Origin of the sequence: Roseobacter sp. HKCCA2468 (genome assembly GCF_037805105.1) — a bacterium.
Taxonomy (GTDB): domain Bacteria; phylum Pseudomonadota; class Alphaproteobacteria; order Rhodobacterales; family Rhodobacteraceae; genus M30B80.
Genome location: NZ_JBBLYN010000006.1, coordinates 1 through 93793, shown reverse-complemented (window position 1 = coordinate 93793; position 93793 = coordinate 1). Strand labels below are relative to the sequence as shown.

Annotated in this window: 92 protein-coding genes, 4 tRNA genes and 1 pseudogene; 38 read left to right on the top strand and 59 right to left on the bottom strand. The window is 56.1% G+C overall.

From position 1 onward, the window contains the following. Positions 1 to 422: 422 nt before the first annotated feature. A pseudogene (locus AAC620_RS12000) lies at positions 423 to 1097 on the top strand (nuclear transport factor 2 family protein); the annotation flags it as partial. A 268-nt stretch (positions 1098 to 1365) separates the two neighbouring features. Here the strand turns inward: AAC620_RS12000 and AAC620_RS11995 are convergent. Next, the gene (locus tag AAC620_RS11995; RefSeq protein ID WP_340245285.1) at positions 1366 to 2370 is read right to left on the bottom strand and encodes a LacI family DNA-binding transcriptional regulator; all 1005 of its coding nucleotides are present in this window, start codon (positions 2368 to 2370) and stop codon (positions 1366 to 1368) included. A 243-nt stretch (positions 2371 to 2613) separates the two neighbouring features. On the opposite strand from AAC620_RS11995, the gene AAC620_RS11990 reads away from it, so the two are divergent. The 9 genes from AAC620_RS11990 (at position 2614) to AAC620_RS11950 (ending at position 11112) form a co-directional block, all read left to right on the top strand. Next, complete coding sequence (locus tag AAC620_RS11990) at positions 2614 to 3882, top strand: ABC transporter substrate-binding protein (RefSeq protein ID WP_340245284.1); 1269 nt, start codon at positions 2614 to 2616, stop codon at positions 3880 to 3882. A 100-nt stretch (positions 3883 to 3982) separates the two neighbouring features. Continuing rightward, positions 3983 to 4831, top strand: a complete 849-nt coding sequence (locus AAC620_RS11985) for a carbohydrate ABC transporter permease (RefSeq protein WP_340245282.1) — start codon at positions 3983 to 3985, stop codon at positions 4829 to 4831. Continuing rightward, complete coding sequence (locus tag AAC620_RS11980; RefSeq protein ID WP_340245280.1) at positions 4828 to 5667, top strand: carbohydrate ABC transporter permease; 840 nt, start codon at positions 4828 to 4830, stop codon at positions 5665 to 5667. Before AAC620_RS11985 ends, AAC620_RS11980 begins: the two co-directional genes overlap by 4 nt. A 26-nt stretch (positions 5668 to 5693) precedes the next feature. Beyond that, complete coding sequence (locus AAC620_RS11975; protein ID WP_340245278.1) at positions 5694 to 6731, top strand: ABC transporter ATP-binding protein; 1038 nt, start codon at positions 5694 to 5696, stop codon at positions 6729 to 6731. A 12-nt stretch (positions 6732 to 6743) separates the two neighbouring features. Then, a complete protein-coding gene (locus AAC620_RS11970) occupies positions 6744 to 8009 on the top strand; it encodes an amylo-alpha-1,6-glucosidase (protein WP_340245276.1) in 1266 nt (421 codons plus the stop codon). After that, complete coding sequence (locus AAC620_RS11965; protein WP_340245274.1) at positions 8006 to 8701, top strand: PIG-L deacetylase family protein; 696 nt, start codon at positions 8006 to 8008, stop codon at positions 8699 to 8701. Before AAC620_RS11970 ends, AAC620_RS11965 begins: the two co-directional genes overlap by 4 nt. A gap of 15 nt (positions 8702 to 8716) precedes the next feature. Continuing rightward, positions 8717 to 9403 carry a D-lyxose/D-mannose family sugar isomerase gene (locus AAC620_RS11960; RefSeq protein ID WP_340245272.1) on the top strand — a complete coding sequence of 229 codons (687 nt, stop codon included), beginning with the start codon at positions 8717 to 8719 and terminating at the stop codon, positions 9401 to 9403. Between the two features lie 3 nt (positions 9404 to 9406). Continuing rightward, entirely contained in the window at positions 9407 to 9832 is a 426-nt protein-coding gene (locus tag AAC620_RS11955; RefSeq protein ID WP_340245270.1) for a GNAT family N-acetyltransferase, read from the top strand. Continuing rightward, complete coding sequence (locus AAC620_RS11950) at positions 9832 to 11112, top strand: glycerate kinase type-2 family protein (protein WP_340245287.1); 1281 nt, start codon at positions 9832 to 9834, stop codon at positions 11110 to 11112. The genes AAC620_RS11955 and AAC620_RS11950 overlap by 1 nt, the downstream gene beginning before the upstream one ends. Positions 11113 to 11129: 17 nt before the next feature. Here the strand turns inward: AAC620_RS11950 and AAC620_RS11945 are convergent, their stop codons facing one another. Further along, positions 11130 to 12230, bottom strand: coding sequence for a mandelate racemase/muconate lactonizing enzyme family protein (locus AAC620_RS11945; protein WP_340245269.1), 1101 nt, complete (start codon positions 12228 to 12230; stop codon positions 11130 to 11132). Positions 12231 to 12853: 623 nt separating this feature from the next. Here AAC620_RS11945 and AAC620_RS11940 point away from each other — a divergent pair. The 6 genes from AAC620_RS11940 (at position 12854) to AAC620_RS11915 (ending at position 18365) form a co-directional block, all read left to right on the top strand. Further along, positions 12854 to 13480: a hypothetical protein gene (locus AAC620_RS11940; RefSeq protein ID WP_340245267.1), complete on the top strand. Its 627-nt coding sequence runs from the start codon at positions 12854 to 12856 to the stop codon at positions 13478 to 13480. A 235-nt stretch (positions 13481 to 13715) separates the two neighbouring features. Continuing rightward, the gene (locus AAC620_RS11935; protein ID WP_340245265.1) at positions 13716 to 13913 is read left to right on the top strand and encodes a helix-turn-helix domain-containing protein; all 198 of its coding nucleotides are present in this window, start codon (positions 13716 to 13718) and stop codon (positions 13911 to 13913) included. Between the two features lie 183 nt (positions 13914 to 14096). Continuing rightward, positions 14097 to 15893 carry a tyrosine-type recombinase/integrase gene (locus tag AAC620_RS11930; RefSeq protein WP_340245263.1) on the top strand — a complete coding sequence of 599 codons (1797 nt, stop codon included), beginning with the start codon at positions 14097 to 14099 and terminating at the stop codon, positions 15891 to 15893. Further along, a complete protein-coding gene (locus tag AAC620_RS11925) occupies positions 15890 to 17020 on the top strand; it encodes a tyrosine-type recombinase/integrase (protein WP_340245261.1) in 1131 nt (376 codons plus the stop codon). The genes AAC620_RS11930 and AAC620_RS11925 overlap by 4 nt, the downstream gene beginning before the upstream one ends. 1 nt (position 17021) lies before the next feature. After that, a complete protein-coding gene (locus AAC620_RS11920) occupies positions 17022 to 17261 on the top strand; it encodes a helix-turn-helix transcriptional regulator (RefSeq protein WP_340245259.1) in 240 nt (79 codons plus the stop codon). A gap of 12 nt (positions 17262 to 17273) precedes the next feature. Further along, positions 17274 to 18365 (top strand): tyrosine-type recombinase/integrase, encoded by a 1092-nt coding sequence (locus AAC620_RS11915; protein WP_340245257.1) that lies wholly within the window; start codon positions 17274 to 17276, stop codon positions 18363 to 18365. Positions 18366 to 18453: 88 nt separating this feature from the next. On the opposite strand, the gene AAC620_RS11910 is transcribed toward AAC620_RS11915, so the two are convergent. The 13 genes from AAC620_RS11910 to murA form a co-directional block, all read right to left on the bottom strand. Further along, positions 18454 to 18528, bottom strand: a tRNA-Phe gene (locus AAC620_RS11910). Between the two features lie 93 nt (positions 18529 to 18621). Continuing rightward, on the bottom strand, positions 18622 to 18840 hold the full coding sequence (locus tag AAC620_RS11905) for a DNA gyrase inhibitor YacG (RefSeq protein ID WP_340245256.1): 219 nt from the start codon (positions 18838 to 18840) through the stop codon (positions 18622 to 18624). Beyond that, entirely contained in the window at positions 18837 to 19889 is a 1053-nt protein-coding gene (locus tag AAC620_RS11900) for a ribonuclease E/G (protein WP_340245255.1), read from the bottom strand. Before AAC620_RS11900 ends, AAC620_RS11905 begins: the two co-directional genes overlap by 4 nt. Further along, the gene (locus tag AAC620_RS11895; protein ID WP_317655409.1) at positions 19886 to 20461 is read right to left on the bottom strand and encodes a Maf family protein; all 576 of its coding nucleotides are present in this window, start codon (positions 20459 to 20461) and stop codon (positions 19886 to 19888) included. Before AAC620_RS11895 ends, AAC620_RS11900 begins: the two co-directional genes overlap by 4 nt. Before the next feature lie 6 nt (positions 20462 to 20467). Further along, on the bottom strand, positions 20468 to 20686 hold the full coding sequence (infA, locus tag AAC620_RS11890; RefSeq protein WP_011455993.1) for a translation initiation factor IF-1: 219 nt from the start codon (positions 20684 to 20686) through the stop codon (positions 20468 to 20470). Between the two features lie 73 nt (positions 20687 to 20759). After that, positions 20760 to 21653 (bottom strand): carbon-nitrogen hydrolase family protein, encoded by an 894-nt coding sequence (locus tag AAC620_RS11885; protein ID WP_340245253.1) that lies wholly within the window; start codon positions 21651 to 21653, stop codon positions 20760 to 20762. Further along, positions 21650 to 22234, bottom strand: a complete 585-nt coding sequence (locus AAC620_RS11880; protein ID WP_340245251.1) for a GNAT family N-acetyltransferase — start codon at positions 22232 to 22234, stop codon at positions 21650 to 21652. The genes AAC620_RS11885 and AAC620_RS11880 overlap by 4 nt, the downstream gene beginning before the upstream one ends. Beyond that, entirely contained in the window at positions 22231 to 22623 is a 393-nt protein-coding gene (locus AAC620_RS11875; protein ID WP_340245249.1) for a ketosteroid isomerase-related protein, read from the bottom strand. The genes AAC620_RS11880 and AAC620_RS11875 overlap by 4 nt, the downstream gene beginning before the upstream one ends. Beyond that, positions 22623 to 23099 carry an arsenate-mycothiol transferase ArsC gene (locus AAC620_RS11870; RefSeq protein WP_340245247.1) on the bottom strand — a complete coding sequence of 159 codons (477 nt, stop codon included), beginning with the start codon at positions 23097 to 23099 and terminating at the stop codon, positions 22623 to 22625. The genes AAC620_RS11875 and AAC620_RS11870 overlap by 1 nt, the downstream gene beginning before the upstream one ends. Positions 23100 to 23103: 4 nt before the next feature. Beyond that, positions 23104 to 23586, bottom strand: a complete 483-nt coding sequence (locus tag AAC620_RS11865; protein WP_317655415.1) for a UPF0262 family protein — start codon at positions 23584 to 23586, stop codon at positions 23104 to 23106. Next, positions 23583 to 24896, bottom strand: coding sequence for a histidinol dehydrogenase (gene hisD, locus AAC620_RS11860; protein WP_340245245.1), 1314 nt, complete (start codon positions 24894 to 24896; stop codon positions 23583 to 23585). The genes AAC620_RS11865 and hisD overlap by 4 nt, the downstream gene beginning before the upstream one ends. Positions 24897 to 24961: 65 nt before the next feature. Then, positions 24962 to 25423, bottom strand: a complete 462-nt coding sequence (locus tag AAC620_RS11855; RefSeq protein WP_340245243.1) for a DUF2948 family protein — start codon at positions 25421 to 25423, stop codon at positions 24962 to 24964. Beyond that, positions 25416 to 26687: a UDP-N-acetylglucosamine 1-carboxyvinyltransferase gene (gene murA, locus AAC620_RS11850; RefSeq protein WP_340245242.1), complete on the bottom strand. Its 1272-nt coding sequence runs from the start codon at positions 26685 to 26687 to the stop codon at positions 25416 to 25418. Before murA ends, AAC620_RS11855 begins: the two co-directional genes overlap by 8 nt. Before the next feature lie 383 nt (positions 26688 to 27070). On the opposite strand from murA, the gene AAC620_RS11845 reads away from it, so the two are divergent. Then, positions 27071 to 27145, top strand: a tRNA-Thr gene (locus AAC620_RS11845). A gap of 10 nt (positions 27146 to 27155) precedes the next feature. Here AAC620_RS11845 and AAC620_RS11840 read toward each other — a convergent pair. The 15 genes from AAC620_RS11840 to phnG form a co-directional block, all read right to left on the bottom strand. After that, positions 27156 to 29048, bottom strand: coding sequence for an acyl-CoA synthetase (locus tag AAC620_RS11840; RefSeq protein WP_340245240.1), 1893 nt, complete (start codon positions 29046 to 29048; stop codon positions 27156 to 27158). A gap of 117 nt (positions 29049 to 29165) precedes the next feature. Then, complete coding sequence (locus AAC620_RS11835) at positions 29166 to 30992, bottom strand: ABC transporter transmembrane domain-containing protein (protein WP_340245239.1); 1827 nt, start codon at positions 30990 to 30992, stop codon at positions 29166 to 29168. Positions 30993 to 31088: 96 nt separating this feature from the next. Then, positions 31089 to 31724, bottom strand: coding sequence for a chloramphenicol acetyltransferase (locus tag AAC620_RS11830; protein ID WP_340245238.1), 636 nt, complete (start codon positions 31722 to 31724; stop codon positions 31089 to 31091). Between the two features lie 9 nt (positions 31725 to 31733). After that, positions 31734 to 33068 (bottom strand): phosphonate ABC transporter, permease protein PhnE, encoded by a 1335-nt coding sequence (gene phnE, locus AAC620_RS11825; protein WP_340245236.1) that lies wholly within the window; start codon positions 33066 to 33068, stop codon positions 31734 to 31736. 7 nt (positions 33069 to 33075) lie between these two features. Beyond that, a complete protein-coding gene (gene phnE / locus AAC620_RS11820; protein ID WP_340245235.1) occupies positions 33076 to 33951 on the bottom strand; it encodes a phosphonate ABC transporter, permease protein PhnE in 876 nt (291 codons plus the stop codon). A 76-nt stretch (positions 33952 to 34027) separates the two neighbouring features. Then, positions 34028 to 34927 (bottom strand): phosphonate ABC transporter substrate-binding protein, encoded by a 900-nt coding sequence (gene phnD, locus AAC620_RS11815; RefSeq protein WP_317655426.1) that lies wholly within the window; start codon positions 34925 to 34927, stop codon positions 34028 to 34030. Between the two features lie 52 nt (positions 34928 to 34979). Continuing rightward, on the bottom strand, positions 34980 to 35810 hold the full coding sequence (gene phnC / locus AAC620_RS11810) for a phosphonate ABC transporter ATP-binding protein (RefSeq protein WP_340245232.1): 831 nt from the start codon (positions 35808 to 35810) through the stop codon (positions 34980 to 34982). Positions 35811 to 35902: 92 nt separating this feature from the next. Then, complete coding sequence (locus tag AAC620_RS11805) at positions 35903 to 37045, bottom strand: alpha-D-ribose 1-methylphosphonate 5-triphosphate diphosphatase (protein WP_340245230.1); 1143 nt, start codon at positions 37043 to 37045, stop codon at positions 35903 to 35905. A gap of 7 nt (positions 37046 to 37052) precedes the next feature. Further along, positions 37053 to 37589: a phosphonate metabolism protein/1,5-bisphosphokinase (PRPP-forming) PhnN gene (phnN, locus tag AAC620_RS11800; RefSeq protein ID WP_340245228.1), complete on the bottom strand. Its 537-nt coding sequence runs from the start codon at positions 37587 to 37589 to the stop codon at positions 37053 to 37055. Continuing rightward, complete coding sequence (gene phnL, locus AAC620_RS11795; RefSeq protein ID WP_340245286.1) at positions 37586 to 38269, bottom strand: phosphonate C-P lyase system protein PhnL; 684 nt, start codon at positions 38267 to 38269, stop codon at positions 37586 to 37588. The genes phnN and phnL overlap by 4 nt, the downstream gene beginning before the upstream one ends. 9 nt (positions 38270 to 38278) lie before the next feature. Further along, positions 38279 to 39049, bottom strand: coding sequence for a phosphonate C-P lyase system protein PhnK (gene phnK / locus AAC620_RS11790; protein ID WP_317655431.1), 771 nt, complete (start codon positions 39047 to 39049; stop codon positions 38279 to 38281). Beyond that, positions 39046 to 39879 carry an alpha-D-ribose 1-methylphosphonate 5-phosphate C-P-lyase PhnJ gene (locus AAC620_RS11785; protein WP_340245227.1) on the bottom strand — a complete coding sequence of 278 codons (834 nt, stop codon included), beginning with the start codon at positions 39877 to 39879 and terminating at the stop codon, positions 39046 to 39048. The genes phnK and AAC620_RS11785 overlap by 4 nt, the downstream gene beginning before the upstream one ends. Further along, on the bottom strand, positions 39876 to 40976 hold the full coding sequence (locus AAC620_RS11780; protein ID WP_340245225.1) for a carbon-phosphorus lyase complex subunit PhnI: 1101 nt from the start codon (positions 40974 to 40976) through the stop codon (positions 39876 to 39878). Before AAC620_RS11780 ends, AAC620_RS11785 begins: the two co-directional genes overlap by 4 nt. Next, positions 40976 to 41569, bottom strand: a complete 594-nt coding sequence (gene phnH / locus AAC620_RS11775) for a phosphonate C-P lyase system protein PhnH (protein ID WP_340245223.1) — start codon at positions 41567 to 41569, stop codon at positions 40976 to 40978. The genes AAC620_RS11780 and phnH overlap by 1 nt, the downstream gene beginning before the upstream one ends. Positions 41570 to 41571: 2 nt before the next feature. Beyond that, on the bottom strand, positions 41572 to 42024 hold the full coding sequence (gene phnG / locus AAC620_RS11770) for a phosphonate C-P lyase system protein PhnG (RefSeq protein ID WP_340245221.1): 453 nt from the start codon (positions 42022 to 42024) through the stop codon (positions 41572 to 41574). A gap of 94 nt (positions 42025 to 42118) precedes the next feature. Here phnG and phnF point away from each other — a divergent pair, with 94 nt between their 5' ends. Continuing rightward, positions 42119 to 42868, top strand: coding sequence for a phosphonate metabolism transcriptional regulator PhnF (phnF, locus tag AAC620_RS11765; RefSeq protein WP_340245220.1), 750 nt, complete (start codon positions 42119 to 42121; stop codon positions 42866 to 42868). On the opposite strand, the gene AAC620_RS11760 is transcribed toward phnF, so the two are convergent. From AAC620_RS11760 to AAC620_RS11745, 4 genes are all read right to left on the bottom strand, one after another. Continuing rightward, positions 42807 to 43481, bottom strand: coding sequence for a class I SAM-dependent methyltransferase (locus AAC620_RS11760; protein WP_340245219.1), 675 nt, complete (start codon positions 43479 to 43481; stop codon positions 42807 to 42809). The genes phnF and AAC620_RS11760 overlap by 62 nt on opposite strands. Continuing rightward, entirely contained in the window at positions 43478 to 44005 is a 528-nt protein-coding gene (locus tag AAC620_RS11755) for a 2,4'-dihydroxyacetophenone dioxygenase family protein (RefSeq protein WP_317655440.1), read from the bottom strand. The genes AAC620_RS11760 and AAC620_RS11755 overlap by 4 nt, the downstream gene beginning before the upstream one ends. Positions 44006 to 44012: 7 nt before the next feature. After that, positions 44013 to 44717, bottom strand: a complete 705-nt coding sequence (locus AAC620_RS11750; RefSeq protein ID WP_340245217.1) for an SDR family NAD(P)-dependent oxidoreductase — start codon at positions 44715 to 44717, stop codon at positions 44013 to 44015. Between the two features lie 83 nt (positions 44718 to 44800). Then, positions 44801 to 44874: transfer RNA gene (locus AAC620_RS11745), tRNA-Gly, on the bottom strand. A 90-nt stretch (positions 44875 to 44964) separates the two neighbouring features. Between AAC620_RS11745 and AAC620_RS11740 the strand changes: the two genes are divergently transcribed. From AAC620_RS11740 to arsC, 3 genes are read left to right on the top strand one after another with little or no spacing between them, the layout of a single operon-like run. Then, positions 44965 to 45303, top strand: a complete 339-nt coding sequence (locus tag AAC620_RS11740; RefSeq protein WP_317655442.1) for a DUF952 domain-containing protein — start codon at positions 44965 to 44967, stop codon at positions 45301 to 45303. A gap of 19 nt (positions 45304 to 45322) precedes the next feature. Then, on the top strand, positions 45323 to 46375 hold the full coding sequence (locus AAC620_RS11735) for a quinone-dependent dihydroorotate dehydrogenase (RefSeq protein WP_340245215.1): 1053 nt from the start codon (positions 45323 to 45325) through the stop codon (positions 46373 to 46375). After that, complete coding sequence (arsC, locus tag AAC620_RS11730; protein ID WP_340245213.1) at positions 46366 to 46701, top strand: arsenate reductase (glutaredoxin); 336 nt, start codon at positions 46366 to 46368, stop codon at positions 46699 to 46701. The genes AAC620_RS11735 and arsC overlap by 10 nt, the downstream gene beginning before the upstream one ends. On the opposite strand, the gene AAC620_RS11725 is transcribed toward arsC, so the two are convergent. Genes AAC620_RS11725 through AAC620_RS11715 form a run of 3 tightly spaced genes read right to left on the bottom strand, consistent with a single transcriptional unit; the run spans position 46698 to position 48882 of the window. Then, positions 46698 to 48014 (bottom strand): MATE family efflux transporter, encoded by a 1317-nt coding sequence (locus AAC620_RS11725; protein WP_340245212.1) that lies wholly within the window; start codon positions 48012 to 48014, stop codon positions 46698 to 46700. The genes arsC and AAC620_RS11725 overlap by 4 nt on opposite strands. Beyond that, a complete protein-coding gene (locus AAC620_RS11720) occupies positions 48011 to 48403 on the bottom strand; it encodes a PaaI family thioesterase (RefSeq protein WP_340245210.1) in 393 nt (130 codons plus the stop codon). The genes AAC620_RS11725 and AAC620_RS11720 overlap by 4 nt, the downstream gene beginning before the upstream one ends. Next, positions 48403 to 48882 carry a PaaI family thioesterase gene (locus AAC620_RS11715; protein WP_340245208.1) on the bottom strand — a complete coding sequence of 160 codons (480 nt, stop codon included), beginning with the start codon at positions 48880 to 48882 and terminating at the stop codon, positions 48403 to 48405. The genes AAC620_RS11720 and AAC620_RS11715 overlap by 1 nt, the downstream gene beginning before the upstream one ends. Positions 48883 to 49015: 133 nt before the next feature. Here AAC620_RS11715 and AAC620_RS11710 point away from each other — a divergent pair, with 133 nt between their 5' ends. Genes AAC620_RS11710 through AAC620_RS11700 form a run of 3 tightly spaced genes read left to right on the top strand, consistent with a single transcriptional unit; the run spans position 49016 to position 51152 of the window. Continuing rightward, a complete protein-coding gene (locus tag AAC620_RS11710) occupies positions 49016 to 49438 on the top strand; it encodes a MerR family transcriptional regulator (RefSeq protein WP_317655448.1) in 423 nt (140 codons plus the stop codon). A gap of 22 nt (positions 49439 to 49460) precedes the next feature. Continuing rightward, positions 49461 to 50114 (top strand): glutathione S-transferase family protein, encoded by a 654-nt coding sequence (locus tag AAC620_RS11705; RefSeq protein ID WP_340245206.1) that lies wholly within the window; start codon positions 49461 to 49463, stop codon positions 50112 to 50114. A 15-nt stretch (positions 50115 to 50129) separates the two neighbouring features. Continuing rightward, positions 50130 to 51152, top strand: a complete 1023-nt coding sequence (locus tag AAC620_RS11700; RefSeq protein ID WP_340245205.1) for a hypothetical protein — start codon at positions 50130 to 50132, stop codon at positions 51150 to 51152. A 5-nt stretch (positions 51153 to 51157) separates the two neighbouring features. Here AAC620_RS11700 and AAC620_RS11695 read toward each other — a convergent pair whose 3' ends face one another. The 8 genes from AAC620_RS11695 to AAC620_RS11660 all read right to left on the bottom strand — a co-directional run bounded on the left by AAC620_RS11695 (position 51158) and on the right by AAC620_RS11660 (position 59260). Continuing rightward, positions 51158 to 52447 (bottom strand): SPOR domain-containing protein, encoded by a 1290-nt coding sequence (locus AAC620_RS11695; protein WP_340245203.1) that lies wholly within the window; start codon positions 52445 to 52447, stop codon positions 51158 to 51160. Between the two features lie 82 nt (positions 52448 to 52529). Beyond that, the gene (gene upp, locus AAC620_RS11690) at positions 52530 to 53168 is read right to left on the bottom strand and encodes a uracil phosphoribosyltransferase (RefSeq protein ID WP_340245201.1); all 639 of its coding nucleotides are present in this window, start codon (positions 53166 to 53168) and stop codon (positions 52530 to 52532) included. 10 nt (positions 53169 to 53178) lie between these two features. Next, positions 53179 to 54165: an adenosine deaminase gene (locus tag AAC620_RS11685; RefSeq protein WP_340245199.1), complete on the bottom strand. Its 987-nt coding sequence runs from the start codon at positions 54163 to 54165 to the stop codon at positions 53179 to 53181. Between the two features lie 10 nt (positions 54166 to 54175). Then, positions 54176 to 54337: a hypothetical protein gene (locus tag AAC620_RS11680; RefSeq protein WP_340245198.1), complete on the bottom strand. Its 162-nt coding sequence runs from the start codon at positions 54335 to 54337 to the stop codon at positions 54176 to 54178. Beyond that, entirely contained in the window at positions 54334 to 55518 is a 1185-nt protein-coding gene (locus AAC620_RS11675) for a phosphopentomutase (protein ID WP_340245196.1), read from the bottom strand. The genes AAC620_RS11680 and AAC620_RS11675 overlap by 4 nt, the downstream gene beginning before the upstream one ends. Further along, a complete protein-coding gene (locus tag AAC620_RS11670; protein ID WP_340245194.1) occupies positions 55519 to 56829 on the bottom strand; it encodes a thymidine phosphorylase in 1311 nt (436 codons plus the stop codon). Between the two features lie 8 nt (positions 56830 to 56837). Further along, on the bottom strand, positions 56838 to 57251 hold the full coding sequence (locus tag AAC620_RS11665) for a cytidine deaminase (RefSeq protein ID WP_340245192.1): 414 nt from the start codon (positions 57249 to 57251) through the stop codon (positions 56838 to 56840). A gap of 116 nt (positions 57252 to 57367) precedes the next feature. Continuing rightward, the gene (locus AAC620_RS11660) at positions 57368 to 59260 is read right to left on the bottom strand and encodes a propionyl-CoA synthetase (RefSeq protein WP_340245190.1); all 1893 of its coding nucleotides are present in this window, start codon (positions 59258 to 59260) and stop codon (positions 57368 to 57370) included. 155 nt (positions 59261 to 59415) lie between these two features. Between AAC620_RS11660 and AAC620_RS11655 the strand changes: the two genes are divergently transcribed. Beyond that, positions 59416 to 59667, top strand: a complete 252-nt coding sequence (locus AAC620_RS11655) for a hypothetical protein (RefSeq protein ID WP_340245188.1) — start codon at positions 59416 to 59418, stop codon at positions 59665 to 59667. Between the two features lie 18 nt (positions 59668 to 59685). Here AAC620_RS11655 and AAC620_RS11650 read toward each other — a convergent pair whose 3' ends face one another. Both AAC620_RS11650 and AAC620_RS11645 read right to left on the bottom strand, forming a co-directional pair. After that, a complete protein-coding gene (locus AAC620_RS11650) occupies positions 59686 to 61965 on the bottom strand; it encodes an NADP-dependent malic enzyme (RefSeq protein WP_340245187.1) in 2280 nt (759 codons plus the stop codon). 106 nt (positions 61966 to 62071) lie between these two features. Next, entirely contained in the window at positions 62072 to 62839 is a 768-nt protein-coding gene (locus AAC620_RS11645; RefSeq protein WP_317655467.1) for an NAD kinase, read from the bottom strand. A 235-nt stretch (positions 62840 to 63074) separates the two neighbouring features. Here AAC620_RS11645 and glyA point away from each other — a divergent pair, with 235 nt between their 5' ends. Beyond that, entirely contained in the window at positions 63075 to 64370 is a 1296-nt protein-coding gene (gene glyA / locus AAC620_RS11640) for a serine hydroxymethyltransferase (RefSeq protein WP_317655468.1), read from the top strand. Between the two features lie 6 nt (positions 64371 to 64376). Here glyA and AAC620_RS11635 read toward each other — a convergent pair whose 3' ends face one another. Both AAC620_RS11635 and AAC620_RS11630 read right to left on the bottom strand, forming a co-directional pair. Further along, positions 64377 to 65528, bottom strand: coding sequence for a M24 family metallopeptidase (locus AAC620_RS11635; protein WP_340245184.1), 1152 nt, complete (start codon positions 65526 to 65528; stop codon positions 64377 to 64379). After that, the gene (locus tag AAC620_RS11630) at positions 65521 to 66597 is read right to left on the bottom strand and encodes a pyridoxal-phosphate dependent enzyme (RefSeq protein ID WP_340245181.1); all 1077 of its coding nucleotides are present in this window, start codon (positions 66595 to 66597) and stop codon (positions 65521 to 65523) included. The genes AAC620_RS11635 and AAC620_RS11630 overlap by 8 nt, the downstream gene beginning before the upstream one ends. Before the next feature lie 167 nt (positions 66598 to 66764). Between AAC620_RS11630 and AAC620_RS11625 the strand changes: the two genes are divergently transcribed. The 6 genes from AAC620_RS11625 to AAC620_RS11600 all read left to right on the top strand — a co-directional run bounded on the left by AAC620_RS11625 (position 66765) and on the right by AAC620_RS11600 (position 71939). Then, on the top strand, positions 66765 to 67025 hold the full coding sequence (locus AAC620_RS11625) for a hypothetical protein (protein ID WP_340245179.1): 261 nt from the start codon (positions 66765 to 66767) through the stop codon (positions 67023 to 67025). A 112-nt stretch (positions 67026 to 67137) separates the two neighbouring features. Then, entirely contained in the window at positions 67138 to 68424 is a 1287-nt protein-coding gene (locus AAC620_RS11620; RefSeq protein ID WP_340245178.1) for a homoserine dehydrogenase, read from the top strand. 19 nt (positions 68425 to 68443) lie between these two features. Next, a complete protein-coding gene (gene glpX, locus AAC620_RS11615) occupies positions 68444 to 69421 on the top strand; it encodes a class II fructose-bisphosphatase (RefSeq protein ID WP_340245176.1) in 978 nt (325 codons plus the stop codon). Next, a complete protein-coding gene (locus AAC620_RS11610) occupies positions 69418 to 69978 on the top strand; it encodes a cysteine hydrolase family protein (protein ID WP_340245175.1) in 561 nt (186 codons plus the stop codon). Before glpX ends, AAC620_RS11610 begins: the two co-directional genes overlap by 4 nt. Further along, a complete protein-coding gene (gene recJ / locus AAC620_RS11605; RefSeq protein WP_340245173.1) occupies positions 69978 to 71759 on the top strand; it encodes a single-stranded-DNA-specific exonuclease RecJ in 1782 nt (593 codons plus the stop codon). The genes AAC620_RS11610 and recJ overlap by 1 nt, the downstream gene beginning before the upstream one ends. A gap of 105 nt (positions 71760 to 71864) precedes the next feature. Then, positions 71865 to 71939: transfer RNA gene (locus AAC620_RS11600), tRNA-Glu, on the top strand. Between the two features lie 13 nt (positions 71940 to 71952). On the opposite strand, the gene AAC620_RS11595 is transcribed toward AAC620_RS11600, so the two are convergent. Further along, a complete protein-coding gene (locus AAC620_RS11595) occupies positions 71953 to 72642 on the bottom strand; it encodes an IclR family transcriptional regulator (RefSeq protein WP_340245172.1) in 690 nt (229 codons plus the stop codon). Positions 72643 to 72748: 106 nt separating this feature from the next. Here AAC620_RS11595 and AAC620_RS11590 point away from each other — a divergent pair, with 106 nt between their 5' ends. The 4 genes from AAC620_RS11590 to AAC620_RS11575 all read left to right on the top strand — a co-directional run bounded on the left by AAC620_RS11590 (position 72749) and on the right by AAC620_RS11575 (position 76871). Further along, the gene (locus AAC620_RS11590; protein WP_340245171.1) at positions 72749 to 73948 is read left to right on the top strand and encodes a CaiB/BaiF CoA transferase family protein; all 1200 of its coding nucleotides are present in this window, start codon (positions 72749 to 72751) and stop codon (positions 73946 to 73948) included. Beyond that, complete coding sequence (locus tag AAC620_RS11585; RefSeq protein WP_340245170.1) at positions 73945 to 74757, top strand: citryl-CoA lyase; 813 nt, start codon at positions 73945 to 73947, stop codon at positions 74755 to 74757. The genes AAC620_RS11590 and AAC620_RS11585 overlap by 4 nt, the downstream gene beginning before the upstream one ends. Positions 74758 to 74897: 140 nt before the next feature. Beyond that, positions 74898 to 75851, top strand: coding sequence for a class I SAM-dependent DNA methyltransferase (locus AAC620_RS11580; RefSeq protein ID WP_340245168.1), 954 nt, complete (start codon positions 74898 to 74900; stop codon positions 75849 to 75851). A gap of 99 nt (positions 75852 to 75950) precedes the next feature. Beyond that, positions 75951 to 76871, top strand: coding sequence for a DMT family transporter (locus AAC620_RS11575; protein ID WP_340245166.1), 921 nt, complete (start codon positions 75951 to 75953; stop codon positions 76869 to 76871). Here the strand turns inward: AAC620_RS11575 and AAC620_RS11570 are convergent. Next, positions 76868 to 78382: a malonate--CoA ligase gene (locus AAC620_RS11570; protein WP_340245164.1), complete on the bottom strand. Its 1515-nt coding sequence runs from the start codon at positions 78380 to 78382 to the stop codon at positions 76868 to 76870. The two genes, AAC620_RS11575 and AAC620_RS11570, sit on opposite strands and share 4 nt — an antisense overlap. Before the next feature lie 98 nt (positions 78383 to 78480). Between AAC620_RS11570 and AAC620_RS11565 the strand changes: the two genes are divergently transcribed. Then, the gene (locus AAC620_RS11565) at positions 78481 to 79737 is read left to right on the top strand and encodes an aminotransferase class V-fold PLP-dependent enzyme (RefSeq protein ID WP_340245162.1); all 1257 of its coding nucleotides are present in this window, start codon (positions 78481 to 78483) and stop codon (positions 79735 to 79737) included. A 271-nt stretch (positions 79738 to 80008) separates the two neighbouring features. Here AAC620_RS11565 and AAC620_RS11560 read toward each other — a convergent pair whose 3' ends face one another. Then, positions 80009 to 81466 carry a hypothetical protein gene (locus tag AAC620_RS11560; RefSeq protein WP_340245160.1) on the bottom strand — a complete coding sequence of 486 codons (1458 nt, stop codon included), beginning with the start codon at positions 81464 to 81466 and terminating at the stop codon, positions 80009 to 80011. 10 nt (positions 81467 to 81476) lie between these two features. Beyond that, positions 81477 to 81803, bottom strand: a complete 327-nt coding sequence (locus AAC620_RS11555; protein ID WP_340245159.1) for a hypothetical protein — start codon at positions 81801 to 81803, stop codon at positions 81477 to 81479. A gap of 499 nt (positions 81804 to 82302) precedes the next feature. Here AAC620_RS11555 and AAC620_RS11550 point away from each other — a divergent pair, with 499 nt between their 5' ends. After that, on the top strand, positions 82303 to 83229 hold the full coding sequence (locus AAC620_RS11550) for a tyrosine-type recombinase/integrase (RefSeq protein WP_340245158.1): 927 nt from the start codon (positions 82303 to 82305) through the stop codon (positions 83227 to 83229). Positions 83230 to 83314: 85 nt separating this feature from the next. Here AAC620_RS11550 and AAC620_RS11545 read toward each other — a convergent pair whose 3' ends face one another. The 6 genes from AAC620_RS11545 to AAC620_RS11520 all read right to left on the bottom strand — a co-directional run bounded on the left by AAC620_RS11545 (position 83315) and on the right by AAC620_RS11520 (position 93532). Continuing rightward, positions 83315 to 84412 (bottom strand): hypothetical protein, encoded by a 1098-nt coding sequence (locus AAC620_RS11545; protein WP_340245156.1) that lies wholly within the window; start codon positions 84410 to 84412, stop codon positions 83315 to 83317. Between the two features lie 337 nt (positions 84413 to 84749). Then, entirely contained in the window at positions 84750 to 85988 is a 1239-nt protein-coding gene (locus AAC620_RS11540) for a TolC family protein (RefSeq protein WP_340245154.1), read from the bottom strand. Positions 85989 to 86097: 109 nt separating this feature from the next. Then, entirely contained in the window at positions 86098 to 87270 is a 1173-nt protein-coding gene (locus AAC620_RS11535) for an HlyD family efflux transporter periplasmic adaptor subunit (protein WP_340245152.1), read from the bottom strand. Further along, the gene (locus AAC620_RS11530) at positions 87270 to 89426 is read right to left on the bottom strand and encodes an ATP-binding cassette domain-containing protein (protein WP_340245150.1); all 2157 of its coding nucleotides are present in this window, start codon (positions 89424 to 89426) and stop codon (positions 87270 to 87272) included. The genes AAC620_RS11535 and AAC620_RS11530 overlap by 1 nt, the downstream gene beginning before the upstream one ends. Further along, positions 89371 to 90762 (bottom strand): FimV/HubP family polar landmark protein, encoded by a 1392-nt coding sequence (locus AAC620_RS11525; protein WP_340245148.1) that lies wholly within the window; start codon positions 90760 to 90762, stop codon positions 89371 to 89373. The genes AAC620_RS11530 and AAC620_RS11525 overlap by 56 nt, the downstream gene beginning before the upstream one ends. Further along, positions 90755 to 93532 carry a hypothetical protein gene (locus AAC620_RS11520; RefSeq protein WP_340245146.1) on the bottom strand — a complete coding sequence of 926 codons (2778 nt, stop codon included), beginning with the start codon at positions 93530 to 93532 and terminating at the stop codon, positions 90755 to 90757. Before AAC620_RS11520 ends, AAC620_RS11525 begins: the two co-directional genes overlap by 8 nt. Between the last annotated feature and the right edge of the window lie 261 nt (positions 93533 to 93793).

Here is a 93793-nt window from a genome sequence, read left to right as displayed (position 1 = left end):
AAAGACGCGTTGAAACATTGGTAATCTTTGTCATGCCGGCCTCTCATCAAAAATCGTATCCAAATATGCCACCGGATGGATGTAATTGCCACCAATCTTCTACTAGACCCTCTTCGTCAAAATAGCACGCTAATGAAACTAAATACCCAAGTTTCAAGATCCATGAATTGACGTGCGCGGAACGCCGTAGAAAAGACCTCGACGCGCCACTTGGGCATCCTATTGACGTTGGTTGGACCAAGTGACCCCAAAGGGGGGTAGGTTGCTATTAGCTTAGTCCTCGGGCTCTAGACCTGGAAGGGATTTTTACACATATGAATAAAGGCCGATTTAAGGCACAGCTCCCTGAAAGAGCTAAGGGGCTAGCATAGAAAAGCCAACAAAGTGTAGGGTCAGTTACAGCAAGGCAATTAAATGAACGCATCAAACCGACAAATAAATTGGTCATGCTACGCTACGCCGAATTTCATCGTGTAGAGTCAGGTAAGATTGTCGAAACAGCATTGTTCTTGGACATCCCCGCGCTGATGATGCAAGTTGGCTTGCGGCCCTTCCCAGACCAAACAGCAGCTCAGTTTGTTCAACCTGGGCCACTTCCCCATGACGCGATAATGACGACATCGCAACCTGCCAATGAAGGCACAAAAACACTCGAGGCCATCAACCGAATGATCTCGGATCTCGGCCAATGGAAATCAGGACTACCATTGGAGGAAGAACTTTCCAGATCGTGGCACACTGACATGGTTTGGTGGGGGCCAGCTGGAATTGGCGCCACATATACAATTGAACGTTACGCCAAACAGCATTCTGGGCCATTTCGTGCTGGCTTCACTGACCGCAGCGCAACAGGCCATATATGCCGTTTTGCCGAAGGACATTACGGCGGCTTCTTCGGGTGGCCAAATTTCACTGCCAAATCAACCGGCGGCTTTCTTGGAATGCCTGCATCGGACACGGCAGGAGAATTCAGAGTCGTCGATATTTACCGTAGACGGGGTGACAAACTGATCGAGAACTGGGTGTTCATCGACCTCCTACATTATCTGAAAACTCAGGGCCTTGACGTTTTGCGACGTTTACAACCCCTAAAATAAAGGATTTTCAGTTCTATTATAACACCCTCAATAGCCGAGGCCATGTTGCTATGTGTAACTATAGAAAATGGTTGCAGTGGCACTATCCATTGGGCTTGGCGGTGCTTGTTTTCCCTTAGCGATGCCGGGTCCGACCTTGTTGATCAGTTTGCCACTTCAGAAGATGGCGACGGCGACTTCATGTGAACATCTCCTGCGCAAATAGTCGAGCCGGACAACAACCGACAAACGCGTTTCTTGACATCTCTAATTACTGCCAGGCAGCAGCCTAATGCACTGCCCCAGTTGTTTCTCGTATCAGTAACTCAGCCGACACCTCGGAAACGGTTACGGGCATATCTGGCTCTCTTATTCTGGCTAGAAGCACTTGACCCAATTTGCGGCCTAACTTTACGGGCGACACCGCCATCGTAGTTAATCTCGGTGTCGCGACTTCAGCGTCCTGGATGTCATCGAATCCAACAATGGACACCTCACGCCCAGGCACGATGCCCATCCTTTGCAGCGCCAAGCACGCACCCAAAGCAACCATGTCGCCATTGCAAACCACTGCGGACACGTTTGGATGAGCCTTTAACAAGGCATCCATCGACTTGAGGCCTGCAAGTTTATTGTCTTCCGAGTCCCACACAAGAGGCTGAGATAGGCCGTTATCGCTCAGGCACTTTTGATAACCTGTAATACGGTCGCGCCGTACTAATGTCATTTGAGTACCACCCAAGTAAGCGACTGACTGGTGGCCAAGATTAATTAGGTGCTGAGTGGCTTGATACGTTGCTTCTGAATTGCGGATGCCAACATGATCGAACAACGGGCTTACGTTTCTCAAAAATGTGACCGTTGGAACCTTATGAGCTTGCAGCAGGCTGTAGGTTGTATCGTCTGTGCCTATTGTCGGCACCCACAACAACCCACCTCGACCGTGCATGATAAATGACTCCAACTGCTGTCGTTGACGGTTTGCGTCATCCCGAGTGTCGAGCACCGACACTAAATATCCTTCGGCCTCCAACAAATCGACCACGCCGCTTATAACTTCCGCGTTGAACGGGTTAGACAACTGATTAATGACAAAGCCGACCTCACGGTTTTCACCAGAGCGCATTGAAGCAGCTTTCTGATCAGTCAAATAATGCAACTGTTGAGCCGCAGAGACCACTTTGCGACGCGTTTCTTCCGAAATTCTCCCAGTACCACGTAAGGCCTGGCTAACTGTTGGAATGGAGACGCCGGCGAGCTTTGCAACCGTCTCAAGGGTGGGCTTTTCAACCATTTTAGCTAGCTTTCAGTACAACGATATATCAATGTCCTATAGATTTATATGCTGATTTTAAAAGAAAAAACAATAGAAAACTAGCTTTATTGGTAATCAAATGGCGGTAAATAATTGACAATTGCTATAACGTTATATCAAATTAAAGCACTTTCACGATTCGCCGCCAAATGACGGCAGTTGCGATAAACGGCAGTTCACTTAAGGGCCATAGACCCCTTCAATGACACTTTGGGAGGAACCATGACAGTAAAGTCGAAATTAGCGACAGCGGTGTCCGCGATTGCATTCACCTGCACAGCATATACAGCACAAGCAGAAATCTTATTTTGGTCGACACAGGCCAAACCAGTCGAAGAAGCCCAGGCAATGAGAGAGCAGGTTCTAGCAGGCTTCAGCGGCGATGTGGATTATCAACCCAATGACGGGGGCCCATGGGTCACGCGTCTCAACGCCGAGCTGTCTGCCGGCTCAGGTTCGATTGGGGTATTGGGAGCACTCCACGGTGACTTTGCGGCAATGGATCCTGAAAACTTGATTGATCTATCGGATCTGGGAGTGGCCTCAGCGAGCGACACCTTCAACAATTTAGCAATGCTTGGCACCGACACCATGCAGTACATCCCATGGATGCAGGCAAGCTATATCATGGCAGCCAATCGCGAGGCTCTGCAGTACTTGCCAGATGGCGCGGACATTAACGCCCTCACCTATGACCAATTGATCGAGTGGGCGGCAAATGTACATGAGGCAACTGGAGAGGCAAAATTTGGATTTCCAGCTGGTCCAGATGGGCTTAAGCACCGCTTCTTCCAAGGATACTTGTATCCCTCATTTACCGATGGCGTAGTCCGCACGTTTGCGTCTGACGCCGCAGTGAACGCTTGGGAAACCTTTGCTCGCTTGTGGGAGCATACAAACCCCGCGTCGACAAACTTCTCCTTCATGCAAGAGCAATTGCTCTCTGGAGATGCTTGGATTGTGTTTGACCACACGTCTCGTCTGGCAAATGCCTTCAACGAACGCCCTGATGACTTCGTTGCATTCCCGGCACCAGCTGGCCCAACTGGACGCGGCTTCATGCCAGTACTGGCTGGTGTTGCAATCCCAGCCACCGCGCCAAACATTGACGAGGCACGCGCACTTGTGAGCTACATGTTGGAGCCAGAAACTCAAATTGCCACGCTCCGTACAACAAACTTTTTCCCGGTGGTAGACGTTGAGCTTCCTGATGATTTGCCACCATCTGTTCAGGCGGCAGGCAGTGCGATTGCTGCCATGAGTGGGTCACCAGATGCAAATCCTGGCCTCTTGCCGGCTGGTCTTGGTGATCGAGGGGGTGATTTCAATCGAGTCTTCGTCGACTCCTTCGAGCGTATAATCTTGGGTGGCCAAGACATTCGCGCGGTTCTCGATGATCAGAAGGCAACCCTCGCGGCAATCATGACCGATACCGGTGCCCCATGCTGGGCGCCTGATGCACCATCTGATGGGGCCTGCCCCGTCGAATAAACCTCCCAAGTGAGGCCGAGGTCTGCTCGGGCCGTATTGGCTCGAGCAGACTTTGATCCTAACAATTTCAATAAGACTTACCTTTCAAACGGAGCGGCCGATGAACAGTCGTATATTGCCCTATGTGCTGATTTTGCCGGTCGTTGTATTTCTGTTGGCGTTTTTTATTTATCCATTTGTATTGGTTTCCCAGCAAGCATTTCAGGGAGATGATGGTGGCTGGACCCTAAGCAATTTCCAGGACGTCATCAGTTACTGGAAGTTTCCAATTTCATTGAAAAACACTCTGCTGCTCGCGGCGGCTGTGGTTCCTATCCAGTTAGCGTTGGCCTTGCTCATGGCGACAATGGTTAGTCGAATGAATAAGGGCCGTGACTTAATCTTATATGTTTGGACCATACCTTTGGGGATATCTGATCTCGCTGCAGGGATTATTTGGCTCGCAATATTTGAACAGTCCGGCTTCTTGAACTCAATGCTAAGTGGTCTCGGGCTGATCGAGCGCCCAATGAACCTCCTCAGTTATCAAAGCCCATTGATCGTATTCACCGCAATCGCTCTTGCCGAAATCTGGCGCGCGACAGCGATCATGTTAGTAATTCTAGTGGCTGGTATTGGCCTAATCCCTAAGGAATACTACGAGGCAGCAGACGTATTTGGCGCATCCAAATGGAAACAATTCATTCGGATCACCTTTCCTCTTCTTAGGCCCAGCTTGCAAACGGCGCTAGTTTTACGGGTAATCCTGGCATTCGAAATTTTTGCGGTAGTCGCTGCACTGGGAGGAACATTGTTTCCGGTTCTAATGGGCGAGACCTACGCTTACCAATTTGACCTATTAAACTCTGGGGCAGCCGCCGCGATAGCTTTGATCATTCTTGGGATATCGATCGCATTTACAATTGTCATCCTTCGCGTTTTGCGCGTTCCTAAAGGCGCCTCAATATGAATAAAACCTTATCAAGAAATGGCATTCGGCCCGTTGGGAGCAGCGCAAAGCTTGTCTACGTTTCATCTGTTGTCCTGCTGTGCGCGTGGGTAATCGTACCAATTTACTTTCTGTTGATTAACACACTCTCATCGCCTGAAACTGTAAACAGCTTCCCGAAATCATTCTTTCCCGAATTTGATTTCGGGAGCCTGCAGTTTTTTGCCGAATTTTCAGGTATGCTTACTGCCTTAAAAAATTCGATCGCGGTAGCCTTTTTGACAATGATCATGTCGATATTGATTGGCGCCCCTGCAGGATATGCACTTTCTCGCTTTGATTTCGTAGGCAAAAATTTGTTCCGACTATTGATCCTACTAACCCGAGCATTTCCGTTACCATTGTTGGCGCTGCCCTTAGCAGTAATGTTTATTCAAACAGGGCTAGATGACACAGTTTTTGGCTTGTCGTTGGTCCACACTACGCTTGCTATTCCGTTTGCAGTTTTGATCACTTTTTCATTGTTTTCTGGGATTCCGTTGGAATTGGAGGAAGCTGCATGGACACTAGGATGCACTCGGCTTTCAGCGTTTAGGAAGGTGGTTTTGCCGCTTATTTTACCAGGCATCACTGCCTCAGCAATCTTCGCCTTTGTGATTTCATGGAACGAAGTTTTCGCAGCTGCTGTGCTTACCATTGAAAACCGAACACTAACGGCTTTCTTGCTTCAAAATTTAGGCACATCGCCACTGCATTTAAAATTCGCAGGCGGGTTCATCCTGGTAGTACCCGCACTAATTTTCATCTTCGCCGTGCGCAAATATCTGTTTGCCATGTGGGGTATCGCGAACCGTTAAGCCGCGAAAAAATGGGAAATCGTTGAATGGCCGAAATTCAAATTAAAAATGTAGCCAAGAAATTTGGTGAATATCAGGCGCTAACTGATATCAACCTCACGATCACCGATCAGGAGTTCATGGTTCTTCTTGGAGCGTCAGGCTGCGGGAAGTCCACGCTGCTTCGCATAATCGCAGGCCTTGAAACAGCAAGCTCGGGGGAGGTTTGGATTGGTGGAAAAAGGATCGACCATCTTCCTCCAAAGGATCGAGGCATCGCAATGGTGTTTCAAAATTATGCAGTGTTTCCACACCTAACTGTATTTGAGAACATTGGGTTTGGCCTCCGCATGAAAAAGCTACCCAATGATGTTGTGCGTCAAAGAGTAGGCAAAGTTGCCGAACTAATGCACATTGAAATGCTTTTATCTCGGTATTCTGGGGAGCTATCGGGCGGGCAAAGGCAGCGAGTTGCCGTCGCACGTGCACTGGCAATGGAGCCTGACGTAATATTGATGGATGAACCTCTGTCCAACTTGGACGCGCTGTTGCGGATGGAAATGCGCGCTGAATTAAAGGGGGTTTTGGCGGAAAGCAAAACCACCGCAATCTATGTGACGCATGATCAGGTTGAAGCAATGAGCATGGCTGACCGCATTAGCGTCATGCATCATGGTAAAATTGTCCAGGCGGATACCCCAATCCAAGTATACCGTAATCCGTCAGCGAAATTCGTTGCGAGCTTTATTGGCAATCCTCCGATGAATTTCTTGCCGGCGTCCCGTGTCGGTAAAGAATGGTCCGTTGCAGGGGTAAAGTTTTCCGGCCCTGAAACTGGAACTGACAAGCTGGAGTTTGCAATCCGCCCGGAGGATCTGAAACCCGCCGACGCAGGAATATGCGCTACGGTAAAAATAGTGGAGCCTTTGGGCGCCCATTTACTTGTAACTTGTACTGTTGAAGGCGACCTCTTCCGGGTTGTCATGGACAGCGACACATCTGTCAAATCAGGTCAGAAAATAACTTTAGCTCCTCAAGCTAATCGTATCCGGTGGTTCGATCCAAAAACCACGGCAGCCCTTTAAAGAGTCGCTTCAATGAAACAACAAACTATCGATCAAGCCAAAGCTGTAATGATTAAAAACGACCGGGGCTATTACACGGTTCCGACTCATGGACTTTATCCGTTTCAATGGAACTGGGACAGCGCGCTGAGCGCACTTGGCTTCGCTCATTTTGACGAAGCTCGCGCCTGGACAGAACTTGAGACGCTTTTTGCGCATCAGTGGACTGATGGCATGGTGCCACACATAATCTTCCACGAGATGGATGATGGTTATTTTCCAGGGCCTGAAGTCTGGGCTACAGGCAAAACGGTGCCAACTTCGGGTATAACCCAGCCCCCTGTAGCTGGCTTCGCCGCGTTACGAATATTCGAGCGCGCAAAGGATAAGAAGCTCGCCACAGAGAAGGCGCGGGCGCTGCTGCCGCGCATTCACGCGTGGCACAAATGGTTTTTTGCCAACCGCGACCCACATGGCACCGGCCTTGTCGCAATAATTCATCCCTGGGAAAGCGGTCGCGACAATTCAGTGGATTGGGACGAAGCTTTTGAACGCATTCCGACCAAAGGCGTTAGCCCATTTAAGAGGCGCGACACAAACCATGCAAATCCAGATCATCGCCCTACTGACGAGCAATATAAGCGGTACATTTGGCTTGTTCAAAGATTCCGTTCTTTGGATTGGGATAATACAAAACTCCATGATGCTTCGCCGTTTCAAATCGTTGACCCTGGCTTCAATGCAATACTAATTCGAGCGTGCGTCGACCTCGCTCAACTTGCAGATAAATTGGGAGAAAAAGAGATTGCTGCGCAGTCACGCGCAATGGCTAGCAAAGGACTAGCGGCAATGGAGAGCCTTTGGTCCGATGAGCATTGCCAATATCTTTGCCTAGATAGGGCTGTCGGCACATTAATAAACAGTCCTTCGATCGGAGGTCTCCTTGCCGCTTTTGCACCAATTTCAAAAAGTCGCGCTCGATTGCTCGCAGAACGAATTAGTACACTTTCGAAAAGTTGTTCCTATTTAGTGCCGAGCCACCCTCCATCAGCACCACAGTTCGAACCTTTAAGATACTGGCGCGGGCCCGTTTGGTTGATTGTTAATTACATGATTGCAGACGGACTGTTGATTGCCGGTGAGACTAAAATGGCCTCCCGGATCAAACGGGACTGTTTGGAATTAATCAATAAAAGCGGCTTTGCAGAATATTACGGCCCAATAAATGGAGAACCATGTGGTGGCGGTTCATTCACATGGACGGCGGCGATGGTAATTGAAATTCTTGAGGCGCCATGAACACCAGGGTCACTATTGTCACCGCCCACCCAGATGACGCTGAGATATACGCTGGCGGGCTGATAGCTGCTTACGCTCAAATGGCTATCAAAGTTCACATCGTCATTGCAACCAATGGCGAAAGGGGCGGGGCATTGCCTGCCAAGACCCTCGGCAAGTTGCGCATTGATGAGGCTATTGCTGGGGCGAAAATACTTGGAGCCGAAGTTCGTTTTCTAGAGCTTCCTGACGGTAAATTGAATAACTGCGCTAATCTGTCGTCTCTATTGAGGAACGCCTTTTCCCAGATATTGCCCGATTTAATATTAGCGCATCATCCACAAGACTATCATTCAGATCATCGCGCTATTGCTGAGGCTTCACGCCAAGCCGCATCATTTCGCGCACCGATTGCGTGGCTAGATACAATGATGGGTGTGGGCACCAGCCCAACTCACTACATTGACACAACTATATTCCAGGACATTAAGCGGTCAGCAATTTTATGTCATACGAGCCAAGACCCGTTACGATTCTCTGAAAAGGCGCAGCTTTTAGGAAAATTTCGTGCGGCTCAATGCGGGCATGACGGATATGCCGAGGCTATTCAGCACCATCCTATTTACCCATTTTGTGACATCCGTTCCCTTTTACCTCCCCCCCCGCCCGTAAAGCCAATAACGGATCGCAATGCCCAACTTAATGCAAACTAGAATAAGTAAACGCCAATGAAACGTTCCACTATCAACACCATCATGGCGGAAGCCGATGAACTCATTAGGAAGTACGGATTTACGCTGCCACCTTTTGCGTATTGGTCACCCGAAACTTTCACTGATCAAAAAAAGCGTGCGCAAAATGTAATCAATGCACGCTGCGGTTGGGACATTACAGATTATGGGGCGGGCAACTTCGACGAAATGGGTTTGTTTCTGTTCACGCTCAGGAATGGCCGGCTTGAGGATCTGCAGCGCGGAGGCGGTATGTGCTATGCCGAAAAGCTACTGATCTCTCGGCAGGATCAGCTTTCCCCTATGCATACTCATATCATTAAAGCCGAGGACATCATTAACCGCGGCGGCGCTGATCTGATTGTTGAACTATTTGGCTCGGACGATCACGGAAACTTTGCAGAAGACAAAGGCGGCACCGTATTTTGTGATGGCATTAGGGTCGATTACGCTGCGGGGCAAAAGCTCAAATTGGCGCCCGGTGAAAGTGTTACGCTTATGCCAGGTGACTGGCACGCTTTCTGGGGCGAAGGTGGCGATGTGTTGATCGGAGAGGTCTCAACCGTCAATGACGACGAAACCGATAATATCTTCCGAGAACCAATTGGACGATTTGCAACCATCGACGAAGATGTTGCACCAACCCATTTATTGGTAAGCGACTATGCAAAATGGTTGGCCTGACCCATGTCCCTTCTTCCAATCGAATTAGCAGGGCCAGAGGTTGCGGCACAGCTCGAAACGAGCCTTCTCTCAGATTTGCGGCAGAGCCTGCCCCAAAGCAGGAATGAGGCGATCACATTGTCGGTTATAAGTTCTGACGGCAGCCTTGCTGCAGGATTGGCTGGATCAACAAGCTATGGATGGCTTTTAATCAAAGTGCTTTGGGTCACACCGAAACTCCGTCGGCAAGGTTATGCTCGTGCATTGGTGACAAACGCCTTTGTCCGCGCCAGATCGATTGGGTGCCATAGCTCATGGCTGGATACGTCAAATGAGCAAGCACTGCATTTCTATGCTTCTTTGGGCTTCAAAGTCTTCGGTATACTGCAAAACCAAGGCGCGGATATCCCGAAATGCCATAAACGTTGGTTTCTAAGTCGGTCAATTTGATGCCCCCTTTAATAGCCTCCCAACGCGATCCCCGTCAGTTTCTCACAGACTTGTTTTGGGTTGCGGTAAAAACTGCGGATCCTATGCGTGTGCTGAAAGACTATCTGCCTGATCTTCCAAAGGGCCGTCTCTTGGTTATTGGCGCGGGCAAAGCAAGCGCGCGGATGGCTGAGGCTGTCGAGGCCACTTATGGCCCTTGTGAAGGCCTGGTGATTACGAGATATGGGTACGCCCGCCCTTGCAAAGGCATAGAGATTGTTGAGGCGGCGCACCCTGTACCTGACGCGGCAGGCGAAGCTGCAACGCATCAAATGCTTGCCCTTGTTGCAGGGCTTGGGCCCAATGATCTTGTTCTTGCGCTCATTTCTGGCGGCGGGTCTGCCTTGCTTTGCGCACCAAGTGATGGCTTGACGCTTGAGGACAAAATTGACGTAAACCGTGCACTACTCGCCTCTGGCGCTCCGATTGGTGACATAAACGTCGTTCGCAAGCATCTCAGCCAAGTAAAAGCTGGCCAGCTGGCTGCAGCTTGCTATCCCGGCCGCTTAGTCAGTTTACTTATTTCTGATGTGCCTGGCGATGATCCGAGTCAGATCGCCTCTGGCCCAACTGTCGGAGAGACGAGTGTTGCCAATGATGCATTGTCGATCATCGATCGCTACGGCATAACAGTTCCCCATAATGTTCGGAGAGCCATTGCGCGATCAACTGTAGTCGTACCGGATGACCCGCGATTGGCATTTGCAACGACACATATCGTTGCGGCGCCTTCACAATCCATTGCGGCAGCAGCTAATCATGCATCTGCTAGTGGCTTCGATGTCCGTCTTCTTGGTGAGGCGCTTGAAGGTGAGGCGCGCGAACTGGGTGAAGCCCACGCACGACTAGCACTTGAGTTGCAGTCTGCAATGCAGAAGAACGCCTCTCCAATTCTACTGCTTTCAGGCGGCGAATGTACTGTCACGCGCCGAGGCAATGGTATCGGAGGCCCAAACGCTGAGTTCACTCTCTCTGCGGCAATCACTTTGAAGGAAAGAAATGGCATTCATGTTCTCGCATGTGACACGGATGGCGTCGATGGTGCCGCTGAGGTAGCTGGAGCATACGCTGGTCCAGAAACGTTTGAACGTGCGCGACAGCGAAGTGTGGACCCCAAACGCGCATTGGAAAACAATGATGCGCACAATTTTTTCAAACAAGTAGACGGCCAAGTTATCACCGGCCCAACATTGACGAACGTTAATGATTTTAGAGCAATGCTGATCTATCCGGCCCAATAATACCTAATCGAAGTTATTTATATGTTAAGTGCATTGTCAGCTTCGAGTTTTTCCCAGTCAAACTCCACACCAATTCCCGCTGTAGATGGTGCGACAGCCATATGGTCATCATTCAATGTTAAGGGAGCAAGAGTATAGGTGTCGATAGGAAACGCATGTACCTCCAACCAGCCCGAATTTTTGCGTCCTGACAAAAGGCTAACATGAAGTTCTTGCATGCCGTGAGTGCACAAACTGATCCCCTGTCGCTCGGCTAACTCTGCCGCACGAAGCCATGTTGTTATTCCACCGCAGGTTGCCACATCGGGTTGAAAGAAGCTAAATGCCTTGGTTTTCGCCAAAAGCTCAAAATCATTTAGAGAATGACAATTTTCTCCAATCGCTAGTGGAAAACCTGTTTCTGAATGGATCCTGCGGTATCCATCCAAATCATCGGGATCGATTGGTTCTTCAAACCAAGTAATATCCGCGCCTTCAAATTGATGAATTGCAGCAATGGCTTTATCAACAGACATTCCATAGTTAGCGTCCACCATAAACATCATTTCAGAGCCTATGCGCTCACGAACCGCGAAAATGCGATCTATGTCTTCTTGTAAATCTTCGCGCCCAATTTTGATTTTGACGCCATTAAAACCCCTCGCAATCACACCATCCATATTTTGCAAGAGCCTATCTAGCGAAAAATTAAGGTCAATTCCGCCGACGTAGGCCTTGCAAGTTTGCGCAGCGCCACCGGCCATTTCACACAATGACAATTGGTGTGTTTTTCCACGAATATCCCAGAGTGCCACATCCACAGCGGCAATAGCGAAAGCCGATATACCTCCACGCCCCACATAATGGATATGCCAACGCATCTGATCATGCAGGTCTTCAAGGTGTTCGGCGTTCTTGCCTATCAAAAATGGCGTGAGATCATGGTCAATCATAGCCTTTATTGAGTGACCGCCCCAGCCTCCAGTATAAGAATATCCAGTACCCTCTCTACCATCTTCGAGCGTGACTGTGGCTGTAATTAACTCAAAATGGGTGTGATCACCGTGCTTAGCGTCAGACAGGATCTCGGAGAGTGGCAAGCGAAAAAGACGCGTTGAAACATTGGTAATCTTTGTCATGCCGGCCTCTCATCAAAAATCGTATTCCAATATGCCACCGGATGGATGTAATTGCCACCAATCTTCTACTAGACCCTCTTCGTCAAAATAGCACGCTAATGAAACTACATACCCAAGTTTCAAGATCCATGAATTGACGTGCGCGGAACGCCGTAGAAAAGAACTCGACGCGCCACTTGGGCATCCTATTGACGTTGGTTGGACCAAGTGACCCCAAGGGGGGATAGGTTGCTATTAGCTTAGTCCTCGGGCTCTAGACCTGAAAGGGATTTTTACACATATGAATAAAGGCCGATTTAAGGCACAGCTCCCTGAAAGAGCTAACGGACTAGCATAGAAAAGCCAACAAAGTGTAGGGTCAGTTACAGCAAGGCAATTAAATGAACCTGTAAATATCCCACCAAAACTATAGCAGATTGCAGTTTAATTAGAATAGGTGGAACCAGTAATTGGAGAAAACCCATCAAACACACGCATTTTAGTATCACGGGTTTCGAGCAATTGCATACGTAAGACCCCCTGCAACGATGCCTAAAATCCCAAAATTCCTGCAGCGTAACCTTAGTGCAGCTTACTATCACATGTGCCGCTTGGGGACACCATTGCCGGCTGAGGCTGAACGCATGCTGCGCGACGGGTTACATCGTTGGGCAGAAGCTGTGCTCGTTCAGCGCGCATCAGCGGGCAAAAGCCGTAAGAAGCAGGTGCAAGCCGGCCGACTACCTCAAATGCGCAAAGAACTGAGTATGCTGAAAGAGGCTCTCGAGCGTCATAAAAAACCAAACCACGCTCGCACTGAACGGCGCGTTGACAAGCTCTCTGACGACACAAAGGCAATCCTAAACGGCGCCTTTAAGGGGCGTATGTATTTTCAAGTTGAGGACTTTGATCAAATCAACTTCGCTAACCCTGAGCACCGACAAACACTACTGGATGCTATTGAAGGTATGCGCTGCTCGCTCAATGAGTTCGATGACCCTAAGTTCAATCAAGCATTGGATGAAGCCTTCTACTGCCTCGCGGATGTATTTGAGGCCACGACTGGCCAACCGGCGCGGCTGTCTGCCACTTACGACAATCTTGCAAAAAGTTCGTACGACAAAGCTGTCCTCGCCACCTATCGCATGGGTAAACCACTGGGTGATTATCAAACCGAAGATTTTAAGGGCACAAAGCGGGTCATCCCCGAAAAGGCAAAATTTAAAGTTGCGGCCCAAGCCTATGACACTGCAATGGATCGTAGGCCCTAAGCATCTGATATAAATTTATAAAATCTGCTTACGCTGCCTAAGTTAGCGCAGCCCGAATCGCAGATTTATTCTCGGCGCATGTCTAATCTGCGTCCTCATATCCCTCCTTCTGCACAGGCAGCTTCGGCTGATCTTTGTGCCACGCTTGAGGCGCTTGCGCGACTGATGGCGCGGCACTGCGCGCGAGCGGATGTGGCGGGCGCACATTCTCAACTCTTGGATGGAGGATCTGCCCATGAGCAGTTCAAAACCATTCCGCCTGCTCACGATCAGTGAGGCGGCGGAGTATCTCGCTATATCCGAGCGCTCGGTTAAGCGCCTCATCGCACGCGGTGATCTGCCCTGCATTCGGGTGGGCAGTGCCTTGCGGTTTGCCTTTGCAGACCTTGAGGCCTTCATCGCCCGCAACCGCTCAGGGGGGATGTTCGGATGACCCTGACTGTCCCCTTTGGGTCTGCTTTGACCCTCGATCACGCGCCTTCGTGCAAATCTATATGTTGTTATCTTTACCATCAATTGTGGTATATTTGCACTATATGTAGTATTTTGTCTCGGATGGCTTCACGTGACCCAAACTGTCCTGCATCTTCCTTCACGTCTTCCTGGAGTAACCGCCATGACCATGCATAACCCGTTCTTTGACGCCGATCAGATGAGCTTGGCTGAGCTGCGCGCGCGCATCGAAGCGGATCATGAGCTATCCGTGTATAAGCGCCGCGATATCGCTTCCGCCTGCCGCAGCTTGGCGGAATGGTTCCACTTGCCTGAGACCAGCATCCCAGCTTCTGCGCCTTACATCCGTGAGAAGCTTGAACGTGTACATCCCACTTTGATCAATGTAACCCGGCGCCGCGTGCAAAATGTGCGGTCTTTGATCTTGGGCGCGATGCGGCATCTGAAGATCAACACCAAGCTTGCCCCAGCCTCAGCAAAGCTCACGGCTGAATGGCAGGTGCTTTATGATCTTCTAACTGGCGACACCTATCATAAGTCTGAGCTCAGCCGCTTTATGCGCTACTGCTCAAACCAAGGGATCGCACCCGTCTCTGTCTCTGACGTTGTATCTGACGGCTATCTTGCTGCCCTTGAGGCCGAGAGCCTGATCAAACACCCCCGCGTGCGGCATCAATCGACCTGCCGTGTCTGGAACCAAATGGTGGAGAAGCATCGCAATGTGGGCTGGCCTCAGGTCACGCTTAAGGTGCCGCGTTATGAAGACCGGCTCTATGCCATCGACTGGGCTCTCGTCTCTGATCCTGTGAAGGCGGATATCGATGCTTATCTCGACCACCTCGCCAGCAAGGATGTCTTCAGCAAGGGTTTGAAGAAGCCCTTCGCACCAATCAGCATCGATGCGGTTCGGGGGCAGCTGCATCGTTACATCTCTGCGCTCTCTTACAACGGTGTAGATGTAAGCCGCGCTCTGTCCCTCCGTGATCTGGTTACGCCCGCCATGTTTAAGACCGGCATCAACTGGCTGTTGGAACGCAATGGGGGCGAGACCTCAAAGCATATCGGGGAGCTTGCTTGGAGCGTGCGCTGTTACGCCGTCAAGCACTGTGAGCCCTCCGATGAAGATGTGGCCTTCTTTGCAGAGCATATGCCCAAGCTGCGCCTCTCCCATGACGGGCTCTCCGAGAAAAATGCAGCCTCCATGCATCAGTTTGATGATCCAAAGGCCGTTCTGCGCTTCCTCACCTTGCCGCAAGTGCTTTGGGACCGCGCCCTCTCCATGTCCAAGACAGTTGAACAGGGCAGTGTGCGCAAGGATGCGCATCTCTTGATACAGGCGGCCGTTGCCATCGAGATCCTGCAGTTCGCGCCGATGCGGATCCGTAATCTCAATGCTCTGCGTCTCGATCAGCACTTCATCTGGCATGGTAAATGCCTGCGCATTGTCGTGCCCATGGAAGAGGTGAAGAACAAAGTAGCGCTCGACTTCCTCTTACCAGAGGCCACGACCGAGCGGGTGAAGCGCTATATCGATGACTGGCGCATGATGTTCATCCCTGGCGCAAGCCCTTATCTCTTCCCGGGACGCAAGGGGGCTGCAAAAGACTGCTCGGCCTTGCGCAAGCTCATCACGAACACGCTCTGGTCCCACGCCGCGATCCGTCTAACCCCGCACCAGTTCCGTCATGCGGCGGCCAAGCTCCTCCTAGATCGCCTGCCCGGTCATTATGAGGTCGTGCGCAAGCTTCTGGGTCATAAGGCTCTCACGACCACCTATGCGCATTATGCGGGCGCTGAGACCCAAAAGGCGATTGAGCTTTACGGCGAGGTGATCACCAAAGCCCGGCGGGATGGTGTGGCCCAAGCCTTCACAGAGCAGAAGCAAAACCCAAAGCGTCATGAGGATCTGTTCATGGATCCCTTGGCTCTGATGGGCAAACCAAAGGGGCGTGCGTCATGAGTAAGATTGAACGTACCTCCCTGCCCCTTCACGACTGGCCCGACCAAGACCGCAGGCTCTGGCAGTCCGCCACTGAAGAGGGCCGTTACTTCCAAAAGGCAGGCAAGGCTTCCCATTGGTCTGAGGCCACCAAGCTGCAAGTCCAAAAGGGCTATGCCAAATGGCTCTGGTATTTGCAGAGCAGCGGCCTGCTTGATCCTGCCATCTTCCCCTCAGAGCGCATCTCGGAAGACCATCTGCGCGGGTATCTCGCTGAGCTAGACCGTCAGGGGCTGGCCAGTGTGACCATCACCTCGCGCATCACCGATCTGACGGAAGCCATCCGCGTGATGGAGCCAAGGGCCGATCTGACCTTACTGCGGGATCTCTGCACCCGGCTGAACGCACGCGCCGTGCCTTCCCGCAAAAAGGCCGAGCGCCTGCGAGCCCCCTCAGAGATCTGGAAGGCAGCCGCTGCAGAGATGTGGTCGATCAGGTCGGAAGGCACCCTCACCGTCCAATCAGCCTCACGCTTCCGCGATGCAATGTCTGTGGCCTTCCTGATTTGGTCACCCATCCGGCTCAGCAATCTGCAATCTCTCACCTTAGGTGAGACCATCACCTTCGCAGGCGACCTCTGGCGCTGCAGTTTTGCGGCGCATCAGATGAAGGATAAGACGCCCTTGGACTTCTATCTCCCGCAGGACGAAGAGTATCGCGCGCTTATGCAGATCTATCTGCGCCGTTACAGGCAGAAGCTTCTCCGGCAGCCGGAGTTGCCCATTGACGCCCCCCTGCCCTCAGGCGGCCCGCTCTGGGTCTCCACCCGTGCAGAGGCCATGTCTGATCAATCCCTTTATTACGGCTGCAAGCGCTGCACCAAGGCCACCCTTGGCACGGCCATAAACCCGCATCTCTTCCGAGACTGCGCCGCCAGCGCCCTCACAGCCGACAAACCAGAATATGTGCTCGCCGCAGCGCGCATTCTCAATCACAACCAGCTCTCCACCACCCTCACCCATTACGAGCACGCCTCCATGATCCAGGCCGCCTCCCGTCTCCATGACGTCATCGGCCAGATCATCGATGAGGCTGCGGAAGGAGATCAGGGGAGACTGGACGATTGGTTCGACCGGTGGGGGGCATGAGATGGCACAACGTGCGGATATCTTACCAATCTCGCTCCCGCCACGCGGCCTCTCACGCACTGAAGCGGCCGCGTATATCGGCGTGTCCGTCTCTCTATTCGATATGTTAGTGGAAGACGGAAGAATGCCGACGCCAAAGCGGATCAACAGCCGAACGGTGTGGGATCGCAAACAAGTCGACGAAGCCTTCGAGCTCATCCCCGATGGCGTCACCCGTGAATGTAATCCTTGGGATCACTAAGCCACAGGTGACATGATGCCAAAGTTCAGCATGAAAGACAGATCTGGCTCCTTCACACTGCGATATGTGATTGAGGACAGAGATCGGCATGGCAATGTCAGGATTTATCTGCGCAAGCCAGGTCAGGGCAAAATCCGTCTTCATGCTGAGCCTGGCACACAGGAGTTCATCCAAGAATACCGGGATGCATTTAACGGCTTGATACGCCCAAAGAGTGCAAAACCGCTGACCAACAGCGCTCCCACCAACAGCTTCAAATGGCTGTGCGAACAATATTTTTGCTCGGCAGAATATATGCAGCTTGCCCCAAGAACACGTCATGTCCGGCGACTGATCCTTGAGGGCATATGCCGCCAGCATGGCACCAAGCCTTATGACCTGATGGAACCACGGCATGTTCGTAAAATCCGAGACACAAAGGCGAGTGCGCCAGAAGCTGCCAATGCTTTGGTAAAGGCGCTCCGCCAAGTGTTCAATTTTGCCATCGAATATGAGCTGGCAAACAACAATCCAGCACGCGATGTTCCGTATCTTCAATCAAAAGGAGATGGGTTCCATTCTTGGAGCGTGGACGAAGTGGCGCAGTTCGAAGCACATCATCCTATTGGATCGAAAGCCAGGCTCGCACTCGCCCTCCTTCTATACACGGGTCAAAGGCGCTCTGATGTTGTCCGAATGGGTCCGCAGCATGTCAAAGACGGCTACTTGAACTTCACGCAGGAGAAAAACAAAGCACGCAAACCCGTCAAGCTGTCATTGCCAATTTTACCAGAGCTTCAGCACGTCCTTGATCAAACGGACACAGGCCATCTCTCATTCCTGGTCACGCAGCATGGACGCCCCTTCACCGCGAATGGCTTTGGCAATTGGTTCCGAAAACAATGCGATGCAGCGGGGCTCAAACATTGTAGCGCCCATGGTCTCCGAAAAGCGGGCGCGGCCATCGCAGCAGAGAACGGTGCAACAGAACGCCAGCTCATGGCAATGTTCGGCTGGAGCACCCTAAAAGAAGCGTCCCGTTACACGCGGTCTGCTCGCCAAAAAATATTGGCAACCGCCGGAATGCAGCACCTATCGCGCCATCAAAATGAGCCCAAAGGGTGAACAAAAAAGTCCCACTTTTGCCCCAAAAACCAAAAAGTGGGACTAAAGCCACATCAAATCACTGATTTTATTCGAATATTTTTTGAAGTGGTGCCCGGGGGCGGAATCGAACCACCGACACGAGGATTTTCAATCCACTGCTCTACCCCTGAGCTACCCGGGCACGGGAGATGGCGGAAGACCATCAGGGTGGGGGCGTTCTAGGGCCTTCGTGGGGGGCTGTCCATAGGGTTTGCGCAAAATTATCGCGTTTTTTCTATTGCAGCGGCCCTACGTCATCCTCGCCATCGCCGTTGCGGCCAAATGCTTTGGCGCGGGCTGCTTGATCAAGGGCTTCTTCGATATCTTCGGGGTCATTGGACGGCACGGCATATGATCCGTTCAACCATCGCGCCAGATCCACATCCGCGCAGCGGCGCGAGCAAAAAGGGCGATAGGCCGCGACTGTTTCTTTTTGACAAATCGGACAACTCATGACGGCCATATCTCGTGCAAAGGCGCGCGGTCGCGCTTGCGCTGCAGTTCAAAATGGCCAAGCGGTGTCCATCCCGCAAGCACCGTGTCGGTCGCGTCAGAGCGCAAGGCACTGCGCAATTTATCCTCGAACAGACGGCGGTCTTTTTTCGGCATCGGGGCCAAATCCATTGTAATCTGCCCCGACAACCCACGCAGACGCAATTGACGCGGCAAATCACGCACCAAAGCCAAATTGGCCTTAAGCCCTGCCGCAAGGGATAAATCCCCGCCCGTGTTCACATCAATCGCCACGAGGGCAGAGGTGGGTTCAAACATGGCCCAGGCGCCACCACCCAACTCCACCCGCGGGGAGAGGAGGGCATCAACCGCCTCCTCCACGCCGAGATCGGCGAACGCGGTGGGGCTTTCCACCACTTCATCAGGCATCGGGCTTGTCCAATCGCGCCATGCAATCTCATGAGAGGTGGGGGCTGCAACTAGCAATTCGGGGGCGCCATTCACATCGGCCACCACGGCCTCGGCTAAAGCGCGCATGGCGGTGACATCCTCAACTATATCTTCATCCGCCGCCTCAGCGCTGGCTGAGCGAAGGATCACGCCAAAATCCTCAGGCGCGCCCTCCATCGCCTCATGGGCCAGTTCCAACAGGTGATCGCGGTCTTCTTCGTCACGGATCGAGCGGGCAATGTTGAACCCTGCCGCTGCGGGCGTGACAATGGCGTAACGGCTTTTGAACAACAACCGTGTGGTCACAGGCGCGGCCTTACTGCCTTCGGCATAGCCCATGACCTGAACAACCACGCTTGCCCCTTGCTCAAGGCCTTTGACCCCACGCAAAAATCCTGATTGCCCATCGGGAAGGGTGACCATAACGCCGCCCTGCCCGCCCATGGCACGGGCCACCTTGGCGCGGTAAATCTCGCCAATCTCGGGGCTTGGGTCATTTTCAGGGGGATCAATACGGATATCCTGCAGGCGGCCATCAACGATCAATGCCGCCGCCTTGCGCCCTGCAACCTCATCCAATGCAATGACGCAGCCCTTCATTCTTGTCTCCAAACGGGATAGCCCAAGGCCGCCAAGGCACTGGCTGTTTCGGCCAAAGGAAGGCCCATAATGGCGGGATAGCTGCCTGAAATCCACGGAATAAACGCACCAGCAGGGCCTTGAATGGCATAGCCGCCTGCCTTGCCGCGCCAATCGTCTGTCGCCAGATAGGCCGCGATTTCCGCATCGCTGAGGGATTTCATCTTCACACGGCTTTCAACTGCGCGCTCAATCACGCGCGCGCCTTTGCGGGCGGCCAATGCGGTTATGACGCGATGACGGCGCCCCGACAAAAGGCGCAAAAACGCCTCAGCCTCCACGGCATCCGCAGGCTTGCCCAAAATCCGCCGCCCCATAAATACGGTCGTATCCGCGCATAGAACGATGTCCTCGGGCGCAGATGATACAGCGGCAACCTTTTCGCGCGCGATACGGGTGACATAGGCGCGCGGATGTTCCCCCTTTTGCGGGGTTTCATCAATTTCAGGAGGGGCGATGTCGTCAGGTGAGATCCCCAACACCGCCAGTAACTCCCGCCTGCGCGGGCTTGCTGATCCCAAAATCAGGCGCAAAACAAATCACTTAAAGCGGTAATTGATACGGCCCTTGGTCAGGTCATAGGGGGTCATCTCAACCTGCACCTTGTCGCCTGCCAGAACGCGGATGCGGTTTTTGCGCATCTTGCCTGCCGTATGTGCGATGATCTCATGGCCGTTTTCGAGCTCGACCCTGAATGTCGCATTTGGCAGGAGTTCCTTCACGACACCGGGGAATTCAAGCATCTCTTCCTTGGCCATGGTCTCTCCTTAGCTTTCTCACTGCCCCAAATGGCAGCTTCGCCGCGGTAAATGCGCCCAAAGGAGCGGATTTTCAAGGTAAATCTTTCACCTGCGGCACAAGCGCTGCGCGCGCGGCGCTCTCTGGCCAATCGCGGCGGGTCAAAACAGTGCCGTTTTGGCGCAGATCTCGCAGCCGACCTAGGTCAATATCGGCCATCACCCATCCTGGCTTGTTCATTGCGCCTTCAGCAAACACGCCATTGTCACAAAAGCCCGCTTCTGCCGGGCCATACATCGCTGCCGCGCCATGGTTTTCATCCACCGCGGGCGACCATGCCGCTTGTCCGACTGTGGGTGATTGTAAAACCGCGCATTGCCCCTCTAGCGCGCGGGCCATCGCCCCCACCCGCACCCGCCAATAGCCTGCGCCACTATCCGTGCAGGATGGCACCAGAAGCAAATCAACCCCCGCCTCAACCAAGGCGCGCGCCAAAAGCGGAAACTCCGCATCATAGCAGATCAACACACCCACCCGCAGATCGCCAAGGTCAAAGACCTGCAAAGGCCCGCCCGATTGCACATGCCAAATCTCACGTTCAAAGCGGGTCATAATCTGCTTGTCTTGATGCCCAATTCGCCCCTGCGCCCCATAGATGCAGGCGCGATTGACGGGCCGTAGCCCATAATCTTGGTCAAAAATCGGCGCAGAGGGGGCCAAGAGGGTCAGGCCATACTGCACCGCAAGCCGCGCAAAGAGGGCATCCGCCTCAGGCCAAATATCACTGACCGCGCGCAGGCTGCCCTCAAGATCGGCCGCAACGGATGGCCCTGCAAGATGGGCCAATTCCATCGCGCCATATTCAGGAAAAATCACAATCTCTGCGCCGCCATCCGCGGCCTCGGCGACCCATGCGGTGATCTTCGCATCAAAATCAGCAAAACGCGTCAAGGGATCGAGCGGATAGGCAGCGGCGGCACATTTCATAGCTGTTTGATCCAAAATTGCAGGCGCTTTTGGGTTTTTTCAGAATCTCCGATATCGAGCCATGAAAATTCTGCAAAGACGCCATCCAATTTCTGATAGCCCCGCTTTTTCCAGAATTCATTAAGCGGGCGATAGTCCTTTGGGGCCATCGGATGATCTGCGGGGCGCACCACAGCGCAAAAGGCGCTATATGTTTTTCGCTGTGTGCGGGCCTCTGCCTCACGCGCATCGAAAAACATATGCCCTGCCCCCTGCCCGCGATGGTCTTGCATTAGAACAGACTCTGCGCAGTAGAACACATCTTCGGCGGCGATATCGCAGGCCGCCAAAGCGCCAGAGAAATCATCATCATGCTGAAGCAAGGGCATCCCCGTGGCCGCGCCAACCATCTGCGCGCCATCATAGGCGGCAACCACTATGGCCCCACTTTGCGCATAGCGGGCGAGATAACCCGTCTCATAGGTCAAATCCCCCTCATAGAGATAGGGCCAATCACGAAAGACTGTGATGCGCAGCCGTGCCAGATCGGGAACAATTGCCGCGATCTCAGCCCCGCGATAGATGCGATAGGCAAGGCTCATGCCGAAACCTGAGCGATCCAATCAGCAAGGTTGTAATAGGTCACAACACGGGTGATCTTACCGTCCTCAACGGAAAAGAAACTGCCAGCGGGCAGGACATATGTCTGTCCGCGCGCTTCGGGCAACCCTGCATCCGTGGCCAGATAGGTGCCATTTACGATAAATTCGGCGGCAACGCGATTGCCTGCCTCATTCTGCATCACCACGATATCGGTGAGATGTTCTTTATAGCAGCGGTTCATATGGGCGCAAAATTCGGCAAAGGCCACTTTGCCCATGCGCACCTGCCCCTCATTGACATGATGCGCCACATCTTCGCTGAGGCAATCAAGCATGGCCTCCAGATCGCCCGCATTAAACGCGGCGTAATACCGATTGATCAGATCCATTAGTCTCCCTCTTGTTCTAGCCCCGCATCTGGGGGGCCAAAACGATCTAGAATGCGTTTTTTGATTTGATCACGGGCTTGGCGATAGGCATCCAATTTCGCCTCGCGCGTTTCGCCCAACCCTGTTGGGTCAATGATAGGCCAATATTCAATATCGAGATGCGCATGACGCGTCAGATCCAGCGCTCGGCGTTGACTGGCGGGCGAAAGCGCCACGATCAGATCAAACCCCGAGAGATCATCCCCCCATTCCGCCATTTCATCGAAAGAGCGCACGCGATGACGTTCAAGGGCCACGCCAATCTCGGCGGAAACCGAAACGGCAAAGCCATCTATCTCCAATTCATGACGCACACCCGCAGATTGAACATAGGCGCGGTGGCCGTAATATTTCTTCATCAGCCCTTCCGCCATAGGTGAGCGGGTTGCGTTATGATCGCAACAAAACAGAACCGAGGATGGAAATTCTTTACCCACCAGATCAATTCCCGAAATGCAGCACGCAGATCAGGGTAAAGAGGCGGCGCGCGGTATCGGTATCAATCTCGGCTTTGCCTTCAAGCCGTTCTTGCAAAACGCGCGCACCCTCATTGTGAATACCACGCCGCGCCATATCAATCGCCTCGATTTGGGCCGCAGGTAGCTTTTTCACGGCAGAATAATAGCTCTCACAAATCTGCCAGTAATCTTTGACCACCTGACGAAATGGCGAGAGTGAAAGGTGGAATTCGGCGGCCAGTTCCGTCTCTTGGGTGGCAACAGAAAAGACCAGACGTTTGTCACGAATGGCCAAAGCCAAATGATAGGGCCCATCGGGCGGTGTGCGCCCATCCCGCGCAGGCAAAACAAAACTGTTTTCTTCGAGCAGATCAAAAATCGCTACGCGCCGTTCCTGTTCGATCTCAGGGGTTGGTGCAGGCATATTCGAGGTGTCAATCTGAATATCGGTAATGTGCATTGTCATTCACCATCCCCCTGATTGATCCGCGCAAGCCGCGCCAAAACGGATAGGCCATGTGCCTCAAGGCTTTCTGATTTCGCCAATGTTGCCGCCGCAGGGCCAATGGCCCGCAATGCTGCGGGTGTCATTTGCGCCACGGTGGAGCGTTTCATGAAATCAAGTACCGATAGCCCGCTAGAGAACCGCGCAGAGCGCGCGGTCGGCAGCACATGGTTTGGCCCCCCGATGTAATCGCCAATCGCTTCGGGCGTCCACGCCCCCACAAAAATAGCCCCAGCATGGGTGATCTTATCGGCATAGGTTTCGGCCTCAGCCACGCAAAGCTCGAGATGTTCAGGCGCAATGCGGTTGGAGAGCGCGGCCGCTTCATCCAAATCACGCGCAACAATGATAGCGCCAAAATCACGCCAACTGGCCCCTGCGATGGCCCGCCGCTCTAGGGTTTCGAGGCGTTTATCTACAGCCGCGGCAACAGCGCGGCCAAATTCTGCATCATCTGTGATCAAAATGGATTGCGCGCTTTCGTCATGTTCCGCTTGCGACAGAAGATCCAGAGCAATCCAATCGGGGTCATTGTCACGATCTGCGATCACCAAAATCTCAGACGGGCCTGCGATCATGTCAATTCCGACCTTACCAAAGACCCGCCGTTTTGCGGCGGCGACATAGGCATTGCCGGGCCCTGTGATCTTATCCACGGGCAGCACGGTTTCAGTGCCATAAGCCAAGGCTGCAATCGCCTGCGCACCACCCATGCGGTAAATGCGATGCACCCCCGCAAGACGCGCCGCCAAGAGAACAAGAGGGTTCACCTTGCCATCGGGCGTGGGCACCACCATCGACAAATGGCCAACCCCTGCCACGGCAGCGGGGATGGCATTCATCAAAACGGATGAGGGATAACTGGCAAGCCCGCCCGGCACATAAAGACCCGCGCGTGAAACAGGGCTCCACCGCCACCCAAGTTTGGCACCAAGTTCGTCCTGCCACGCAGCATCTTCGGGCAGTTGGCGGGCATGATAAGCGCGTATGCGCGTGGCGGCCAATTCAAGTGCTGCGCGCTCGGCGGCGGGCACAGTGGCAATCGCCGCATCAATCTCGGCCTCGGAAAAGATCAACTGCTCGGGCGTCAGACGGACACGATCAAATTTCTCGCCAAAGGCAATCAAGGCTGCATCGCCATCACGGCGCACCTGCGCAATGATATCGGCAACCACCGCATCTACATCAGGGCTATCCTCGCGCTTCATCCCGAGAAGCGCTTCAAACGCCGCCTCAAAATCCGCCGTATCCGTGTTCAGAAAAATAGGCATACCCGTCTCCGTCAGAATAGGAGGGGCTTACCTTGTGTTGGCCGCGCGCTCAAGACGCGAAAGCGTCACGGGTGCGAGGGGGTTTTTCCTGAAGGGGCCCGATAGGGCTTGGTCACATCGCGCAGTGCAAGATTGATTGCCTCGACCTCAAGCGCCAAGGCCCCATCGCCTGCAAAGGTCAGGGTGAGGCGCCCCATGCCATCTTCGCCCGCCTGCCACTCGACCGAAAGCAATGATAAAACCACATCGCGCGCCTGCGGGCTGATGCCTTGCGCAGCCATGCTGAGCACGTCATCCACAATCAGCAAACTGCGCACCCGCTCAGGCGGGCTGACGCGCGCCCCATTTTCCCAACGAAAGCGATTGAGCAGCAGAACCAACTGACGCTTGGCGCGGGTGTATTTGATATCAGCCACAGTAAGAACGGCATCTTGCGCAAGCGCAGACAGGATTTTCACATCCTCCGCATCTGCGGCGGCAAGCGCCAAAGGCGCTTCGAAACCATCCTCAAATCGGGCGTCAACCATGGTCTGCCACCCGTTCAATATGTGCGCCCAGGCCGCTGAGTTTTTCTTCAACCCGCTCATACCCGCGATCAAGGTGATAGACGCGGTTCACACGGGTTTCCCCTTCGGCTGCAAGCCCCGCGAGGATCAAACTGACCGAAGCGCGCAAATCCGTGGCCATCACAGGCGCGCCACGCAATTGTGCAACGCCGGTCACCTTGGCTGTTCCGCCATGCACATCAATTTTGGCCCCCATACGGATCAATTCGGGCGCATGCATAAAGCGGTTCTCAAAGATGGTCTCTTCCAATGTGGCAACCCCGTCAGCGGTGCACATCAGCGCCATCATCTGTGCCTGCAAATCGGTTGGAAACCCTGGGAATGGGGCGGTGGTCACATCCACGGCCCGCACGCGGCCCGTTTTGTGGCTGACGCGCAAGCCGCGATCGGTTTCAACAATCTCGACCCCCGCCTCTTCCAACTTATCGGCCAAGGCCGCCACAATAGCACGGCTGCCGCCGATCAATTCCACGCTGCCGCCTGCAATCGCGGGGGCAATCATATAGGTGCCCAGTTCAATACGATCTGCGATGACACGATGCGTTGTTGCATGTAAACGATCCACGCCACGAATAACGATGGTGTCTGTGCCTGCGCCTTCGATATCTGCGCCCATGCCTTGCAAACAATGCGCCAGCGCCACGGTATCAGGCTCACGCGCGGCATTGCGCAAAACGGTGGTGCCTTTGGCCAAAACCGCCGCGCAAAGCGCATTTTCAGTGGCACCCACGGAAACAAAGGGAAAGCTGATCTCAGCCCCTTTGAGGCCATTTTTTGCCGTTGCGTGAACATAGCCTTCGCGCAGATCAATTGTGGCCCCCAAAGCCTCAAGCGCGGTCAAATGCAAATCCACTTTGCGCGCCCCAATTGCACAACCGCCCGGAAGCGAGACAACCGCCTCACCAAATCGGCCCACCAAGGGCCCAAGCACGTTGAAAGAAGCGCGCAGTTTGCGCACGATGTCGTAATGCGCGGTCAGATTGGTCACATCGGCAGACGAGATCATCATCGCGCGGCCATCGGCCAAACGGGCCACTTCGCAGCCCAAGCTTTCCAACAAGCTGCCCAGTGTCGCCACATCAGACAGGCGCGGCACATTGGTCAGCGTCAAAGGTTCATCCGATAAGAGGGCCGCACACATCAGCTTTAGGCAGGTGTTCTTCGCGCCCGCGATGGGAACCTCGCCCGAAAGCGGGCCATTTCCTTTAACGATGATACTGTCCACGGGTGCTGCCTCTTTTGCTTTGCTCAGGCCGCGTCAAGATGACGGGCCCGCGCCATTTTCGCCATCTTCCGCACGTCTTTTGCGGGCCTGCGCCTTGCGGCGGGCCAAATTGGCCTTAAGCGCTGCTTTCAATCGCTCCGTGCGAATGTCTTGCGCGCTTCTTTGACCAGAATTTGATCTTTTCTGCGGGTTTGATGGTTGCTTCATGCCGCCTCTCATAGCGAAGCGGACAATTCGCGTCTAGCGCGATGCAAATCGAAATTGGCAAAAATTGCCCATGTGCATCCGCACCCACCAAAAGGAATTAGGCCTTGGTGTAAATTTTCGCCTGCTTTGGTCTTGCATGGGTCTGCGATTGCGTCTAATCCACGCGCCACAAGCGCGCTGCAGTAGCTCAGTGGTAGAGCACTCCCTTGGTAAGGGAGAGGTCGGGAGTTCAATCCTCCCCTGCAGCACCATCCCCCCCAATTACGCCTGACCCCATGCCCAATGAAGGGCAAATTTATCCATGACGGACGGCACCTTGGCCTGTTCCGCCGCATCTGCGCTATGGATCATGGCTACCAAGCCAAATTTCGGGTCTTCGCGCACGGCCATGACACGGGCCGCAAAGCCCGCCTCGGCAAGGCTTGCATCCAAGACACGGGCAATCGCGCGCTTGCGCAGATCAGGCTTGAAGGTTTTACCCACGGCGGTTTTGGGCAGTTCTGCGAGAATCTCGATATATTTGGGTGCGGCGGCACGTTCGCTGACATGCGTGCGGGCGTGTTCCATCAGCGCCTCGACTGTCACATCTGCGCCTTGAACCAATTCGACATAGGCACAGGGCAATTCGCCTGCGATTGGGTCGGGCTGGCCGATGGCCGCGGCCATCGCCACGGCGGGATGGGTGGCCAAAGCCTCCTCGATCAGGGCGGGGTCGATATTGTGGCCGCCACGATTGATCAAATCCTTGGCGCGGCCCGTGATCCAAAGATACCCATCCGCATCAAACCGCCCCAAATCGCCCGTGCGCAAATATCGGCCCTGATACATCTGCGCCGCCGATTTTGCAGCGTCTTTGTAAATACCTTGCGCCGTTACACCTGGGCTTGCCACGCAAATTTCACCGATCTCATCAATCGCACATTCCGTGGGGCCTTCGGGCGTATCTTTCAAGATGATCACATCACAATGCGGAAAGGGGATCCCAACAGAGCCCACCTTTTTCTCACCTTCAACTGGGTTGCAGGAGACAAGACAAGTGGCCTCGGTCAGGCCATATCCCTCGACAAGGCTGACGCCCGTTGCCCCCTCAAATCTGCGGAACAATTCCAAAGGCAAGGGGGCTGACCCTGAAAAAGCGGTTTTCACCGATGAAATATCCGCGTTCACAGGCCGTTGCATCAATACCGCAAGCGCAGTTGGCACCGTGATCAAGAATGTGACCTGCCAGCGTTCGACCAATTTCCAGAAATTATCAAACACCCCTGCCCCGCGATATCCTTGCGGGGTCGGAAAGACCGTATGGGCGCCTGAACACAATCCCCCCATCAGGATCACATGGCTTGCAAAAACATGAAACAGCGGCAGCGGGCAGAGCACGGTATCGGTTTCTGTGAATAACAGACTGTGACCCACCCAACCATTATAGATCATGCCCGAATAGCTGTGCTGCGCCACTTTGGGCATGCCTGTTGTGCCGCCTGTATGAAAACAGGCCGCGATACGATCTCGGCCCTGATCTGGGTGGCGCAAGCGATCCGCCGCCTCGCCCGCCATTTCCGCGCGCAAGGACAGCACGCGGGCCTGATGCGTCACCTTTACCTTGGGCCGCAGCAAGGGCACGATCACCCGCTTGATCCCCGTCAGATAGCGCAGAAGATCAACCTCCAACACCGTTTCAACTTCGGGGGCCATGGCCACGGCGGCGGCGGTCTTTTGCGCAAGATCCGTTTTCGGAAATGGCGCCAAAGTGACCACAAGCCGCGCTTTCGTTTCGCGCAGGATGCTTGCAATTTGGTCAGGCTCAAGCAGCGGATTTATGGGCACCACAACGCCTGCAACCATCCCCGCCAGAAGGGTCAAGACTGTTTCGGTGCTATTGGGCAGCACAAAGGCCACCGCATCCTCTGGGCCAATGCCAAGCCGTGCAAACAGATTGGCCAGTTGGGTCACCTCCGCCCTGAGGCTTTGCCAGTCCAATGTCTCTGCTTTTGCGTCAGGATCTGAAAACAATTGAAAGGTGACCGCGGGGCGCGCCGGATGGCGCGCTGCAACGTCAGTCAGCAATTCATAAATGCTTTGCGCAGGCGCGGCCTTAGGCCACGGGTGATCTGTCTCAATTTTGCGCACATCTTGATTATTCGCAAAAGGCAGCATGGCCTTGCCTCCCCCCATCATTCTCCCAAATGATCCTGCGGTCACGATGCAGGCGGTCGCACGGCAGGCTTTGCGTGAGAATGAAGAGAAAAGCGCGTTTTCGCAAGCACGCTGTGCTTATTCTGCGGCGATTCCATCGGTGAATTGCAACCGCGCCAGACGTGCATAAAGCCCGCCTTCTGCGACAAGCGCATCATGGCTGCCTTCGGCGACAATCTGCCCCGCATCAAAGACCAAAATGCGGTCGGCCTTTTTCACCGTTGCCAGACGATGCGCAACAATCAAGGTCGTGCGCTCGGCACTGAGATCTGCAACCGCTCGCTGCACCAATCGCTCGCTTTCAGCGTCAAGCGCACTGGTCGCTTCGTCTAGCAGCAGGATCGGCGCATCGCGCAAAATGGCGCGGGCGATGGCAATACGCTGTTTCTGCCCCCCAGACAGCATGATCCCCCGCTCGCCCACATAGCTGTCATAGCCTTCGGGCAAAGCCGCAAGGAACTCATGCGCGGCGGCGGCGCGCGCGGCGGCCTCGACCTCAGCATCGCTGGCGTCAGGACGGCCAAAGCGAATATTGTCACGCGCAGAGGCCGCGAAAATCACAGGGTCTTGCGGCACCAGCGCCATAGCCGCGCGGAACCCCTCGCGGCGCATATCGCGCAGATCAACCCCATCAAGGGTGATCTTGCCTGTTTGCGGATCATAGAAGCGTTGCAGCAATTGGAAGATCGTGGATTTACCCGCGCCTGATGGCCCGACCAGTGCCACAGTCTCGCCCGCTTTAATGGTGAAGCTCACATCCTTGAGGGCCGCCGTTTCCGCGCGGGTTGGATAGGCGAAACCCACGCCATCAAACACGATATCGCCCTTGCCCCCATGGGTCAGGGGCACAGGGCGGGCGGGATCGGTGACTGTATCTTCTGCATAGACAAGTTCGACCAACCGCTCGGTCGCACCCGCGGCCCTCTGCAATTCGCCCCAAATCTCAGACAGCGCACCCACCGCACCCGCAACCATAATTGCATAGATCAAAAATTGGATCAGGGCGCCGATGCTCATCGCGTCTGCACGCACATCACGGGCGCCCACCCAAAGCACACCCACAATCCCCGCAAAAACGAGGAAGATCACAATGACAGTCATAAAGGCGCGGGTTGAAATGCGGCGCTTGGCGCTTGTGAAACTGGCCTCGGTGACATTGGAAAACTCGTTGGACAAGGCGCGCTCATGGGTAAAGGCCTGCACTGTTTGAGCCGCCAAAAGCGCCTCGGAGGCCGCGCCAGAACTTTGCGCAATCCAATCTTGGTTTTCACGCGACAACGCACGCAGCTTGCGCCCCAAAACCACAATCGGAACGATAATCGCAGGCACAAGCAGCAGAACCATCCCCGTCAGCTTGGGCGATGTGACAACCATCATCACCAAGCCGCCCATCAAAATCAGCGCATTGCGCAAGGCCACCGACACCGAGGAGGAAATCACACTGAGCAAAAGCGTGGTGTCTGTGGTGATGCGGCTGAGCACCTCACCCGTCATGACCTTCTCATAAAAACTTGGGCTCATGGAGATCATGCGGAAAAACACAGCCTTGCGAATATCGGCAATCACGCGCTCACCCAATCGTGTCACGAGGTAATAGCGCGCGCCTGTGCCCAACGCCAAAAGGCCCGCGATCCCCAAGGCAGCAAGAAAATAGCTGTCCAAGAGGGCGGCGGTGTTTGTCTCAAACCCATCTACGACACGGCGCACGGCCAAGGGCATAATCAGCGCCACAAGCGCCGTGGTCACAAGCGCCAAACCCGCCCCGATGATCCAGACACGATACGGCATAAGAAAGGGCACAAGCGCACGCAGCGATCCAATCTTTTTGGAGCGCGCACGCTCCTCCGTGGCATTGGCGGCCTTTGCAGGCGGTGCTGCCTTAGCGGCATCGGTTCGGGTGGTCATGGTCGCGTTTATCCTCAATCTGTGAAAGTGGGATAAAGCGGCACGGCCCATCAAACAAGCCCCGCGTGGCGCGACCTAATGCGCGCAGAAATGAAATCAGGGACGCTGCCCGCGATATTTGGCAACAAATTCCGCCGCAGGCATTGCGCGAAAATCAGGCAAGGCGCGGCGCAGACGGGCATGATCCCAGTCCCACCACGCCAAATCCATGAGGTCTTGCGCAACCTCATCGGCAAAGCGCATGCGCAAGGGCTTTGCGGGCGTGCCTGCCACAATCATGAAATCTGGCACATCCTTGGTCACCACAGCGCCCGCGGCAACAATCGCGCCGATGCCCACGCGGATTTCGGGTTTGATAATCGCACCATGACCGATCCAACAATCGGCCCCAAGGCTAAGACGGCGCGCCGCACGCGCTGCAAAAAATGCAGCATCGTCTGACGCGTCATCGAAATAGAGCTCTGACCGATAGAGAAAATGATGCTGTGCCGCATTGCGCATCGGGTGATCGGTTGGCCCGATCCGTGTCATCGCGGCAATGTTCGAAAATTTGCCGATATCTGCATTGGCAATATCGGCCATGCGGTCACAATAGGCGTAGTCCCCAAAAGCCGAGTTCAGAACGCGCGAGAACGCCCCCACCTCGCAATAAGCCCCGAAAGTAGAATTGGCGATTTCGCAGCCTTGATGGATCAGGGGCGTATCGGCTGTCAGTTTTTTTGCGTCACTCATGTTGGCCTATCACTTGCCCGACCCATCGCCTTTGATCAGGCGCGCCCGTATACGACCAGAAACCGCATCCATTGCAACCACCATCAGCACGATCAAGGTGATATAATAGGTAACCTTTTCCCAATCTGCCGTGGTCTGGATGGCTTGGGTCAGCAATAGACCGATGCCCCCGCCCACAATCGCGCCCACAATCGTGGCAGAGCGCGTGTTCGATTCAAAGAAATACAACACCTGACTGAGCAAAATGGGCATGACCTGCGGCAATACGCCAAAACGATTGCGCTGCACCGCATTCGCGCCAGTCGATGCCAGCCCCTCAATCTGCTTTTCATCGACATTTTCAAGGGCCTCGGAAAACAGTTTCCCAAAGCTGCCCGTATCTGTCAGCAAAATCGCCAAGGCCCCCGTCATCGGCCCTGGCCCAAAGGCCCGCGATAAGATGATGGTAAAGATCAACGCATCCAAGCCACGCACGAAATCAAACAGGCGGCGGATGACAAAGCGCACCGCTTTGGACGGGGCGAAATTTGTTGCCGCAAAAAATGCCAAAGGCAGCGCAATCATTGCCGCGCCAAATGTGCCTAGAAAGGCCATCAGGATCGTTTCCCCCAAAGCCCAAAAAACATCCCCATGCCGCCAGATTGAATTGTTCCAGACATTCGACAGCATCAGACTAAAATTGGAATGCGCGGGGTCAATTTGTGCGCCGCGGGTGATGGTTGCGAAAACCTCGCCCGCGCTCATGCCTGAATAGGGGCTGGCCAGATCGAAAAAGAACATCTCCCATCCCGCGAAATAGCGCATGGTTTCGGTGCGGTTGCGGGTGACAGACAGCCGCCCGCCTTCGGTCGCAATCGAGACGCGATTGCCCGAGGCATTGATGAAATCAGGAACCGCCTCGGCGGATAGGCGCAAATCAACCCCATTTGCGGTATCAATGACAATATCGCCAAATTCAGGATGGTGATAGGTGATCAGCGGCCCAGCATAGGTCACGCGATGCCCATGGCGCAGTTCGATTTCGGCTGTGTCGCCTGCCAATTTGGCCCAAGCGGGGATTTGATCAGGCGCATAGGTGGCACGGCGTGAACCTTCAATGGCGACCGTGATCTCGCCTGAGCGATTATCGCGCGTGACATGGGTTTTATAGCTGACCGCATCCGACACCAACACCGCCGCGTTATCCATCCGCGCCCGTTCTGCCAGACCCAGAATGTCAAAGGCAAAAAAGACATAGACCGCATAGGCCAAGATCACCGCTGGGATCGCAAAACCAAATAGTTTCTTGCGCCCAATGCGGCGGATTTCGGAGGCACGCAGGGCCGCAACATCTTGGGTAGCCATGACCATCTCAGAACGTCCCCTTGGTCAAATAATTGCGCAGGCTGCTTGAGAGTTGATCAACCGCGACAATGGTCAAAAACAGGATCACGAAAACGGCGGCGGCCTCATCAAACTTGCCCTGCCCAAAGGTCAGCGCGTTTTTCAGCTCGTAGCCAATGCCGCCCGCGCCCACGAAACCAAGAATGGCTGACGCGCGGATATTGATCTCAAAGCGCAGTAACCCATAGCTGAGGTAATTGGGCAAAACCTGTGGGATGACACCCAACCAAATCCGTTGACCCCAATTTGCACCAACAGACTGCAAACCTTCGACAGGTTTCATGTCCGTGTTTTCATTCACCTCAGAAAACAATTTGCCCATGGCACCCATCGTATGCAGCGCGATGGCAATCATTGCAGGCACAGGGCCACCGCCCATGATGAAAATCAGCACCAAAGCCACCACAACCTCAGGGATCGCGCGCAAGATATCGGTGATACGGCGAAAGAACGGGATCAGACGCGGCCAATAGGCCAGCCCGCGCGTGCCCAAGAGCGAGAACACCACCCCACCCGCGCAGCCAAGCAAAGTCGCGACCGCCGCAATATTAAGCGTCTCAATCAAAGCAGGCAGTGCATCCACTATATGGCCGGGCAGGTTTGCTGCTTTTTCAATCGCCTCAGAAATCAGATCAGCAGGGAAATCAAAAAGGCGATGTAGACCGTCCCAGAAACCACCTGCATTGCGATCTTCTGCAATAGAGAAGCCAGAAATCAACATCACCGCAAAGATCAAAATGAGCAGACCTGAATAGAGACGGCGGCGCTGCGTCATCTGCAGATAATCTTCGCGCACTGTTTCCCGTCTTTCTCGATCCATCTGGGATGAGGTGATATCAGTCATGGTTCACCTTTCGTAAAGGTGGGGGCGCGCAAATCTGCGCACCCCCCAATGTCAGGCACCAGTGTGCAACAAGGGCTTAGTTGCCTTGTGCCAAACGCACAGCGATGATGGTCTCATAGGCTTCGTGGCTGATGGGTGCGAAACCTGCGGTTTCACCTGCCGCCACGCCATAGGCGCAGGCCTCATCTGTTTCGTGCAGATTGGCCAAAAGTTCGGTTACAGTCGCCTTTACATCGTCAGGCAGCGATTGACGCAGAACGACAGGGCCTTCTGGAATTGGCTTAGAGCGCCAGATTTCAACCAAGTCGTTCATGTCAACCAGACCTGCATCAACCGCGCGGCGCAACGCGCCCGAGTTGTAGCCGTCTTCCCAGTTGCCCAAACCATCGGCCCAAGTCACGCCTGCATCAATGTCGCCATTGTTTACGGCGATGATTGTCTGCTCGTGACCGCCTGTGAATACCACATCACCAAAGAAATCGCCTGGCTCCATCGAGTAACCCAACTGTGGGATCTCAACCGAAGGGATCAAGAAACCAGAGGTCGAGTTTGGATCACCAAAGCCAAAGGTTTTGCCTTCAAGATCGGCCAAATCGGTAATGCCGCTGTCAACGCGGGCAAAGCCGATGGAATGATACGAGAAAGAGCCATCCAAATTGGTCTTAACCAAGACAGGCTCAACCGCGTTTTCATCTGCGATATAGGTCGCGGCATAGGAAGACGCTCCCAACCATGCGAAATCAAGCGTGCCGCCAAGCAAGCCTTGGATCACGCCGTTGTAATCTGCAGGGGTGAACAAACGGGTTGGAACGCCAAGCGCCTCTTCAACATAGGCGCGGAAGCATTCGTTATTTGCCAAACGGTCTTGGGCGTTTTCGCCGCCCAAAAGGCCGATATTGAATTCGGTGATTTCTTGCGCCGCAGCAGGCCCAGCAAGGGCTGTTGTCACTGCGAGGAGGGTTGCCAGTTTCTTCATGAGAAGTCTCCGTGAGATGAGATGTCCGAACAGATGGACTGGGGTTTTGGCCCTAGATCAGGCCTTGCATCGCGGGATTTTTGACCCGCTTTTCCGCCACCGCCTCAGCACCCGAAATCTTGGTAGAGGTAGCGAATTCGTTGAATGTTTCATCCGCGCCATAGATGTCGCGCGCGACACCCGTGGTCAGTTGCGCAGGGGTGCCATCAAATACGATGCGCCCGTCCCGCATTCCGATCACGCGGTCGCAATATTGGCGCGCCGTATCCAATGTGTGCAGGTTCGCAATCACCATGCGCCCGTCTTCTGTGTTGATCCGCTTGAGCGTATCCATCACGATTTGGGCGTTCATGGGATCAAGGCTGGCGATAGGTTCATCGGCCAGAATGATCTGGGGATCTTGCATCAAGGCGCGGGCAATGGCGACACGCTGCTGTTGACCACCTGACAATGCCTCGGCCCGTTTGGGCGCTTGTTCGGCAATGCCCAGACGATCAAGAATATCAATCGCGCGGGAAATATCGGCCTTTGACCAAAGATTGAACATCGTGGCCAAGGTTGAGGCTTGGTTCAATTTCCCATGCAACACATTCGAGACAACATCGAGGCGTGGCACAAGATTAAACTGCTGAAAGATCATGGCGCAGCGGCTTTGCCATGCGCGCGAATCCGCGCCGCGATAGGCAAGCACATTGGTGCCATCAACCAGAATTTCGCCATCCGTGGCATCGGTCAGGCGGTTCATCATTCGAAGAAAGGTGGACTTGCCCGCCCCAGAGCGGCCAATGATCCCGACAAAGGCAGGTCGGTCGATAGAAAAGCTAACGCGGTCAACGGCAATCTTGCTGCCAAAAACCCGGGTTACGTTGCGCACTTCGAGCATAAGGCCCCCTTCGAAAATCTTGAGGGCCGTATCGCTGTGCAGTGAGTCAGTTACATGACCGAATTATTACCGTTTCGTAAAAAAATCATTGGTCAGGCAACGCGCAAGCCGCGCGACCAGACCCCGCGCAAACGCGGTGTGCCACCCGCAACAGACAGGCGCAAAACATCACCGCGCAAGCCTTGTTCGATGCGGCCACGATCCTGCAAACCCGCAGCCTTAGCAGGGTTGGCCGTTACTGTGGCGATGGCGCGCGGCAGATCATTCCACATTTGCCCCAAGCGATAAGCTGACAGCAAAAGCGCAGCAGGGACATAATCAGAGGAGATGATATCCAACAGGCCTGCTTCGGCCAGTTCAGCAGCCGAAACATTGCCCGAATGCGATCCGCCACGGATCAAATTGGGCGCGCCCATCATAACCGCGATGCCGTGCCTATGGCAGGCCTCGGCCGCCTCGCGCGTGGTCGGGAATTCGGCCAATTTGATCCCGTAGCCTGCCGATTTCGCGACATGATCCGCGGTGGTATCATCATGGCTTGCCAAAAGCGCACCATAGCGGCGAGCGTGGTCCACTGCGGCCTGTTCGTGCATATCCCCAAATCGCGCACGCATCTCTGTCAGCTGTGCGATATGGTCTAACCATTCATCCTCGCTGAGATTGTTCTTACCCATCACATAGGCTTTGAGCTTGGACAGATCACGGAATTGCCGTTGCCCTGGTGTGTGATCCATAAGGCTCACCAAACCCACGCGGTCTGCTGGGCCAAATTCGGCCAATTCTTCGGCCAAGGTTTCGGAACATATTTCGGCGCGCAGGTGTAGAAAATGGCTGATCTTCAGCATCCCTTGATCGCGCAGGGCCAACATCTCGCTGGCCAAAGGACGGGCATAGCGTTCGTAACGGGTTTTGCCCGAATTAATCGACCCAATGCGCATGGCATCGAAAACTGTCGTGATCCCTGCCCCTGCCAGTTCCGCATCATGGGCGATAATGGCCGCATCATGGGGCCAATCAACTGACGGGCGCGGTTGCATGTGCCGCTCAAGATTGTCAGTGTGCAATTCAACCAGACCGGGCGTCAGATAATCGCCCTCGCAATCAATCGCGCCACGTAGCAAGGTGCCGCCTTCGCGGATATCCGCAATGACCCCATCTTGCACAATCACGCTGCCTGCAAAGACCCGATCCACAGTAACGATCTGCGCATTGCCGAAAATCACTTCGCTGCTCATGATTGTTCTATCCTTTGAATAAGCCTGCCTCAGCGGCGGCGATGGCGACCTCTATCGTGCCGCTATTGTCAATTTCCACGACATTCAGGCCCTCGGGCAAAGGAACCTGTCGCGCCAGACGCGCGGCGATATCCTGTGCATCCTCGCGCCCGCGCGCGGCAAGACGCGTGGCCAAAACCGCAGGGCTTGCGGTGATGGACAGAACCACCACATGCGCAAATCGCAACGCAGCCTCGCTCAACACATTGCGAGACAGGTTTGCAAGGACATCATGACCTGCGGCAATCCAATCGGCCACCTCAACGGGAATACCATAAGAGAGGCCATGCGCCTGCCATGACAAGGCAAAGGCCCCCTGCCCCTTGAGACGCGCAAATTCATCTGCGCTGACCCCATCAAACGCCTCACCCCCCGCATCACTGGGGCGGGTGATCACGCGTTTGGCCGCGCGCAAATCGGGATGGCGGGCCATCAGCCCTGCCATCACGCTGTCTTTGCCCACCCCAGAGGGGCCAACAACCGCAATGAGGCGGCCTGTCTTCATGCGATCTTCCTTGGGGTAAAGACGCTGACATCAATGGCGCGATCCGCCACCCGCTCGCGCGCTTCAAGGTCATGGAAAATTCCAACGATCGCAGCCCCTTCTGCCTTCGCCTCTTCGATCAGCGATAGCACCGTCTCGCGGTTCTGGGCATCAAGGCTGGCGGTTGGCTCATCCAACAGCAAAACGGGATAGCGATGTGCAAATCCGCGCGCAATGTTGACGCGTTGCTGTTCACCGCCCGAGAATGTCGTGGGCGATAACGGCCAAAGCCGTTCGGGGATGCGCAACCGCGTCAGCAAATCTGCGGCCCGCGCCTGCGCTTCGTCCTCAGCCACACCAAGAGACAAGAGAGGCTCTGCCACAACCTCTAGGGTGGGCACGCGCGGCACCACGCGCAAGAACTGGCTGACATACCCTAAAACCTCGCGCCGTAAGGTCAAAATCTCGCGCGGGGTGGCGGTGGTGATGTCCAACCCGTTCACCACCACACGCCCCGCTTGCGCCAGATAATTTCCGTAAAGGATGCGCATGACAGTGGATTTCCCTGCCCCGCTTTCCCCTGTCAGGGCGACACATTCGCCCGCCGCTACGGAAAAATTCGCGCCCTCTAGCACGGGGATCACCGCGCTGTTTTGATTGTGCAGGGTAAAAGATTTCCCCAAATCTGTGACTGTGATCATCGTCATCCCTCACACCTGCAAAACCGAAGATACCAAAAGCTGCGTATAGGCGTGTTGCGGATCATCCAAGACCTGATCGGTCAAACCTGTTTCCACAACATGGCCCGATTTCATCACCATCAGCCGATCTGCCAAAAGACGCACCACCGCCAAATCATGGGTGACGATAATGGCCGACAATCCCATACGGCGGACAAGACCGCGCAGCAAATCCAACAGCCGTGCCTGCACGCTAACGTCCAAGCCGCCCGTGGGTTCATCCATGAAAACAAGGCGCGGGCCCGTTACCAAATTGCGCGCGATTTGCAGGCGCTGCTGCATCCCACCCGAAAAGGCCGAAGGGCGATCATCCATGCGGGCGGTGTCGATTTCAACCTTGCTCAGCCAGTCACCCGCTGTCTGGCGAATATCGCCATAATGACGCGCGCCGACCGCCATCAACCGCTCGCCGACATTACCGCCTGCGGATACCCGCATCCGCAATCCATCACGCGGATTTTGATGCACAAAGGCCCAATCGGTGCGCGACAGCATCCGCCGCTCGGCCTCGGGCATCTGACGGACATCACGGGGGCCATCGGCACGGGTGTCAAAAATCACTTCGCCCTGATCAGGGCTCTGATGCCCCGCGAGGCAATTGAGCAGCGTGGACTTACCTGACCCAGACTCGCCCACAATCCCCAAGACTTCGCCTGGATAAAGATCAAACGAGACATCTGCACAGCCAATCCGCGCGCCGTATCGTTTCTCAATATTGCGCACTTGCAAAAGCGGGGTCATGCGACCTCTCCTGTCTCGCGGCGGCTGGCGCAGTAATCTGTGTCGGAACAGACAAACATCCGCCCGCCCGCATCATCCACGATCACCTCATCTAAGTAGCTGTCTTCGGCCCCACATAGCGCACAAGGATGTGCCGCTTTTGACGGATTAAAGGGGTAATCTTCAAAATCGAGACTGACGACCTTGGTATAGGGCGGCAGCGCGTAAATCCTTTGCTCACGTCCCGCCCCAAACAATTGCAAAGCAGGGCTTTCCAATTTGGGATTGTCGAATTTCGGGATTGGAGAGGGATCCATCACATAGCGATCTTCCACCTTCACAGGATAAGCATAGGCGGTCGCAATCTCGCCATGGCGCGCAATGTCCTCGTAGAGCTTGACATGCATCAGGCCATATTCCTCAAGCCCATGCATCTTGCGCGTTTCGGTTTCACGCGGCTCTAGGAAACGCAGCGGCTCGGGGATTGGCACTTGATAGACCAAAATCTGATCCGCACTCAGCGGCGTTTCAGGGATGCGGTGGCGCGTTTGGATGACAGTGGCCTCCGTGGTTTTCTCGGTCACCGCCATGCCTGCGGTTTTCTCGAAAAAGCGGCGGATTGAAACGGCATTGGTCGTGTCATCCGCACCTTGGTCGATGACTTTGAACACATCATCGGGGGTTAAGCAGGCGGCAGAAACCTGAACACCGCCCGTGCCCCACCCATAGGGCATTGGCATTTCGCGACTTGCGAAGGGCACCTGATAGCCTGGAATGGCCACCCCCTTCAGAATAGCGCGGCGGATCATCCGCTTGGTCTGCTCGTCCAGATAGGCAAAATTATAGCTCATTCTGCAGCCTCCCGTGGGCCTGTAGATGCCATCATCGCCTCGGCGCGCAGGCGGCGGATCAGCTCCAATTCAGATTGGAAATCCACGTAATGAGGCAGTTTGATATGTTCGAGGAACCCAGTTGCTTGCACATTATCAGAATGGGACAGGACAAACTCTGCGTCTTGCGCGGGCGCGCCCACATCATCCTCACCCAATTCCTCCCATCGCAAGGCGCGATCCACGAGGGCCATGGAAATCGCTTTGCGTTCGGATTGCCCAAAGACCAAACCATAACCGCGGGTGAATTGCGGCGGCTCGGTCTTGCTGCCTGTAAATTGGTTCACGGTTTCACATTCGCTGACCGTGATCTCGCCGAGATCAATGGCAAAGCCCAATTCGGGAATATCCATCGACACAGCCACGCGCCCGATGCGCAATTCGCCCACGAACGGGTGGTTGCGCGCATAGCCCCGTTGCGTGGAATAAGCCATCGAGAGAACAAACCCCTCATCGCCACGCGCCAAGGCCTGAAGTTTCAGCGGACGATCCGCAGGGAAATCCAAGGGCTCGCGCGTCAGATCACGCGGGGGCGTGTTATCCTCAGGCTCGGGCTGCAATAGGCCCTCGCGATCCAGAAATTCGGTGACATGCGGCAAAGGTGCGGCATCCACTGGCGCGGCCTCTTTGGCTGCGGGCGACACCGCCCCCTCCGCCACCAAAGCGAAATCCAACAAGCGGTGGGTATAGTCAAAGGTTGGCCCCAAGATCTGCCCGCCTGGCAGATCCTTAAAAGTGGCCGAGATGCGCCGATCACAGCGCATCGCGCCAGTATCAATCGGGGCGCTCACCCCAAAACGGGGCAAGGTGGTGCGATAGGCGCGGATCAGAAAAATCGCCTCAATCATATCGCCCCGCGCCTGCTTGATCGCCAGAGCTGCCAAATCAGGATCGTATAGCGAACCTTCGGCCATGACCCGATTGACAGCCAAGCTAAGCTGTTCGCGAATTTGCGGGATGCTCAATTCCGCCACATCGGTTGCGCCGCGCCGCTCATCGGCCAACCATTCATGGGCGGCGTCAATCGCCCGCTCGCCCCCTTTTACCGCAACATACATCAGGAAGCCCCCTCAATACGGGTGGATCGCGGCAGGGCCGCTATTTGGCTGCCTGATGTGAAGAACGTGTCAAACCCAAGCGGGAAGCGGCGCGCATTGGCGACAAAAGCCGCAGTCTCAGGCAGATTGAGACAGGCCTCCGCCTGAATGCCTGGCCCCGTCAAGCGCACCCCCTCCGCCGCGAGATGATCCATCTCAACGATCAATGTGACAGAGCGGTCAGGGTAATCTTGCACACCTTGACGCATCCGCGCGAGATCAACGCAAAGCTCATCCCATGGGCCAATGGCGAAATCTGCCTCATCCGCAGAAACCAAAGGCGCGCCCGTATGAAAGCGCAGCCATTCGCGAATAGCGTCTGTGTCGCAAGATGGGGAAAGGTAAACCCGTGTTTCAGGATCACAAAGAACCAGCAGCAAACTGCCCGCCGCAGGGGATAAGGGCAGCGGCGGATGCCCACCTGAAATCTCGCGGATCACCCCAGGACGGGCCATCACATCCAAGGCCGCGCGAAAGGCAATTGCAGCATCGCGCGGGGGATTGGCGAACCCGCCCCCCATCGCATCGGTCACATTTGGCTCAGACAGTGCCATGCTCATTCCCCCCGAACCATGGTGAAAAATTCAACCTTTGTGCCCGCCGCGCGCGCCGCCCGCGCGCCCTCACGCGCTGCTTTTTCCACGCGCAAAGGGGTGATCACGGAGGCGATCAAAGCCGACCCTTGATCTGTCTGACACAGCGCATCGACCAGCGCGGCATAGGTTGCGGCCTCATGACTGCGGCCCTGCACATATCCGTGCCCAACCGCACCGCTTTCATTGAGGCGCACCGAGGCGCGGGTGACAGTCATTTCACCGAGATTAAACGCAGCGCCCACCGCGCCTGCGCGCCCACGCACCATGACCGTGCCAATTTCAGGCGCACGCAAAACGCTATGCGGCACCTCAACGCCTGCGGATTGACACAGCGCGATCAGGCGATCTGCGGGGGCCTGTGCCATGGTGGACAGCCATGCTTGCCGTTCGATGTGTTCGCCTAAATTCGACATCTTGCGAAGTTATCCGATAAAATATACAACTAGACAAACTTTACGCTCAACCCTGCCCCCTCACAAGCGGCTTTTGATGAAATTTTGATGACAGATGCCCAAAGCCACGATCTGGACAGAAATTCGAAACGACCTTGAAACCGATATCCGTTTGGGGCGCTTTGCAGCAGGCACCAAATTGCCCACAGAGGCGGAATTGGCCGCCCGCTTTGGCGTGAACCGCCATACCGTGCGCCGCGCCATCGCAAGTCTCGTTGAGGCGGGGCTGGCCCTTAGCCGCCAAGGCGCAGGCGTTTTTGTAACCGAAGCCCAAACCCCTTATCAGATTGGGCCAAGGGTGCGGTTTTCTCAAGCCATCCGCGCAACAGGCCGTGTGCCCGACAGACGTTACACCGCATTGTTCAGCCGCCCTGCTGATGCCAAAGAGGCCGAGATGCTCAATATCCGCGAGGGGGAATTGGTGCATCACGCAGAGGGTCTATCCTATGCCGATGGGGTGGCTCTGTCGCTGTTTTCATCGTGCTTTCCTGCCGCAAGGCTGCCGAATTTATTGGACAACCTTACCCGCGACCCTTCGATTACAGCGGCCTTTGCGGCGGATGGGTTTGACGATTACCTGCGCCGCGACACGCAAATTGACGCGCGCGCGGCCACAAAATTGCAAGCACATCAATTGGGCATTCGCCATGGCGCGGCCCTGTTAGAAATCACCGCGATTAACATCTGCGCAAAATCGGGCGCGGTCTTGGAATTCGGGCAAAGCGTGATGGTCGGCGGGCGCGTTAAATTGCGGGTTGAGGGCTCTGCCCCGACACCCCTGCCGCCCGCACAAAATGCGCCCTAAGGAAAAGCTGCGCAACACCGTTTGGCGTGTGATGCGTGGCTGTCTCTGCCGCGTGCAGGGTGAAATATGACCCCAGCCGCGCAGCAAGCGTGGCGGCATCATAACGCTGCACAGGCAGGCCGCTGCATCGCTCAGGGCCATCTTGGTGAAACACCGACAAGATCACATGACCCTTGGGGATCACAGCGCGGGCCATCACCTGCACATAGGCCGCCTGCGCGTCAGGGTCGGTTAAAAAATGAAACACCGCGCGATCATGCCAAAGGTGATAGTGGCGGGGCGGTTGCCAGTTGCGCAAATCCGCACAAATGAAGCGCGGCGGATGGTCAAGATCACGACAGGCGGCCATGCTTTGGGTCATGGCATGGGCCGAAATATCGATGGCTGTGACATCGCGATAGCCTGCAAGCGCCAAGCCACGCGCCAAGCCTGACCGCCCTGCCCCTGCATCTAGAATGGGCGCGTCAGGCCCAAGCTTGAGCGCCTCGATTTGGGCAAGGGCATGGGTGTAATCTGCTTGATACCACCCAAGCTGATCAACCGCCCGATCGAGATAGACCGCATCCCAAAAGCCAGCCTCCGCAGCATTCGGGGATGGCGCATGATCTGTCATCGGATGAATTGGTCAACGTAATCTGCGCCAAGCCCGACACGTTCGTAATGCGCGCGGCACAGATCAATCTTGGTAAAGACATCCTCATAGCCCAAAACCTCGCCATAAGGATCGACATAGCACATGACGCCATTGACCTGAAAAAAGGTGATCATCTCATCAACCCCTTCGGGCACGACCAATGTGTGCGTCTCGCCCGGGGGTTCGTAAACATAAGAGCCCGCTGTGGCCTCCCAGTCATGCTCAAGGTAATGCCATCGTCCCTTCAACACCCAACCATGCACCGCCTGCGGATGGCGATGGCGCGACAGCACGCCCGATTTGGTCACCTTAAGCAGGTTCATCCAATACCCTTGCGAGCGATTAAGACAGAGCGGCCGAAACCAAACATTCGGGGCCTGCGGCACCCAAATCCGCTCATCTTCTGGGATGGCATTGGGGATCATGATCTCCTCCAATGCATCTTGGGGAAAGGGCAACTGATAGGGGGTCATTGGATCATGGTCAGATTTTTGAAGGGGCATGGTCACCTCACATTGCACTATAGCCGCCATCTACGGGATAAATGGCACCTGTCACAAAGCCAGCACGGGCCGATAAAAGCCACGCAACCAACTCGCCTATTTCATCGGGCTTGCCCCACCGCCCCATCGGGGTGCGCGCCAGAATGGGGCCGTTTCGCGCGGGGTCTTCGCGCAAGGCTGCGGTCATCTCAGTTTCGATCCATCCGGGCGCAATCGCATTGACCCGCACGCCGTCCGCGGCCCATTTCCCCGCCAAGGCCTTTGTCAACTGCGCGACACCGCCTTTGGAGGCCGAATAAGCGGGAACAAGCGGCCCCCCAAATGTGCTCAGCATGGAGGCCGTGTTCACAATCGCCCCTTTGGACTTCGCAAGCAGCGGATGGGCGGCAACACAAGTGCGCATCGTGCCTGTCAGATTGATCTCGATCACTTTGGTGAACACATCCATTTCATATTCCGCACCGCGAAACAAAACGCCTGCGCAATTCACCAAAGCGTCAAGCCCGTCAAACTGTCCGAAAAACTGATCCACCGCCGCTTGGTCCGTGACATCAAGCTGGGCTGTGGCCACCTGCGGGATAGCCGCTGCAAAATCAGCAATCTCTTGTGGGGCCAGGCCGGTGACTGTGACCTGCCACCCTTCGCGCAGCAAAACCCGCGCAATGCCTGCGCCGATCCCGCCTGTGCCACCAATCACGACTGCCCTAGACATAGTTTGCCCCATGCGCCCTGTTCACACCGCATAGCTTTGCGGAACTTGGGCCATGATACAAGTCTGATGAAGCGATGAGAGCGTGGAGCGGGTAGCGGGAATCGAACCCGCACGACTAGCTTGGAAGGCTAGGGCGCTACCATTACACCATACCCGCTTGCTTGAATCTGGGGGTAAGTCATCGTCCCGTTTTCGTCAAGGATGAATGAGCCTTGACCTATGATGCGGATTTCCGCACATCACGCATATGTTGATATTCAAAATTCTCCGCCCTTCCGAATGGGACGCGCTTTGCGCCCAGAAAGAAACCCTTGGCGCGCCGATTGATCAGGCCGATGGCTATATCCATTTCTCGACCGCAGCGCAGGTGGCCGAAACCTTGGCCAAGCATTTTTCAGCTGTCGAAGGATTGATCCTTGCCGCCTATGAGGCCGATGCCTTTGGCGATGCCCTGCGGTGGGAGGTGTCGCGCGGCGGCGATCTTTTCCCGCATTTATATGGCAAGCTGCCCTTAGACGGGGTTTTATGGCATCATGAATTGACGCTTGAAAATGGCCTTCACATTCTGCCCGATTTGAACGGGTGATGAGAGATTAGGACATCTGATGTTTGAAAAAGCCGCCCTTGCTGCCTTGCGCCTGATCTCGCCTGAACGCGCGCATGGTCTTGCGCTGACCGCGCTGAACATGGGGCTTGCCCCCAAAACAGGGCCTATTACCACCGCACGTTTGGCAACAACTGTGGCGGGGATGAATTTCCCAAACCCGCTTGGCCTTGCGGCGGGCTTTGACAAAAATGCCACCGCAATTGCGCCCTTAATGGAAACAGGGTTGGGGTTTATTGAGGTGGGGGCAATCACGCCACAGGCGCAGCCAGGAAACCCGCAACCCCGCGTGTTTCGCCTGCCGCGTGACCGCGCAGTGATCAATCGCTTTGGCTTTAATAATGAAGGCATGGAGGCTGCATCCAAACGTCTGGCCGACCGCCCCCATCGCATTCCTTTGGGTTTGAATTTGGGCGCCAATAAAACCAGCACGGATCGCGCGGCAGATTACGCTTTGGTTTTGGCCCGTTGTGGGGGGCTGATTGATTTTGCTACGATCAACATCTCCTCTCCCAACACCGAGAACCTGCGTGACCTGCAGGCCGCAGACCAGCTTGAACGCTTGTTGCAAGGGGTCATGGATGCGAATTTTGATCTCGCCCGTCCCGTGCCCCTCTTTGTGAAAATTGCACCTGACCTGACCAATGACGAGATTGACGCCATTGCAGAGCTTGCCTTGCGGATGCAGCTTGCGGGCATCATTGCCACCAATACCACCATTTCACGCGAGGGGTTGCGCGGGCGCCATCGGCGCGAAACTGGGGGCCTGTCAGGGCAACCCTTGTTCGAGCGATCCACCCAAGTTCTGGCACGACTGTCGCAGCAAACAGGCGGCAAGATTGCCTTGATTGGTGTGGGGGGCGTGGCCAATGCGGATCAAGCCTATGCCAAGATCAAGGCGGGCGCGCACTTGGTGCAGCTTTACACGGGGCTTGTTTATGGGGGTATGGGTTTGGTTGCCGATATCCTTCAAGGTCTTGACGCCGCTCTTGCGCAAGATGGCCATGCCAGTTTGCAATCTGCCATCGGCACGGGGGTTGACGCATGGCTTTGACCCTCTGGCATAATCCACGCTGTTCGAAATCCCGTCAGGCTTTGGCATTGCTGACAGAGAGGGGCATCGAGTTTGACACGCGCGCCTATTTAGACACCGCGCCCACCCATGCCGAACTGGCCGCAGTGATCGCAAAACTAGGCCGCCCTGCCCGAGATCTAATCCGCGCAAAAGAGGCCCGCGAAACGGGGGTGGATTTGACGGATAAGGCCGCAATCTTAGCTGCCATGGCCGATGATCCACGGCTGATTGAACGCCCTGTTTTGATCAGTGAAACCGCCGCCGCAATTGGCCGCCCGCCTGAAAATATCCTTACGCTGCTTTAGGTCGCGCTGCGCTCAAGTGCGGGGTAGCGCGCCCCAAGGCTCAGACCGCGCAGGATGAACATCCCCAACAACGCGGCCCATAACCCATGATTTCCATAGGCGGGGATCAGCGTCACACACAGCATGACATAGCCTGCGAAAGACAGGGCCATCATGTTGCGCATGTCACGGGTGCGGGTTGCGCCAATGAATATCCCGTCCAAAATCCATGCTTGAAACCCAACAAGCGGCGCCAGCACCATCCAAAACAGGTAATCACGCGCCTCAATGCGCACTTCGGGCGCAGTGGTGAGAATATCAATAATCTCGCCTCCAAAGACCCAAAAAGCTGCGGCCATCACCACCGCCACACCGCCCGACCAAAGCGCCGTCATTATGGCGCTGCGGCGCAAGGCGGCATGGTTTTTGGCCCCTAAGGATTTTCCAACAAGACTTTCGGCGGCAAAGGCAAACCCGTCCAACCCATAGGCGGTAATATGGATGAATTGCATAAGAATTTGATTGGAAGCGAGGGTCGTATCCCCGAAATCCGAGCCGATATAGATGAAGGAGGTAAACCCCGCCATCAGAAAGACGGAACGGATCAAAATATCGGTGTTGACCTGCGCCATATGCAACAGCCGCCCGCGATCAAAAACGCGCGGCCAATCGCGCCATGCAGCCTGCGAAAATCCCGTGCGACACAGATAAAGCCCAAGCGCCAAGCCCGACCATTCTGCAATGGACGTGGCCGCGGCCACACCATCGACATCATAGCCCAAACCCAACACAAACCCCACTGATAGCAGGATGTTCAACCCGTTCATCCAGAGCTGCAAAACGAACACGGCGCCTGTGCGTTCAGCGGCAATCAACCACCCCGTGATACCATAAATCGCGATTGCAGCCGGGGCAGACCAAATGCGGATTGCCATGTAATCGCGCGCCAAAGCCTCGACCGCATCACTTGCGGGGGCTATCGCAAAAATGGCCGCGAAGATTGCCGATTGCAGCAGGATCAAAACCACACCAGCCACCACGCCAATCATCAAAACGCGCGACAGCAAGGCCGAGATTTCTGCCTGATCCCCTGCCCCATGGGCCTGCGCGGCCAAACCGACAGTGCCCATGCGCAAGAATCCAAAAATCCAAAATACAGTGGTCATGGATATCGCACCCAAGCCCACCGCGCCGATCATAGCCGCATCACCCAATTGGCCAACAACGCCCGTGTCGACCAAACCCAAAAGCGGCACCGTGATGTTTGACAAAACCACAGGCACGGCGATGCGCAACACCCGCGCATGGGTCAAGGGCGGGGTCTGATCCGTCATGGGACTGTCACCAAGACAAAATGGCCATGCGCCGCGGCAATGGGGGTGTCTGGATCACCTTGCCACATCGTCACCGAGACCGAGGCAAAACGGCGCCCCGCGCGGGTCAGCTGCGCCTTGGCAAACCCATCTTCGGGCAGGCCGCGGCGCAAATAATCCACAGTGAAATCAATCAACTTTGGCGGGGTTGTCAGCGGGATAGAGAGCGCATCTATAACATGGGCTTGCGCCGCGATCTGCAGCACCGATGCTGTAACCCCGCCATGCAGCGCGGGCAAAATCGGATTGCCAATCAAAACGCCACGATAAGGCAATTTGATCACCCCGCCCTCTTGGCCCTCTAGGCCCAAAAACCGCGCATAGGGCAGCTGGTTGAAAATCTGCTGCATCAGCCCTGCCTCTTTTGCGGGTTGACCATCTCCAAGACACCCTTGCCCTCTGGCCCATATTCGACCGTGAAACTTCCGCTGGCTTTGGCCAAAAGCGCGCCTGTCTCATGATCAGTGGCCGCCACAGTGACAAAGGCCACATTTCCCCTGATGGCATAACACTCCGCCTTGGCCAGAACTGTGCCTTTTGCACTTTGGCCCATCACATCAAGGCGCAGATCTAAGGTCGCGGTCGCAAGGGGTTTGCTGTCATGCGCCACCACTGCCGTGCCTGCACAGGTGTCCATCAGCGCCGTGAGTGCGCCTTCATGCAGCGCGCCCGCAGCATCACGGAGATCGGGCAGAACCCGCATCGTCATCGCCGCAGTCCCAGATCCAAGGGCAACAATGTTCATCTGCAACGCCGCCGCATAGGGCAGTTGCGTGATGAAACTTTGCGCGACATGGAGGATATCCGACTGGTCGGAGGGCACGGGCATAATCCAACAAATTGGGGTTAATGATCTGCACCATCTAACGCGCAGCGCGCGCCCGCGGCAATGCGCAAATTACATCGATACCAATTCTATGATAAGCTGTGCTCAAATCATGGATCAGCCGAGGATGCCGCAAATGCCATCAGACGCCCCACAGCGCGAGGCCGATTTTCGCACCATCGGCGAGATGTGCGCCCTGTTTCAAGTGACGCCGCGCAGCCTTCGGTTCTACGAAAGCAAGGAGCTGTTGGCCCCCTTGCGTGTGGGACAAAAGCGGCTTTATTCCCGTAGCGACCAAGCGCGTCTCAAACTGATTTTGCAGGGCAAACGCTTTGGCTTTAGCCTAGAGGCGATGCGACAATTGCTTGACCTTTATGCACTCGGCGACAATCAAGTGACGCAACTGGAAAGAAGCCTAGAAGTTGGGCGTGAAAGATTGCACGATATGCAGGCACAATATACCGAGTTAGGCCAAGCCATTCGTGATTTGCAAAGTCAAATTGATTTGGTGGCGCAAATGCTGGCAGACCGAAAATCGGATCAAGACCCACAGTCATAACGTGACATAAGGAAACCGAGCCGTGACCAACACCCTCTATTGTTTTGGGGAATCTGGAAATGCCTATAAAGCCGCGCTGTGCCTGACATTGGCAGGTGTGCCTTGGCAGCCCCGTTTTGTTGATTTCTTCAACGGCGAGGCGCGTGGTGCAGAGTTTCGCGCAATAAACCCAATGGGCGAAGTTCCCGTGCTAGATGCAGGGGGTAAAATCCTGACCCAATCAGGGTTGATCCAAACTTGGGTTATGGATGAAACAGGCAAACTTGCAGGGGCGAGTGCCTCAGACCGCCAAGAAATCTTGCGGTGGATTTTGTTCGACAATCAAAAGGTTTCGGGCACTGCGGGGCCGTTGCGGTTCTTGATAAATTTCGCGCCCGAGGACAAACGAGATGCGGGCGTTATTGGGTATTTGACGGGGCGGATGCAGGCCGCGCTTTCCATTCTTGAAGGGGTGCTCAGCACCCGCGACTGGATTGCCTGCGACAGTGTCTCTGCGGCTGATATCGCCTGCGCGGGCTATCTCTATTATCCTGAAAATTTCAATTTCACGCGCGCCGATTATCCTGCGATTTCGGCATGGCTGACCCGCTTGGCCCACCAACCCAATTGGGCACATCCCTATGACCTGATGCCTGCGCCAACATTGGGCAAAGATGACGGGTTTCGCGATGCATAAGCGCGAGGGCATTGCGTGACCGCGTTAGAGGAATATCAAAAACTAGAGGCCACAGGCCTTTGGCGCGATGTTGGCGACAGCCAACGCCGCGAAGTGTTGATCAATTTGGGCAACACGTCTTTGATCATATCGACCCTTTCAGAAACCGCGCTCACCCATTGGTCGCTGGCCGCGGTGATCCGCGTCAATCCGGGCGAGCTGCCCGCCCTTTATGTGCCTGTCGAGGGGAGTGACGAAAGCCTAGAGATCGCGGATGAGGACATGATCGCCGCAATCGAAAAGCTGCGCAGTATGATTGACCGCCATCGCCCCCATCCTGGGCGGTTGCGTGGCATTCTGGCGGCGACAACCGCCGCGGTGGTTCTGGGCTTGGGCCTGTTTTGGTTGCCTGATGCATTGGTGCGCCAGACAGTGCATCTTTTGCCCGAGGCAAAAAAGCGCGAAATAGGTCAGGATATTCTCTCAGAGATGATCCAACTGACGGGGCCAAGCTGCAATCAAACCGCGGGGCAAGCCGCGCTTGCAGCCCTTGCGCGGCGGGTGTTCATCGCCACACCGACCGTACCGCGGCTTGTGGTTCTGCGTGATGGTCTGCCCGCAAGCCTACATTTGCCCGGCGATTTGATCGTGCTAAACCGATCCGTGGTGGAGGATTACCAAAGCCCTGATGTGTTGGCAGGGTTTTTATTGTCAGAATATATCCGCTTGGTTGACAGCAACCCCACCCAAGCCCTGCTGCAAGAGGCAGGTTTGTGGGCGACATTTCGACTGTTGACCACAGGCCAGATCAGCGACACGCATCTGGCTGCGCGCGCCGCCAGTCTGCTGACCGAAACACCAACAGATGTGGCCGATGAGGCGCTTTTATCGCAATTCGCACAGGCCGAGATTTCCTCGCAACCTTACGCCTACGCACTCGATATCTCGGGTGAAAACACCCTTAGCCTGATCGAGGCAGACCCCCTTCGCACAGCACCAAATGCGCCCTTGTTAGAAGATACGAGATGGGTTGCCCTGCAAGAGATTTGCACTGAGTGAACAGATCACTGAATGTGGGCCGAGGTGAACCCTGCCGCACGCAGGGCCAATGCCGCGCGTTGCGTGGCTGCATCACTTGAGAACGGGCCGACCAGAACCGCATATCCCGAACTCATACGCCCAAGCCGTGCAGTCATGCCAAATTGGGCCAATTGCGCGGCGGTCTGCGCGGCTTCGTTCCGCGTGCTATAGGTGGCGGCGCGAACCAAGGCCCCTGTAACAGGGGCCGCTGGCAAGGCCGTTGGTTGACCTGTTGCAGGCTCTGAGGCGCTCAGGCCGCTACGGGGGGAAACGGGTGCTGCCTCTGCGGCTGGGGTATTGCGGCTTGATTGCGTCACGGGCCCCTGTGGCTGTGCGGCGGGTTCCGCGCGTGTCGACCGGCTGACGAAAATTGACGGCGCCTCCGTGGCCTGAGGCGTTGCAATGACCTGTGGGATAGGCCCAGGCGCAGCCACCGCTGTGGCAACGGGTGGTCTGCCACCGCTAAATAGGCTCGCGAAAAAATTTTGCAGGCCAAAGCGCAAGGTTCCCCTGCGGTCATTTTGCAGACGCGCTGGCACGCCCTGATCCCAAATCTGCGCCATTTGCGCATCACCCGCAGCCGAGCGCGGCCCCCGCATCGGATTGAGACGCCCATCTGACCATGCAGGCCGATACCCTTCGGGCACGATAATCCCGCTTGGATCCGTTGCCCCAATCCGTCCTGTAGCGGCACCCGCAATCATGGAGGGAACCGTCAATGGCGCGCGATGCTCGGAACGGGCCAACCCATCGGCAGGGTGAATGGGTTGCGGGCCACACCGTATTGCCGTGCGGCTACGAATTTCGGTCACGCTGCCATCGCGGGCGCGAATGATGCAGCGGTTGGAATTATTTGAGGGGCTTTGCGCGGGCGGAACAACCGCCATGACAGGTGCTGCAGCGGGTGCGACACCAACGGGTTCCCGCAGGCGCATGGGGGCCTGTGCGGGCCGTGTCGCGGGCGCTGCACCCATAACAGGGGCAGGCGCGACAGGGGCCGCCGCCATTTGCGACAGGGAGGGCGGCAAACCGCAAATCTGCCTGCGATCCCGCGAGATACGCGGAATCCAATCTGTCGAAGCCCCCTGCCCCGTGCGAATGAACGCACAGCCTGTGCTGTCGACATATTGTTCAGAGGTGAATGACTGGGGGGGGAATTCCGCGGGTGGCCTTAGGTTTTGCGCGATCCCCTGCCCAGCAACGGCAACCATTGAGGATAGAACCGTTGCAGCAAATCCCATGCTGCCCCAAAATTTTACTGCTTTTTTGACCATTCAAGCCCCCGAATTGGGGCAAGAATGCATCAATATTTAGACATAGTAAAGGCACATAACAGAACTAATAGATATCCGCCCCTCATTTGGTGGCAAATATCCGATCCCCCGCATCCCCTAGACCCGGAAGGATATACCCCTTTTCGTTCAAACCGCGATCCAAGGCCGCGGTAAAAATTGGCACATCAGGATGGCGGGCGGCGAATGTCCTGACACCCTCAGGGGCGGCCAGCAATGTCATCAGACTGATATCAACGGCCCCTTCCGATTTGATTTTATCCACCGCCGCAGCCGCCGAATTGCCCGTGGCCAGCATGGGATCTAGGGCGATGACATGACGTTGGGACAGGTGCGAGGGCAGGTTGAGATAGTAATCCACGGGCTCAAGCGTTTCCTCATTGCGATACAGCCCGACAAATCCAACCCGCGCAGCGGGGATTACAGCGCGCATCCCTTCAAGCATTCCGTTGCCCGCCCGCAAAATGGAAATCAAAGCCAGTTTTTTCCCTGCAAGTGTTGGCGCATCCATCACCTCAAGCGGGGTTTCAACGGCGGTGGTTGTAACCGCCAAATCGCGGGTGGCCTCATAGGCCATCAGCATCGAAATTTCGGTCAAAAGCCGCGCGAAATCTTGGGAGGCGCAGTTTTTGTCGCGCATCAAGCTCAGCTTATGTTGCACAAGCGGATGGGTCACGATGGTCAGCGTATCGAATTCTGTCATAGTCTTCCCCCTAGCTTTCAAGCCGTTTTGCAACGCGCGCGCGGGTTTCCTCATCACAAAAGGCCGCCGCAAGCGCGGTTTGGTTTATTTCCGTGAATTCCGTCTCACCCCACCCAAAATGCTGTTCCAAGGCCTCATATTCACGGCTCATATTGGTATGGAAAAAGGGGGGATCATCGGTTGACACGGTTACTTTGACCCCAGCCTCGCGCAGACGCGCAAGCGGGTGACTTTTCCAATTTGGGAAAACCCCAAGAAAAACATTCGACACAGGGCAGCATTCCAAAACAACACCCGTATCGGCAAGGCGTGCGACCAAGTCAGGGTCACTGATCGCCTCGACACCATGCCCGATACGGGGCGGATTATAGGCATCTAGCGTCTCGCGCACCGATTGCGCGCCCCCCCATTCGCCTGCATGAATGGTGAAGGGTAGTCCTGCCTCGGCCGCGCAATCAAAGCTCCATGAAAAATCGCGCACGTGGCCAATCTTCTCGTCCCCCGCCATTCCAAAGCCGCAAATCATGCGTCCCGCCGTTTCCGCAGCACAGCGCGCGGCCCGTTTCGCCTGATCTGGCCCGAAATGACGAACCGCCGTAATCACGCCCCGCATCGTGATCCCAAAATCCCGCTCGGCGGCATCTGCGGCTTCGGTCATTGCAGAAAGATACTCACGCCAAGCACCAATATCCCCACCGCCGCAAAAATCAGGGGACAAGAAGGTTTCGCAATAAACCACCCCGTGGCCTGCGGATGCCTCAAGCACAGAGCGCGTCAGACGCGCATAATCTTCGGGCGTGGTGAGAACCGATGTTGCCGCCTCATAGACGCGTAGAAAATGCACGAAATCATGAATGTCATAGCCGCCTTGCGCGGTGAAAATGCCCGATAAATCCACCTTTTTTTCAAAGGCAATCTGACGAATAAAATCAGGCTGTGCCGCCCCCTCAAGATGAAGGTGCAATTCAACCTTTTTGACGCGGGCCATATCTGACATCGCCGTTCCCCTAAAAATAATAGCCGAGCGCGGTGACCACTATGGCAAATAAGGTGGCCGCGCGCCATGAGATCACCCGCTGCGACAAGACCCGGGCGGCCAGACGCACGCCAAATAGGGCAGCGACAAAGGTCATGGCAGCATAGATGATTTGACTGTCAATCTGGCTCATAAGGCAGGGGTTCCAATCTGAAGGGGGCCAAGCCCCAAATGCGCAGCAAGACTTGCGCCAATATCGGCAAAGGCCCGAAGGCCTAGCCCTTGGGGTGCATGGTCAGGGGCCGCGACCAAAAATGGGACACGTTCACGGGTGTGATCCGTGCCAACCCAAGTGGGATCATTGCCATGATCCGCGGTTAAAATCAGCATGTCACCCGCGCGCAGCGCCGCGATAATCGGCGCAATCGCCGCGTCAAACCATTCCAGCGCACCCGCATAACCCGCCACATCGCGGCGATGGCCAAAACGGGCATCAAACTCAACGAAATTGGCGAGTGTGAGGCTACCATCGGGGGCGCAATCAACCGCGTGGGCCAGATGTTCCATCAGGCGGGCATCACCTCCCTTATGGCTTTCCGTGATGCCACGATGGGCGAAAATATCGCTGATTTTGCCAATGGCAATGACCGCGCGCCCTGCCTCGGATGCGTGATCCAACAAGGTTGGGTTGGGCGGCATCATCGCGTAATCGCGGCGGTTTTCAGTGCGCTCAAACGCGCCTACGCGACCCGTAAAGGGCCGCGCGATCACCCGCCCTACCCGCATCGCGTGCAGTTGCGGGGCGATCCTTTCGCAGAGGTCATAGAGACGCTCTAGCCCAAAGACCTCTTCATGCGCGGCAATCTGAAAGACACTATCGGCGGAGGTGTAGCAAATCGGATACCCCGTTTGCAGATGTTGCGCCCCAAGGCGTTCGATGATCTCAGTGCCAGAGGCGTGGCAATTGCCCAAAATTCCCCCAACACCTGCGATAGATTGAACCGCCGCGACCAAAGCCTCAGAGAAACTGGGAACGGTGGCGGGGAAATAGTGCCAATCCCAAGGCAAGGCGCAGCCCGTCAATTCCCAATGGCCTGATGGCGTGTCTTTGCCTTTGGCGGATTCTTCGGCCACCCCCCAAATGGCATTCGGTGCAGCCGGTGTCAGGGGTGCAGTGCAGATGCCGCTTGCCAGATGCAAAGCGGCCCCGAGACCCAGACGATCCAAATTCGGCACTCTCAGCGGCTGTGCCTGCGCGATATGGCCCAAGGTATTCGCGCCTGTATCGGGATGGCCCGCATTGAAATATCGGTCTGCGTCTGGTGCGCCCCCGATACCAACAGAATCCATCACCACCAAAAATCCACGCGCCATTCAGCCGATCCTTTCATGGATCAAGGCAGGGCGCGGCGGCCTTTCTTCGGAGAGGGTGAAGGCGTCTAACGCGATTGCCCCCATATGTTTGGCAATCTCAGGGTCGCGCGCATGAATGCGCAAAAGCGGGGTCGTAGGGTCGGCCAAATCACCAATCCGCTGGATGTCAGAAAGACCCACGCGTTTGTCGATCTGATCCTCTGCCTGTAGACGCCCCCCGCCAAGATGCACCACGACCTCGCCCAAGGTGCGGGCGTCAATTGCGCGGATGTAGCCCGTCTTTTGCGGGAAAATATCCACCGCATAGGGCGCTGCAGGCAAGCGATCTCGCCAACGTGCCACAAAATCTGTGGCGCCCCCTTGCGCCGCAACCATACGGCCAAAAACCTCGGCGGCGTGACCTTGGGTCAGCGCGTTTGTCAGTGCCATCTCACCTGCCGCCGCATCAACCGCAAGCCCCGCTTGCACCAAAACCTCACCCCCAAGGCTGATGGTTAGGCGGATCAGATCACTGTCGAGCTTTGGACTGCACAGCGCCTCCATCACCTCCATCATTTCCAAAGAATTGCCCGCTGCACGCGCAAGCGGTTGGTTCATATCGGTGACAAGCGCCGTGGTTTTACAGCCCGCGCTTTGCGCTGTATCCACCAAGGATTGAGCCAGTTGCACGGCCTCTTGCGGGGTTTGCATAAAGGCACCCGTGCCGCATTTCACGTCTAAAACCAAGGCCTCTAGCCCTGCTGCCAATTTCTTGGACAAAATAGACGCCGTGATCAAATCAATGCTTGGCACAGTGGCGGTGATATCACGCAACCCATAAAGCCTACGATCCGCGGGGGCGATATCGGCATTGGCGCTGACAATCGCACAGCCCACTTGCCCTACAATGCGTTGCAAATCCTCAATAGCGACATCAATCTGCAAGCCCGAAATTGCCGAAAGTTTGTCCAAGGTGCCGCCCGTATGCCCCAAGCCACGCCCTGAAATCATCGGCACATAAGCCCCGCACGCCGCTAAAGCAGGGGCAAGGATCAGCGACACACAATCACCCACCCCGCCTGTGGAATGTTTGTCGATCACAGGGCCATCCAGTGACCACCCCAGAACCGTGCCACTTTCCAGCATCCCATGGGTCAGATGGGTGCGGTTCTCAAGGCTGAGGCCGCGCAAACATACGGCCATCGCAAAGGCCCCCGCCTGCGCATCGCTGACAGTGCCATCCGCCAACCCTTCGGCAAAGGCAAACATCTCAAATTCGGTCAGAGTTTGCCCCTCTCGCAATTTTGCCAAGATGCTGCGCGGATCGGCCATGATCTACCCTATTCCATCGCCGATTTCACAAAGGCGCCAGGCAGGATGTCCGCCATGCTCAGGATCGCCTGACTTGTGCCGCGCGTTGTGGCCATGGTGATCAGCACCTCATCTTTGCTGAATTCCCGCAATTTTTGGCGACACCCCCCACAAGGGGCGACAGGAACGGGGCTATCTGCGATTACCGCAACCTCTAGGATCTCATGACAGCCTGCGGCAATCATCGCTGAAATTGCGCCCGCCTCGGCACAGGTGCCTTGGGGATAGGCCGCGTTTTCGACATTCACCCCTTGGTAAATCTGCCCATCTGCCCCACGCAGCGCAGCACCGACTGCAAAGCCCGAATATGGGGCATAGGCGCGCGGACGGATTTCTGCGGCGGCGGCCATCAATGCGGGGTCTGGTGTCTTGGTCTGGGGCATGATCCGCACTCCTTGAATTGCGTTGCCTCAATCTGTCCTGACGAACCGATGCACGCAAGGCGAAAGAAAAAGCGGGCCCAAAGGCCCGCCCTTCATACCGTCTCGCCAAACCCGCCTTAGGCTTTGGGATAGCCCAAGGTTTTCAAGGCCGCTGCAATCTCGTCTAAAATCGCAGGATCATCAATTGTTGCGGGCATTTTATAGCTTTCGCCATCAGCGATTTTCACCATTGTGCCGCGCAAAATCTTGCCCGAACGGGTTTTGGGCAGGCGATCCACCACAACGGCCAATTTGAACGCCGCAACGGGGCCGATTTTGTCACGCACAAGTTTCACGCATTCAGACACGACATCTGCCGCATCTTTGGTCGTCCCTTTATTGAGACACAAAAACCCCAGAGGCATTTGCCCTTTGAGATCATCTGCCACACCGATCACCGCGCATTCAGCCACATCTGGGTGAGAGGCAAGAACCTCCTCCATCCCACCGGTAGACAAGCGGTGGCCCGCCACGTTGATCACATCATCCGTGCGCGCCATGATATAAAGATACCCGTCTTCATCCTTATATCCCGCATCACCCGTCTCGTAATAGCCTTTGAAATGCTCAAGATAGGATTTGCGGAAGCGGGCTTCGGCATTCCACAACGTAGGCAAGGTTGCAGGCGGCAAGGGCAATTTAATCGCAATCGCGCCCAATTCGCCCGCAGGCAATTCATGCCCGCCCTCATCCAAAATTTGCACATCATACCCAGGCATTGGCACCGAGGGGCTGCCGATTTTGACAGGCAATTTTTCAATACCCAATGGGTTGCCACAAATGGCCCAACCCGTTTCGGTTTGCCACCAATGGTCAATCACTGGCACGCCAAGTTTTGCCTGCGCCCATTGGATTGTGTCAGGGTCGGCACGCTCACCCGCCAAGAACAGCGATTCAAGGCTAGAGATGTCATATTTTCCAATAAAGCTGCCTTCTGGGTCTTCGCGCTTGATCGCGCGAAAGGCCGTTGGGGCGGTAAACAGGCATTTGACCTTATGCTCATCAATCACGCGCCAGAACGTGCCTGCATCAGGCGTTCCAATAGGTTTGCCTTCAAAGACGATTGTGGTGCAGCCAAAGGTCAGAGGCGCGTAACAAATATAGGAATGCCCCACGACCCAACCCACATCAGAGGCGGCCCAAAACACCTCGCCAGGGTTCATGTCGTAGAGATTGCGCATTGACCAATTCAACGCAACCAGATGGCCGCCTGTATGGCGCACAACGCCCTTTGGTTGGCCCGTTGTGCCAGAGGTGTAGAGAATATAGGCGGGGTGGTTGCCCTCTACGGGCACACAAGGCGCGGGCGCAACCCCGTGTTGGAAGCCATACCAATCGACATCGCGCCCATCGGTCAAGCTTGCCACTTCTTGCTCGCGCTGAAAGATCACGCAGAAATCTGGCTTATGGGCGGCGGCCTCGATGGCCGCATCCAAAAGCGGTTTATAATGCACCACGCGGCCCGGCTCGAGGCCACAGGAGGCGGCGATGATACATTTGGGCTGCGCATCATCAATGCGCACCGCCAATTCAGCCGCAGCAAAGCCGCCAAAGACCACCGAATGCACCGCGCCAATGCGCGCGCAGGCAAGCATCGCCTCAACGGCCTGGGGCACCATCGGCATATAGATAATGACCCGATCCCCTTTGGTCACACCTTTGGCCTGAAGGCCACCCGCCAGAAGCGCGACACGTTCTTGCAATTCTGCATAGGAAATTTTCTGAACCGTGCTGGTGATGGGGCTGTCATAGATGATAGCGGTGCGATCCCCATGGCCTGCGGCAACATGGCGATCGACCGCGTTCCAACAACCATTCAGTTGACCATCTGCAAACCATTCATAAAGAGGCGCGTTTTCATCAGACAGCGCGTGGGATGGTTCAACATCCCAATCAATGGCAGAAGCAGCCTCCATCCAAAACCCTTCTGGGTTGGAACGGGCATACTCATAAATCTTTTGATAGCTCATGCGGGCCTCCCTTTGCTTGCGCAATTTTCTATCCCTTCAACCATAGCTTGCGCAAGAAGGTGACTTTGACGCAGGCGCGAAAACTGCGACCATGCGCCACTTTGTTTTAACGGCGTAGACGTTAGATGGGGGAATATCGAACAGGAGCCTCCCCCATGACCATGTCCTTAAACGAAGACACAAGCCACTATATCACACGCCATGTCACCTATCGCCTGCCCGTCATCGGGCGCATCGCGCGCGAGGTGGTCGAGGGCGAAGTAGACAACAGTTTTGCCCTTATTATCATGGTTGTTTCGGCTGTTGCCTCGGCCGTGCTGATTTGGGGATTCCCCGCACTGATCATCTCGGCGCTTGGGGCAACCGCATTGATGTTTCTCACACTGTTGCGCATCACCTTTGGCTAAGGCGCGGCAGTGCGCCTGTCAGCCATAGGTGGCGACAGGCGTGCCTGCGAGGGCAGAAATATTCAACAGCCCCCGCGCGGTGATTGAGGGGGTGACGATATGCGCGCGATTGCCCATCCCCATAAGAATCGGCCCGACTTCCAGCCCGCCCGCCTTCATCTTTAGGATGTTCCGTGCCGCCCCAGCGGCATCAGTATTGGCAAAGACAAGCGCGTTGGCCTGCCCCTCAAGGCGCGAATTGGGGAAAATTCGGGCGCGCAGTTCAGGATCAAGCGCGCTGTCGATATGCATCTCGCCCTCATAGGCGAAATCAAGCGCCATTGCGTCCAGAATATCAAGCGCCGCGCGCATCCGCCGCCCACTGTCACTGTCGAGATTGCCGAATTGACTGCCAGAACACAGCGCAATTTTTGGCGCGATGCCAAAGCGGCGCACATGACGGGCTGTGGCAATCACCGTCTCGGCGATTTGCTCTGGCGTGGGCTGCGCATGAATATGCGTATCGGCAATAAAGAGCGGGCCATCTTCCAAAATCATCAAGGACAGCGCCCCAACGGGATGTAACCCGTCACGGGCCAAAAGCTGGCTGATATATTTCAAGTGCCACAAATACTGGCCAAAGGTGCCGCAGATGAGGCTGTCTGCCTCTTCGCGATACACCATGACCGCGCCGATGGCAGTGGTGTTGGTGCGCATAATCGCACGGGCCAAATCGGGGGTCACCCCGTGACGTTCCATCACGCTGTGATAGCTGCCCCAATAATCCCGATAGCGCGGGTCATTTTCGGGGTTTACGATTTCGAAATCCACACGCGGGCGGATGGTCAGGCCTGCCCGCTCGGCCCGCATTTCAATCACATCGGGACGACCGATAAGAATGGGGGTGTCTGTGGTTTCCTCAAGCATGGCTTGGGCCGCACGCAAAACGCGCTCATCCTCGCCTTCTGCGAAAGCGATACGGCGGGTCGTGGTGGCCGCTGCGGCAAAGACAGGGCGCATGATAAGCGCAGAGCGGAACACCGCCTGATTAAGTTTGGCGCGATAGGCGGCGATGTCATCAATGGGCCGCTTCGCCACCCCCGAACTCATAGCCGCCTCAGCCACGGCACTGGCCACCACACCCATCAGCCGCGGGTCAAACGGCTTGGGGATCAGATAGTCAGGGCCAAAGGTCAGCTGCTCGCCCTTATAGGCCGCGGCCGCTTCGGCACTGGTGGTGGCGCGTGCTAAGGCGGCGATGCCTTCAATACAGGCAATTTGCATCGCGTCATTGATTTCGCTTGCGCCGACATCCAAGGCGCCGCGGAAGATGAACGGAAAGCATAAGACGTTGTTCACCTGATTGGGAAAATCTGACCGCCCTGTGGCAATGATCGCGTCAGGCTTTACCGCGCGCACATCATCGGGGGTGATTTCTGGGTTCGGGTTCGCCAAGGCAAAGACCACGGGACGATCCGCCATGCGCGCAACCATCTCGCGCGTCAAAACACCCGGGCCAGAGAGGCCAAGGAACAAATCCGCCCCCTCGATCACATCGCTTAAGGAAGCAGGGCTATCGCCTTGGGCATATTCGGCTTTTTGCGGGGTCATCCCCGCCTCACGGCCCCGATAGACCAGACCATCCAAATCGCAGAGCCAAACATTCTCACGCTTGAGGCCCAGTTTCAGCAGCATATTGAGGCAGGCAATCCCCGCCGCACCGCCGCCCGTAGACACGACCTTGATATCGGCAAAGGATTTCCCCGCAAGACGCAGCGCATTGGTTGCGGCCGCGCCCACGACAATCGCCGTTCCATGTTGGTCGTCATGGAAAACGGGAATATTCATTCGCTCGCGGCACAGTTTTTCTACGATAAAACAATCTGGCGCTTTGATATCCTCAAGATTGATTGCGCCAAAGGTTGGCTCAAGCGCGCAAACAATATCCGCCAGTTTCTCGGGGTCGCTCTCGTTCAATTCAATGTCAAAGCAGTCAATGCCGGCGAATTTCTTGAAAAGAACGGCCTTCCCCTCCATCACAGGCTTAGAGGCGAGTGCGCCAATATTGCCAAGGCCTAGCACAGCCGTGCCATTGGTCACCACGGCGACAAGGTTGCCGCGTCCTGTATAGCTTTCGGCATGGGCGGGGTCTGCTTTGATTTCAAGGCAGGCTTCAGCAACGCCGGGGCTATAGGCCAAGGACAGGTCGCGCCCATTCGCCAAAGGCTTGGTCGCGCGCACCTCCAATTTCCCTGGTTTCGGGCCTGCATGATAGGCAAGCGCGCGCTGGCGCAAACTGTCATTGCTGTCTTCAGTCATGATCTATTCCCAATCGGCTATGGTCGCCAAACAGCCGCAAACGGCCGCCCTCCGCAATTAGTTTAACGTTAAACTATCGCCTAGGAAAGGGCAAATCCCGTTTGGATTACACGAATTGCTCGCGCAAAAGCCGCTCTTCCAAACCATGGCCTGGATCGAACAGGATACGATGGGTCACGTCTTGCGCGCTGGATATCTCTACATGGGTGACGTTGTTCACCGAAACGCTATCGGCATCTGCCATCACAGGGCGGTGATCAGGATCGACCACTTCGAAAATCACATTGGATGATTTATTGAGCAGCGCCCCCCGCCACCTGCGTGGACGAAACGCCGCCACGGCGGTCATCGCCAAAACATCTGCACCAATGGGCAAAATCGGGCCATGCGCGGAATAGTTATAGGCGGTCGAGCCTGCAGGCGTGCATAACAGCGCGCCATCGCAGACCAGTTCTTGCATGCGCAGTTTTCCATCAACATGGATGCGCAGCTTGGCGGCTTGGGGGCCTGCGCGCAGCAAACTGACCTCATTGATCGCCAAAGCCTCGATTGTTTCGCCTGTCGCGCGCCGCGCCTTCATCCGCAACGGGTTGATCTGCGCCTCCTCCGCCGCAGTGAGGCGGGCCATCAAACCATCGGCAGAATATTCATTCATCAAAAAGCCGACCGTGCCACGGTTCATTCCATAGACAGGACGATTGAGCGGTTGGGTTTCGTGCAAGGTCGACAGCATAAAGCCATCCCCGCCAAGCGCCACGATGATATCGGCCTCCTGAGGCGTTGATTGGCCATAAGCCGCGCTCAATTCCGCAAGGGCTGCCTGCGCCATCCGCGCCCGCGAGGCCAAAAAGGCTATTTTCAAATCTTTGCTCATCTGCGCGACCTTTGCGAGACAGGGGTGACGCCATCCTGTTCCCTGCCATGCCGAAACACAAGACCCCGCAAAACAGTGCAAATTTGCCCGCCTTGCAGGGCGGCAGGGCGCGACTCTCTGTCGAATTGCCGCTTTCGCCCTTTTCCAAGGGGCTGTTCTGCCCTAAACCCCATGCGATAGACAGCGCCCGCGCGTGACCCAACAAAACGCGCCCCCGATGTAAGGAGCCCTCACTATGACTGCGCCCCACCGTGACGATGGATTTTTCACCGAAGCCCTCAGCACCCGTGACCCTGAAATCTTTGGCGCGATTACCAAAGAATTCGGTCGTCAAAGCGAAGAGATCGAATTGATCGCCTCCGAGAACATCGTCTCGGCTGCTGTGATGGCCGCGCAAGGCTCGGTGATGACCAACAAATATGCCGAAGGCTATCCAGGTCGGCGGTATTATGGCGGCTGCGATTATGTCGATATCGCAGAAAACCTTGCGATTGAGCGGGCCTGCAAATTGTTTGACTGTGCGCATGCCAATGTGCAGCCCAATTCAGGCAGCCAAGCGAACCAAGGGGTTTTCACAGCTCTTTTGACGCCCGGCGATACCATCTTGGGCATGAGCCTTGATGCAGGCGGCCACCTGACCCATGGCGCCAAGCCCAACCAATCGGGCAAGTGGTTTAACGCCATCCAATACGGCGTGCGCAAGCAGGACATGGAAATCGACTATGACGCGATTGCCGAACTTGCGGCTGAGCATAAGCCCAAAATGCTGATCGCGGGCGGCTCGGCCATTCCGCGCGTCATTGATTTTGCAAAAATGCGTGAGATTGCTGACAGTGTTGGGGCCTATCTTTTGGTCGACATGGCGCATTTCGCGGGGCTTGTGGCATCGGGTCATTACCCCTCGCCTTTCCCACATGCGCATGTTGCAACCACCACCACGCATAAAACCCTGCGCGGGCCACGCGGCGGGATGATCCTGACCAATGACGAAGATATCGCCAAGAAGGTCAATTCTGCCATCTTCCCCGGCATCCAAGGCGGGCCCTTGATGCATGTGATCGCCGCCAAGGCCGTGGCCTTTGGTGAGGCGCTGCGCCCTGAATTCAAGGCCTACCAGACCCAAGTGATTGCCAATGCCAAGGCGCTGGCGGATCAGCTGATGAAGGGGGGCTTGGATATCGTCACAGGCGGCACAGATACGCATTTGATGTTGGTTGACCTGCGCCCCAAAGGCGTAAAAGGCAACGCCACTGAAAAGGCGCTTGGCCGTGCCAACATCACCTGCAACAAAAACGGCATCCCGTTTGACACCGAAAAGCCGATGATCACCTCGGGCGTGCGTTTGGGAACACCTGCGGCCACAACCCGTGGCTTTACCGAGACCGAATTCCGCCAAGTTGCAGATTGGATCGTTGAAGTGGTCGATGGCTTGGCCGCGAATGGTGAGGACGGCAATGGCGCCGTAGAGGCGAAAGTTGCCGCAGAGGTAAAGGCCCTCTGCCAGCGCTTCCCCATCTATCCAAGCATCTGATAGCGCTTATAAAATTGTAATGTCACGCGGGGCGGGGTTTGTTAAAAACTCCGCCCCGTTTTCTGTCAGGACAATATTTTCTTCGGCGACCAATATCCGCCCCTGCCCTAGATCAACAGATGGCTCAAGCGTGAGAACCATACCTGCGAGCAGCCTTGTCTGATCGTGCGGTGTCAGGGATGGCCATTCAGTCAGCGTCACGCCCAACCCGTGCCCTAAGCGACCACCACAAGGTGTGCCGCCGCGCGCCGTAATTTCGCGGCATAGCATCGCGTGCAGGTCTGAGGCGCGTATATTCGGCGCGATCCCCTCCATCACCGCATGGATCGCATCTTGTAAAATCTGATGCCCGCGGGCCGCCTCAGAGCTTGGGGTGCCGATGGCAAAATTGCGATCAAAGTCACAAAAATAGCCGTCTTTCACCGCGCCTGTATCAAGCATCAAAATATCGCCACTCTGCAGGGGTGTCGGCGCGGCAGGTGAGATCACATCACCATAGCCCCCCTCGCCCGCGCCCCCTGCGACATAGGACACCCAGTCGGCCCCCTCCTCGAGCAGCAGGATTTGAAAGGCCCGAAACACCGCGTCTAAAGGCGTGCCAACACGGGCAATTTCATCAACGCGGGCAAAGGCACGATTGCCAATGGCGCAGGCGGCGCGCAATTTTTCAATCTCAAGCGCTGATTTTATCTCGCGGGTGCGGTGCATGATATCTGTCGCATCCACAAAACTGCGGGGGGCGAGACGGGTTTGCAGCGCAAAGAAATCCCCCAAAGGCATCCGCAGCTGCGTCTCTAGGCCCATGGCCACACCGACCTTTCCGTCTTTGGATGTGACGTCACATAAGGCCTCAGCCAACAAGCTGACCCCATCATCTTCGGGGCGCGGCGCGGGCCATGTGCGGATATCGGAGATCACCGATTTCCCCATAAGATAGGCCCCAATCTCGGGGATCACGGCGATTGGGGTGCCTGTGGCGGGGATCACCACAAACCAAGGCCGGGCGGGACTTTCCCAAAAGCGGGTGAGAAAACCCGTAACATAGAAAATATCCGCGGCTTGGGTCAGCAAAATAGCATCTAGGCCTGCGGCCTGTAGGCGGGCCTGAATCGCGCTATGACGGTGGTGATATTCAGAGGGCGGAAACAGGTCAGACATCCTCTGGCCCTTCGCTCAACACACAAAGAACCCGCGCATCGGGTGGGAAGTCATAGCCAAGATAGGCCGCAGCAATCACGCCCGCGGCACCCGATGGCGTGGAGGCAAGCCCCGCTTCGGTCAAGCGCGCGGCGCCCGAGGCCGCTTGACCATCTGAGATCGTCAAAAACTGATCCGCATCGCGCGCCAGCCCCGCAAGCGCCACAAGCGAGGCGGTTTTGCAATCAAGCCGTCCCATGATTGAGACAGGGCCGTGGCTGTCGACCACATGACCCGCGGCAATCGCATCTTGCAGGGCGGGGGCTGCGTCAGGCTCGACCACGATAATCTGCGGGGTCTGCCCCCACGTGGCGCGCGCATGGGCGGCCAAGGCCCCTGCCATGCCACCCACACCTGCTTGCAAGAAAATATGGGTTGGGGGGCTGTCCAGTGCTTCGGCCATTTCCGCCCCGATTTGCAAATACCCCTCCATCACGAGATAGCCTTGGGTCATCTCACCTGCCCATGTGCTATCGGGCAAAAGCGTGCCTTCCCCCGCCGCGGCTGCAGCCTCGGCGGCCTTCATACTTTCCTCATAGGTTGCCCCTGCACGGCGCGGCTCCGCCCCTTGCGCGCGCAGACGATTGGCAAAAGCCTCAGGGACAGTGTCAGACAGATAGATTAGGGCACGCGCGCCAAAGACCCGCGCGCCTGCCGCAACAGACAGACCATGATTGCCCGCACTTGCGGCGATAAACGCGCGGCCTCTCAGGGCCGTGCCGTAGTCAGTGGCCCCATTTTCCATGGCTGCGCGCGCAGCGCGGGCGATGACATAGGCCGCGCCCAAGGCTTTGAAGCTTCCAAGCCCCATACGCGCGCGCTCATCTTTAACGAAAAACGCGGCCGTCCCTGCCGCTTTGGCCAAATCATCGCGCACCAAGAGGGGCGTGGCCGCATAAGCGGGACACTGTTCCAATAGCGCCTGAACGGGGCTTGCATCCTGACTGGGAAAGCATTGCAAATCAGGCAGACCCGCCCCGCGATAAGGGTTTTCGTGGATCGCGGTTGGGTGCAAGGCTGCATCTTCCATGGCGCAATGTCCCTTTTCTAATCGCACCAAGCCTCAGACCAGTTTATCGGCGCTTTCGTGTTCCCCGCGTCACTCTAACCACAAAAACCGCCAATTTGCCAAATGGCAAAGGCCTGAGCACGCAAACAAGGCTAGACCCAAGCCGATTGGCGCGCTATCGCAAGGTCATGCGATATATCACGCCCCTTTTGCTGGTCTTGCCCTTCGCGCTGTCTGCTTGCAGCGCACAGAACAGCGCGCGCCAAGATCTGCGCACTGCAAGTTACCCCGCGCTTTTGCCGCTTGGCGCGCTTGAAGTTGAGGGGGTGCGTGACCCCACTCGCGCCGAGACGCCAAGCACCGCTGAGGCCACTGTTGGGGAATTGTCCGAGCGCGCTGAAGAACTGCGCCGCCGCGCCGCTGCCTTGGCCAACGCGCCACTCAATTAAATCCTTGTGGAATAGTTGCCCTGCCTGCGTTGCACCTCGCATTGGAAGGGGCTAACAGGGGTTCAACTTAAGAATGTGCGCCTTGCGCATAAGTATTTGGAGGTTCGGGATCATGGAACGCCCTTTGCGTCTTGCAATCGCAGGTCTTGGCACCGTTGGCACAGGTGTCATCAAGATGATTCAGAACAATGGCGCGCTCATTGAAGCCCGCACAGGGCGCAAGGTCACCATTTCCGCCGTAAGCGCCCGCAGCCGTGACAAAGATCGCGGCGTGAATTTGGCGAAATACGCATGGGAGGATGATCCCGTGGCACTGGCCAAGCGCGAGGATGTGGATGTCTTTGTTGAACTGATGGGCGGCTCGGATGGCCCTGCCAAGGCCGCGACCGAGGCCGCGATTGCCGCAGGCAAAGATGTTGTTACGGCCAATAAGGCGCTTTTGGCCTTGCATGGGCAAGAATTGGCCGAAGCGGCAGAGGATAAGAACCTTGTCCTGCGCTTTGAGGCTGCAGTGGCGGGTGGCATTCCAATCATCAAATCCTTGACCGAAGGTTTGGCAGGCAACCAGATCACCCGCGTGATGGGCGTGATGAACGGAACCTGCAACTACATCCTCACGCGGATGGAAAATGCGGGCCTCACCTATGAGGAGGCGTTTGCCGAAGCCGATGGCCTTGGCTATTTGGAGGCGGATCCACAGCTTGATGTGGGCGGCATTGATGCGGGTCATAAATTGGCGCTTCTGTCCTCTATCGCCTTTGGCACAAAGGTTGATTTTGACGGCATGCGCCTTGAGGGGATCGGCGCTGTCACCATCGAAGATATCAATCGCGCGGCTGATCTGGGGTTCAAGATCAAACTTTTGGGCGTGGCGCGGATGACAGGCCGTGGCCTAGAGCAGCGCATGAGCCCTTGCCTTGTTCCCGCCTCGTCCCCCTTGGGGCAGCTTGAGGGCGGAACGAATATGGTGGTGGTCGAAGGCGACCATGTTGGTCAAATCGTGCTGCGGGGCGCGGGTGCAGGCGAAGGCCCAACCGCCAGCGCGGTGCTGTCTGATATTTGCGACATTGCGCGCGGCATACGGGTTGCAACCTTTGGCCAACCTGCAAAAACCCTCAAGGCAGCCCCACCTGCATCAGCGGCTTCGGCGGCCTGCTACTATATCCGCATGACCTTGACCGACAAACCAGGCGCTTTGGCAAAAATTGCCACAGTTTTGGGCGATAATGGCATTTCTATTGATCGGATGCGCCAATATGATCACCCAGACGAGGCCGCGCCTGTTTTGATTGTGACCCACAAAGCTGCACAGCCCGCGTTGCAAGAGGCGCTTGCCGCCCTGCCGCAGACGGGTGTGCTGATGAGCCCCCCTGTCGCCCTGCGCATCGAAGACGTCTGAAAGAAAGGCCATACCGCCCATGTCGCAAAAATCCGATTTCAATGATCGTATGCTCTCTTTGGGCTTGGCCCGTGTTTCTGAAGCGGCGGCGATTGCCTCGGCAGATCTTATTGGCCGCGGCGATGAAAAGGCCGCCGACCAAGCCGCGGTAAACGCCATGCGCGAACAGTTGAACCTGCTTGATATCCAAGGTGTGGTTGTCATCGGCGAGGGCGAACGGGACGAGGCCCCCATGCTCTATATCGGCGAAGAGGTCGGCACGGGAACTGGCCCCGCGGTTGATATTGCGCTTGATCCCCTAGAAGGGACAACCCTGACCGCAAAGGATATGCCTAACGCCCTGACAGTGATTGCGATGGGGCCGCGTGGCTCCATGCTGCACGCCCCCGACACGTACATGGATAAGCTTGCCATTGGGCCGGGCTATCCTGAGGGCGTCCTTAATCTGGATATGACCCCTGCAGAACGTGTCATGGCCTTGGCCAAAGCACGCGGATGCAGCCCAAATGACATTACAGTTTGTGTTCTCGAACGCCCCCGCCATGAGGCGATGATTGCAGAAATTCGCGGCACAGGCGCCTCAATCCGTTTGATTACGGATGGTGATGTCGCGGGGGTGATCCATACGGCAGAGGCCAATCTGACAGGGATCGATATGTATATGGGCCAAGGCGGCGCGCCCGAAGGGGTATTGGCTGCAGCGGCCCTGAAATGCATGGGTGGTCAGATGTGGGGCCGCTTGGTGTTCCGCAATGACGATGAACGCGCCCGCGCCACTAAGGCAGGCATCAGCGATTTTGACCGCGTCTACACACGCGATGAAATGGTGACCGAAGATGTGATCTTCGCGGCAACAGGCGTGACCTCGGGCTCAATCCTGTCGGGGATCAAGCGCGAACCTGGATGGCTGACCACCGAAACAATCTTGATGCGTTCTAAAACAGGGTCGATCCGCCGAATGAGCTATCGCCACCCGACCCAACGGGGCGTTGAATGACGCAGGGACTGATCCTGATTGATTTTCAAAAAGGCTTCGAAGCGCCGATATGGGGGCAGCGCAACAATAAGGACGCAGAACCAAACGCCGCAGGGCTGCTTGCGGCATGGCGCGCAGGCCATGCGCCTGTTGTGCATGTGCGCCACGCCTCTGCGCAGGCGGGCAGCCCCCTTGCCAAAGGCAGTGCAGGCTTTGCCTTTATGGATGCGCTTGCCCCCACGGGCGATGAGCCTGTGTTTGAGAAATCCGTGAATTCTGCATTTATCGGCACGGGACTTGAGGCATATCTTCGCAATCACAGCATAAAGGCGGTTGTTATTGCGGGGCTGACCACGCCTCATTGCGTCTCAACCAGCGCCCGCATGGCTGCCAATTTGGGTTTCGATGTAATCCTTGCACATGACGCCTGTGCGACCTTCGCGCGCAACGGGAATATGTCGTGGTCTGACGCAAGCATTGCGATTGACCCTGAAACCAGCCACCAGATCGCCGTTGCGCATTTGCATGGCGAATTTGCCCGCGCGCAATCTTGTGACGAAATCCTGAAAAGCCTGTGATGAATGATGATCTCGCACAACCTCTCTGCCTTGATGTCGGCCTGTCACTCGGCCACAAACGATGGATTGCGCCCGCCCCTGAGGTGATGCGCCATGCCGCCGCCATCAAACGCGAGGCAGACCTGCCCGAGGCGGTAGCGATCTTGTTGGCACAGCGGGGCGTTTTGCCCGAACAGGCAAAGGCGTTTTTAACCCCTGCTTTGCGCAACCTCCTACCTGACCCGCGCAATTTGCGCGATATGGACAAGGCCGCCGCGCGCATCTTGGACGCCCTGACCGCGCGCCAAAAAATTGCAATTTTCGCAGATTACGATGTCGATGGCGGCAGTTCGGCTGCGCTATTGGTCGATTGGCTGCGCCAAATGAGCCACAGTGCGACCCTCTATGTGCCCGATAGAATTGACGAGGGCTATGGCCCGAACATCCCCGCAATGCAGGAGTTGGGCGTGACACATGATCTGATCATCTGTGTGGATTGTGGGACATTGTCCCATGAACCGATTGCAGCTGCGGGCTGCGATGTTGTTGTTCTCGATCACCATTTGGGCGGTGCAGATTTACCAACCTGCGTGGCCGTGGTGAACCCAAACCGCCAAGATGAGACAGGCGACTTAGGCCATCTCTGCGCCGCTGCGGTGGTCTTCTTGGTGTTGGTCGAGATGAACCGCCGCCTGCGCGAGGATCATAGCACAACAGGCCCCGACCTGATGGCGATGCTGGATCTTGTGGCGCTTGCCACAGTGGCGGATGTGGCGCCCCTTGTGGGGGTAAATCGTGCCTTTGTGCGTCAAGGTCTGACGGTTATGGCGCGGCGCGCGCGGGCGGGGCTTGTGGCGCTGTGCGATGTGGCGCGCCTTGATCGCGCGCCAAACGCCTATCATTTGGGCTTTGTCCTTGGGCCACGGGTCAATGCGGGCGGGCGTATCGGTGAGGCAGATCTCGGCGCGAGGCTGTTATGCGAAACCGATCCGCACAAGGCCCAAGCGATGGCAGCCCGCCTCGAAAGCCTGAACACCGACCGCCGCGAGATTGAAGCCGCCGTGCGGGAGGCTGCCCTGACCCAAGCCGAAGCGCGTGGTCTGGATGCCCCGCTTGTGTGGGCCGCAGGCGATGGGTGGCACGCAGGCGTGGTGGGCATTGTTGCAAGCCGCCTGAAGGAGACAGCAAACCGCCCCTCCATCGTCATCGGTTTTGACGGGGATGCGGGCAAAGGGTCGGGGCGTTCGGTTGCAGGTGTTGATCTGGGGGCTGCAATCCAAAAGCTTACCGCAGAAGGGCTGATTGAAAAGGGCGGCGGGCATAAGATGGCCGCAGGTCTGAGCCTTCATCGTGCGCAACTCGAGCCTGCAATGGCGCGCCTATCTGATCTGTTGGCCCGCCAAGGCGCGGGCGAGAGCACATATCAGGATTTGAGGGTTGATGCCGTGATCCTGCCCTCAGGTGCTACACCTGACTTGCTCGAGATGTTGGAGCAGGCAGGGCCATTCGGCGCTTCTGCCCCTGCCCCGCGTTTTGCGCTGCCAAGCCTAAGGATTAGTTTCACGAAACCTGTGGGCGAGGCGCATCTGAAATTCACCGCCACCGATGGCGGGCCCGTTGCCATGGAGGGCATCGCCTTTGGCGCGATGGACGGCCCGCTTGGCCCCGCCTTGCAAGAAGCGCAGCGATCGGGGCGGAAAATGCATTTGGCGGGGCGTCTTGAATTAAACCATTGGCAGGGCCGCACCAAAGTGCAACTGCGCCTTGAGGATGCCGCATGGGCGGAGGGCGCGCCGAGCTAAGCCCCAATAGGGCCAGTTTGCAGCCGCAAAAAATTCGCGCATCGTGATGCAGAATCCTCTTGCGCCCCCGCCGTGCATTTCCTAATAACCGCCCACACCAAGCGTGGCCCGTTCGTCTATCGGTTAGGACGCCAGGTTTTCAACCTGGAAAGAGGGGTTCGATTCCCCTACGGGCTGCCACATCCCCCCAATATCACGACCCAAGTGCAAGCTGCCCTTCAAGGCGGGTTTGGCTTTGCCTCAGCGCCTTCACAAAACGGGCCGTATGCGCGTCATCAAATCGCGAGATCGGCCCTGAGAGGGCCAAAGCACCAACTAAGCTTCCATCAGGGGAAAAAAGGGGCACAGATATGGCCGCCACATCGGGATCACGCTCACCGCGTGAAATCGCATATCCATCTTGCAAAATTTGTGCGTCCGCCTTGGTCGCTTGGCCCGAATAGGCGCGCAAGATTTTACCACTGGCCCCATAGGTTAATGGCATGGTCGCCCCTTCGGTGACCGAATGGCGGATCGCACGCGCGGGCTCGCTGCGATAAAGGCAGAGGCGGCTTTCGCCATCACGCACATAAAACGAGGCTGTCTCGCCTGTTGCATCCGACAGAGCGCGCAATTCTGGGCGCAAGACATGCGCCAGATCGAACCCGTGCCGATAGGCCGAACCAAGACGCAATGCACCTGCGCCAAGCCGAAACCGCCCGTCTGCCGCGCGCTGCAGCAGGCCAAATTTTTCAAGCGAAACCGCCAAGCGCAGAATTGTGCTTTTGTAGAGACCCGTAGCACGGGCCAGATCAGCGAGGCTAAGATCGGGCTGATCCGCCGTAAAGCATTCTAGGATCAACAACGCGCGTTCGACCGAATCTACACCTTTCGTCTCTGCCATGCCTTTTGCCCGTATATTCTTGACTCATCCCCAAAATCCTATCAGCCTGTTCTATTATTAGCAATTTTGTTCTGTCAGATAGAACGTAAGCAAAAGGCAAACCTAAGTGGATCGACAAACCCCGCTTCACGGAATTCGCGTATTGGATTTAACCAATGTGCTTGCAGGGCCGTTTTGCTGTCATCAACTGGCGCATCTTGGCGCTGAGGTGATTAAGGTAGAGGTGCCAAAAACGGGGGATTTGGCCCGCCAATTGGGGGCTGACCCTGAGCTCAACAAGATCGGGATGGGGGTTTCGTTTCTTGCTCAAAATGCAGGGAAAAAATCGGTTACAGCCAATCTTAAATCTAAAGGCGGCAAAGAGGTCTTACGCCGTCTGGTGGCAAGCGCCGATGTTTTGGTGGAGAATTATCGCCCCGGCGTGATGGACAGGCTCGGCGTGGGGTATGAGGCGTTGCGCGATATCAACCCGCGCCTCATTTACTGCGCCATTTCGGGCTTTGGCCAAACGGGGGATTGGTCAGACAGGCCCGCCTATGATCAGATCGTCCAAGGGGCATCGGGCGTCATGGCGATTACGGGCGACACTGATAGCGCGCCTTTGCGGGTGGGGTTTCCCGTGGCGGATACGGTGGGGGGATTGACCGCTGCCATGGCGATTTCCGCCGCCCTCAACGCACCCAAGCGTGGGGCCTACATTGATATCTCAATGTTAGAAAGCCTGATTGCGACAATGGGATGGGCTGTTTCGAATTACTTGGTCGCAGATCAGCGCCCAACGGCGAACGGCAATGAAAATCTGACATCCGCGCCATCGGGCACGTTTCGTTCCAAAGATGGCCCCTTAAACATCGCCGCCAATAAGGACGAGCAATGGGTGATCCTTGCTCAGCATATTGGGCGTGCGGATTTGTTGACGCGCCCTGAATATGCCACCCGCGAATTGCGCAAGCGCAACCGCGCGGCCCTAAAGGCGGAAATTGATGCGGCCTTGGCCGCCAAACCCGCCGCTGATTGGGCCGAAGACTTGAACAAATTGGGCGTGCCCGCAGGCGAGGTTTTTGACCTGCCCGCTATTTTGGATCACCCCGTGATCCGGGGGCGCGACCTGATTGCCACATTCGATGCTGTGGCAGGCGTAGCGCGCCCTGTATCGGTTCTGCGCACAGGCGTGAAAATTGACGGCGCGGCGCTGTCAGTCACGACACCACCCCCTGCCTTGGGGGAGGATGCTGACGCGATCCTGCGCGCGCTTGGCTATGAGGCAGACGAAATCAGCACAATGCGCGAAAGGGGCGAGATATGAGCACAGATGCAGACGAGGTTCGCGATTGGTGGCGCAGCTCAATCATCGAGATGGAGCCGGGCGTGATCCGGTTTCGCGGTCTGCCGATTGAGGAGTTGATCGGCACTGTCAGCTTTCCCGCAATGATCTGGTTGATGGTTGCGGGGCGTTTGCCCAACGCGGATGAGGCGGCGCTCTTGGAGGCGGCCCTTGTTGCGGCGGTGGATCATGGGCCACAGGCCCCTTCGATTGCGGCGGCGCGGATGGCCGTCACCTGTGGCTTGCCCCTCAACAATGCAATGGCAACTGCGGTGAATATGTTGGGCGATGTGCATGGGGGGGCGGGGCAACAGGCGCTTGAACTCTACTACGACATTGATGCCCGCATGGCACAAGGCGCGGGTTTGACTGCGGCCACCGCAGACGCGATTGCAGACTGGCAGGCCAGAAATGGTAAATTCGTGCCCGGATTTGGGCATCGCTTCCACAAAGATGGCGATCCGCGCGCGCCGCGCTTAATGGCACTTGTCCGCGACATGGCGGCAAAAGGCAGCATCACGGGCCGCTTTGCCGATATTGGTCATGCTGTTGAGCAATATTTGGGTCAGGGCCGCCCGCGCCCCTTGCCGATGAATATTGACGGGGCCACTGCCGTCATCTTTGCGGAGCTTGGCTGCGCCCCCCCGTTGGCGCGAGGGTTGTTTTGCCTGTCGCGATCCGTGGGGATCCTTGCCCATGCATGGGAGCAAACCCAACAAGGCGGCCGCAATAAGGGGCCGATCCCACCACGGTTTCTGTATAGCTATGTTGGGCCAAAACCCACGCCATAGCGGATCTTGGCACGCGCGCCATTTCCCTTGACTGTAAAGGGGCGCAGGCCTAGATGGCGAAGTGATGCGGGGACTTGGCCGCAGCATCATGGCCACGGGCGCAGCATTGGCGCAGGGCTGCTATCTACAGTGATACGATCATGGGGTTTAAGACCTTTTCCTCTGGCGATGCAGCGGCAGATCGGCGTGCCTCATTTGCTGAGACACTGGCCCATTTAGGCGATGCGGCAGGCGCGGTTGAGGCGTTGAAATCCGCGCTTGAACTCTCGCCTGATTGGGCGGCTGGATGGTATCGTTTGGGGGAATATCACGAGGCCACGGGCGAAGCAGATTTGGCCCTTGCAGCTTGGCGCAAGGCCATGGCCCTTGACCCAAGTGATCCTTTTGGCGCGGCGATGAAATGTGATCTTGTGGCGCGGGTTGACCCCATTACCGACCGCATGCCCGCAGCCTTTGTCGAAACATTATTCGATCAATATGCGCCGCGCTTTGAGAAATCCCTGCGCGAGGGGCTTGGATATCGCGCCCCAGAATTGATTGCCGAAGGATTGGCACGCGCAGGCCTGCGCCACGCCGATGCTGCGCTGGATTTGGGATGCGGCACAGGTCTGATGGGGGTTCTGTTGCGGCCCCTTGCAGCGCAGCTTGTTGGGTATGACCTCTCTGCCGCCATGTTGTCAGAGGCGCAAGAAAAGGGCTGTTACGACAGGCTGGAAAAATGCGACATCACGGAACTGGCCCTTATCGGCCCAAGTTATGATCTGATCGTTGCGGCGGATGTGTTCAATTATATCGGCGCTTTGGAACAGGTGATTGGCTGGTGCGCCGATGCGCTTTTGCCCGAAGGGCGGCTTTGTTTCACGGTTGAGGCTGGGGATGCGCCCCTGCGTCTGATGGCATCGCGCCGCTTCACCCATTCACAGGGATATATCACCGATCTTCTGGCGCAAGCGGGCTTTGCCCCGCCGCAGATCACCGAAGCCCCTATTCGCCAAGATCGTGGAGAAGATGTGATGGGGTTGATCGTCTTTGCAACACCTGCCCCCCGCCAAGCCCCCTTGCGCGATGATGATCGCAACGAGGTCATGGCCTAAACCCGCGCCCCGCAAATTATCATTCCAAAAACCGAATGATCGTGCCAGTGATGGGCCATGCGCCCCTGTTTGGTGGGGCACCTGACGATGGATCACGGCATGCGCAGCACCGCAGATAAGCCCGTTTTGGGCATTCTTTTTATGATCGGCTTTTGCATCACAGCCCCAATCATGGATGGGATGGCAAAGCTGACCCCAAATGAAGTGCCTGTGCTGCAGATTGTTGCGGCGCGCTTCGGGGTTCAAGTTGTGATCTTGATCCCCTTGGCAATCCTGATGGGGGTCGCCATGCGCCCCACAGCGCGCGATGTTATCGGCCATCTGATGCGCGGCTTGATGCTGCTTCTGGCAACATTTTGCTTTTTCTCCGCCATTCGATACATGCCAATTGCAAATGCTATGGCCATCTTTTTTGTTGAGCCGTTTATCCTGACCCTGATGGGCGGTCTTTTGCTGGGCGAGCAGGTTGGCCCGCGCCGTATCATCGCCTGTATCATTGGGTTTATCGGTGCGCTTTTTGTGATCCAGCCAAGCTTTCAGGAATTGGGGTTTGTGGCGTTATTCCCGCTTGGCACGGCTGTGACCTTTGCCGCCTATATGATCCTCACCCGCACGATGTCAGATCGCCAACATCCAATCACGCTTCAGGCCTATACGGCCTTGGGGGCATCCGTGCTGATCCTGCCCCTGATCATCGGGTTTGACGGCACGGGCAACCCTTGGCTCGACCCTGTGTGGCCCAATGAATTTGCGATGATGACCTTATTGGCCGTGGGGATCATGGCAACGATTTCTCATCTCTTGCTGTCAGTTGCATTGAAATTGGCCCCCACAGCCACAATCGCGCCGCTGCAATATCTTGAAATCGCGGGATCTGTCGCGGTGGGATATATGTTGTTTCAAGATTTCCCTGATAGCCTGACATGGTTGGGTATCGCGATTATCGTGGGATCAGGTCTGTATGTCTTCGCACGCGAGCGGCGCGCAGATTTGGAACGCCGCCCGACCCCACCTGTCTAAGCCTGAAACACATCTGCATAGGTTTTGCGCATCTCGGCCTTTTGCACCTTGCCCATTGTATTGCGTGGCAAGGCATCGACAATCGCGAAATGACGGGGGCGTTTGAAGCCTGCAAGTTCGGCCTTGGCCGAGGCAAGGATGGCATCCAAATCAATACTGCCTTCCGCCTCAGGCACCAAGACCGCCACCACGCTTTCTCCAAAATCAGGGTGTGGCGCCCCGATGACAGCGCTTTCCTTAACCCCTGACTGCGCATCGAGGAACATCTCGATCTCTTTTGGGTAAATGTTAAACCCGCCTGAGATGATCAGATCCTTACCCCGCCCCACAATGCTGACATAGCCATCCGCGTCAATCTTGGCCAAATCGCCCGTGATGAAAAACCCATCTTCAAGCAGTTCTTCACGGGTTTTTTCAGGCATATTCCAATAGCCACAAAATACATTTGGCCCGCGCACATGAAGCATCCCGATCTCACCCGTGGGTAATTCTAGGCGCGTCTCAGGATCACAGACACGCACCTCCACCCCCTTTAGGGGGAAGCCCACCGTTCCTGCGCGCCGATCCCCCGTATAGGGGTTTGAGGTGTTCATATTCGTCTCAGTCATCCCGTATCTTTCAAGAATGCGGTGACCTGTGCGCCCCTCAAAAGCCAGATGGGTTTCCGCCAAAAGCGGCGCAGAGCCAGACACAAACAGCCGCATATGCGCGACCAAGTCACGAGTAAAGCGCGCATCCTCCAACAGTCGCGTGTAAAAGGTCGGCACACCCATCATCGTGGTGGCGCGCGGCAAAAACTGCAAAATTGTCTCTTGGTCAAATTTTGGCAAAAAGATCATCGCATTGCCCGCCAATAAGCTGACATTGCACGCCACAAAAAGCCCATGAGAATGGAAAATCGGCAACGCGTGCAGCAGCACATCATCGCTTGTAAAGCGCCACTCCTCGGCCAAGGCGCGCGCGTTTGACAGCAGGTTCTTATGGGTCAACATCGCCCCCTTGGAGCGGCCCGTTGTCCCCGAGGTGTAAAGAAGCGCTGCAAGATCATTCTGGCCGCGCGGCACGGGCGTAAATTCCGTGGGGTGTTGCACCGCCGCACGGGCCAAACTGCCCTGCCCCGAGGCATCCAAGGTCAAGATTGCCGCCTTGCAGGTTTCGGCAATTGGGGTCAAGGCGGCCAGTTCAGACGGATCACAGACCACCAGCGCCGCATCCGCATCCGTGATGAAATAGGATAGTTCGGAGGGCGTGTAGGCGGTGTTCAGGGGCAAAAACACAGCACCCGCCGTGATACACGCCGCATAAAGCGCCAAGGCAGGCGCGGTTTTCTCAACATGCACCGCAACCCGATCCCCCACCCCCACATCGGCGGCACGCAAAGCATGCGCCATTTGGTTGGCCAAACCAAGGAATGCGCTATGTGCCATTTCTGACCCGTCAGGCAAAATGAGAAAGCTGCTCTCTTTGCCCTGATGGGGGGCCAATAAAGCGTCAAAAAGGGGGTTGCTCATTTGCGATTTCCTCACTCCTATAGGCGCGCTGATTTGGGACGTTTTATCGCCCTCTGCCCTAAGAGGCGCAACCTTACTGTCTAGAAAGAAATGGTCAAATGCTGAGTGAAAAATCGGGTTTGTTGGATGAAATTCGCGGTCGCTTCGCCCATGTGGACAACTGCCCCTTTGAAGGGCCTCGGGTGTTTTTCGAGAATGCAGGCGGTGCATTGACGTTGAATTCTGTGGTCGAGACTTCGGCCAAATTCGCCGCCATCCCCGACAATCAAGGCCGTGACAACCCTGCCGCCCATGCCCTTGTGGCGCTGATTGACAAAGCAAAGGCCGATATGCGGTTGTTTTTCAACGCACCGAAGGGGCAGTTTTTCGTTGGCGAAAGCGGCACAGAATTGCTGTTTCGCTTGATCCGAACCGCGATTGTGGGCACGGGCGCAGGCCGCGTTTTGGGCAGCACATTGGAACATCCCGCCTCGCGCAGTGCCGCCGCCCATTGGGCCGAAGTGGCGGGCAAACCCCATATTCTTGTCGCGCATGATGACGCCACGGGCACAGTCGGCCCCGAGGCCTATCGCCCCGAAATCGCCCCAGATACCCGCGTGGCCACGATCCTGCACACCTCGCCCGTCACGGGCATGGGGGTGGATGTGGGCGCCATTGCCGCCGAAATCCGCAAAATCGCGCCTGATTGCATCATCATCGTTGATGGCATCCAGCACGCCGCGCATGGCAGGCTTGATATCGAGAGCTATGATGTCGATGGCTATGTCATCTCGCCCTATAAGGTCTTCTCGCGTCATGGCTATGGCGTGGCTTGGGTCAGCGACAGGCTTCATGCGATCAAGCACGAACATCTGATTGATGCGCCCGGAAACCCGTGGGAATTCGGCACCCGCGATACGGGCGCCTATGTGACCTTTTCCGATGTGGTGGATTATTTTGTCTGGCTCGGCGGTGCAGTTTCAGATCAGACCGATCCCCGCGCGCGGATTGTCGCGGCAGGCGAGGCGATCCACGCCCATGAAAAACACCTCACCGATGCCATGATCAACGGCATTGGCAATATCAAAGGCCTCAAAGATATGGCGGAAGTCGACATCATCGGCGGCCTCGAGAACCCCGCCCGCGAGGGTCTGGTTTGCCTGACCGTCAAGGGCCAAGCCGCGCCTGATATTGTGACCAAACTGCGCGAACGCGGCATCCGCACCCATACCCGCAAGGCGGATCATTATTCAGGCAACGTGCTCTCCCCCTTGGGTCTAGACGCCGCCGTGCGCGTCTCGATGTGCCACTACAACACCGAAACCGAAGTCGCACAATTCCTCACCGCCATGCGCGAGATTGTGGAGGGGGTGTGAGGGGGTTGTGACCTTATCGGGAATTTAGAAATCCTGAAAATTTTTCAAAGACGCAGCCGCGCGCGCAAGACGCCTATATTCGCAATGAATTCAGTGTCTTGCGCGAATTTTTGGAAAAATTTTTGAGCACGCAGCCACACGCGCGTGGAACGCGTTTCAGTGAGTGGTTTCAGCGGCTTAGAATTTTCTCCGCTGAACCGCGTTCCGGGCGCGTCACTGCTCCGAGTGGTGTCTCGCGCCCTCCCCTCACGCGCGGGTCGGGCGCGGGTGGTCACTGGGCGCAGTCGATCACCGCGTAGGTGAAGGGCTCACCCCCAAACGCGCAGTCGCCGCGGCTCGAGCCGTTTGCGACGCCCGCGCGCCCCTCGAGAATGAACTCGTAGCTGCTCGTGCAGCCGTCAATGGTATTCTCTAGCACGAGCGGGTTTGATGAGACTTCGCGGGGGTTCTGGGTCCACTCACCCCCGATGAAGGGGCACATGTTCGGGCTGTTTTCCTCGCAGTGGGCCGTGTGGAAGTTCTCGGCCTGCCAGGTCCCGTCAACCTGCTCGAATACAGTCATAATTGGCACGTCCAGCCCCTCGAAGGCCGCACTGAATACCGCGTCGCAGCTGTCATATGCGTCAGGGTCTAATCCGTCGGGCACTTGGACGAGTACGCGCGTCGCGCCATCGGATCCGGCCGACGCCTCGGGGAGGTTGTCGCAGGGCCATAGCGTCTCCTCCTCGCGCGTCGTGTCGTAGCGCGGGACGAGGTCGTTGACGGTGTCGAAGTCGACCTGCTGTATCACTGTCGAAAGCTCCATGGAGCCGTCTGCCTGCAGCACGCCCACGTATTCTATAATCGTCCAGGGGTGGGCCGGGGCCATGGCCACCCAGGTTGAATAGCTGGCCTCGAAACGGCGGCGGGCCTCGTCCACGCGGAAGTACTCCACCCGCATGTCGTCGGCATGGTTCTCGTTGCCAGTGATGACGTTGTAGTACTCTGTTGGTAGGAAGCGCTGGTAGTCGGTCACCTCTCCGCCAATCCCGCAGGACGGCGTGCCGTAGAGCGTCCATTGGGTCTCGGTCACCGTGTTCAGCGTGTCGCTGCCCGCGTCCACTGGCTGGGCGGGCTGGTCGGAAGGCGCCTGTGGCTGCGGGACTTTGCCCGGGGCCGGTGTGTCACCCGCGCTTGGCAGGGGTGGCTTTCCGGGCACCGACCCCACTTCGGGCTCGGGCTCGGGCTCCGCCTCGGGGCACTCAGCCCAGCGGTCGAGGCCGTCATTCCAGCAGAGCGCCAGTCCGTCCAGCTCCTCGTAGAGGGCCGTCGACTGGGTCATCAGAGAGGACGGGTTGCACTCGAGAGACGCGATCCGGTCCTGGTTCTGGTAGACGTCAACGCGGCCGTAGGCCACGTCGTCATTGCCCGAGGCGGTCAGGCCGCTGATGACGTCGTAGCGGTAGTCGCCATTGCGGAAGCGGAATACGTCCTCGCGCACGGCGTCGCCGTCGAGCCACGGGCGGAAGTCAGTGTAGATGTCTGCAGACAGCTCGAGGTCGGGGCTGCCCTTGGCGGGTCCGTAGCTGTATCCCAGCCACGTGTCCGATCGGCACACCTCGAGGCGGTTGCCGTTTGAGGCGATCGAGCAGGAGAATACGGAGACTTCGCCGGCGCCGCAGGCCGCCGCTACCGGGCCCGCGAATGTGACCAGGGCGAGGCCTATTAGGGCTGAGACTGAAAACTTCATCGGCCCGCCCTCAATATCCGCGCACGGAGGCGACGCAGCTCTGCATCATGCGCCCGTCGCTAATGGCCGCGCGGACGAGACCCGGGTCCTGGTATGCGAGGTCGATAGCCTGATTTAGCCACAGCCAAAGCTCGCGATTGGTGTCGAATGCGGAGTCGGCCATGTCCTTCGACACGCCAATGGGGATGCCCTGATCGCGCATGTAGAGAGACTGCTCCACGACGGGCATGTAGGCCTGGCAGAAGGCGTCCGCCAGGCCCGACTGGGCGATCGAGAAACTGGGAGCTACAGACGCTAACGCGGCACACACTGGAATTTTAAATGCCTTAAAGTTCATCCGGCACGCCCCTCTTCTACACTAGTTGTAGTATTAATTAGCGTTTATCTCATGGCGGGCAAGCTGTGAGGGATATCGCGACCCTGAGCCGGGTCTGGTCCCGAACCGTTGCAGGCCCTGGACATGAGGTAATAGTGAGCGGGAACTTCACAAATTGGGGGCCTATTGCTCCGCTCTAAGCGGAAACCGCCAGAGCTTTTGACGCGACCGCGCTAGCCGCTATCCCGGCCCCATATCCGGATGCCCGGGCCCTCGTCGGGAGCGCCCACGAACTCAATGCCGCGGGCTTCAAAGAATGTCTTTAGCAACTCGAGGTGGCCTTTGCGTGATTTTGGGACACCGCTGGACGCCTCGTATCTGCGAAGCGTCGCTATTCCAATTCCAGTAGCCTGGGCAATTTCGAGGTTGCTCAAACTAATCGCGTGCCTGGCCGCTTTTATCTGTTCAGCGGTGATTTTATCAACTTGCATTATGATCACTTTAATATCATATTAGCGCTATGAGAGATTTCCACCAAATTGATTGGCAAACCTATATTCGACGCCTAAACGGCGCATACGCGCCCGCCACGATCAAGTCATATTATACCGACATGCGCACGTTAGTCGACTGGTGCGTGAGGCATGACCTCAATTGGGATGCCCTGTCACCCGAGAGCGTGTGTGACTTCTTGGAGCATGAGGCGGAGCGTGGCATGTGTCATGGCACTGTCGTGCGGCGTGTCTACAGCGCCCGCCGTGTCTTTACGCTGGCGGGAGTGTCTGACCCCACCAATAGTCCAGAAGTCGAATTGTGCCTGCGCCGGATCGCTCGGGCGCGGCCGACGCGGCCCAAGCAGGCTCGGGGGCTCAGCCTCGCCACATTGCACAAATTCCTAGACGTGCAGCCCGACACGCCCTGGGGGCTCCGCAATAGGGCCCTACTCTCGCTCGGCTACGACTTATTGGCGCGCCGGTCAGAGATCACCGCCCTCCGCGGCGAGGATGTGAGTTGGCGCCGCGACGGCACGCTGGAGGTTATGCTGCGCCGCTCGAAGGCTGACCAATTCGGCCGAGGCAGAATTGCATTCACCTCGTCCCGCTCCGCCTGTCTCTTGGGCGACTGGCTGGAGTGGCGTGGCGGGGAGATCGCCCCCTTATTTTGCGCGATCTATCGCGGCGTGGCGATCAATCGGCCGCTCTCGGGCTCCACGGTGAAAAATATCATCAAATCGAGCGCGCGGGCGGCCGGGTACGACCAGTGGGTCGTGAATAACTTCAGCGCGCACTCACTCCGAGTGGGCGCCGCGCAGGAACTACTCAGACAGGGACACGACAGTATCGCCATAATGCGTGCCGGTGGTTGGCGCACGTCCACGGTATTGGCTCGATACCTTGAGAAGGCAGAGCACAACGTCTGGACAAAAATAGCTCCCGCCAGAGCGTAAAATGAGGCGTAATGGACCTGATCTTTTGACTTTCAAATGTTCGAGCCGCACGCTCAGCGTTGCCATTACGATTGAAGTCGGCACTTTAATTTAAAATATTTAAAGAGAGTGCGAACTTATTCCGAGAGAAATTATTTCTCGATAATGTCAGTTGGACACGGACGCCCTCAAAAGAGCCGAGCTCTGAAATCAAGCCCACAGAGCCATAGCTCGCGATATCAAAACTATCGTCAGAAATTAGACCCAGATCGGCGTGCACGCCCACTGACACATCACTAAGTTCTCCATAGACCGGCCACAGCAATTCAAATTGAGATGTGAGAGACCACCTCTCGCCCCAATCGTTAAAATCTCCGTTTGTCGTGCGGCCAATCTCCCTCGGGTAGAAGCCACGTAAATTCCGTCCCCCGAGGAAAATGCGCTCACTTACAGGCGCCGTTGATATCGACCCTAACATCAATTCCATTTGTGAAAAATTTCGAAGCACGGCCTCAGTATTATCCGACAGATCGTTCAGGCCTGACCCAGAAAAACTCAGCTTGGAGGTGACGCCTTGACCTGCCAACCAATACGCGCTTAAACGAAGGTTATTATCGTCAAAAAAATCGGGGGCATCCAACTCCCAATTTAAGAAGACACTTAGGTATTCATCGTCTTTGGGGATGAAGCCCGCGGCGCTGAAAGTCTCGTCGACGATCTCACCGCCGTAAGACGCAATTCTTGGGAATTGCACGGCTTCAGATGCATATTGTGCAACACTGAAGCTCAGACTGGTTCCCCGCAAATCGGCATAGCGGCCCTCTGCGTCGTAAGCCCTCACACTTAAACGGGTAGTGCTCTCTGGGCGCACGGAAATCGGTATTGATGCACCAACCTCGCTCAATCCGTTAGACGCGCCCTGCAGATAATATTCAAGAAATCCTGGAGCGTTTCTACCGACAAAATGGCGCCCCGTAAGTGTGCCAACGAAGCCGTCAAAACTATCTACGTAAAATCCAGCACTGATCGAGCTTCTTGGCGCGCGACCATCAACTAGCATTCTGACTGAGCTCAATCCGGCCTGCTCAAAAGTGATCTCTGCGTCCGTAACGCCAAGCCGATCGCGTAGCACCCCGATAAAATACAAAACCTGCCGGTGATTGTAGTACTGACCGCGTTCGAAGCCGCCCAGTGATTGGATCAAACTATTCCGGAATGGTATCTTGTCAGAAAAGTTAAAATCCGCGATGCGCACCCGGGGCCCCGAACAAATCTCCTCTTGCTGCGAATATAGTGATTGCGGGCAGAGAGACGCGTACGGAAAGCCATTATCCCAATAGCAAGACAAGGCTTCCTCTGGGCGGTCAGTATTCACACACTCCTCGGGCGGGATGTCTGCGCCGTGGAATTCTATGAGGAGCTCTTCGGGAGTGGGTTGCGCCCTCGCCCCATCTGGCCACAATAAGGATAATAGAGTGACGCCAACACACAAAAACACTGACAGTTGTGCGAACCAACCACGGCAGATTGCTCTGGGTAGCCTACTGAGTGTATATGCCTGAGGCATATGCGAGATCATTGTAGATGGACCAAATTTGTTGCTGTGCATCGGCCAGATCCAATCGCGTTTGCTTAACGCTATTGATATCTGAGAGTACTTCCCTGACCGTCATCCTCCCGGCCTCATAAAGCCTCTGCGACGAGTCAAATGCTTCCTGGAAGTTGAGCAGCTCATTTTGCAGAGCGGGCACAATGTTATTATTAAATTGCCCCAGCCGTTGAAAATTAGACGTGGCCTGCTGACCCAAATCAATTCTCAAAAACTGCAATAAGTTTTCAGCCTCACGAACCTGCAGATCGGCTTGGGCGACCGCGGCTCGGCGCCCTCGCCCAAAACTTTCATACTCATAACTGACTGTCAGACCAAGTCGGGAGGACACGTCCTGGCTGTTGTTTGAGGCGACCCGCCCTTCGAGCTGGAGGGTGGGATTGCCCTCTACGGATGCTAAGTCAGCCTCGCGTTCTGCCACGACCAGTTGCCGCTGCTGGACGACGTAGTCGGGGTGGTTCTCTATGATGATATCTGACGCTTGAACCGGTAGCGTTGTCCAGACCACGCGGCGTATTTCCACGTTTTCACAAGACAGAGCTAAAATGTCAGCTTCAACATCAAGCAGTTGCAGGCGTAAATTCTCTACTTCCGTGATGTCGGCAATGTACTCGGTCCGGGCGTCACGCAATTCTGCATCTGAGCTAATTCCCTGCTCAGCCCGCCTCTCGATCACTTCGATGAAGCCTTGCTTTGCAAGCAAACTTTCCTCAAATATCTCAATACGTTGGAGATCTGCGTCACGCGCGGTCCACAGACCCACTAGCTTCTCTATGTGCTCCGCGACGCTCTGAGAGTATTCCCCTTCAGCCAAGGCCAGGCGCACTGCTGAGACGCGTTCGCTGGCCTCTTGGCGTCCGAATGTGACAAGAGGAAGCGTCGCGTTCAGGGATGCCTGCTTGTCGTCAGACTGGTCATCATTCACAAAGGCGCCAGCGGACACTGAGAATGTGGGAAGCCGATCGGCCCTCGCCTGATCAACTGAGGCTCTCGCGCCGTCTACGCGCGCGCGGGCGGCAACTAATTCCGGGTGACACCGTGCCAACTCTGAGGCGAGGGTACTTATGTCTGGCGCCTGAGCGCCAGCGATAGACCCACAAAAACATAAAATTCCGAGCGAAACGACTGTCCGACCTAAAAACCATTTGGGAAGCTTACGAAAACAATACACAGACACGCCCCCGCGATATAATCACTTCTAAAAATTTCAGACGGAGATCACCCGACCCCGTCGTTGGTAGCAGGATAATTCTCACAAGAAAATATCAAATTAGCCCGCGTCAGCGTTCGGTCATAGAGTTCTGCAGGGTTTTACGAATGGGTCGCAGCAGGTACTCAATCACGGTGCGCTGGCCAGCCTGTATGTCTGCTTGGACCACCATCCCAGGCATCAATTCGAGCGGCCTCCCGATTGAAGAAATTATTTGGCCGTCAGCCCCCGGCGTCAAGCTAATGTGCGTGACGTAGAAACTATCTTCACCGTTCCCGCGGGGCGCATCCTCCGTGATGGTATCCCCCGAAACAAAAATGACGCTACCCATTACGAACCCATAAACGGACGGGTCAAAGGCGTCAAACCGCAGCGAAACTTGATCTCCCACGTCCACGTCGGCGATGTCAGAGGGACGGATACGAGCCTCGACGAACAGTGTGTCGCCCGTGGGCACAATTTGCATCAGCTCGTCGCCCGCCCGCGCAACTCCCCCAAGCGTGCCCAAGCTTATATTTTTTACTTGGCCATGGACATAAGAGGTGAGGACCGCATCCCCGAGGACGGACTGCCGCTCTGTCAAAATTTGCAGGTTTTGGGCCAGCTCTGTCTCGGACGTAGCCAGTTCCTGCGACGCGGTCTCAAAATACTCGTTGGCGATCGTGTCTAATTGAGCTTCAGCCTCCAGGAGTGTGCGCTGCGCCGTTAAAAACTCACTTCGGCTAATATCGCCAGTGTCATAGAGGTCCGACACAATATCAAATTCGTCCCTGGCAATCTCCACGAGACCCTCTTGCGCGGAGGTTTGGTCCAACAGCCTCTGCAAGCGCCGCTGATACACCGCCAATTCCAATTCAATTATTTGATTTCGATTTTGGATATCTTGCGGGAAAACTGGTGCCGACGAGGTGAGTTCGGCTCTCAGGCGGGCGACCCTCGCCTGCAGCGCATCCACGCGGGCTTGGATTTCGTTAGACTGGGCGGCGACACGCGTCTGGTCGAAGCGGATAAGAATGTCACCTGGCGCCACGATGTCGCCCTCGCGCACCAAAATTTCTGATATGGTGCCCCCATCAACAGCTTGGACAATTTGGACCCGCGACTCTGACATGACGGAGCCCGACGCGCGCACCGTCTTCTCAAGCGAGAACAGTGCGGCCCAAACTATAAATGCGACGAAGAATATGAAAATAATCCATATCCCAATCGACCGGTCCCTAGATTTCTGCACGTTTAACGACATCAGGCGGTCTTTCGGACTTGAACGGCGCTCGTGGGGGCATCCTTAGAAATTTTTCCATCCTCCAGAACGATGATGCGGTTCGAAAGTTCCATGGCAAGCTTAATGTTGTGGGTACTAAAGACTAATATATCGTCGGCTCGCATTCGTGCCTTGAGGCCCTTAACAAAGAGTTCTTGGCTGTGATTGTCGAGGGACGCGGTGGGCTCATCAAAAATCCATATGTTCTTGCTGCCGATCAAAACTCGTCCAAGCGAAATCATCTGACGCTGGCCGCCCGACAGGCCGGACCCTCCCTCGGATATGGGCCGATCGAGGCCCTTATCAGACTGATCAGCAATCCGATCAATTCCCAGATCATTCACCACCGAGACAAGGTACTTGTCTGAGAGGCTGCGACCAAACAGAAGGTTTTCTTTCAGCGTGCCCTTGAAGAGCTCGGGCGACTGAGAGTGATAGCCAAAGTTGTTGTTGATGAAGTATTCATCAATTTGCCACAAATCAACACCGTCAATTTTTATGTTGCCCTGCGTCGGGCGATACAGGCGGGCCAGCAACTTGATGAGCGTCGACTTGCCAGATCCGATTGACCCAAGCAGCGCAATTCGCTCTCCAGCCTTTATGTCGAGAGAGGGGATCTGTAGCTGCGGCGCCTCTTGCCCCTGATAGGAAAAACTAATGTCGCGTAGGGCCACCTGCCCCACGCGGTGCATGGGCATGACGGGCTTTTCTGACGTCATCTGCTCTCGTGGCAGCTTGAGGAGCCCGTTGATTAACTCCATCGTCTGGCGCGTAGTCTCGAACTGAATTAGGTGGTTGACCGCCTGCCCGGCTGGGCCCAAAACTCTGCCGCCTAAAATGCTAACGGCAATCATCGAGCCCTGGGTCATTAATCCCTCAGAAATCTGGTGGACCCCAAAGATGATCGCCGTCAGGTAGGCGAATTGGCCGATTGTCGACGCCAGGGTTGTGGATGTTGTGGAGATGCCCTTCTGGGCCAAGCTGAACGTAGAAATCTCCTTGTTTAAGGAGGACCAACGCTCAGTCGCATCTTTCTTGCCGCCGAACGTTTTTATTGCCTCCAGCCCGCGTATGGAATCGACGAGGAACCCCAATTTTTCATTGCTCTTTGAGGTGATGCGCTTGATTAATCTCTGCGACATTTTTTGGGAGATGACGCCAACTATCAGTGAGATGACTAGAAATGCCAAATACACGAGTGCCACGGGCCCCGCGACCAGGTAAATCATGGCTATGAAAAGTAAACAAAATGGAAAATCGACCAGTACAAACACAGCCGACGACGTAAAAAATTGTCGTGCGCTCTCCAGTCCAGAGATTTGACCTGTCAGCGTTCCCAGCTGATTTGGCAGCCGGTCCATCCGCACACACATCAAGTGGTCATACACATCCTCAGAAACGGCTTGGTCAATGTAGGACGTCTTGGCGTCCAACAGCCTGGCGCGAAACGTTTTCAACAAAAAATCAGTGGCGTAGATGACCAACATACCCACCGCCAGAGTGTAGAGCGTGGCAAAAGCCAGCGTGGGAACCACGCGGTCGTAGACCTGCATGGCGAACATTGACGTGACTACGGCAAAGACGTTTACCATCACGGTGGCAATTACGACATCATAAATCCAACGCTTTCGGGCCAGTGCGTGGCGCCGAATTATCTGGAAAATTGTCTCGTAACTTCCCTCTTCGAGGCCCTCTTCGGATAGTTCCCGCGCCTCGCTGTTTTGTTGCTCATTTTGCAGCCCGACGAAGATACTGACCGGCACATCGTCCAAGTCATCAAAACTTTTGACACTACCAGTCTCGTCCTCGACTTTTATTCCTTCATCGTCGGCCGTGATGATACTCCACCCCCCGCCGATGAATAGGAGGCCGGGTAAGAGCTCTCTACTGACACTGGAAATTGACTGATGGAATACCTTCCACTTCTCTTCGGACATCTTCTTGAGCAGAAAATCTATCGACTGAACTGGCGTCAAACCTGAATTGTTTGAGACTTCGTCGTGCAAGCTCGAGAGGCCGTCCAAACTCACATTTGGCGCGACGAGACTGAAAAACTGTCGAATGATATTAATGGGGATCATTTCAGGTTTCTCCAATTTTCTGAAGCGCTGCACGGGCGCTCGCAACTTCAGCTGCATTGCCGGTTTTTATTACTTCCTGAAGAAGATTGCTTGCGACAAATATGTCGCCCATGTTCTTGTAGACTTCAGCGAGGTCGAGCTTTTCTTTGACCTGAGCACTTATCGCGCCGGCGGCTGCCTGGGGCGCGGCCTTGTCCGACACATTCTGCGGCCCCTCAGTGGCGGCCGCCGTGGGCGCACCTGCTTGCATAATGCGCCGGGGGGGGGGCGGCGGATTTGTGGAGGGCGTGCGAACCTGCAACTGCTCTTCGCGCGCCGCCGCACGCTCTGGCGCCTGCTGTGATGCATTCTGTGGCTTGACCTGGTCGGATACGCCCGCGCCCTGTTTATTGTTGGCTAGCAACTCGATCGACTTTAGGTATGTCTCTTGGTTCCGCCGATTTTCCTCTTTGATATAATTCAAGAAAGTCAGCGAGGCCGACGCCTGATCCGGCTGGGCATTTGGCGCGGGTTGCGCTGTTTGTTGTTGATTGCCCGACGCGGCCACCATCGCCCTCGTTTTATAGAGGACGAGGGCGATGGCCAGGAGCAGGGCCAGGCCCGCGACCAGTATAGTGAGTATAAAGTTTTTCAAATTTGCCGTGGCCAAATGCACTTCAGAGACAATAGCCAGCGGCTGGCCTTCCGGAAGATAGGCGCCGGAGTGGGCTGACGGGTGCGGGCCATCGTGGCCTCCGGTGGTTACGCTCGCTGGGGCGGATGGCTCTGGCAATAAATCGGGTGACGGCTCGCCTGGCGCGCCTGGCGCGATCTCGGCATCGACGGGGGTGGTGTTTACTTCACTCAGCTGCCTCGACACCTCGGCCAGCAACGCCGCGACCTCTCTGTTCACGTCGTTATAGTCTGAGGGGATCCGGCTGGGGGACGCGGGCCCACGTGCGGTTGTGGGCTCGGAGTAAGTCAGGTCCTGAATGCGGACACTGCCGTTGGCCGCCTCAATCCGATACCAGTCGACCGCCTCAGCAGTGTCCGACCTTACGAATAACAGCTCAAACATGGGGTCACTCACGACCGTCCCAGTTGACAGGAATAGCTCGCCAATGGTGCCGGCACGGTCCGTGACATTTATCTCACTGTGGAAGACTGGGGCGTCGGCACCGAGCGCAAGGTACTCCTCAATAGTTGCGAGGCGTATCACACCAGTTGGCGTGCCGCGGGGCAGGTCATAGGTCGCAAAAAACATGTCCCCGACTGAGTAGGATGCATTCAAGTCGGCCTTAATTGGGGCGGCCCCGAGCAGGAGGAAGAGGCAAGAAATAATTAACTTCCGCAACACCCCAACGCTGGTGGGGAACCGATCCCGTCGGCTATAGAGCAAGGCAGGGCTATTCAATTTCCCACTCCTTATACTCTATGCTGTAATGCACCTCAGGCACTTGAAGCTCATGTGAATTGTCAACTTCGTCCCGACTTGGAGCCGTCGCATCGGAACCCGTGGACGTGTTGAGAGAGGACAGGTCTATGCCATCAAGGGAATAGGTGACCTCGGTGCCATCCAATTCAAGGGCGTCGGAGTAGAGCACCAACTCATCACTTGACGGCTCTACGGCCCGCAAGTGTTCCTGGAGTTGGCCAAACAGCGCGTCTATTTGGTCTAGGTAGGCGTCGTAGCCCACGCCCGTTGCGGATGCGGTTATGTCTGCGGCCGCCGTCAGCAACACCTCTGCACTGGCCAACTGGTCTTCCGTGGCAGTGCCCGCAAAAATGGGCGTGAGGATGTCGAGGGTTGCCCAGAGCGAGCCAGACACGGCGTCCATAGTCGACAAGGCGGCCAGGGCGACCGCGGTCTCAGCATCCGCGGGCGCTACAAGGTCGCCGCCGTCATCCGTCTGGTTGATAAAGCTTGCCTCGGTATTCACAAAGTCAGAGGCGCCAAAAAACTGCGATATTAAGCTCTTTTTGTCATTTATGGATGTTGCGCTGACGTCACCCGACGCCTCCACGGCGCGGACGTGAAGCTCGGAGAGTGGGGTGAGAAACACATCGCTGGTTAATTCACCGTCGACAATCAAGGCGCGCAGCACTGGCTCGCCGCCCTGCCCCCCAAATGACAGGTCTTTGTAGAGCCCGGTAAACTCATCGAGATAGTTCACCGCTGCGCCGTTGATATCTTCAGCGGCCGCAATTTGGAACTGGTGTGCACTGTCCCCATCAGTAAATTCAAGACCGTCGCCAAACTCCTCGAATTTGATGGCGACCGAGGCCTCAATAAACGGGCCAGCGCCCACCGAGACCTGGTAGCCATCCGCAACTTTTGTAATCTCTACCGCCCCGACCGAGGGGTTGTCGGGCAATTGACCAGATGCCGGCACGCCGACCTCGCCCACGACACGGCCCATATTCAAATTGATGCCGCCGATCGCCGTCAGGGAGACGTCGCTCGGGGCATTGAGATCGTCAAGCACCACATATAGGTCAGTGAACTTATATTTTTGTGATCCATTTAGGGGTGGCGAATCCACATTAGGCCGAGTGAGGTCCTCATCATATTGCACCTCTGCCATTATGGCGTCGGCACCCTGGTCAAGATAGAGGCCGTCAATCGCCAGAGTTGGTGGTCCATCTTCGGTGGCTACTGCCTCGGAGTATACGACCTCCACGACACCCGACACTTTTAACAAATTCCGATCGACACCACCTAGCCCGTCCGTGGGACGCTGGATTACGGTGCCATCCGTGACTAAACTGTCGGCGACCAGTGCAAAACTGACAATTTCGGGCTGGTCTAAGTCATACTTGATTTCGTGAACATTTGCGAAGGTGTCCTGCACGTCATCTTCAATCTGGACGAGCGCATCCGAGCCATTTGCACTGAGGACCTTATCCCCGTCATTCTCGTTAAACGCAAATGGAATCAACTCCCTGTTGTCAGAATTGGCGTCGATACCGTCAGCCAGAGTGTATTCAAACCTGAGGATCTTGGCATCTTCCTGACCGTCGGGACCGATTTGATCCTTAAACGATGCGCCAGCATCGCCAGTGTTTAACACTAAGTTAAGATTATCCCCCGCATATGACACTGCGTGGTCAAATTTGACAAAAAATGTAATCACTGTGCCCGCGTCTAAGTCGTCGAAGAATTCTCCGTTGTCGGGCACGGCCGTAATTTCAGTAATCTTGGGCTGCGGCTCCACAAAGAGCTGTCCAGCTAGAGCGGGAAATGGCGCTAAGGTGACATCGAGCGCGTTCGTGTCGTCGACTAGGGTCGCACCGTTGAGTTTCAGGGGGGCGTCGCCAATTTTAAGCTCAGTCTCTAACGCGATTGCATCATTGAGGACCAAGTCAAACGTGAGCGTATTAGTTCCGACCCCTCCCTTGTATTCGGCGACATAGTCGCCGTCATTGAATTCAAAGGTTAGGGCCGCCGCGTTTGAGCTCGTCACCTTGTCGTCAAATGTAACCTGAATGGAGATGGTTTCCCCAGTCGTGAAGTAGTCATCATCTCGAGTGACTTTAACACCTCTCACAGAGGCGGGGTCTGGGTCCGCACCACCTCCACTACTGCCGCCGCCGCTGCCTCCGCCGCCACCCCCGCCGGCATTGTTGTTGTTGACGATCGGCGACCCGCCATCGTCGCTCAAGCCCGCCATGGCCAGCGCCAGTCCACCCAGGACCAGCCCGCCCAATGCCAGAATATTGTCACCCCAGCCGTCGTCATCCTCATAGGCATATGGGGGGGGAGGAAAGTATCCCTGCTGCGGCCACATTACAGGGTAATTGGGGGCTGGCTGCGCGCCAATTGTGATCGGCTGCTGTGGTGGCGCGATAACTGGCGACGGCTCCAGTTGGTAGTCTAGGGCGCTCAACTGAAGCGGGAGGTTCTGATCGAATTCCGCTTGAGCGTTCGGGCTGTCTGGGCGCGGGTCGTCAAAATAACCCGCAAATACAAGTTGTCCCCCGTTTTCTAAGTTGACGACAAGGTCCTGGCCGCTCTTGGTAGCCGAAATAATTGAGACATTCTCGAGTGATAGAGAGGATAAGATTTGGTACACCGCGCCGGGGCGGACAGGGATGCGCACACCGCTAGAGGCCGGCGAGAGTACTGCCGCACCGCCAACCTCCTCACGTATGAGATAACCTCCTGCCGTCTGCGCAGTTTCCATCTCGCCATACAACCTGACAATTTACGGGCCTGGGCCCAACCAATCAGTGAATACTGGTAAATGTCATAATTGACAAGAAAAAAAGACAAAATTGGCTAAAGAAATTCTATATTTGTCATTTTCTGCGCATAATTTGCAAATTTTGGCAAATATTGGCAGTCCATCCCGCAACGGCGTTTATCTGTGACATAAGTGTCAGAGAGTGTAGTTAGTCAATGTCGAGCGACTTGAGGCGCCTGTAGAGCGTGCGGAGGTTCAGGC

Excerpts from the sequence above, each read along its gene's own strand:
- AAC620_RS11995 (WP_340245285.1), bottom strand. The coding sequence starts at position 2,370 with ATGGTTGAAAAGCCCACCCTTGAGACGGTTGCAAAGCTCGCCGGCGTC.
- AAC620_RS11990 (WP_340245284.1), top strand. The coding sequence starts at position 2,614 with ATGACAGTAAAGTCGAAATTAGCGACAGCGGTGTCCGCGATTGCATTC.
- AAC620_RS11985 (WP_340245282.1), top strand. The coding sequence starts at position 3,983 with ATGAACAGTCGTATATTGCCCTATGTGCTGATTTTGCCGGTCGTTGTA.
- AAC620_RS11980 (WP_340245280.1), top strand. The coding sequence starts at position 4,828 with ATGAATAAAACCTTATCAAGAAATGGCATTCGGCCCGTTGGGAGCAGC.
- AAC620_RS11975 (WP_340245278.1), top strand. The coding sequence starts at position 5,694 with ATGGCCGAAATTCAAATTAAAAATGTAGCCAAGAAATTTGGTGAATAT.
- AAC620_RS11970 (WP_340245276.1), top strand. The coding sequence starts at position 6,744 with ATGAAACAACAAACTATCGATCAAGCCAAAGCTGTAATGATTAAAAAC.
- AAC620_RS11965 (WP_340245274.1), top strand. The coding sequence starts at position 8,006 with ATGAACACCAGGGTCACTATTGTCACCGCCCACCCAGATGACGCTGAG.
- AAC620_RS11960 (WP_340245272.1), top strand. The coding sequence starts at position 8,717 with ATGAAACGTTCCACTATCAACACCATCATGGCGGAAGCCGATGAACTC.
- AAC620_RS11955 (WP_340245270.1), top strand. The coding sequence starts at position 9,407 with ATGTCCCTTCTTCCAATCGAATTAGCAGGGCCAGAGGTTGCGGCACAG.
- AAC620_RS11950 (WP_340245287.1), top strand. The coding sequence starts at position 9,832 with ATGCCCCCTTTAATAGCCTCCCAACGCGATCCCCGTCAGTTTCTCACA.
- AAC620_RS11945 (WP_340245269.1), bottom strand. The coding sequence starts at position 12,230 with ATGACAAAGATTACCAATGTTTCAACGCGTCTTTTTCGCTTGCCACTC.
- AAC620_RS11940 (WP_340245267.1), top strand. The coding sequence starts at position 12,854 with ATGCTGCGCGACGGGTTACATCGTTGGGCAGAAGCTGTGCTCGTTCAG.
- AAC620_RS11935 (WP_340245265.1), top strand. The coding sequence starts at position 13,716 with ATGAGCAGTTCAAAACCATTCCGCCTGCTCACGATCAGTGAGGCGGCG.
- AAC620_RS11930 (WP_340245263.1), top strand. The coding sequence starts at position 14,097 with ATGACCATGCATAACCCGTTCTTTGACGCCGATCAGATGAGCTTGGCT.
- AAC620_RS11925 (WP_340245261.1), top strand. The coding sequence starts at position 15,890 with ATGAGTAAGATTGAACGTACCTCCCTGCCCCTTCACGACTGGCCCGAC.
- AAC620_RS11920 (WP_340245259.1), top strand. The coding sequence starts at position 17,022 with ATGGCACAACGTGCGGATATCTTACCAATCTCGCTCCCGCCACGCGGC.
- AAC620_RS11915 (WP_340245257.1), top strand. The coding sequence starts at position 17,274 with ATGATGCCAAAGTTCAGCATGAAAGACAGATCTGGCTCCTTCACACTG.
- AAC620_RS11905 (WP_340245256.1), bottom strand. The coding sequence starts at position 18,840 with ATGAGTTGTCCGATTTGTCAAAAAGAAACAGTCGCGGCCTATCGCCCT.
- AAC620_RS11900 (WP_340245255.1), bottom strand. The coding sequence starts at position 19,889 with ATGAAGGGCTGCGTCATTGCATTGGATGAGGTTGCAGGGCGCAAGGCG.
- infA (WP_011455993.1), bottom strand. The coding sequence starts at position 20,686 with ATGGCCAAGGAAGAGATGCTTGAATTCCCCGGTGTCGTGAAGGAACTC.
- AAC620_RS11885 (WP_340245253.1), bottom strand. The coding sequence starts at position 21,653 with ATGAAATGTGCCGCCGCTGCCTATCCGCTCGATCCCTTGACGCGTTTT.
- AAC620_RS11880 (WP_340245251.1), bottom strand. The coding sequence starts at position 22,234 with ATGAGCCTTGCCTATCGCATCTATCGCGGGGCTGAGATCGCGGCAATT.
- AAC620_RS11875 (WP_340245249.1), bottom strand. The coding sequence starts at position 22,623 with ATGGATCTGATCAATCGGTATTACGCCGCGTTTAATGCGGGCGATCTG.
- AAC620_RS11865 (WP_317655415.1), bottom strand. The coding sequence starts at position 23,586 with ATGACAATGCACATTACCGATATTCAGATTGACACCTCGAATATGCCT.
- hisD (WP_340245245.1), bottom strand. The coding sequence starts at position 24,896 with ATGCCTATTTTTCTGAACACGGATACGGCGGATTTTGAGGCGGCGTTT.
- AAC620_RS11855 (WP_340245243.1), bottom strand. The coding sequence starts at position 25,423 with ATGGTTGACGCCCGATTTGAGGATGGTTTCGAAGCGCCTTTGGCGCTT.
- AAC620_RS11840 (WP_340245240.1), bottom strand. The coding sequence starts at position 29,048 with ATGCTGCCTTTTGCGAATAATCAAGATGTGCGCAAAATTGAGACAGAT.
- AAC620_RS11835 (WP_340245239.1), bottom strand. The coding sequence starts at position 30,992 with ATGACCACCCGAACCGATGCCGCTAAGGCAGCACCGCCTGCAAAGGCC.
- AAC620_RS11830 (WP_340245238.1), bottom strand. The coding sequence starts at position 31,724 with ATGAGTGACGCAAAAAAACTGACAGCCGATACGCCCCTGATCCATCAA.
- phnE (WP_340245236.1), bottom strand. The coding sequence starts at position 33,068 with ATGGCTACCCAAGATGTTGCGGCCCTGCGTGCCTCCGAAATCCGCCGC.
- phnE (WP_340245235.1), bottom strand. The coding sequence starts at position 33,951 with ATGACTGATATCACCTCATCCCAGATGGATCGAGAAAGACGGGAAACA.
- phnD (WP_317655426.1), bottom strand. The coding sequence starts at position 34,927 with ATGAAGAAACTGGCAACCCTCCTCGCAGTGACAACAGCCCTTGCTGGG.
- phnC (WP_340245232.1), bottom strand. The coding sequence starts at position 35,810 with ATGCTCGAAGTGCGCAACGTAACCCGGGTTTTTGGCAGCAAGATTGCC.
- AAC620_RS11805 (WP_340245230.1), bottom strand. The coding sequence starts at position 37,045 with ATGAGCAGCGAAGTGATTTTCGGCAATGCGCAGATCGTTACTGTGGAT.
- phnN (WP_340245228.1), bottom strand. The coding sequence starts at position 37,589 with ATGAAGACAGGCCGCCTCATTGCGGTTGTTGGCCCCTCTGGGGTGGGC.
- phnL (WP_340245286.1), bottom strand. The coding sequence starts at position 38,269 with ATGATCACAGTCACAGATTTGGGGAAATCTTTTACCCTGCACAATCAA.
- phnK (WP_317655431.1), bottom strand. The coding sequence starts at position 39,049 with ATGACCCCGCTTTTGCAAGTGCGCAATATTGAGAAACGATACGGCGCG.
- AAC620_RS11785 (WP_340245227.1), bottom strand. The coding sequence starts at position 39,879 with ATGAGCTATAATTTTGCCTATCTGGACGAGCAGACCAAGCGGATGATC.
- AAC620_RS11780 (WP_340245225.1), bottom strand. The coding sequence starts at position 40,976 with ATGTATGTTGCGGTAAAAGGGGGCGAGCGGGCGATTGACGCCGCCCAT.
- phnH (WP_340245223.1), bottom strand. The coding sequence starts at position 41,569 with ATGGCACTGTCTGAGCCAAATGTGACCGATGCGATGGGGGGCGGGTTC.
- phnG (WP_340245221.1), bottom strand. The coding sequence starts at position 42,024 with ATGTCGAATTTAGGCGAACACATCGAACGGCAAGCATGGCTGTCCACC.
- phnF (WP_340245220.1), top strand. The coding sequence starts at position 42,119 with ATGCCCAAAGCCACGATCTGGACAGAAATTCGAAACGACCTTGAAACC.
- AAC620_RS11760 (WP_340245219.1), bottom strand. The coding sequence starts at position 43,481 with ATGACAGATCATGCGCCATCCCCGAATGCTGCGGAGGCTGGCTTTTGG.
- AAC620_RS11755 (WP_317655440.1), bottom strand. The coding sequence starts at position 44,005 with ATGCCCCTTCAAAAATCTGACCATGATCCAATGACCCCCTATCAGTTG.
- AAC620_RS11750 (WP_340245217.1), bottom strand. The coding sequence starts at position 44,717 with ATGTCTAGGGCAGTCGTGATTGGTGGCACAGGCGGGATCGGCGCAGGC.
- AAC620_RS11740 (WP_317655442.1), top strand. The coding sequence starts at position 44,965 with ATGTTGATATTCAAAATTCTCCGCCCTTCCGAATGGGACGCGCTTTGC.
- AAC620_RS11735 (WP_340245215.1), top strand. The coding sequence starts at position 45,323 with ATGTTTGAAAAAGCCGCCCTTGCTGCCTTGCGCCTGATCTCGCCTGAA.
- arsC (WP_340245213.1), top strand. The coding sequence starts at position 46,366 with ATGGCTTTGACCCTCTGGCATAATCCACGCTGTTCGAAATCCCGTCAG.
- AAC620_RS11725 (WP_340245212.1), bottom strand. The coding sequence starts at position 48,014 with ATGACGGATCAGACCCCGCCCTTGACCCATGCGCGGGTGTTGCGCATC.
- AAC620_RS11720 (WP_340245210.1), bottom strand. The coding sequence starts at position 48,403 with ATGCAGCAGATTTTCAACCAGCTGCCCTATGCGCGGTTTTTGGGCCTA.
- AAC620_RS11715 (WP_340245208.1), bottom strand. The coding sequence starts at position 48,882 with ATGCCCGTGCCCTCCGACCAGTCGGATATCCTCCATGTCGCGCAAAGT.
- AAC620_RS11710 (WP_317655448.1), top strand. The coding sequence starts at position 49,016 with ATGCCATCAGACGCCCCACAGCGCGAGGCCGATTTTCGCACCATCGGC.
- AAC620_RS11695 (WP_340245203.1), bottom strand. The coding sequence starts at position 52,447 with ATGGTCAAAAAAGCAGTAAAATTTTGGGGCAGCATGGGATTTGCTGCA.
- upp (WP_340245201.1), bottom strand. The coding sequence starts at position 53,168 with ATGACAGAATTCGATACGCTGACCATCGTGACCCATCCGCTTGTGCAA.
- AAC620_RS11685 (WP_340245199.1), bottom strand. The coding sequence starts at position 54,165 with ATGTCAGATATGGCCCGCGTCAAAAAGGTTGAATTGCACCTTCATCTT.
- AAC620_RS11680 (WP_340245198.1), bottom strand. The coding sequence starts at position 54,337 with ATGAGCCAGATTGACAGTCAAATCATCTATGCTGCCATGACCTTTGTC.
- AAC620_RS11675 (WP_340245196.1), bottom strand. The coding sequence starts at position 55,518 with ATGGCGCGTGGATTTTTGGTGGTGATGGATTCTGTTGGTATCGGGGGC.
- AAC620_RS11670 (WP_340245194.1), bottom strand. The coding sequence starts at position 56,829 with ATGGCCGATCCGCGCAGCATCTTGGCAAAATTGCGAGAGGGGCAAACT.
- AAC620_RS11665 (WP_340245192.1), bottom strand. The coding sequence starts at position 57,251 with ATGCCCCAGACCAAGACACCAGACCCCGCATTGATGGCCGCCGCCGCA.
- AAC620_RS11660 (WP_340245190.1), bottom strand. The coding sequence starts at position 59,260 with ATGAGCTATCAAAAGATTTATGAGTATGCCCGTTCCAACCCAGAAGGG.
- AAC620_RS11655 (WP_340245188.1), top strand. The coding sequence starts at position 59,416 with ATGACCATGTCCTTAAACGAAGACACAAGCCACTATATCACACGCCAT.
- AAC620_RS11650 (WP_340245187.1), bottom strand. The coding sequence starts at position 61,965 with ATGACTGAAGACAGCAATGACAGTTTGCGCCAGCGCGCGCTTGCCTAT.
- AAC620_RS11645 (WP_317655467.1), bottom strand. The coding sequence starts at position 62,839 with ATGAGCAAAGATTTGAAAATAGCCTTTTTGGCCTCGCGGGCGCGGATG.
- glyA (WP_317655468.1), top strand. The coding sequence starts at position 63,075 with ATGACTGCGCCCCACCGTGACGATGGATTTTTCACCGAAGCCCTCAGC.
- AAC620_RS11635 (WP_340245184.1), bottom strand. The coding sequence starts at position 65,528 with ATGTCTGACCTGTTTCCGCCCTCTGAATATCACCACCGTCATAGCGCG.
- AAC620_RS11630 (WP_340245181.1), bottom strand. The coding sequence starts at position 66,597 with ATGGAAGATGCAGCCTTGCACCCAACCGCGATCCACGAAAACCCTTAT.
- AAC620_RS11625 (WP_340245179.1), top strand. The coding sequence starts at position 66,765 with ATGCGATATATCACGCCCCTTTTGCTGGTCTTGCCCTTCGCGCTGTCT.
- AAC620_RS11620 (WP_340245178.1), top strand. The coding sequence starts at position 67,138 with ATGGAACGCCCTTTGCGTCTTGCAATCGCAGGTCTTGGCACCGTTGGC.
- glpX (WP_340245176.1), top strand. The coding sequence starts at position 68,444 with ATGTCGCAAAAATCCGATTTCAATGATCGTATGCTCTCTTTGGGCTTG.
- AAC620_RS11610 (WP_340245175.1), top strand. The coding sequence starts at position 69,418 with ATGACGCAGGGACTGATCCTGATTGATTTTCAAAAAGGCTTCGAAGCG.
- recJ (WP_340245173.1), top strand. The coding sequence starts at position 69,978 with ATGAATGATGATCTCGCACAACCTCTCTGCCTTGATGTCGGCCTGTCA.
- AAC620_RS11595 (WP_340245172.1), bottom strand. The coding sequence starts at position 72,642 with ATGGCAGAGACGAAAGGTGTAGATTCGGTCGAACGCGCGTTGTTGATC.
- AAC620_RS11585 (WP_340245170.1), top strand. The coding sequence starts at position 73,945 with ATGAGCACAGATGCAGACGAGGTTCGCGATTGGTGGCGCAGCTCAATC.
- AAC620_RS11580 (WP_340245168.1), top strand. The coding sequence starts at position 74,898 with ATGGGGTTTAAGACCTTTTCCTCTGGCGATGCAGCGGCAGATCGGCGT.
- AAC620_RS11575 (WP_340245166.1), top strand. The coding sequence starts at position 75,951 with ATGCGCAGCACCGCAGATAAGCCCGTTTTGGGCATTCTTTTTATGATC.
- AAC620_RS11570 (WP_340245164.1), bottom strand. The coding sequence starts at position 78,382 with ATGAGCAACCCCCTTTTTGACGCTTTATTGGCCCCCCATCAGGGCAAA.
- AAC620_RS11565 (WP_340245162.1), top strand. The coding sequence starts at position 78,481 with ATGCTGAGTGAAAAATCGGGTTTGTTGGATGAAATTCGCGGTCGCTTC.
- AAC620_RS11560 (WP_340245160.1), bottom strand. The coding sequence starts at position 81,466 with ATGAAGTTTTCAGTCTCAGCCCTAATAGGCCTCGCCCTGGTCACATTC.
- AAC620_RS11555 (WP_340245159.1), bottom strand. The coding sequence starts at position 81,803 with ATGAACTTTAAGGCATTTAAAATTCCAGTGTGTGCCGCGTTAGCGTCT.
- AAC620_RS11550 (WP_340245158.1), top strand. The coding sequence starts at position 82,303 with ATGAGAGATTTCCACCAAATTGATTGGCAAACCTATATTCGACGCCTA.
- AAC620_RS11535 (WP_340245152.1), bottom strand. The coding sequence starts at position 87,270 with ATGTCGTTAAACGTGCAGAAATCTAGGGACCGGTCGATTGGGATATGG.
- AAC620_RS11530 (WP_340245150.1), bottom strand. The coding sequence starts at position 89,426 with ATGCAGCTGAAGTTGCGAGCGCCCGTGCAGCGCTTCAGAAAATTGGAG.
- AAC620_RS11520 (WP_340245146.1), bottom strand. The coding sequence starts at position 93,532 with ATGGAAACTGCGCAGACGGCAGGAGGTTATCTCATACGTGAGGAGGTT.